General features: G+C 60.6%; 105 protein-coding genes and 1 tRNA gene (1 of these 106 only partly in view). 58 read left to right on the top strand and 48 right to left on the bottom strand.

Annotation, left to right across the window (positions count from 1 at the left end):
• The coding region (locus Q1V60_RS08700; protein ID WP_300629317.1) for a hypothetical protein at positions 1-245 on the top strand (245 nt) is incomplete at its 5' end.
• A 36-nt stretch (positions 246-281) separates the two neighbouring features.
• On the opposite strand, the gene tyrS is transcribed toward Q1V60_RS08700, so the two are convergent.
• Positions 282-1,481 carry a tyrosine--tRNA ligase gene (gene tyrS / locus Q1V60_RS08705; protein ID WP_300629318.1) on the bottom strand — a complete coding sequence of 400 codons (1,200 nt, stop codon included), beginning with the start codon at positions 1,479-1,481 and terminating at the stop codon, positions 282-284.
• Positions 1,482-1,689: 208 nt separating this feature from the next.
• Between tyrS and Q1V60_RS08710 the strand changes: the two genes are divergently transcribed.
• Complete coding sequence (locus tag Q1V60_RS08710; protein WP_300629319.1) at positions 1,690-3,102, top strand: peptidoglycan DD-metalloendopeptidase family protein; 1,413 nt, start codon at positions 1,690-1,692, stop codon at positions 3,100-3,102.
• A gap of 3 nt (positions 3,103-3,105) precedes the next feature.
• Positions 3,106-4,197, top strand: coding sequence for an anhydro-N-acetylmuramic acid kinase (locus Q1V60_RS08715; RefSeq protein ID WP_300629320.1), 1,092 nt, complete (start codon positions 3,106-3,108; stop codon positions 4,195-4,197).
• A 76-nt stretch (positions 4,198-4,273) separates the two neighbouring features.
• On the opposite strand, the gene erpA is transcribed toward Q1V60_RS08715, so the two are convergent.
• Both erpA and argC read right to left on the bottom strand, forming a co-directional pair.
• Entirely contained in the window at positions 4,274-4,624 is a 351-nt protein-coding gene (gene erpA / locus Q1V60_RS08720) for an iron-sulfur cluster insertion protein ErpA (RefSeq protein ID WP_003176443.1), read from the bottom strand.
• Positions 4,625-4,789: 165 nt separating this feature from the next.
• Positions 4,790-5,824, bottom strand: coding sequence for an N-acetyl-gamma-glutamyl-phosphate reductase (gene argC, locus Q1V60_RS08725; protein ID WP_300629324.1), 1,035 nt, complete (start codon positions 5,822-5,824; stop codon positions 4,790-4,792).
• A gap of 135 nt (positions 5,825-5,959) precedes the next feature.
• Here argC and hemJ point away from each other — a divergent pair, with 135 nt between their 5' ends.
• The 6 genes from hemJ to coq7 all read left to right on the top strand — a co-directional run bounded on the left by hemJ (position 5,960) and on the right by coq7 (position 10,373).
• The gene (gene hemJ / locus Q1V60_RS08730; RefSeq protein WP_300629326.1) at positions 5,960-6,388 is read left to right on the top strand and encodes a protoporphyrinogen oxidase HemJ; all 429 of its coding nucleotides are present in this window, start codon (positions 5,960-5,962) and stop codon (positions 6,386-6,388) included.
• A gap of 24 nt (positions 6,389-6,412) precedes the next feature.
• The gene (locus tag Q1V60_RS08735; RefSeq protein ID WP_300629329.1) at positions 6,413-7,375 is read left to right on the top strand and encodes a nitronate monooxygenase family protein; all 963 of its coding nucleotides are present in this window, start codon (positions 6,413-6,415) and stop codon (positions 7,373-7,375) included.
• Between the two features lie 68 nt (positions 7,376-7,443).
• Positions 7,444-8,406 (top strand): DUF805 domain-containing protein, encoded by a 963-nt coding sequence (locus Q1V60_RS08740; protein ID WP_300629331.1) that lies wholly within the window; start codon positions 7,444-7,446, stop codon positions 8,404-8,406.
• Positions 8,407-8,467: 61 nt separating this feature from the next.
• Complete coding sequence (locus Q1V60_RS08745; protein WP_300629332.1) at positions 8,468-9,256, top strand: SDR family oxidoreductase; 789 nt, start codon at positions 8,468-8,470, stop codon at positions 9,254-9,256.
• A 45-nt stretch (positions 9,257-9,301) separates the two neighbouring features.
• Positions 9,302-9,640 carry a histidine triad nucleotide-binding protein gene (locus Q1V60_RS08750; protein ID WP_003194682.1) on the top strand — a complete coding sequence of 113 codons (339 nt, stop codon included), beginning with the start codon at positions 9,302-9,304 and terminating at the stop codon, positions 9,638-9,640.
• Positions 9,641-9,725: 85 nt separating this feature from the next.
• Complete coding sequence (coq7, locus tag Q1V60_RS08755; protein WP_300629336.1) at positions 9,726-10,373, top strand: 2-polyprenyl-3-methyl-6-methoxy-1,4-benzoquinone monooxygenase; 648 nt, start codon at positions 9,726-9,728, stop codon at positions 10,371-10,373.
• 102 nt (positions 10,374-10,475) lie between these two features.
• Here coq7 and Q1V60_RS08760 read toward each other — a convergent pair whose 3' ends face one another.
• On the bottom strand, positions 10,476-10,898 hold the full coding sequence (locus Q1V60_RS08760) for an OsmC family protein (RefSeq protein ID WP_003210947.1): 423 nt from the start codon (positions 10,896-10,898) through the stop codon (positions 10,476-10,478).
• 246 nt (positions 10,899-11,144) lie between these two features.
• On the opposite strand from Q1V60_RS08760, the gene crp reads away from it, so the two are divergent.
• A complete protein-coding gene (gene crp, locus Q1V60_RS08765; RefSeq protein ID WP_124364629.1) occupies positions 11,145-11,789 on the top strand; it encodes a cAMP-activated global transcriptional regulator CRP in 645 nt (214 codons plus the stop codon).
• Here the strand turns inward: crp and Q1V60_RS08770 are convergent.
• The 4 genes from Q1V60_RS08770 to Q1V60_RS08785 form a co-directional block, all read right to left on the bottom strand.
• Positions 11,786-12,481 carry a lipoate--protein ligase family protein gene (locus Q1V60_RS08770; protein WP_300629340.1) on the bottom strand — a complete coding sequence of 232 codons (696 nt, stop codon included), beginning with the start codon at positions 12,479-12,481 and terminating at the stop codon, positions 11,786-11,788. The genes crp and Q1V60_RS08770 overlap by 4 nt on opposite strands.
• A gap of 79 nt (positions 12,482-12,560) precedes the next feature.
• Complete coding sequence (gene trpC / locus Q1V60_RS08775) at positions 12,561-13,397, bottom strand: indole-3-glycerol phosphate synthase TrpC (RefSeq protein ID WP_300629341.1); 837 nt, start codon at positions 13,395-13,397, stop codon at positions 12,561-12,563.
• A complete protein-coding gene (gene trpD, locus Q1V60_RS08780) occupies positions 13,394-14,443 on the bottom strand; it encodes an anthranilate phosphoribosyltransferase (protein WP_300629343.1) in 1,050 nt (349 codons plus the stop codon). Before trpD ends, trpC begins: the two co-directional genes overlap by 4 nt.
• Before the next feature lie 8 nt (positions 14,444-14,451).
• Positions 14,452-15,045 carry an aminodeoxychorismate/anthranilate synthase component II gene (locus Q1V60_RS08785; RefSeq protein WP_300629345.1) on the bottom strand — a complete coding sequence of 198 codons (594 nt, stop codon included), beginning with the start codon at positions 15,043-15,045 and terminating at the stop codon, positions 14,452-14,454.
• Between the two features lie 423 nt (positions 15,046-15,468).
• Here Q1V60_RS08785 and estP point away from each other — a divergent pair, with 423 nt between their 5' ends.
• Positions 15,469-17,391 (top strand): esterase EstP, encoded by a 1,923-nt coding sequence (gene estP, locus Q1V60_RS08790; protein WP_300629347.1) that lies wholly within the window; start codon positions 15,469-15,471, stop codon positions 17,389-17,391.
• A 74-nt stretch (positions 17,392-17,465) separates the two neighbouring features.
• Here the strand turns inward: estP and trpE are convergent, their stop codons facing one another.
• The 10 genes from trpE to Q1V60_RS08840 all read right to left on the bottom strand — a co-directional run bounded on the left by trpE (position 17,466) and on the right by Q1V60_RS08840 (position 29,208).
• Complete coding sequence (gene trpE / locus Q1V60_RS08795; protein ID WP_300629349.1) at positions 17,466-18,947, bottom strand: anthranilate synthase component I; 1,482 nt, start codon at positions 18,945-18,947, stop codon at positions 17,466-17,468.
• Positions 18,948-19,015: 68 nt separating this feature from the next.
• Positions 19,016-19,834 carry a phosphoglycolate phosphatase gene (locus Q1V60_RS08800; protein WP_300629351.1) on the bottom strand — a complete coding sequence of 273 codons (819 nt, stop codon included), beginning with the start codon at positions 19,832-19,834 and terminating at the stop codon, positions 19,016-19,018.
• Positions 19,831-20,505, bottom strand: a complete 675-nt coding sequence (gene rpe, locus Q1V60_RS08805; protein ID WP_065937054.1) for a ribulose-phosphate 3-epimerase — start codon at positions 20,503-20,505, stop codon at positions 19,831-19,833. The genes Q1V60_RS08800 and rpe overlap by 4 nt, the downstream gene beginning before the upstream one ends.
• A gap of 84 nt (positions 20,506-20,589) precedes the next feature.
• Positions 20,590-21,738, bottom strand: coding sequence for an iron-containing alcohol dehydrogenase (locus Q1V60_RS08810; RefSeq protein WP_300629355.1), 1,149 nt, complete (start codon positions 21,736-21,738; stop codon positions 20,590-20,592).
• 194 nt (positions 21,739-21,932) lie between these two features.
• Positions 21,933-22,757, bottom strand: a complete 825-nt coding sequence (locus Q1V60_RS08815) for an ABC transporter permease (RefSeq protein WP_300629357.1) — start codon at positions 22,755-22,757, stop codon at positions 21,933-21,935.
• A gap of 12 nt (positions 22,758-22,769) precedes the next feature.
• Positions 22,770-23,999 carry an ABC transporter permease gene (locus Q1V60_RS08820; RefSeq protein WP_300629358.1) on the bottom strand — a complete coding sequence of 410 codons (1,230 nt, stop codon included), beginning with the start codon at positions 23,997-23,999 and terminating at the stop codon, positions 22,770-22,772.
• Positions 24,000-24,164: 165 nt separating this feature from the next.
• The gene (locus tag Q1V60_RS08825) at positions 24,165-25,205 is read right to left on the bottom strand and encodes an ABC transporter substrate-binding protein (protein ID WP_300629359.1); all 1,041 of its coding nucleotides are present in this window, start codon (positions 25,203-25,205) and stop codon (positions 24,165-24,167) included.
• 43 nt (positions 25,206-25,248) lie between these two features.
• Complete coding sequence (locus Q1V60_RS08830) at positions 25,249-26,361, bottom strand: ABC transporter ATP-binding protein (RefSeq protein ID WP_300629361.1); 1,113 nt, start codon at positions 26,359-26,361, stop codon at positions 25,249-25,251.
• 204 nt (positions 26,362-26,565) lie between these two features.
• Positions 26,566-27,195: a response regulator transcription factor gene (locus Q1V60_RS08835; RefSeq protein WP_057723679.1), complete on the bottom strand. Its 630-nt coding sequence runs from the start codon at positions 27,193-27,195 to the stop codon at positions 26,566-26,568.
• Positions 27,196-27,213: 18 nt separating this feature from the next.
• On the bottom strand, positions 27,214-29,208 hold the full coding sequence (locus tag Q1V60_RS08840) for a sensor histidine kinase (RefSeq protein ID WP_300629363.1): 1,995 nt from the start codon (positions 29,206-29,208) through the stop codon (positions 27,214-27,216).
• A 77-nt stretch (positions 29,209-29,285) separates the two neighbouring features.
• Between Q1V60_RS08840 and Q1V60_RS08845 the strand changes: the two genes are divergently transcribed.
• Entirely contained in the window at positions 29,286-30,260 is a 975-nt protein-coding gene (locus tag Q1V60_RS08845; protein ID WP_300629364.1) for an alpha/beta hydrolase family protein, read from the top strand.
• 198 nt (positions 30,261-30,458) lie between these two features.
• Here Q1V60_RS08845 and Q1V60_RS08850 read toward each other — a convergent pair whose 3' ends face one another.
• Genes Q1V60_RS08850 through Q1V60_RS08860 form a run of 3 tightly spaced genes read right to left on the bottom strand, consistent with a single transcriptional unit; the run spans position 30,459 to position 32,924 of the window.
• Positions 30,459-31,226 (bottom strand): TerB family tellurite resistance protein, encoded by a 768-nt coding sequence (locus Q1V60_RS08850; RefSeq protein WP_300629366.1) that lies wholly within the window; start codon positions 31,224-31,226, stop codon positions 30,459-30,461.
• A gap of 1 nt (position 31,227) precedes the next feature.
• On the bottom strand, positions 31,228-31,902 hold the full coding sequence (murU, locus tag Q1V60_RS08855; protein WP_300629368.1) for an N-acetylmuramate alpha-1-phosphate uridylyltransferase MurU: 675 nt from the start codon (positions 31,900-31,902) through the stop codon (positions 31,228-31,230).
• Complete coding sequence (locus tag Q1V60_RS08860; protein ID WP_300629371.1) at positions 31,899-32,924, bottom strand: phosphotransferase; 1,026 nt, start codon at positions 32,922-32,924, stop codon at positions 31,899-31,901. The genes murU and Q1V60_RS08860 overlap by 4 nt, the downstream gene beginning before the upstream one ends.
• Positions 32,925-33,054: 130 nt before the next feature.
• Between Q1V60_RS08860 and Q1V60_RS08865 the strand changes: the two genes are divergently transcribed.
• From Q1V60_RS08865 to Q1V60_RS08915, 11 genes are all read left to right on the top strand, one after another.
• Entirely contained in the window at positions 33,055-35,829 is a 2,775-nt protein-coding gene (locus tag Q1V60_RS08865) for an LPS-assembly protein LptD (RefSeq protein ID WP_300629372.1), read from the top strand.
• Positions 35,810-37,144, top strand: coding sequence for a peptidylprolyl isomerase (locus tag Q1V60_RS08870; protein WP_300629374.1), 1,335 nt, complete (start codon positions 35,810-35,812; stop codon positions 37,142-37,144). The genes Q1V60_RS08865 and Q1V60_RS08870 overlap by 20 nt, the downstream gene beginning before the upstream one ends.
• Entirely contained in the window at positions 37,141-38,130 is a 990-nt protein-coding gene (gene pdxA, locus Q1V60_RS08875) for a 4-hydroxythreonine-4-phosphate dehydrogenase PdxA (protein WP_300629375.1), read from the top strand. Before Q1V60_RS08870 ends, pdxA begins: the two co-directional genes overlap by 4 nt.
• The gene (rsmA, locus tag Q1V60_RS08880) at positions 38,127-38,939 is read left to right on the top strand and encodes a 16S rRNA (adenine(1518)-N(6)/adenine(1519)-N(6))-dimethyltransferase RsmA (protein ID WP_300629377.1); all 813 of its coding nucleotides are present in this window, start codon (positions 38,127-38,129) and stop codon (positions 38,937-38,939) included. The genes pdxA and rsmA overlap by 4 nt, the downstream gene beginning before the upstream one ends.
• 218 nt (positions 38,940-39,157) lie before the next feature.
• Positions 39,158-39,538, top strand: coding sequence for a Co2+/Mg2+ efflux protein ApaG (apaG, locus tag Q1V60_RS08885; RefSeq protein ID WP_300629378.1), 381 nt, complete (start codon positions 39,158-39,160; stop codon positions 39,536-39,538).
• Positions 39,538-40,389: a symmetrical bis(5'-nucleosyl)-tetraphosphatase gene (locus tag Q1V60_RS08890; RefSeq protein WP_300629380.1), complete on the top strand. Its 852-nt coding sequence runs from the start codon at positions 39,538-39,540 to the stop codon at positions 40,387-40,389. The genes apaG and Q1V60_RS08890 overlap by 1 nt, the downstream gene beginning before the upstream one ends.
• Before the next feature lie 9 nt (positions 40,390-40,398).
• Complete coding sequence (gene glpE / locus Q1V60_RS08895) at positions 40,399-40,728, top strand: thiosulfate sulfurtransferase GlpE (protein ID WP_300629381.1); 330 nt, start codon at positions 40,399-40,401, stop codon at positions 40,726-40,728.
• Positions 40,729-41,013: 285 nt separating this feature from the next.
• Positions 41,014-42,936: a PrkA family serine protein kinase gene (locus Q1V60_RS08900; protein WP_057723666.1), complete on the top strand. Its 1,923-nt coding sequence runs from the start codon at positions 41,014-41,016 to the stop codon at positions 42,934-42,936.
• Positions 42,937-43,049: 113 nt separating this feature from the next.
• Positions 43,050-44,321, top strand: a complete 1,272-nt coding sequence (locus Q1V60_RS08905) for a YeaH/YhbH family protein (RefSeq protein WP_300629384.1) — start codon at positions 43,050-43,052, stop codon at positions 44,319-44,321.
• Entirely contained in the window at positions 44,318-45,883 is a 1,566-nt protein-coding gene (locus Q1V60_RS08910; RefSeq protein ID WP_300629387.1) for a SpoVR family protein, read from the top strand. The genes Q1V60_RS08905 and Q1V60_RS08910 overlap by 4 nt, the downstream gene beginning before the upstream one ends.
• 63 nt (positions 45,884-45,946) lie before the next feature.
• A complete protein-coding gene (locus Q1V60_RS08915) occupies positions 45,947-47,179 on the top strand; it encodes a multifunctional CCA addition/repair protein (protein WP_300629389.1) in 1,233 nt (410 codons plus the stop codon).
• Positions 47,180-47,187: 8 nt separating this feature from the next.
• On the opposite strand, the gene folK is transcribed toward Q1V60_RS08915, so the two are convergent.
• Positions 47,188-47,706, bottom strand: coding sequence for a 2-amino-4-hydroxy-6-hydroxymethyldihydropteridine diphosphokinase (gene folK, locus Q1V60_RS08920; RefSeq protein ID WP_300629391.1), 519 nt, complete (start codon positions 47,704-47,706; stop codon positions 47,188-47,190).
• Entirely contained in the window at positions 47,697-48,050 is a 354-nt protein-coding gene (folB, locus tag Q1V60_RS08925; RefSeq protein WP_300629393.1) for a dihydroneopterin aldolase, read from the bottom strand. The genes folK and folB overlap by 10 nt, the downstream gene beginning before the upstream one ends.
• 74 nt (positions 48,051-48,124) lie before the next feature.
• Here folB and plsY point away from each other — a divergent pair, with 74 nt between their 5' ends.
• Positions 48,125-48,694, top strand: coding sequence for a glycerol-3-phosphate 1-O-acyltransferase PlsY (gene plsY / locus Q1V60_RS08930; protein ID WP_300629395.1), 570 nt, complete (start codon positions 48,125-48,127; stop codon positions 48,692-48,694).
• A 19-nt stretch (positions 48,695-48,713) separates the two neighbouring features.
• Here plsY and tsaD read toward each other — a convergent pair whose 3' ends face one another.
• Positions 48,714-49,739: a tRNA (adenosine(37)-N6)-threonylcarbamoyltransferase complex transferase subunit TsaD gene (gene tsaD, locus Q1V60_RS08935; RefSeq protein ID WP_300629397.1), complete on the bottom strand. Its 1,026-nt coding sequence runs from the start codon at positions 49,737-49,739 to the stop codon at positions 48,714-48,716.
• Between the two features lie 202 nt (positions 49,740-49,941).
• On the opposite strand from tsaD, the gene rpsU reads away from it, so the two are divergent.
• The 14 genes from rpsU to pqqE all read left to right on the top strand — a co-directional run bounded on the left by rpsU (position 49,942) and on the right by pqqE (position 67,093).
• Complete coding sequence (gene rpsU / locus Q1V60_RS08940) at positions 49,942-50,157, top strand: 30S ribosomal protein S21 (protein ID WP_002551877.1); 216 nt, start codon at positions 49,942-49,944, stop codon at positions 50,155-50,157.
• A gap of 441 nt (positions 50,158-50,598) precedes the next feature.
• Positions 50,599-52,566 (top strand): DNA primase, encoded by a 1,968-nt coding sequence (dnaG, locus tag Q1V60_RS08945; protein ID WP_300629400.1) that lies wholly within the window; start codon positions 50,599-50,601, stop codon positions 52,564-52,566.
• Positions 52,567-52,633: 67 nt separating this feature from the next.
• Positions 52,634-54,484 (top strand): RNA polymerase sigma factor RpoD, encoded by a 1,851-nt coding sequence (gene rpoD, locus Q1V60_RS08950; protein WP_300629402.1) that lies wholly within the window; start codon positions 52,634-52,636, stop codon positions 54,482-54,484.
• A 135-nt stretch (positions 54,485-54,619) separates the two neighbouring features.
• Positions 54,620-57,991 carry a bifunctional diguanylate cyclase/phosphodiesterase gene (locus Q1V60_RS08955; protein ID WP_300629405.1) on the top strand — a complete coding sequence of 1,124 codons (3,372 nt, stop codon included), beginning with the start codon at positions 54,620-54,622 and terminating at the stop codon, positions 57,989-57,991.
• Positions 57,992-58,006: 15 nt separating this feature from the next.
• Positions 58,007-58,083: transfer RNA gene (locus Q1V60_RS08960), tRNA-Ile, on the top strand.
• Between the two features lie 110 nt (positions 58,084-58,193).
• Complete coding sequence (locus Q1V60_RS08965; protein WP_300629407.1) at positions 58,194-58,640, top strand: Lrp/AsnC family transcriptional regulator; 447 nt, start codon at positions 58,194-58,196, stop codon at positions 58,638-58,640.
• Positions 58,641-58,807: 167 nt separating this feature from the next.
• A complete protein-coding gene (locus Q1V60_RS08970; RefSeq protein WP_300629543.1) occupies positions 58,808-60,490 on the top strand; it encodes an NAD(P)/FAD-dependent oxidoreductase in 1,683 nt (560 codons plus the stop codon).
• A gap of 10 nt (positions 60,491-60,500) precedes the next feature.
• On the top strand, positions 60,501-61,295 hold the full coding sequence (locus Q1V60_RS08975) for a carbon-nitrogen hydrolase family protein (RefSeq protein WP_300629409.1): 795 nt from the start codon (positions 60,501-60,503) through the stop codon (positions 61,293-61,295).
• Between the two features lie 48 nt (positions 61,296-61,343).
• The gene (gene pqqF, locus Q1V60_RS08980) at positions 61,344-63,719 is read left to right on the top strand and encodes a pyrroloquinoline quinone biosynthesis protein PqqF (protein ID WP_300629411.1); all 2,376 of its coding nucleotides are present in this window, start codon (positions 61,344-61,346) and stop codon (positions 63,717-63,719) included.
• Between the two features lie 158 nt (positions 63,720-63,877).
• The gene (pqqA, locus tag Q1V60_RS08985; RefSeq protein ID WP_003194766.1) at positions 63,878-63,952 is read left to right on the top strand and encodes a pyrroloquinoline quinone precursor peptide PqqA; all 75 of its coding nucleotides are present in this window, start codon (positions 63,878-63,880) and stop codon (positions 63,950-63,952) included.
• Positions 63,953-64,023: 71 nt separating this feature from the next.
• Entirely contained in the window at positions 64,024-64,935 is a 912-nt protein-coding gene (gene pqqB, locus Q1V60_RS08990) for a pyrroloquinoline quinone biosynthesis protein PqqB (RefSeq protein WP_300629413.1), read from the top strand.
• A gap of 10 nt (positions 64,936-64,945) precedes the next feature.
• Positions 64,946-65,698, top strand: a complete 753-nt coding sequence (pqqC, locus tag Q1V60_RS08995; protein WP_300629415.1) for a pyrroloquinoline-quinone synthase PqqC — start codon at positions 64,946-64,948, stop codon at positions 65,696-65,698.
• A complete protein-coding gene (gene pqqD, locus Q1V60_RS09000; protein ID WP_300629417.1) occupies positions 65,695-65,970 on the top strand; it encodes a pyrroloquinoline quinone biosynthesis peptide chaperone PqqD in 276 nt (91 codons plus the stop codon). Before pqqC ends, pqqD begins: the two co-directional genes overlap by 4 nt.
• Entirely contained in the window at positions 65,963-67,093 is a 1,131-nt protein-coding gene (pqqE, locus tag Q1V60_RS09005; RefSeq protein WP_300629420.1) for a pyrroloquinoline quinone biosynthesis protein PqqE, read from the top strand. Before pqqD ends, pqqE begins: the two co-directional genes overlap by 8 nt.
• A 5-nt stretch (positions 67,094-67,098) precedes the next feature.
• On the opposite strand, the gene Q1V60_RS09010 is transcribed toward pqqE, so the two are convergent.
• Both Q1V60_RS09010 and Q1V60_RS09015 read right to left on the bottom strand, forming a co-directional pair.
• Entirely contained in the window at positions 67,099-67,257 is a 159-nt protein-coding gene (locus tag Q1V60_RS09010; protein WP_300629422.1) for a YqaE/Pmp3 family membrane protein, read from the bottom strand.
• Between the two features lie 180 nt (positions 67,258-67,437).
• Positions 67,438-68,700 carry an aminotransferase class III-fold pyridoxal phosphate-dependent enzyme gene (locus Q1V60_RS09015; protein ID WP_300629425.1) on the bottom strand — a complete coding sequence of 421 codons (1,263 nt, stop codon included), beginning with the start codon at positions 68,698-68,700 and terminating at the stop codon, positions 67,438-67,440.
• A gap of 209 nt (positions 68,701-68,909) precedes the next feature.
• Here Q1V60_RS09015 and Q1V60_RS09020 point away from each other — a divergent pair, with 209 nt between their 5' ends.
• Positions 68,910-69,809 (top strand): LysR family transcriptional regulator, encoded by a 900-nt coding sequence (locus Q1V60_RS09020; protein ID WP_300629428.1) that lies wholly within the window; start codon positions 68,910-68,912, stop codon positions 69,807-69,809.
• 226 nt (positions 69,810-70,035) lie between these two features.
• Here the strand turns inward: Q1V60_RS09020 and Q1V60_RS09025 are convergent, their stop codons facing one another.
• The 10 genes from Q1V60_RS09025 to bioB form a co-directional block, all read right to left on the bottom strand.
• Positions 70,036-71,814 carry an acyl-CoA dehydrogenase C-terminal domain-containing protein gene (locus Q1V60_RS09025; protein ID WP_300629430.1) on the bottom strand — a complete coding sequence of 593 codons (1,779 nt, stop codon included), beginning with the start codon at positions 71,812-71,814 and terminating at the stop codon, positions 70,036-70,038.
• Positions 71,815-71,951: 137 nt separating this feature from the next.
• Positions 71,952-73,721, bottom strand: a complete 1,770-nt coding sequence (locus tag Q1V60_RS09030) for an acyl-CoA dehydrogenase C-terminal domain-containing protein (RefSeq protein ID WP_300629433.1) — start codon at positions 73,719-73,721, stop codon at positions 71,952-71,954.
• 90 nt (positions 73,722-73,811) lie between these two features.
• Complete coding sequence (locus tag Q1V60_RS09035) at positions 73,812-75,101, bottom strand: GGDEF domain-containing protein (protein ID WP_300629435.1); 1,290 nt, start codon at positions 75,099-75,101, stop codon at positions 73,812-73,814.
• A 205-nt stretch (positions 75,102-75,306) separates the two neighbouring features.
• Complete coding sequence (locus Q1V60_RS09040) at positions 75,307-77,112, bottom strand: phenylacyl-CoA dehydrogenase (RefSeq protein ID WP_300629437.1); 1,806 nt, start codon at positions 77,110-77,112, stop codon at positions 75,307-75,309.
• Positions 77,113-77,439: 327 nt separating this feature from the next.
• On the bottom strand, positions 77,440-77,721 hold the full coding sequence (locus Q1V60_RS09045) for a pyrroloquinoline quinone biosynthesis protein PqqE (RefSeq protein ID WP_300629440.1): 282 nt from the start codon (positions 77,719-77,721) through the stop codon (positions 77,440-77,442).
• Positions 77,722-77,827: 106 nt separating this feature from the next.
• A complete protein-coding gene (gene bioD / locus Q1V60_RS09050) occupies positions 77,828-78,508 on the bottom strand; it encodes a dethiobiotin synthase (protein WP_300629442.1) in 681 nt (226 codons plus the stop codon).
• Positions 78,505-79,317 (bottom strand): malonyl-ACP O-methyltransferase BioC, encoded by an 813-nt coding sequence (gene bioC / locus Q1V60_RS09055; protein WP_300629445.1) that lies wholly within the window; start codon positions 79,315-79,317, stop codon positions 78,505-78,507. Before bioC ends, bioD begins: the two co-directional genes overlap by 4 nt.
• Positions 79,310-80,041, bottom strand: coding sequence for an alpha/beta fold hydrolase (locus Q1V60_RS09060; RefSeq protein WP_300629447.1), 732 nt, complete (start codon positions 80,039-80,041; stop codon positions 79,310-79,312). Before Q1V60_RS09060 ends, bioC begins: the two co-directional genes overlap by 8 nt.
• The gene (bioF, locus tag Q1V60_RS09065; RefSeq protein WP_300629449.1) at positions 80,034-81,215 is read right to left on the bottom strand and encodes an 8-amino-7-oxononanoate synthase; all 1,182 of its coding nucleotides are present in this window, start codon (positions 81,213-81,215) and stop codon (positions 80,034-80,036) included. The genes Q1V60_RS09060 and bioF overlap by 8 nt, the downstream gene beginning before the upstream one ends.
• Positions 81,216-81,358: 143 nt before the next feature.
• Positions 81,359-82,417 (bottom strand): biotin synthase BioB, encoded by a 1,059-nt coding sequence (gene bioB, locus Q1V60_RS09070; RefSeq protein ID WP_300629452.1) that lies wholly within the window; start codon positions 82,415-82,417, stop codon positions 81,359-81,361.
• Between the two features lie 92 nt (positions 82,418-82,509).
• On the opposite strand from bioB, the gene Q1V60_RS09075 reads away from it, so the two are divergent.
• From Q1V60_RS09075 to rarD, 5 genes are all read left to right on the top strand, one after another.
• A complete protein-coding gene (locus tag Q1V60_RS09075; RefSeq protein ID WP_300629454.1) occupies positions 82,510-83,247 on the top strand; it encodes a ComF family protein in 738 nt (245 codons plus the stop codon).
• Between the two features lie 57 nt (positions 83,248-83,304).
• Positions 83,305-84,069, top strand: a complete 765-nt coding sequence (locus tag Q1V60_RS09080) for a TOBE domain-containing protein (RefSeq protein WP_300629456.1) — start codon at positions 83,305-83,307, stop codon at positions 84,067-84,069.
• Between the two features lie 79 nt (positions 84,070-84,148).
• Positions 84,149-86,047: a PhoX family phosphatase gene (locus Q1V60_RS09085; protein ID WP_300629458.1), complete on the top strand. Its 1,899-nt coding sequence runs from the start codon at positions 84,149-84,151 to the stop codon at positions 86,045-86,047.
• Between the two features lie 344 nt (positions 86,048-86,391).
• Positions 86,392-87,366: a serine/threonine protein kinase gene (locus Q1V60_RS09090; protein ID WP_300629461.1), complete on the top strand. Its 975-nt coding sequence runs from the start codon at positions 86,392-86,394 to the stop codon at positions 87,364-87,366.
• Between the two features lie 90 nt (positions 87,367-87,456).
• The gene (rarD, locus tag Q1V60_RS09095) at positions 87,457-88,341 is read left to right on the top strand and encodes an EamA family transporter RarD (RefSeq protein ID WP_300629462.1); all 885 of its coding nucleotides are present in this window, start codon (positions 87,457-87,459) and stop codon (positions 88,339-88,341) included.
• Between the two features lie 222 nt (positions 88,342-88,563).
• Here rarD and Q1V60_RS09100 read toward each other — a convergent pair whose 3' ends face one another.
• Positions 88,564-89,076 (bottom strand): ACT domain-containing protein, encoded by a 513-nt coding sequence (locus Q1V60_RS09100; protein ID WP_300629463.1) that lies wholly within the window; start codon positions 89,074-89,076, stop codon positions 88,564-88,566.
• Between the two features lie 380 nt (positions 89,077-89,456).
• On the opposite strand from Q1V60_RS09100, the gene Q1V60_RS09105 reads away from it, so the two are divergent.
• Complete coding sequence (locus Q1V60_RS09105; protein WP_300629465.1) at positions 89,457-91,634, top strand: malate synthase G; 2,178 nt, start codon at positions 89,457-89,459, stop codon at positions 91,632-91,634.
• A gap of 108 nt (positions 91,635-91,742) precedes the next feature.
• Here the strand turns inward: Q1V60_RS09105 and Q1V60_RS09110 are convergent, their stop codons facing one another.
• Positions 91,743-92,189, bottom strand: a complete 447-nt coding sequence (locus Q1V60_RS09110; protein ID WP_300629467.1) for a response regulator — start codon at positions 92,187-92,189, stop codon at positions 91,743-91,745.
• Positions 92,190-92,434: 245 nt separating this feature from the next.
• Between Q1V60_RS09110 and Q1V60_RS09115 the strand changes: the two genes are divergently transcribed.
• The 7 genes from Q1V60_RS09115 (at position 92,435) to Q1V60_RS09145 (ending at position 100,625) form a co-directional block, all read left to right on the top strand.
• Positions 92,435-94,357 (top strand): putative nucleotidyltransferase substrate binding domain-containing protein, encoded by a 1,923-nt coding sequence (locus Q1V60_RS09115; protein ID WP_300629470.1) that lies wholly within the window; start codon positions 92,435-92,437, stop codon positions 94,355-94,357.
• Positions 94,354-95,061, top strand: coding sequence for a 3'-5' exonuclease (locus Q1V60_RS09120; protein ID WP_300629472.1), 708 nt, complete (start codon positions 94,354-94,356; stop codon positions 95,059-95,061). Before Q1V60_RS09115 ends, Q1V60_RS09120 begins: the two co-directional genes overlap by 4 nt.
• A 104-nt stretch (positions 95,062-95,165) precedes the next feature.
• Positions 95,166-95,684: an RNA polymerase sigma factor gene (locus Q1V60_RS09125; RefSeq protein WP_300629474.1), complete on the top strand. Its 519-nt coding sequence runs from the start codon at positions 95,166-95,168 to the stop codon at positions 95,682-95,684.
• Positions 95,681-96,649, top strand: coding sequence for a FecR family protein (locus Q1V60_RS09130; protein WP_300629476.1), 969 nt, complete (start codon positions 95,681-95,683; stop codon positions 96,647-96,649). Before Q1V60_RS09125 ends, Q1V60_RS09130 begins: the two co-directional genes overlap by 4 nt.
• Positions 96,650-96,855: 206 nt before the next feature.
• Positions 96,856-99,285: a TonB-dependent siderophore receptor gene (locus tag Q1V60_RS09135; protein ID WP_300629478.1), complete on the top strand. Its 2,430-nt coding sequence runs from the start codon at positions 96,856-96,858 to the stop codon at positions 99,283-99,285.
• A 63-nt stretch (positions 99,286-99,348) separates the two neighbouring features.
• On the top strand, positions 99,349-100,452 hold the full coding sequence (locus Q1V60_RS09140; RefSeq protein ID WP_300629480.1) for a PepSY-associated TM helix domain-containing protein: 1,104 nt from the start codon (positions 99,349-99,351) through the stop codon (positions 100,450-100,452).
• Positions 100,449-100,625, top strand: a complete 177-nt coding sequence (locus Q1V60_RS09145; RefSeq protein WP_300629481.1) for a hypothetical protein — start codon at positions 100,449-100,451, stop codon at positions 100,623-100,625. Before Q1V60_RS09140 ends, Q1V60_RS09145 begins: the two co-directional genes overlap by 4 nt.
• A 56-nt stretch (positions 100,626-100,681) precedes the next feature.
• Here Q1V60_RS09145 and Q1V60_RS09150 read toward each other — a convergent pair whose 3' ends face one another.
• Positions 100,682-101,890 carry a hypothetical protein gene (locus Q1V60_RS09150; RefSeq protein ID WP_300629482.1) on the bottom strand — a complete coding sequence of 403 codons (1,209 nt, stop codon included), beginning with the start codon at positions 101,888-101,890 and terminating at the stop codon, positions 100,682-100,684.
• A 131-nt stretch (positions 101,891-102,021) separates the two neighbouring features.
• On the opposite strand from Q1V60_RS09150, the gene Q1V60_RS09155 reads away from it, so the two are divergent.
• Positions 102,022-102,651 carry a glutathione S-transferase family protein gene (locus Q1V60_RS09155; RefSeq protein ID WP_300629483.1) on the top strand — a complete coding sequence of 210 codons (630 nt, stop codon included), beginning with the start codon at positions 102,022-102,024 and terminating at the stop codon, positions 102,649-102,651.
• A gap of 484 nt (positions 102,652-103,135) precedes the next feature.
• Here Q1V60_RS09155 and creD read toward each other — a convergent pair whose 3' ends face one another.
• Genes creD through Q1V60_RS09175 form a run of 4 tightly spaced genes read right to left on the bottom strand, consistent with a single transcriptional unit; the run spans position 103,136 to position 107,175 of the window.
• A complete protein-coding gene (gene creD, locus Q1V60_RS09160; RefSeq protein WP_300629485.1) occupies positions 103,136-104,491 on the bottom strand; it encodes a cell envelope integrity protein CreD in 1,356 nt (451 codons plus the stop codon).
• Between the two features lie 51 nt (positions 104,492-104,542).
• The gene (gene creC / locus Q1V60_RS09165) at positions 104,543-105,982 is read right to left on the bottom strand and encodes a two-component system sensor histidine kinase CreC (protein ID WP_300629486.1); all 1,440 of its coding nucleotides are present in this window, start codon (positions 105,980-105,982) and stop codon (positions 104,543-104,545) included.
• Entirely contained in the window at positions 105,982-106,650 is a 669-nt protein-coding gene (gene creB / locus Q1V60_RS09170) for a two-component system response regulator CreB (RefSeq protein WP_300629488.1), read from the bottom strand. Before creB ends, creC begins: the two co-directional genes overlap by 1 nt.
• Before the next feature lie 9 nt (positions 106,651-106,659).
• Entirely contained in the window at positions 106,660-107,175 is a 516-nt protein-coding gene (locus Q1V60_RS09175; protein ID WP_300629490.1) for an ATP-dependent zinc protease, read from the bottom strand.
• 171 nt (positions 107,176-107,346) lie between these two features.
• On the opposite strand from Q1V60_RS09175, the gene Q1V60_RS09180 reads away from it, so the two are divergent.
• Positions 107,347-108,234, top strand: a complete 888-nt coding sequence (locus Q1V60_RS09180; RefSeq protein WP_300629493.1) for an acyltransferase — start codon at positions 107,347-107,349, stop codon at positions 108,232-108,234.
• Here Q1V60_RS09180 and Q1V60_RS09185 read toward each other — a convergent pair.
• On the bottom strand, positions 108,231-108,803 hold the full coding sequence (locus tag Q1V60_RS09185) for a DUF2780 domain-containing protein (protein ID WP_300629495.1): 573 nt from the start codon (positions 108,801-108,803) through the stop codon (positions 108,231-108,233). The genes Q1V60_RS09180 and Q1V60_RS09185 overlap by 4 nt on opposite strands.
• A gap of 124 nt (positions 108,804-108,927) precedes the next feature.
• Between Q1V60_RS09185 and Q1V60_RS09190 the strand changes: the two genes are divergently transcribed.
• From Q1V60_RS09190 to Q1V60_RS09205, 4 genes are all read left to right on the top strand, one after another.
• Entirely contained in the window at positions 108,928-109,386 is a 459-nt protein-coding gene (locus tag Q1V60_RS09190; RefSeq protein WP_363321059.1) for an anti-sigma factor, read from the top strand.
• 425 nt (positions 109,387-109,811) lie between these two features.
• Entirely contained in the window at positions 109,812-109,967 is a 156-nt protein-coding gene (locus Q1V60_RS09195) for a hypothetical protein (RefSeq protein ID WP_300629497.1), read from the top strand.
• Positions 109,968-110,003: 36 nt separating this feature from the next.
• Positions 110,004-110,264, top strand: coding sequence for a hypothetical protein (locus Q1V60_RS09200; protein WP_300629500.1), 261 nt, complete (start codon positions 110,004-110,006; stop codon positions 110,262-110,264).
• A gap of 179 nt (positions 110,265-110,443) precedes the next feature.
• The gene (locus Q1V60_RS09205; RefSeq protein ID WP_300629502.1) at positions 110,444-110,839 is read left to right on the top strand and encodes a DUF3757 domain-containing protein; all 396 of its coding nucleotides are present in this window, start codon (positions 110,444-110,446) and stop codon (positions 110,837-110,839) included.
• Positions 110,840-110,916: 77 nt separating this feature from the next.
• Here the strand turns inward: Q1V60_RS09205 and fdhA are convergent, their stop codons facing one another.
• From fdhA to Q1V60_RS09225, 4 genes are all read right to left on the bottom strand, one after another.
• The gene (gene fdhA / locus Q1V60_RS09210; RefSeq protein ID WP_057723611.1) at positions 110,917-112,116 is read right to left on the bottom strand and encodes a formaldehyde dehydrogenase, glutathione-independent; all 1,200 of its coding nucleotides are present in this window, start codon (positions 112,114-112,116) and stop codon (positions 110,917-110,919) included.
• A 198-nt stretch (positions 112,117-112,314) separates the two neighbouring features.
• Positions 112,315-113,172 carry a formyltetrahydrofolate deformylase gene (purU, locus tag Q1V60_RS09215; protein ID WP_300629504.1) on the bottom strand — a complete coding sequence of 286 codons (858 nt, stop codon included), beginning with the start codon at positions 113,170-113,172 and terminating at the stop codon, positions 112,315-112,317.
• Between the two features lie 138 nt (positions 113,173-113,310).
• Entirely contained in the window at positions 113,311-113,940 is a 630-nt protein-coding gene (gene soxG, locus Q1V60_RS09220) for a sarcosine oxidase subunit gamma family protein (protein ID WP_300629507.1), read from the bottom strand.
• Positions 113,941-114,061: 121 nt separating this feature from the next.
• A protein-coding gene (locus Q1V60_RS09225) for a sarcosine oxidase subunit alpha (RefSeq protein WP_300629510.1) crosses the window boundary here: on the bottom strand, positions 114,062-114,417 show its final stretch. It continues 2,662 nt past the right edge of the window; 356 of the gene's 3,018 nt are visible here — the last part of the coding sequence; its start codon lies beyond the right edge, outside the window; the stop codon is at positions 114,062-114,064.

The following is a 114,417-nucleotide window of genomic DNA, read 5'->3' on the forward strand; positions in this document are numbered from 1 at the left end:
TTGCTGTCAAGCGGTTATTTCCAGAAGTTTTCGAAGAATTCTTCAACAACTTCAACCACTTGCGCTTGCGATCTCTCGTAAGCGGGAGGCGAATTCTACAGCGTTACACGCTGCTGTCAACACCTCTTTTTCAACTTCCTTTTGGCTTCGATGAACTGAAGCGACCTGCTGCCGAAACCTACTTAACTTATTGTTTACCAAAGAGTTTTCCGTTTCGACTGCGCCGGAAGTGGGGCGAATTATAGACTTCCAGAATCTGCCGTCAAGCCTTAATTGGAGACTTATTCGGATTTGAGCGAAATACGCGCAAATGCCTTCTTCCCCGCCTGACAAACGTGCGTAGCGCCCAGCTCGTACATAAAGGTGCGATCAACCACTTCACCATCTATACGCACACCGCCCGAGCCGAGAAGATCACGAGCCACCGCCGAGTTCTTCACCAGACCTGCCTTATTAAGGACGGCTGCGATCGGCATTGCCTCTGCCGCAGTCAGCTCGATCTCCGGCAGATCGTCCGGCAACTCGCCATCCTTCATACGGTTACCCGCCGCACGGTGAGCATTGGCCGCAGCCTCTTCACCATGAAAGCGCGCCACGATCTCTTCGGCCAGCTTGATCTTCACATCACGCGGATTCGCACCCGCCTCTACATCAACACGTAACGCGTCAATCTCATCCATCGAGCGAAAGCTCAGCAATTCGAAGTAGCGCCACATCAATGAATCCGGAATGGAGACCAGCTTGCCGTACATCACACCCGGCGCTTCCTGAATACCCACATAATTACCCAGGGACTTGGACATCTTCTTGACGCCGTCCAACCCCTCCAGCAGCGGCATGGTCAAAATGCACTGAGCTTCCTGCCCATATGCACGCTGCAGCTCACGCCCCATCAGCAGGTTGAACTTCTGATCTGTCCCGCCAAGCTCAACATCCGCGCGCAAAGCCACCGAGTCATACCCCTGGACCAACGGGTAAAGAAACTCATGGATCGCGATCGGCTGATTGGTGGAGTAGCGCTTGTCGAAGTCATCACGCTCAAGCATGCGCGCAACGGTGTATTGCGAGGTCAGGCGAATGAAATCCGCCGGCCCCATCTGGTCCATCCAGGAGGAGTTGAACGCCACCTCGGTTTTGGCCGGATCAAGGATTTTGAATACCTGGGTCTTGTAGGTCTCAGCATTGTCGAGAACCTGCTCGCGGGTCAGCGGCGGACGCGTTGCGCTCTTGCCGCTTGGGTCGCCGATCATCCCGGTGAAATCGCCGATAAGAAAGATGACTTGATGACCCAACTCCTGGAACTGACGCAATTTATTAATAAGTACGGTATGACCAAGGTGCAGATCCGGCGCGGTTGGGTCAAAGCCGGCCTTAATACGCAGGGGCTGACCACGCTTGAGCTTTTCGACCAGCTCCGCTTCGACCAACAGTTCTTCCGCACCACGTTTTATCAGCGCTAGCTGCTCTTCAACCGACTTCATAACAGACCCGCAAGGCTCAGATTCAAAAGGGAACCAACCATACAAGATCAGGGACTAATTACAAGTTTTGCCCTGCGCACGGACACCATTCAGCAAGCCCACCGTTCGCGAGCTTGCGCCACAGATGATTTGGTTATATTTTATACAGTTATTTCATCTTCATCATGTCATTCATCTTTTCCATTTCATCTTCAAAGTCAAAATACTTATGACCACTGAACCGTCTAAAGCGCCGCCGCTTTACCCGAAGACCCACCTGCTCGCCGCAAGTGGTATCGCCGCCCTACTCAGCCTGGCACTCCTGGTATTCCCTTCCAGTGACGTAGAAGCAAAACGAACATCTCTAAGCCTCGACCTGGAAAGCCCTCTTGAGCAACTGACACAAGAACAAGACGCTTCCGATGCGCAACAAGCCACAATTACCCCTGCCGAGTCTCCGTTCGCGCAGATTGAAAACGATTCCGAAGACACTCAGGCAGTCGTCGAGACGAAGCCCGCAGCAGTTGCGACCGGGGATCCTAAGCATCGAGAAGTGATCGTGAGTAATGGCGACACACTGTCAACTCTGTTCGAAAAGGTCGGGCTGCCTGCCGCTACCGTCAGTGATGTCCTGGCCACCGACAAGCAAGCCAAGCAATTCACCCAGCTCAAACATGGCCAGAAACTTGAGTTTGAACTGACGCCGGACGGCCAACTGAGCAACCTGCACACCAATATCAGCGACCTGGAAAGTATCAGCCTAAGCAAGGGCCCCAAGGGTTTTGCCTTCAATCGCATCACCACCAAGCCGGTCATGCGCTCTGCTTACGTCCATGGCGTGATCAATAGCTCGCTGTCGCAATCGGCCGCCCGTGCAGGCCTGTCCCACACCATGACCATGGACATGGCCAGCGTATTTGGCTACGACATCGACTTCGCCCAGGACATCCGCCAGGGTGACGAATTCGACGTGATCTACGAGCAGAAAGTCGCCAATGGCAAAGTAGTCGGCACTGGCAACATTCTCTCTGCGCGGTTCACTAACCGTGGCAAGACTTACACCGCCGTGCGCTACACCAACAAACAGGGCAACAGCAGTTACTACACCGCTGATGGCAATAGCATGCGCAAGGCGTTCATCCGTACACCGGTGGACTTCGCTCGTATTAGCTCGCGCTTCTCCATGGGCCGCAAGCATCCGATTCTGAATAAAATCCGCGCCCACAAAGGCGTCGACTATGCGGCCCCGCGTGGCACGCCAATCAAAGCAGCTGGCGACGGCAAGGTTCTGTTGGCCGGGCGTCGCGGTGGTTACGGCAATACAGTGATCATCCAGCACGGCAATACCTACCGCACGCTGTATGGCCATATGCAAGGATTTGCCAAGGGCGTGAAAACCGGCGGTAACGTGAAGCAGGGTCAAGTGATTGGCTATATCGGCACGACTGGCCTGTCCACCGGGCCGCACTTGCATTACGAATTCCAGGTCAATGGTGTACACGTTGATCCATTGGGCCAAAAACTGCCGATGGCCGACCCGATCGCCAAGGCAGAACGTGCGCGCTTCATGCAACAAAGCCAGCCACTGATGGCCCGTATGGATCAGGAACGCTCCACCCTGCTGGCTTCGGCGAAGCGTTAAGGTATGCCGCGCTATATAGGTGTGATGTCCGGGACCAGCCTTGATGGCCTGGATATCGCCCTCATCGAACAGAGTTCGGCGATCAGCCTGATCGCCACCCATTACATCCCTATGCCTGCCGATCTGCGCGCCGAGCTGCTTAGCCTGTGCGCCAGCGGCCCGGATGAAATCGCCCGCTCGGCAATCGCCCAGCAGTCCTGGGTAGCACTCGCCGCCCAAGGCATCCACACCTTGCTGGACCAGCAAAACCTCAAGCCCCAGGGCATTCGCGCAATTGGCAGCCATGGGCAGACCATCCGCCATGAACCTGCCCGAGGCTTTACGGTACAGGTCGGCAATCCGGCGCTGCTCGCCGAGCTGACGGGCATCACTGTGGTCAGCGACTTCCGCAGCCGCGACGTAGCCGCAGGCGGTCAAGGCGCGCCCTTAGTACCTGCCTTCCACGAGGCGCTGTTCGGTGAAAGTACCGGCAACCGTGCAGTGCTGAACGTCGGCGGCTTCAGCAACCTGAGCCTGATAGAAACCGGCAAGCCTGTATCGGGCTTCGACTGCGGCCCAGGTAATGTCTTGCTGGACGCATGGATTCATCATCAACGCGGCGAGCACTTTGATCGTGACGGTCAATGGTCAGCCAGTGGCAAGGTTCAGCCACAGTTACTCAGCACACTGCTCAGCGATCCTTTTTTCGCGACCAAAGGCCCGAAAAGCACCGGGCGAGAAGCTTTCAACCTGGGTTGGCTTGAGCAACACCTGGGCGGACTGCCAGCGTTCCTCCCTCAGGATGTGCAAGCCACATTGCTGGAGCTGACCGCCCTGACCATCGTCGAATCCTTGCAAAGCGCCCAACCTCAGACCGAAACCCTGTTGATCTGCGGCGGTGGCGCCCATAACGGGACGCTGATAAAACGACTGGCAGCGCTGCTACCATCCACACACGTCAGTAGCACCGCGCTCTATGGCGTCGACCCCGACTGGGTGGAAGCCATGGCCTTCGCCTGGCTGGCCCATTGCTGCCTGGAGGGCATCGCCGCGAACCGCCCTAGCGTCACGGGCGCTCGCGGGCTGCGCGTGCTCGGCGCGATCTACCCCGCCTGATCCCCGGGCAGCAAAACGCCGCTTGGCCTATCAAAGCCAAGCGGCGTTTTTCTATCCATGCAGATCAGGCTTTCGATCAGATCGAGAACGAAGACCCGCAACCACAGGTCGTCGTAGCGTTAGGGTTCTTGATCACGAAACGCGACCCCTCCAGCCCTTCCTGGTAATCCACTTCAGCGCCAGCCAAATACTGGAAGCTCATCGGATCCACGACCAGGCTCACGCCCTCGCGCTCAACGATGGTGTCGTCATCGGCCACATCTTCATCGAAGGTAAAACCGTACTGAAACCCTGAACAACCGCCGCCCGTAACGAATACGCGCAGCTTCAAGCGATCATTACCCTCTTCATCGACCAGGCTCTTCACCTTGTGCGCAGCACCGTGGGTGAATTGCAAAGCCGTGGGGGTGAAGGATTCAACGCTCATGCTGATAATCTCCCGGCGTAGCGCCGCCATATGCGTAGTGGCCGGTATTATCCGCTTCTCCTAGAAAAGCGGTCAACTATTGTTACGGTATATCAATCTGCGCGCGGGTCATTAAACACAAAAAAGGCCCGAATTACGGGCCTTTTGCGCATCAGAGTACAAACCTTAAGGCAACATGCCCGCGTGGGACAAACCCAACTTCTCTTCCAGGGCGAACAGGATGTTCATGTTCTGCACCGCCTGGCCTGACGCGCCTTTGACCAAGTTATCGATCACCGACAGCACCACCACCAGGTCGCCGTCCTGCGGGCGATGCACCGCAATCCGACACACGTTGGCCCCCCGCACGCTGCGGGTTTCCGGGTGGCTGCCCGCAGGCATCACATCGACGAACGGCTCGTTGGCATAACGCTTTTCGAACAACGCCTGCAGATCTACCGAGCGGTCGACAACGGTGGCGTACAACGTGGAGTGAATCCCACGGATCATCGGCGTCAGATGCGGGACGAAAGTCAGGCCCACGTCCTTACCCGCCGCGCGGCGCAGCCCCTGACGGATTTCAGGCAGGTGACGATGCCCTTTGACCGCATAGGCTTTCATGCTTTCCGACGTTTCGGAGTACAGCGAACCCACCGCGGCCCCACGACCGGCGCCGCTGACGCCCGACTTGCAGTCTGCGATCAAACGCGAGGCGTCCGCCAGGCCGGCTTCCAGCAGCGGCAGGAAACCCAGCTGGGTCGCAGTCGGATAGCAACCCGGCACCGCAATCAGGCGTGCCTGCCTGATCTGCTCGCGATTGACTTCCGGCAAGCCGTACACCGCCTCCTCCAGCAACTCTGGCGCGCCGTGAGGCTGGCCGTACCACTTGGCCCACTCATCGGCATCTTGCAGACGGAAGTCCGCGGACAGGTCGATGACCTTGGTGCCCGCCGCCAACAGCTCACCGGCCAGCGCATGCGCAACACCGTGAGGCGTGGCGAAGAACACCACATCACAGGCGCCCAACGTCTTGATGTCCGGCACACTGAACGCCAGGCCGTCGTAGTGGCCTCGCAGGTTCGGGTACATATCGGCCACGGCCAGGCCAGCCTCGGAGCGTGAAGTGATGACCACCACCTCAGCCTGCGGATGCTGAGCCAACAGACGCAGCAATTCGACACCGGTGTAACCCGTGCCGCCGACGATACCGACCTTGACCATAAACCTGCCCTCAACGAACCCACTGGAAAGCCGTCGATAATAGGGGCCGCATCGTCCTGCGACAACCGCCAACGTGACGTACAGGCGCATGAGCTACTACTATCTGCGCTACCGTGAACCTGGGAATAACTAAAAATGCTTTATCTATGGGTCAAAGCCTTCCATATCGTCAGCATCGTCTGCTGGTTTGCCGGGCTGTTCTACCTGCCACGCCTGTTCGTCTACCACGCCCAAAGCGAAGACACCGCCAGCAAGGAGCGCTTCAGCGTCATGGAGCGCAAGCTGTACCGCGGCATCATGGGCCCGGCGATGGTAGCCACGCTGGTCTTCGGCATCTGGTTGCTGGTTCTGAACCCCGGCATGTTTCAATCGGGCGGGTGGATCCACGCCAAGCTCACTCTGGTCGTTCTGCTGATCGGTTACCACCACATGTGCGGTGCGCAGGTAAAGCGCTTCGCCCGTGGCGAAAACACCCGCAGCCATGTCTTTTATCGCTGGTTCAATGAAGTGCCCGTTCTGATATTGCTGGCTATCGTAATTTTGGTCGTGGTCAAACCGTTTTAATTTCAATTACTCGGGGAACCTCAAATGTCGCTGCCCGCCCTGCTTGAACAACGTCTGCGCCTGCCGGTGGTGGCTGCGCCGATGTTCCTGATTTCAAATCCACAACTGGTGCTGGCCTGCTGCCGCAATGGAGTAGTCGGCAGTTTCCCGGCGCTCAACCAACGCGAAAGCAGCGGCTTCAAGGCCTGGCTGGAGGAAATCGAAGCGGGCCTGGCGCAGTTGGACAACCCCGCCCCCTATGCCGTCAACCTGATCGTGCACAACAGTAACCCACGCCTGGAAGCCGACCTGGCGATCTGCGTGGAGCACAAAGTGCCCATCATCATCACCAGTCTCGGTGCGGTTAAGGAATTGGTCGATGCCGTTCACAGCTACGGTGGCCTGGTGTTTCATGACGTAACCACCCGTCGCCACGCCGAAAAAGCCGCTGAAGCGGGCGTCGATGGTTTGATCGCCGTCGCCGCCGGCGCAGGTGGTCACGCCGGTACCTGGAGCCCCTTTGCGCTGATTGCCGAGATACGCCAGTTCTTCGATAAAACGCTGCTGCTGGCCGGCTGTCTCAACCACGGGCGGGAGATTCTCGCCGCCCAACTGCTCGGCGCGGATCTGGCGTATTTAGGCACGCGCTTTATCGGTACCACCGAAAGCCACGCACCCGATGCGTATAAAGAGATGCTGCTCACATCGCGCGCCGCCGATATCGTGCACACTCCTGCTGTTTCCGGCGTGCCTGCAAGCTTTATGCGCCAGAGCCTGGAAAACGCCGGCTTTGATCTCGCTGCCCTTCAAGGTAAAGGTGAAGCTAATGTCGGCTCCAAGCTAAAGCCATTGAGCGACGAGGCCAAGGCATGGAAGACTGTATGGTCTGCCGGCCAAGGCGTCGGTGAGATCAATGATTTGCCCGGCGTGGATGAACTCGTCGCACGCCTGGATGCGGAATACCGCAAGGCTCGCGAAAATGCGGCACAATTGCGCTGGCCACATTAACCCAAATGCCAGGCTTGCCTATTTGGCGGCCTGCATACCCTCCCTGAAGAAGTGACAAGGATGCCCGCATGAGCGACAGCCGTTTCAAGATTGTGTTTGATGGAGCCTTGCGCCCGGGTGTCGAAAGCACCACTGCCAAACTGAACCTCGCCGAGCTGTTCAAGAGCGATGTCGAAGCGATCGAAAAGCTTTTCACCGGCCGCTCGGTCGCGCTCAAGCGCGATCTGTCCCGCGCCGACGCCGAAACCTATCTCACTGCATTGCAAAACGCCGGAATCGATGTCCGTATCGAAGCCGAACAACCTGTGGCTTTCAGCCTTGCCGAAACCCATGACACAGGCTCATCCGCCCCGGACTTTTCGCGCTCAGCCGCATCGCCTTATGCACCGCCACGCGCCGCAGTCGGTGATGCCTTGCCTGAGTACTCCTCGCTCAAGGTTTTCACTATCCACGGGCGTATCGGCCGCCTGCGCTATCTGGCTTGGACGCTGGCACTGACCGTCGCGATCCTTGTGGCGGCGGGCATCATCAGTACCGTGGGTTTCGCGGTGGCTACTGCCTCGCCAACGATCGCGATCATTCTCGGCTCGCTGCTGGGCTTCGCGCTGTTTATTGCGGTCATCGTCGTAAGCGTGCAAATCGGCGTGCAGCGTCTGCACGACCTGGGCTGGTCTGGATGGCTGTACTTGTTGAACCTGGTTCCGCTGGTGAACAGCATTTTCCCGCTTCTGCTGCTGGTGTTGCCAGGTAACACCGGCGCCAACCAGTACGGTGCACCTCCACCGCGCAACTCCACAGCGGTGAAGATCCTGGCTTCGTTGTGGCTGGCGTTTATCCCATTGATGCTCATCATCGGGATAACCCTGGGCATGAACGGCTATCTGGATCAACTCGAAGCCGACATGGGCAGCAGCTATGAAAGCAGCTCCATGACCACCGACGAAGAGGCCGACCAAGGTGTCATCGTTGAGGACGAAGCAGCGCAAAGTGCTGACGACGCGGCCGAACCTGTAGACTCTCCGGAACAGTGAAGAAGCGCCCGCCGCCTGTGATGCCTCTGTCACAGGCGGCGGCGTTGCGATGGAGAAAGGCATGACCCGTTACGCTCTGATCACCGGTGCCTCCAGCGGTATCGGCCTGGCTTTGGCCGAAGCCCTGGCCCGACGTGGCCGCAGCCTGATTCTGGTAGCCCGCCAGCGTGATCAGTTGGAAAGCATTGCAATCGAACTGACTCAGCGTTTCGGCGTCGAGGTGCTGTTTCGTGCCTGCGATCTGGGCGAGCCGCTGCGGTTGTCGGGCTTTTTGCTGGAGCTCGAAGAAGGTGAGCGGCAGGTCGACCTGCTGGTCAACTGCGCCGGCATCGGCACCAGTGGGCCGTTCCTGGCCCAGGACTGGATGACCGAGCAAGACCTCATCGAAGTCAACATCCTCGCCCTGACCCGCATGTGCCACGCGCTGGGCAATGCCATGGCGCTGCATGGCGGCGGGCAAATTCTCAACGTCGCCTCGGTTGCCGCCTTCCAGCCGGGCCCGTGGATGAGCAGCTACTACGCGAGCAAAGCGTATGTACTGCATTTCTCCGAAGGCTTGCGCGAAGAACTGAAGACCTGTGGCATCAAGGTCTCGGTGCTGTGCCCCGGCCCCACGCGCACCGCGTTCTTCGGTACCGCGCAAATGGACACTGCAAAACTCGACCGCAGCCGCCAGTTGATGAGCCCCGAAGAAGTCGCGCTCTACGCCGTACGCGCGCTGGAGAAGAACAAGGCCATCATCATTCCCGGACGCCGCAACCGCTGGCTGACATTCAGCCCACGCCTCAGCCCACGTTGGCTGACCCGCAAAATTGCCGGCGCCATCAACAAGGCCTATTGCCCGCGTTAACCGCTTGAGTACACTCACCTTAACTTTCACGATGGAGAAACAGCTGTGGATACTCTGTTCACGAAGATCATCAACAGAGAAATACCCGCGAAAATCATCTATGAAGATGACCAGGTACTCGCCTTCCACGATATCGCCCCACAGGCGCCTGTGCATTTTCTGGTTATCCCGAAAAAGCCCATTCGCACCCTCAACGACCTGACCGAAGACGACAAAGCCCTGGCTGGCCATATTCTGTTTACCGCCCAGCGCCTGGCGGTGGAGCAAGGCTGCGAAAAAGGTTTCCGCGTGGTGATGAACTGCAACGAAGACGGCGGGCAGACCGTTTACCACATTCATATGCATGTGCTGGGTCAACGCCAGATGAACTGGCCGCCGGGCTGAGTGCACAGAAGCAAATTGACTCAGCGCAAACGCGCCGTCCTCTCTTGCGGTAAACTGGCCGCCGAGATTTTTTCCGGAGGTCAGCATGACTACCCAACGTCACTACTCGCCGATTGACCGTCTGTTACTGCAAGCCGACATGGCCATGCGTACACTCCTGCCGTTCAGCGGCCAACCGTACCGCCCGTCTCCTGCCATCGTGCGGCCGGACGTACAGATGAGTGAAACCGAGACCCGCCATGTCGCCGGCCTCATGCGCATCAACCATACCGGTGAAGTCTGTGCCCAGGCGTTGTACCAGGGCCAGGCCTTGACCGCGAAGTTACCGCAGGTACGTGCAGCGATGGAGCATGCCGCCGAGGAAGAGATCGACCACCTGGCCTGGTGCGAGCAACGCATTCGCCAACTGGGCAGTCATACCAGTGTGCTGAACCCGCTGTTCTATGGTTTCTCGTTCGGTATCGGCGCCGCTGCCGGCCTGATCAGTGACAAGGTCAGCCTTGGTTTTGTCGCAGCGACCGAGCATCAGGTATGCAAGCACCTGGACGAACACCTTGAACAACTGCCGGCCGAGGACGAAAAGTCCCGGGCGATTCTTGAGCAGATGCGCATTGACGAAGAACACCATGCTGACAGCGCACTGGATGCCGGCGGCTTCCGCTTTCCCGCGCCGGTGAGATTCGGGATGAGCATGCTGGCCAAGGTCATGACCAAAAGTACTTATCGGATATAAGCACGCCTGCGGATTTGAATTGACCTATCTTGAATTGACCCATGTGGCAAGGGAGCAACTCCCTCGCCATGGCGACATCGCCCTCATCGGGACGTTTTTCGATCAGCCGAGTTCGATGATTTCGTAATCATGGGTAATGGCCACACCGGCCGCGCCCAGCATGATCGACGCCGAGCAGTACTTCTCCGCTGACAGCTCGATGGCACGCTTGACCTGCGCCTCCTTCAGCGCCCTCCCCTTGACCACAAAATGCATATGGATCCTGGTAAACACCTTGGGATCTTCAGTCGCGCGCTCGGCTTCCAGAAAAGCTTCACAGCTCTCCACGGCCTGACGGGATTTTTTCAGGATACTGACCACGTCGAAATTGCTGCAACCGCCGACACCCAGCAGCAGCATTTCCATCGGGCGTACACCCAGGTTGCGGCCACCGGCTTCCGGCGGGCCGTCCATGACCACCACATGGCCACTGCCCGACTCCCCGAGGAACATGGCTTCGCCCGCCCATTGGATGCGTGCCTTCATCGCCCAGACTCCACTGCTAAAAAAGGGTCGCCAGCTTAGCACAGGCCCCTTGGGCAACAGCGCTCTGCATGAAAACGCTTAATAACCGCATTTGCCGGTGAAATACGCTAATCGAGTCAGAATGTGTCTGGTAAGCTGGCGCCAATTCAATGGCGTATTGCCATCCTTTGTGCAGCGTGTATCAATGCCGGTTATCGCTGATAAAAAACAAATCAACCCCATCGCGCAGTCTTTCGGGATACAACCATGGTTGCCCTTACTCCCACACCCAAGATCAAGAACCTCGACAAGCTGCTGATGCATTGCCAGCGCCGGCGTCATCCGGCCAAGCACAACATCATCTGCGCGGGCGAGCGCTCCGAAACACTGTTCTTCATCATCAAAGGCTCGGTCACCATCCTGATCGAGGACGAAGACGGTCGCGAAATGATCATTGCTTACCTCAACACCGGGGATTTCTTTGGCGAACTGGGGCTGTTCGAGCAGGCAGGCAAGGAGCAACAGCGCAGCGCCTGGGTGCGCACCAAGGTGGAGTGCGAAGTGGCCGAGATCAGCTATACGAAATTTCGCGAACTGGCCCAACATGACCCGGACATTCTGTATGCCCTGAGCGGGCAGATCGCCCAACGCCTGCGGGATACCACGCGCAAGGTCGGCGACCTGGCGTTCTTCGATGTGACCGGGCGTGTCGCCCGCTGCCTGCTGGAACTGTGCAAGCAGCCTGACGCCATGACCCACCCCGATGGGATGCAGATCAAAGTCACGCGCCAGGAAATCGGGCGCATCGTGGGCTGTTCGCGGGAAATGGTGGGTCGCGTGCTCAAGGACCTGGAAGAGCGCAACCTGGTGCACGTCAAAGGCAAGACGATGGTGGTGTTCGGTACCCGTTAACCCGGCAGTAAGCCAGCCAACATCTGACGGTACAAGGTGTCGAGCCGGCTGATCGCGTCCGGTACGGGAAAGACTTCGTGCAGCGCGATATGGCTCTCGGCACGCACCCGCTGATCCAGGCCACAGGCTTCATTGAAACGATTGACCGCCGCAACCAGCTCATCGCGATCGTTATCCAGCAATAACGCACCGTGCACCAACCCCACCGGGCGACCACCACTCTGCCGCCAACGCTGGGCTGTACCGACCATCTTTCGGCCGTTGAGGTTGACGTTGTAACGCCCGTCGCAGAACGCGCCGTCGATTTCGCCGACGGATGCATCGCCGCCCAATTCGATCAACACTTCGCAAATCGGCTGACACAATCGTTGGTAACCCGTTTCGATGCGCCCTTGATCACCCTCGCTGCGCGGCGGCGCGTAGACCAAGGCGATATTGACCGTGGCAGCGGACTGCGGCACCGGCTCACCGCCGGTTTCGCGCAACAATACCGGCCAACCGGCCTCTGCCGAGACTTGACTGGCCGCTTCAAAAGCCGGCAATCGGCTTAAACGTCGCGGCATTACCAAGGCTTGATCGTTGGGTTGCCAGAACAACAGCCCGAATTGCCGCTCACCCGCACAAACGGCGGCAAGCAAGTCCTGCTCGGCGGCCAGGCCTGCTTCGACGGTCATCATCACGGGCTGAGTCATCGACACCTACTTATCGGTACAACACAGAGCCGAATGTGGGCGCTGGCTTGCCGGCCCACACACTTCAAGTGCATTCAAATCAATCCAGGGTCGAACCGCTGACCCCCACGCCACGCTCCGGGAAGAACAGGCGCTGCAGTTCCGCTCCTGGGTTCTCGGCGCGCATAAAGGTCTCGCCGACCAGGAACGCATACACCTCGCTGATTTCCATCAGTTCCACATCGGCGCGGTTGACGATGCCGCTCTCGGTGATTACCAAGCGGTCACGCGGAATACGCGGCAGCAGGTCGAGGGTGGTTTCCAGGCTGACTTCAAAGGTATGCAGGTTACGGTTATTAACCCCCACCAGCGGGGTGTCGAGGGTTTTCAGTGCGCGCTCCAGCTCGTCGCCGTCGTGCACCTCGACCAGTACATCCAGGCCCACACTCTTGGCCACGGCTGCCAGCTCGGCCATTTTCACATCATCCAGGGCGGAAACGATCAGCAGCACACAGTCGGCACCCAGGGCGCGAGCTTCGACGATCTGGTAAGGATCAACCATGAAGTCCTTGCGTATCACCGGCAACTTGCACGCGGCGCGTGCCTGCTGCAGGAACACATCGGAACCCTGGAAGTAGTCGACATCGGTCAGTACCGACAGGCACGTCGCCCCGCCCTTTTCATAGCTGACGGCGATTTCCTGTGGCACAAAGTGTTCGCGGATCACGCCTTTGCTCGGGGACGCCTTCTTGATTTCGGCGATTACCGCCGGCTGCTTCTTCCTGGCCTGATCGAGCAAGGCCCTGGCAAATCCTCGCGGTGCGTCAGCAGCTTTTGCTTGGGTTTCCAGCTCGGCCAGGCTCACACGGGCGCGACGCTCGGCGACTTCTTCGGCCTTGCGCGCCAGAATTTTTTCCAGAACGGTGGGAACACTCATGCTTCATTCTCCATCTTGAATACGGCGGTAAATGCTCCGAGTTCTTCGAGTTTCTCGCGAGCCAGACCGGTGTGCAGCGCATCGTGGGCCAAGGCTACACCTTCCTTAAGACTATAGGCGTGATCGGCTGCGTAAAGTGCCGCGCCGGCATTCAGCACAATCATTTCCGCCGCTTTTTGACCGTTCTCGGTCTTGCGTCGCCCCAATGCATCGCGAATCAATTCCAGCGACGCCGCCGGGCTTTCCACCGCCAGGCCGTGCAGGCTCTGGCTCTTCATGCCCAGGTCCTCCGGCTCGACCCAATATTCAGTGACCTGGTCATTCTTCAACTCCGCCACAAAGGTCGGTGCCGCCAGGCTGAATTCGTCCAGGCCGTCTTTGGAATGCACCACCAGCACATGTTTGCTGCCCAGGCGCTGCAGCACTTCGGCCAACGGCCGACACAACGCCTGGCTGAATACACCGACGACCTGATGCCTCACGCCGGCCGGATTCGTAAGCGGGCCGAGCATATTGAACAGGGTACGCAGGCCAAGGTCCTTGCGCGGGCCGGCCGCGTGTTTCATCGCACCGTGGTGGGACTGGGCAAACATGAAGCCAATGCCGACGCTATCAATGCAGCGGGCCACTTGTACCGGCGTCAGGTTCAGGTAGATGCCGGCTGCTTCCAGCAGGTCGGCGCTGCCACTTTTGCCGGACACTGCGCGGTTACCGTGCTTGGCCACGGTGCAACCCGCTGCAGCGACCACGAAGGAGGACGCAGTGGATACGTTGAAGATGTTCGCACCGTCGCCGCCGGTACCGACCACGTCGACCACGCCGTCGAGGGTCTTGAGTTCGACCTTGTCCGCCAGTTCGCGCATCACCGACACGGCGCCGACGATTTCGTCGATGCTTTCGCTTTTCATGCGCATGGCCATCATAAAGGCGCCGATCTGCGCGTCGGAGCATTGACCGGTCATGATCTCGCGCATCACATCGCTCATTTCAGCGGTGCTCAGGTCCAGGTGGCCGACGATACGGCCCAGGGCAGTCTTGATATCCATGGAAGTCCTTAGCGCGTGCCGCCGCTCTGCTTGAGAAAATTGGCGAACAGCTCGTAGCCCTGCTCGGTCAGGATCGATTCAGGGTGAAACTGCACCCCTTCAATATTCAGTGTTTTGTGGCGCAGGCCCATGATCTCGTCGACCGAGCCGTCCTCCAGCTGGGTCCAGGCCGTCAGTTCCAGGCACGCGGGCAGGGTTTCACGCTTGACCACCAGCGAGTGGTAACGGGTGACGGTCACCGGATTGTTCAGCGCCTGGAATACACCCAGGTCCTTATGAAATACCGGGCTGGTCTTGCCGTGCATCACCTGGCGGGCGCGCACCACGTCACCGCCAAAGGCCTGGCCAATGGACTGATGCCCCAGGCACACACCCAGAATAGGCAGCTTGCCGGCGAAATACTCAATGGCTTCCAGCGAGATACCCGCTTCGGTCGGCGTGCATGGACCGGGCGAAACAACGATGCGTTCCGGGTTCAGCGCGGCGATCTCGGCGACGGTCATTTCGTCGTTGCGCACGACCTTGACCTCGGCACCCAGCTCGCCCAGGTACTGCACAACGTTGTAGGTAAAAGAATCGTAGTTATCAATCATCAGCAACATGTGGGTTCAAACCTCTTGAATTCACTGATTTCAAATGACTGCCTTCCAAGCGTTTGGCCCGCTGCCAGACGCACGTTCCGGTTGCCGGGGTCAGCCGGCAAGGGGCGTCAAACAGGGTGAAGAAGGCAAATCGGTACAGGTCCGGCCAGGCCGGCAGAGAAAAATGTCAGGCGCGCCAACGCCAACGGGCGTGTGCCTTGACTACTCGCATCAAGAGTTTGCTGATGATCAACACGGGGAGGGTCTCATTCATACGTCCAGGCACAGTAACGTAGCCTCGCAAGCGGTGCAATATGGCGCAGCAAATACGGGCTCGAGCTCGATGCGGTGCCCGCAGGAAAATTCGGTTCTGCGCTATAGAAAACGCTTAATACTTTGCTAGTGTTTCGATTCCGACACAAAAACAACTCAATGGAATTTTCCATGCTCAGAACTCCGTTCTTCGCGCCCCTGGCTGCCGGCTTGCTTTCGCTGGCATGCGCACAGGCCCATGCAGCACCGTCACCCTACTCAACCATGGTGGTATTCGGTGACAGCCTGGCCGATGCCGGCCAGTTCCCTGATGGCAGCGCCGGCTCGACCCTGCGCTTCACCAACCGTACCGGGCCGACGTTCCAGGGGGACTATGGTCTTGTTTCTTCGACTTTGCTCGGCGCAAAGCTGGGCGTAGCGCCAAACGAACTGAATGCCTCCACCTCACCTGTGCGTGCGCTCCAGGGCCTGCCGGACGGAAACAACTGGGCGGTCGGCGGCTACCGTACCGATAATATTCTCGACTCGATTACGTCGGTTTCCAACGCTGCGATCCCACCCGGCAATGCAGGGGGTGGCACAGTGCTGCGCAGTCGACAGGGCTACCTGCCGGCAAACGGCGGGCGGGCCGATCCGAATGCGCTGTACTTCCTGTCCGGTGGCGGTAATGACTTCCTCCAGGGTCGCGTACTCAGCCCTGCCCAGGCGGCGGCCGCCGGCGGGCGACTGGCTGACAGCGCCCAAACCCTGCAACAAGCCGGTGCGCGGTACATCATGGTATGGATGCTGCCCGACCTCGGCCTGACGCCGGCCATCAATGGCACCCCGCAGCAGGCAGCGGCGTCGGCCCTGAGCACCCTTTTCAACCAGTCCCTGGTACAGCGCCTGTCGCAGATCGATGCGCAGGTCATCCCGCTGAACATCCCGTTGTTGTTGAACGAAGCCTTCGCCGATCCGGCGCGCTTCGGCCTCGCCACCGGGCAAAACCTCACCGGAACCTGCTTCAGTGGAAACAGCTGCACCGCCAACCCGGTCTACGGCATCGGCGGCACCAACCCGGACCCGACCAAGCTGATCTATAACGACTCGGTCCACCCTACCGTCGCCGGGCAACAGCTGATCGCCGACTACGCCTATTCCCTGCTCGCCGCCCCGTGGGAAATCACGCTGCTGCCGGAAATGGCCCAAGGCACATTGCGCGCCCATCAGGATGAGTTGCGCAATCAATGGCAGGCAGACACTGGCAACTGGCAAGCCGTCGGCCAATGGCGGTCGATTGTGGCGGCAGGTGGTCAGCGTCTGAATTTCGATGACCAGAACAGCTCGGCAAGCGGCGATGGCAGTGGCTATAACCTCAACATCGGCGGCAGCTACCGACTCAACGAGGCCTGGCGCGTGGGCGTTGCCGCAGGCCTGTACCGCCAGACACTGGAAGCCGGCGCCAGCGACTCTGACTACAAACTCAACAGCTACATGGGGACCGCATTCGCCCAGTATCAGCAGAATCACTGGTGGGCCGATGCCGCCTTGACCGGCGGCAAACTGGACTTCGACAACCTCAAGCGCAGGTTCGCCCTGGGTGTCAGCGAGGGTTCGCAGAAGGGTGACACCGATGGCTGGCTCTGGGCCCTGAGCGGCCGCCTGGGTTATGACATCGCCGCGCCGGGCAGCGACTGGCACCTGTCGCCTTTCATCAGCGCCGATTACGCGCGGGTCGAAGTGAACGGTTACTCGGAAAAAGGTAACCGTTCCACCGCCCTGACCTTTGATGATCAGCAGCGCGACTCCAAGCGCCTTGGCGTCGGCTTGCAAGGCAGCTACCGCATCACCCCGCAAACCCAGGTGTTTGGTGAAGTGGCTCATGAGCACGAGTTCGAGAACGACACACAGAAGGTCAACATCGCGCTCAACAGCGTGCAAGGGATCGACTTCAAACTGGACGGGTATACGCCACGCAGCAATTCGGACCGACTGAGCCTCGGCGTAAGCCACAAACTGTCTCAGGAGCTGGCGTTACGGGCGGCGTATAACGTGAGGAAGGATGACAACCTGACCCAGCAAGGGATCAGTGTCGGGGTGAGCCTGGATTTCTGATGCGGTATTGAAATTCACACAAACCGAGTGGGGGCGCTGGCTTGCCAGCCCCCCCACCTGATGCCAATCGACTGTCAGTCCTGCGGCGTTTGCTCAGCCAACGCCACCGCGCGGAACATCGCCCGGCGCTTGTTCAGGGTTTCTTCCCATTCCAGGGCCGGCACCGAGTCAGCCACAATTCCGCCACCGGCCTGCACGTGCAGTTCGCCATCCTTGATCACTGCCGTACGGATCGCAATCGCGGTGTCCATGTTGCCGTTCCAGGCGAAATACCCCACGGCGCCGCCGTAGACACCCCGTTTGACAGGCTCCAGCTCGTCGATGATTTCCATCGCACGAATCTTCGGCGCGCCCGACAAGGTACCGGCCGGCAGAATGGCGCGCAGTGCGTCCATCGCGGTCAGCCCGGCTTTCAGTTCACCGGTGACGTTGGACACGATGTGCATCACATTGGAATACCGTTCGATGACCATCTTCTCGGTCAACTTCACCGAGCCGATTTCCGAAACACGCCCAGTGTCGTTACGCCCCAGATCAATCAGCATCAGGTGTTCGGCGATTTCCTTGTCGTCGCTCAACAGGTCCTCTTCCAGCGCCAGGTCCGCTTCTTCGGTGGCGCCACGCGGGCGCGTACCGGCGATCGGGCGCACGGTGATCAGGTTGTCCTCGACGCGCACCAGCACTTCCGGCGAACTGCCCACTACATGGAAGTCACCGAAGTTGAAGAAGTACATGTACGGCGTCGGGTTGAAGCAACGCAGCGCTCGGTACAGATCAATCGGCGCCGCCTTGAAGTCGATGGACATCCGTTGCGATGGCACCACCTGCATGCAGTCACCCGCAAGGATGTATTCCTTGATGGTATCCACTGCCCGCTCATAGTCGGCCTGGGTGAAGCTGGAGCGAAATACCGGGTCGGCGGCGGGCGGACGGCGGAGGTCCAGGCCGCGACGCGGAGTGATCGGCTGGCGCAGTTTTTCCAGCAGCGCTTCGAGGCTGGCCTGGCCTTGCTCGAAGGCGTCAGCCTGGGACGGGTCGGCCAGCACAATCGCATGCATCTTGCCGGCAAGGTTGTCGAACACCACCACTGCGTCGGAGACCATCAGCAAAATGTCCGGCACGCCCAGCGGATCCGGATTCGGGCATTTACCCAGGCGATGCTCCACATAGCGCACGCAGTCATAACCGAAATACCCCACCAGGCCGCCGTTGAAACGCGGCAGGCCGGGAATGGTCGGCACGTTGTAGCGCGCCTTGAAGGCTTCGACGAAGGCCAGCGGGTCTTCTACGTCGTGGCTTTCGATCTCAACGGCGTCATGGGTGATGCTCACATGGTGATCATGAACCCGCAGTACCGTGCGGCACGGCAGGCCGATGATCGAATAACGGCCCCACTTCTCGCCGCCCTGAACCGACTCCAGCAGATAAGAGTTCGGCTCGTCGGCCAGTTTCAGGTAGATCGACAGCGGCGTGTCGAAGTCGGCCAGGGTTTCGCAGGCCATGGGGATACGGTTATAGCCGGCAGCGGCCAAACGCAGGAATTCTTCGCGGATCATCAGGTGCCTCGTGGTGTGAGGGTCAATCGGTCAAGTAGGCAAACGAGCCGCAGCGCGGCGGGGATCAGTCAGGCGCGCCAACGCCAGCGGGCCAGGGCCTTGATGACTTTCATCCAGAGTTTGCGAGTGACCACCACGATGGCATTTCCAGAAGGGGACGGGTCGATGTCAGGCAACGTTATCTCAGCGCCCGCACCCAAGCAACCGGGGATTAACAGGCGCAGGTCATCAATGACCAATGCCGGCGATTCTTCGGCGATCGGCCGGCCATGGTTGTAGCCGTAACTCAAGGCCACGCACTGCACGCCTGCGGCTTTTGCCGCCAATACATCGCTGCGCGAATCGCCGACAAACAGCGACTGGGACGCCGGAATATTCGCCATTTTCATCACGAAGAACAGTGCCGCCGGGTCGGGCTTTTTCTGTGGCAGGGTATCGCCGCCGATGATCCAGCGAAAATACCGGCCGATCTTCATCTGATCCAAAAGCGGTGCAACGAAGCGCTCCGGCTTGTTGGTGATCAAGGCCATTTCCACACCCTGCTTGCTCAACCACTTGAGGGTGTCACGCACGCCGGGATACACCACCGTCAGTTCATGGCTGCTTTCATACGCGGCATTGAACAACTCCAGCGCATGTTCGGCTTCCATCTCATCCACACCGGTGGCGTCGATGCTGCCTGCCAGCGCCCGCCGCACCAACATCGGTGCGCCGTTGCCGACCCATTCACGAACCGCCTCGATCCCCGCGGGCTTGCGCCCCAGCTTGAGCAGCATCTGGTCCACCGCCGCCGCCAGGTCAGGCACCGAGTCGATCAAGGTACCGTCCAGATCGAACATCACCAGCCGTGGCAATTTGCCGGGGAACAGCTGCTCAAAGCCGCTCATGGACGCGCCAGCGCCAGTTCGGCATGCATCTTGGCGATCACTTCCTGGTAATCCGGCGCGTTGAAGATCGCCGAGCCGGCCACAAAGGTGTCGGCGCCAGCCGCCGCGATCTCACGGATATTGTTGACATTGACCCCACCGTCGATCTCCAGGCGGATGTCCCGGCCCGACGCATCGATCAGCGCCCGCGCTTCGCGCAGCTTGTTCAGGGTGCCGGGGATGAACTTCTGCCCGCCGAAGCCTGGGTTGACGCTCATCAGCAGGACCATATCGACCTTGTCCATTACGTACTCCAGCACACTCAGCGGTGTGGCCGGGTTGAACACCAGGCCCGCCTTGCAACCGCCTTCGCGGATCAATTGCAGGGTACGGTCGACATGCAGCGTGGCTTCCGGGTGGAAGGTGATGTACGTCGCGCCGGCGTCGATGAAGTCACCGACGATGCGGTCCACCGGGCTGACCATCAGGTGTGCGTCGATCGGCGCGGTAATCCCGTACTTGCGCAGCGCCGCGCACACCATCGGGCCGATGGTCAGGTTGGGCACGTAGTGGTTGTCCATGACGTCGAAGTGCACGAAGTCGGCGCCGGCGGCCAACACCTTGTCCACTTCTTCGCCCAGGCGGGCGAAGTCGGCGGAGAGAATCGATGGAGCAATGACGAAGGGCTGCATGACGCACCTTTTTTGAGCTAAATCACGATGGCGCGCATTGTATACCTCATGCTTTGCCCTGCGCACCGTGACCTAACTCAACGGCTAGTACGCGGCCCGGTAGATTTTCTCGATATCGGCCGCACTGAGCTGGCGCGGATTGTTGCGCATCAGGCGGTCGATGCCCGCGGCTTCGGTGGCCATCGCCGGGATCGCTTCCTCAGGCACGCCGAAACTGCGCAGGCCCGCGGGGATCTCGACGGCGGCACACAGTCGCGTCATCGCCTCGACAGCCTGGTCGGCGGCATCGTTCAGGCTCAGCCCGCCGACATTCACGCCCATCGCCTGGGCAATGTCGCGCATACGCTCGACACAGGCCAGCTTGTTCCAGTGCATCACATACGGCAGCAACAGTGCGTTGCTCACACCATGGGCGATGTTGAAACGGCCGCCCAACGGATACGCCAGCGCGTGCACAGCGCCCACGCCGGCGTTCCCAAAGGCCATGCCGGCCATCAGGCTGGCGGTGGCCATATCGTCACGGGCCTGCAGGTTGGCCGGGTTGGCGTAAGCCTTGGGCAATGCAACGGCGATCAGCTTGATCGCGCCGATCGCCAGGGCATCGGTGATCGGCGAGGCGTTCAGCGACAGGTAGGATTCAATGGCATGCACCAGCGCGTCGACGCCACTGGCGGCGGTGACGCTGCGGGGGCAAGTGAGGGTCATTTGCGGGCTGATCAGTGCGACATCCGGCAGCAGGTAGTCGCTGACGATGCCTTTTTTCAGCTGGGCGACCTTGTCGGAAAGAATCGCCACATTGGTCACCTCAGAGCCGGTGCCGGCTGTAGTGGGGATGGCAATCAGCGGTGGGCCCTTGCGCGGCACCTGATCGACGCCGAACAAGTCCGCCAGGGCGCCGTGGTAACCGGCGTAAGCGGCCACGCTCTTGGCGATGTCGATGGCACTGCCGCCGCCCACGCCGATCAGGCCGTCGTGCCCGCCATCGCGGTAGGCCTGCATGCAGTCTTCGACAATGGCGATTTCCGGGTCGGGCAGCACGCGGTCGAAAATTTCGTAAGTGCGCCCGCCCAGGTGCTCGAGTGCCAGCGCGACGGTGCCGGACTTGACCAGCACGGCATCGGTGACGATCAGCGGGTTATCCACATCCAGGCGGGTGAGTTCGGCGGCGAGCTGTTCGATGGCGCCAGCGCCGGTGAGCAGTTTATGGGCGATCTTGAATGAGGAAGTACTCATGTGCGCGGCCTCTTATTGGTCGATGGGCTGGCACAAGAATAGCTCGGGATTGCGGGTTGCCTACCATTCACCGTCTGAATGGGCACAATCAATGTGGGGCTGGCTTGCCTGCGATGCTGGGAGCCCGGTCAAACAGGCCGACTGAGCAGATGCTATCGCAGGCAAGCCACACACTGATTTGTCCGGTTTGGCCCTTAAACCTGGGCCGTACGCAGTTTTTCGCTACGCCCGCGCAGCCATTCCAGGGTCAGCAACAGCACCACCGAGAATCCAATCAGCAACGTCGCCGCTGCCGCAATGGTGGGGCTGAGGTTTTCACGGATACCGCTGAACATCTGCCGTGGCAGCGTGGCTTGCTCCGGCCCGGCGAGGAACAGCGTCACCACCACTTCATCGAACGAGGTGGCGAAGGCAAACAACGCCCCGGAAATCACTCCCGGAGCGATCAGCGGCAACGTCACCCGGCGAAACGCGGTCAACGGTGAGGCTCCCAGGCTGGCCGCCGCCCGCACCAGGTTGTGGTTGAACCCCTGCAAGGTCGCCGACACGGTGATGATCACAAACGGCACGCCCAGCACCGCATGCACCACGATCAGCGAGAAGAAGCTGTTGCCCAGGCCCAGCGGGGCGAAGAACAGGTAACTGGCCACGCCGATGATCACCACCGGCACCACCATCGGCGAAATCACCAGTGCCATCACCAACGCCTTGCCGGGGAAGTTGCCACGGGTCAGGCCAATCGCCGCCAGCGTGCCGAACACCATCGCCAGCACCGTGGCCGCCGGGGCGACGATGATGCTGTTCCTCAGGGCGCGCATCCATTCGGCTGAAGCGAAAAAGTCCTGATACCACTGCAGCGAGAAGCCCTGCAGCGGGTACACCAGGAAACTGCCGCTGTTGAACGACAGTGGGATGATCACCAGCACGGGCAATATCAGGAACAGCAGGATCAGGCCACACAGAATCCGCAAGCTGTAGAACCACAGCCGCTCCACCAGTGACATATAAGGGCTCAGCATCGCAAGGTCTCCTCAGCTCAGGCGCAGGCGACTGGCGCCCACCAGCCGGTTGTAGATCAGGTACAGCAGCACCGTCGCCAGCAGCAGCAAGCCGCCCAACGCCGTGGCCATGCCCCAGTTGATGCTGGTGTTGGTATAGAAGGCCACGAAGTAGCTGACCATCTGGTCGTTCGGGCTGCCCAGCAACGCCGGGGTGATGTAGTAACCAATCGCCAGGATGAACACCAACAGGCAACCGGCACCGACACCGGCGTAGGTTTGCGGGAAGTACACGCGCCAGAAGCTGGCGAAGGGGTGGCAGCCCAGGGAAATCGCTGCACGCATGTAAGTCGGCGAAATGCCTTTCATCACGCTGTAGATCGGCAGAATCATGAACGGCAGCAGGATATGCACCATGGATATGTACACACCGGTACGGTTGAACACCAACTCCAGCGGCGTATCGATCAGGCCCATGCCGATCAAGGCGCTGTTGATCAGCCCGCCCGATTGCAGCAACACGATCCACGCCGCAACCCGCACCAGAATCGAGGTCCAGAACGGCAGCAATACCAGGATCATCAGCAGGTTGCTTTTGCGCGCCGGCAGGTTGGCCAACAGGTACGCCAGGGGATAGGCCAGCAGCAGGCAGATGACGGTAATCACCAGGCCCATCCAGAACGTTCGGGCGAAGATATCCAGATAAATGGCCTGATCGGGGGTGGCCGGAGCGATCTCGCCCAGGTCGTCGATACGATGATCGACGGCCGCCAGCAGGTAGTAAGGCGTCAGGCTGCTGGTGTTGCGCCGAATCGCCTGCCAGTACGCCGGGTCGCCCCAACGTTCGTCGAGGGTTTCCAGCGCGGCTTTATAAGAGGCCGGCGTTTCGGCAAACGGCAGCGCCCGCGCGGTTTTGGTCAGCAGGCTGCGATAGCCGGCCAGTTCCATGTTCAAGCGTTTGGACAGATCGCCCAGGGTCTGGTTTTTGCGCGCTTCGCCCAGGTCTTCACTGAGCGCCTGGTACACCGACTCGCCGGGCAAGCCACGGCCGTCCCAGGCAGTCACTGCCACCACCGTGCGCGGCAAGCCCCCCACCACCTCCGGGTTGCCGACGCTCTTGTAGAGCAGCGCGACAATGGGCACCAGGAACACCAGCAGCAAAAACAGCACCAGGGGCGCAATCAAGGCCTGGGCCTTCCAACGGTTGAGACGCTCGGCACGGGCCAGGCGCTGCTTGAGGGTCGAGGGAACGGCGAGGGCCATGGCAAGCTCCGGAAATCTACGGTTAAGTCTCTGCGGGACAGGGCTCTTTGCGGGAGCTGGCTTGCCGACGATGGGGATCAACTCGGTTTCAGCAACACCGAGGCGATGCCATCGCCGGCAAGCCAGCGCCTACATGGGCCAGTTCCCACAGTGGGTTATGCGGGGTTACTTGGCGGCCCAGGAATTGAAGCGCTGCTCAAGTTGCTCACCGTTATCGGCCCAGAAGCTCACATCGATCTGCACCTGGTTGGCGATGTTTTCCGGGGTGGTCGGCATGTCCTTCAGCACGTCTTTGGCCAGCAACGGTACGGCTTGGGTGTTGGCCGGGCCGTAGGCGATGTTTTCGGAGTAAGTCTTCTGCTGCTGCGGTTGCACCGAGAAGGCGATGAATTTTTTCGCCGCTTCGGCGCGGTCCTTGGCCAGGCCCTTTGGAATGGCCCAGGCATCGAAGTCGTAGATACCGCCGTTCCACACCACTTTCAGGTTGCTTTCTTTTTGTACGGCGGCGATGCGGCCGTTATAGGCCGAGCTCATCACCACGTCGCCCGAAGCGAGGTACTGCGGTGGTTGTGCACCGGCCTCCCACCATTGGATCGAGGCTTTGAGTTCGTCGAGCTTCTTGAACGCACGGTCCTGGCCATCTTTGCCGGCCAGCACTTTATAGACGTCCTTGGGCGCCACGCCGTCGGCCATCAAGGCGAATTCCAGGGTGTACTTGGCGCCTTTGCGCAGGCCACGCTTGCCGGGGAATTTCTTGGTGTCCCAGAAATCCGCCCAACTGGTGGGTGCGGAGGCCAGTTTGTCGGCGTTATAGGCCAGCACCGTCGACCATACGAAGAAGCCCACCCCGCACGGCTGGATCGCGCCTTTGACGTAGTCAGCGGTGTTACCGAACAGTGCCGGGTCCAAGGGTTCGAACATGTCTTCGTCGCAGCCACGGGACAGTTCGGGCGACTCCACTTCCACCAGGTCCCAGGACACGCTTTTGGTGTCGACCATCGCTTTGATCTTGGCCATCTCACCGTTGTATTCACCGGCGATGATCTTGCCGTTGCCCGCGCTTTCCCACGGTGCATAGAAGGCCTTGACCTGGGCCGCCTTGTTCGCGCCGCCGAAGGAAACGACGGTCAGGTCCGGGCTCGCCATGGCCTGTGTCGCGGCCATCAAGCCGATAGCCAGGGCCGAAAACTTAAGGGATCTCAACATTGTTGTGTTCTCCACGTGCAGGGTTGGTGAAGCCAGGGGGCGATCAATTCGCCTCTAGAAGTGGGTCGAGTGCGCGAACGTGCTCGACTTGCCAGCCAATCGGTACGACGTCGCCGACCGCCAGGGCCGGGTCCAGCTCGGCGATCGGTTGTTTCACGAAAAAATCGCTCTTGCCGCAGACTTCCAGGCGCACGCGCACGTGGTCGCCCAGGTAGACGAACTCCGCCACCCGTCCGGAAAAACGGTTGATGCAGCTGTCACTTGCACCATTGAGGCACACGCGCTCCGGACGCACCGACAGGGTCACCGGGCCGCCGATCTGGCCGACGTTCACCGCCAGCGCTTCCACCTTCTCACCGCGCGCCAGTTCCACCACACAGCGTTCGCCGGTGTGGCTGTGCAGGCGGCCATTGAGGCGGTTGTTTTCGCCGATGAAGTTGGCCACAAAGGTGTTTTTCGGTTCTTCATACAGCGTGCGCGGCGCGGCGATCTGCTGGATTTCGCCCTGGTGGAACACCGCCACACGGTCGGACATGGTCAAGGCTTCGCCCTGGTCGTGGGTCACATACACCACGGTGACGCCGAGGCGTTGGTGCAGGTGCTTGATTTCCATCTGCATGTGTTCGCGCAGTTGTTTGTCGAGGGCGCCGAGGGGTTCGTCCATCAGCACCAGTTGCGGCTCGAACACCAATGCGCGGGCCAGCGCCACCCGTTGCTGCTGGCCCCCGGAAAGTTGCGCCGGGTAGCGCTGGGCAAAGGCGTCGAGCTGGACCATGCTCAGCACGCGCTTGACTCGCTCGCTGATGTCGGTCTTGCTCAAGCCACGCACAGACAAGGGAAACGCCAGGTTCTCGGCCACGGTCATGTGCGGAAACAGTGCGTAGTTCTGGAACACCATGCCGATGTCGCGCTTGTGCGGCGGCACGTTATTGATCGAACGCCCCGCCAGCTGGATTTCGCCGGCGGTTGGCGTTTCAAAGCCGGCCAGCATCATCAGGCTGGTGGTCTTGCCCGAACCGGACGGCCCGAGCAAGGTGAGGAACTCGCCCTTGCGAATCTCCAGATTGAGGTCTTTGACGATCAGGTTTTCGCCGTCGTAGCTTTTCTGCACGCCACGAAAGCTGACCAGCACATCATTTGAATCCACCTCGCTCATACCCGCACCTTTGTGTTTAGGACTGCTGTGCCACAAGCGTAGTCCAGGCGCGAGCCCCCGGAAATCGGGGGCCAGGAGAGAATCGCATCAGCCGGATGGAAGGTTCGGGGTAGGGATAGCCCTACAGGGATGGCGGGCATTGAACAGTGCAGCGGCAAGCCTGGGCTTGGCGGCGCTTGTGAGGTGTCGCTAATGGATATGCCGCTACAGCAGCTTGTGTTCCATGGCGTATTTCACCAGCTCGGCCAGGGAGGTGATATTGAGCTTTTGCATCAAACGCGCCTTGTGGGTGCTGATGGTTTTGCTGCTCAGCGCCAACTGCAGGGCGATGTCGTTGACGTTGGCGCCTTGTGCCAAACGCTCGAACACCGAGAACTCGCGTTCCGACAGCAGCGAATGCAACGGTCGCGAGTCCGTCAGGCCGACTTCGAAGACCATGCGGTCTGCCAGGTCCGGATCGATATAGCGCCCGCCCGCCGCAACCTTGCGGATTGCCATCAACAGCAGTGCCGGGTCGCTGTCCTTCGTGGCATAACCGGCCGCGCCAACCTTCAGGGCACGGGCGGCCATTTGCGCTTCGTCGTGCATGGACAGCACCAGGATCGCCGGCGGATTGCTCAGCGCTCGAATACGCGCGATGGCCTCCAGGCCATTCACGCCGGGCATGGAGATATCCAGCAGCACCACCTCGCACGGCACATGGCGCAGGGTCTCCAGCAATTGCTCGCCATTGCTCGCTTCACCTACCACCAGCAAGTCTTTGGCCAGGCCGATCAATTGCTTGATGCCTTCTCGAACAATGGTGTGGTCTTCGGCTACCAGTACGCGGATCACAGGGGTTTCCTCTTATTGTTAAGCATCCAACGGCACCGTGACGCTCAGGGTGGTGCCCTCCCCCAATTCGCTGACCAGGCTCAGTTGCCCGCCCATGATCAGCACCCGCTCACGCATGCCCACCAGTCCGAACGATACCGGCCGCCCTTGCGCCTGCACGAAGCCGATACCGTCATCGCTGATGGTCAGCCGCAGGTTCGGGCCGTCCACGTGCAGCGTCAGCTCCACAGTATGCGCCTGGGCATGGCGCATCACATTGGTCAGCGCCTCTTGCAGGATGCGGAACAGCCCGATGGCCTTTGCATCGCTCAATACCGGCGGGTTTTCCGGGACTTGTACCAGGCAGGGAATCTGCGTGCGCGCTTCAAAGCGCCGCGCCTGCCATTCGATGGCCGAGGCAATCCCGGCGTCGAGAATCGGCGGGCGTAGCGCGGTTGCGACATCACGAACCAATTGGAAGAGCTGGGCGATCAGGCGTTTCATGCTGTTCAAGCGTTCATTAAGGCCCGGGTCGAGTTGCGCATAGGCCAATTCACACATTGAAGTTTCCAGCTTGAGCACGGTGAGCATCTGCCCGAGCTCGTCGTGCACTTCGCGGGCGATACGCGCCTTTTCTTCTTCACGTACCGTTTCCAGGTGGGCTGACAATTCGCGCAACTGTGCCTCGCTTTGCAGCAAGGCGGCCACATAACGGCGGCGCTCAGTGACATCGGTAAGGTAAACCACCAGGTATTCGCCGTCGGCAAAGCGCAGAAAGCTCAATGACACATCAGCGGGCAGGATGCTGCCGTCAGCGCGCAGGCAATCGGTGGCGAAAGTCTGCGCGCCCTCGTCGCTGGCACGCGCGCGCTTCCACAGGTTGAGCCAGCGGTCCATGGTCAAGGCTGGGTCGAAATCAATCAGCGGTCGCTCGATCAACGCGCCAGACCCATAGCCGAGCATGGTTTCAGCCGCGCGGTTGGCGTAACGCACATGGCTGTCCCAATTGACCCACAGGATGCCGACCGTGCTTTGATCGATGGAAAACTGCGTCAACTGCAAGGCTTCGGCGCCAGCGGCACGCGCTGCGCTTTCTTCACGCGCCGCCAGCAGGTCGTGCTCCAGGCTGCGCTGCTGGCGACGCTGCCAGAGCAACCCCGCGACGCTGGCGAACAGCATCAGCCCCAATAGCCAGCTGAGGTTTTTCCACACGCCCTTTGATTCCGATAACTGCGGGTACTTGGGTTGCAGCCATCGGTTGTGCAACTGGTCGAGGTCGCGGGCGGGTATCGCGCGTAAGGCGCTTTGCATGATGCTCGCCAGTTCCGGCCACTCACGCCGCGTCGCCACTCGCAGCAACTGCGGCAGGCCGATATCGCCGACCACCGCCAGCCCGGCAAACTCCGCCTCGCCGGACAACCGGCTCAGTTGCGCCTCATCCACCACTGCATAGCGTGCCTGACGGCTCATCAGCAACTGCAGGGCCTGGCGTTCCACGGGCACGCCTTGCAGGTTGAGGTTGGGGTAGGTACTGCGCAGGTAATCGGCCACCGTGCCGGGCATGCGCACAGCGATGCGCGATTGTGGGTCGATTTTTTCCAGCTCCACCGCGCCGTCGCCTTCGCGAATGCCGACGATATGCTGGGGCACACGCATATAAGGGTCGCTGAACAACCACAGGCGCAAGCCGGCCGGGGTTTGCTGCAGGCCGGGGGCAATATCCACCTCGCCCTCACGCACGGCGGCTTCCAACTGCTCCTGATCGGGAAAATTACGCCAGGTCAGCTCGATACCCAGCGCCTTGGCCAGCCATTGCATCAACTCGACGTTGGCCCCGGACAACCGCTGCAGCCTTCGGTCGTATTGAGCGTAAGGCGCCTGCAATACCAAGCCCACCCGCAGTTGCGGGTGCAGCGCCAACCACTCACGCTGCTGCGCATTCAACTGCGCCGGAGGCGCGACGGGCGCAGGCGCGGCATTCGCCATCAAGGCGACACACAGACAGCCGATAACCATCAGTAAGCGAAAAACCATGGTCCACGTCTCACATCACTGACAAATACCGATCAACCCATTAGGCTGCTGGAATCACTTCTGGCCGAGATTTAACGATGCCACCTCGAAACCGTTCGGCACTGCCAGCATTGTGCCTGTCGCTGCTATTTACCAGCGCCTTTTATGTTCAAGCCGCCGACGCGCCGGCGCCAGTCGCCGAGAAACCCGCCGAGCGCCAGCCGTTGCCCGAGCGCAGCCAGGCAGAAGCCAACGCGCTCGAACGGCAAGTTGCACAACAGGAACAACAACAATTGCAGGCCGGCAGCGATTCGTTCCTGGCCCTGTGGAAGCCCGCCAACAGCGCTGAATCTCAAGGCGTGGTGATTATCGTGCCGGGGGCCGGCGAAAATGCTGACTGGCCGCAAGCAATCAGCCCGCTGCGCAGTAAATTGCCCGACGCTGCCTGGGGCACCCTCAGCCTGTCACTGCCCGACGTCAATCTCGATACGCTGCCGCCACGTGTCATCGAGCCGCCCAAAGCGGCGGTCGATACCAGCAGCAAAGACGGCAGCACGGTCGCCAAACCCGTCGAGCAGGCCGCCAGCGCGGAAGCCGAAGGCACTGACCCGGCAGTGGTGCCGGGCGCGGATGAACAGGACAAGACCGACGCCAAGCGTATCTTCGACCGGATCGACGCTGCCGTCGCCTTCGCCCAGACCCAGGGCGCCCGCAGTGTGGTACTGCTCGGTCATGGCACCGGCGCATGGTGGGCCGCGCGCTATCTGAGTGAGAAACAACCCGCCCAGGTGCAGAAGTTGGTAATGGTGGCGGGGAAGACACCCGCCGCTCGTCAACCGGACCTGCAGCAGTTGGCGCCGGCATTGAAAGTACCGACTGCGGATGTGTTCTATCAGGACGGCGCCCAGGACGGCAAAAACGCCCTGGCCCGTATCCAGGCTGCCAAACGCGGCAAGAATGACCGCTACAAGCAGGTGCAACTCCACGCCCTGCCCGGCAACGAGGCCGCCGAGCAGGAGCAGCTATATCGACGAGTGCGCGGATGGCTGAGCCCGCAGGCCAGTGCCGATTGAAGCCACTTGTCGAAAATGCTGCATAACCAATGTGGGGGCGGGGCTCGCTCCCGTGGTGGCGGGGCGCCCGTCAGCGACGCGTCGACTGCCAGGCCGTTACGGGAGCAAGCTCCCTGGCCACAGGCTCAGCGTCGCACCAACGTTGTGTCGATACCCATCAGCTGCGACATGTGCTGACTGACGTTCAGGCTGGCAATGTCAGCGAAAATCCCTGCGCTCGCGAATCAACGCATAGGCGCTATGCAACTCACGGGTTCGCTCGGTAGCCTCGCGCACCTGCGCGGGGGTGGCGCCACTGCCGGCGATCTTGTCCGGGTGGTGGCGGCTGAGCAGGCGGCGATAGGCACCCTTGATCGCCGACGGCTCAGTGGTTGCCGTCACGCCCAGGGTCCGCAACGCTTCCTGATAGGCCCCGACGCGATTGACCAACGGCTTGCGCGCCGGCGCGTAATCTGAAGCCAGGGCCTTGATCTGTTGCGGCGTCCAGCCCAGCCATTTGCCCCACAACTCGATCAGGTCACGCTCGGCATCATCCGCCCGGCCATCCGCCCAGGCCATGCGCCAGCAGGCACGTAAAATGCCCTCGGCGGCATGGGGTTGCGTCTTGAGCACGCGCAGATAACTGCGCACCCGGTCGGTGCCGGACTTGCCCCGATTAAAGGCCATGATGGCTCGGCGCTGGGCCGGCTCGGTCATATCCAGCGCGCGCATTTCCTGGCGCGCCTGTTGGATATGGCCATCCACGATCCGGCCATTACTTTTGGCCAGACGTCCCAGCAGCACGAACAACAATTCATCGTTGCGTAACGCGGGGCGCCCGCCAAGGCGCTCGCGCAACTGCGCCCAGCTGCGCAATTGCAGGCGGCGGTCCAGCGCCTGCCCCAGTAATGCGCCCAACAAAGCCCCCGGAATACTGGCAATCGCAAAGCCAGCCCCGGCGCCGATCAGCGTCCCTGGCCACAACATGCTACGGCCCCGCTGTCAGCAAGGTTTCCACCTGCGCCAGACGCTCAAGCGTTCCGACATCAACCCAGCGTCCCTTCATGTGCTCACCCGTTACCAGACCTTTGCCCATTGCCGTGCGCAACAGCGGCGCCAGCTTGAAGGCACCCGCACTGCAACCCGCGAACAACTGGGGGTCAAGTACGGAAATGCCACTGAAGGTCAGGTTATCGGCACCCGGCGCCGCATCATGAAGCAACCCGTCGTTCAAGTAGAAGTCGCCACCGGACGGGTGATGTGCCGGGTTGTCGACCATCACCAGATGGGCCAGGCCCTGGAGCGGCCGCTTCAATTGGCTGAAGTCGTAGTCGGTCCAGATATCGCCATTGACCAGCAAAAACGGTTCGTCACCCAGCAACGGCAACGCCTTGAAAATCCCGCCGCCGGTTTCCAGCGGCTCGCCTTCGGCTGAATAGCGGATACGCAAGCCGAACTGGGCACCGTCGCCCAGGTAGCTTTCGATCTGTTCGCCGAGCCAGGCATGGTTGATCACAATCTCGGTGAAGCCGGCCTTGGCCAGCGCTTCAAGGTGGTACTCGATCAGCCGTTTGCCGCCTGCCTGCACCAGCGGCTTGGGCGTATGCAGCGTCAGCGGGCGCATGCGCTCGCCCTTGCCGGCCGCCAGGATCATCGCTTTCATACGCAGGCCTCGGCCGGCTGGCGCAGGCTGCTGAGCAGCTCGCCCAGGTCGCTCAACTCAGGTCGGTCGGCGAGCACCGCTTCTATATAGGCAAAGAAGCGCGGCACGTCCGCCAGGTAGCGTGGTTTGCCATCACGATGACAAATCCGCGCAAAAATACCGATGACCTTGAGGTGACGCTGCACGCCCATCAGGTCGCTGGCGCGCAGGAAGTCTTCAAAATCATCCTGCACGGGGATCCCCAATTGTCCGGCGCGCTCCCAATAGCCGCGCTGCCACTCCCGCACACGGGCGTGGGGCCAACTGAGGAAGGCGTCCTTGAACAGACAGGTAATGTCATAGGTCACCGGGCCGTAGACCGCATCCTGGAAATCCAGCACACCGGGGCTGGGTTCACTGACCATCAGGTTGCGCGGCATATAGTCGCGGTGCACCAGCACTTTCGGCTGCGCGAGCGCGCTGTCGATCAGCCGTTCGCTGGCGCGCTGCCAGAGGGCCTGCTGCTGAGTATCAAACTCGATGCCCAAGTGACGGCGTACGTACCACTCGGGGAACAACTCGAGCTCGCGACGCAACAAGGCGACGTCATAGCTGGGCAACGGCGTGTCCATCGGCAACTGCTGGAACGCCAGCAACGCATCGATGGCGTCGGCAAACAATTGATCGGCGTTTTGTTCGTCAATCACGTCCAAATAGGTTTTTCGGCCCAGGTCATTAAGCAAAAGAAAGCCACGCGGCAAATCTTCTGCATAAATTTTCGGCACGTTAATTCCCGATTTCGCGAGCAAATGTGCGATATCGACGAAAGGTTTGCAGTTTTCCTGGGGGGGTGGCGCATCCATCACGACGAATGTATGCGCCCCGCCCTCCCACCGGAAGTAACGTCTGAAACTCGCGTCGCTACTGGCCGCGGTCAATGTGGCCGGGGGGACGGCGCCCCAGTCCTGAGCGTTGAAGAGGATTGGCAACTGCTCATCCAGCCAGACTTCCAGCTGTTGTAAACGTAGATCGTGCTCGGGCATTACAAGGGTCTCCGACGGCGCTAGCCGTCAAGCGGGGCATGCTTTATTATCACGCATCTTTTTCAGACCATCGAGAGGCGTGCGGCCCAAACCGCGGGCAGATGGCACGCAGGAAGCCCGGACTAATAAGATGGCATTGAAATCCCCCGCGTTTCGTAGAAAATTTCCGTTGCTGGTAACCGGCAGTCTGCTGGCCTTGCAACCTTTCGCCACCTCATTCGTGGTCGCCGCGGAACAGTATGACTGCTCAGTCTCTGCTTCGGGTGCCTGGGATTGCGCGCCGAAGACCGCCGCCGCCCCATTGCCACCGCGTCCGGTGCATGACGGTTCTGCCGTCAGCTCGGCCAACAGCACGCCGCAAGGCGAGGCTGGCGGCAGCGTCGACGCCGAGCCCAAGACCATGCTGGTCACCGAAGCCAAGGGCCGTGGGCTGCGTTCGCGCAGCAAAGACTACAGCCACCTGGACTGGGTGCCTCGCGAGAAGCTGACCGCAGCGCAACTGGCCGAAACCGGCCCGTACTGCGGCGGTGCCTACATCGAGCCGACTCGTCCAGGCATGAACGACAAGACGAACAAGAGCGATGCGCCGACCTTCATCGGTGCCAAGGCCTCTCGTTACGAGCAGGAACAGCAGGTTGCCACATTGGCCGGTGACGTCGTCATGCGCCAGGGCAGCATGCAGTTGGAGTCCGACGAAGCCAACCTGTACCAGGCCGAGAACCGTGGCGAGCTGGCCGGCAACGTGCGTTTGCGCGACAACGGTGCGCTGATCGTGGGCGACCGTGCCCAGGTCCAGCTCGATACCGGCGCCGCCCAGATCGACAACGCCGAATACGTGATGCACAAATCACGCATCCGCGGTAACGCGCTGTACGCCAAGCGCGCCGAGAACGCGATCATCCGTCTCAAGGACGGTACTTACACCACCTGCGAGCCGGACAGCAACGCCTGGCAGCTCAAGGGCAACAACATCACGTTGAACCCGGCCACCGGTTTCGGTACGGCCACCAACGCGACGTTGCGGGTCAAGAACATCCCGATTCTGTACACCCCTTACATCTACTTCCCGATTGACGACCGTCGTCAGTCAGGCTTCCTGCCGCCGAGCTTCAGCACCGGCAGTGAGACTGGGTTTACGCTGGTGACACCGTACTACTTCAACCTGGCACCGAACTACGACGCCACGTTGTACCCGCAATACATGACCAAACGCGGCTTGTTGATGGAAGGCGAATTCCGCTACCTGACCAAGTCGAGTGAAGGGCAGTTTGGTGGGGCGTACCTGAACGACGATAACGACGAGCGCAAGAATCAGACCGACTACGAAAAAACCCGCTATATGCTCAATTGGCAGCACAGAGGTGGGTTGGATTCGCGCCTGACGTCCCAGGTGGATTACACCCGGATCAGCGATCCTTATTACTTCCAGGATTTGAAGTCGTTTGAGGAAGGAGTTGAGAGCCAGGATGCTCTCAACCAGCAGGGCTCCTTGACGTATCGGGGCGACTCTTATCAGGCCCGCTTGAACGTCCAGTCCTATCAACTGGCAACAATCACTCAAATCACACCGTATGATCGGTTGCCGCAGCTCACCCTGAACGGCCAACTGCCATTTCATCCGGGCGGCCTGGACTTCAGCTATGAAACTGAGGCCGTCCGCTTTGATCGGGATCTGGAGAACGGTAACTTTACCGATGAAAACGGACTCGTGACGCGTCGTCTCGATACCAACGTTACCGGCCTTACCCGAGCAAACGGTACACGCCTGAACCTGGCTCCAGCCGTGTCGTATCCGATGAACTGGTCCTACGGCTTCTTGACGCCGAAGTTGAAGTACGTCTATACCAAGTATGATCTTGACCTTGACGGTACAGGCAAGTCGCAATTGCCAGCAAACCAGAAATTTGAAAGCGCGCAAGATCGCGCCGTCCCTATCGCGAGCATCGACAGCGGCTTGTACTTCGACCGTAAAACCAATTGGTTCGGTAAGGACTACAACCAAACCCTCGAACCTCGTGCGTTCTACCTCTACGTACCGAATAAAGACCAAACCGAGATCCCTGTTTTCGATACCAGCGAAAACTCGTTCAGCTACTCATCGCTGTTCCGTGATAACCGCTTCAGCGGCTCTGACCGGATCGGTGACGAGAACAAGCTGTCCTTTGGCCTTACTAGCCGTTGGATCGAGGAAAATGGCTTTGAACGCCAGCGCGCCTCCATCGGCCAAGCGATGTACTTCAAGGACCGCGAAGTCCAATTGCCAGGCGTCGACGCCAAGACGCGTGATGATGCGCATTCCAACGTTTCGCCAATTGCATTGGAATACGAGTTCCGCTTCAACCGCGACTGGCGCGCCACTGCCGACTACAACTGGGATACCGACAGTCATAGCGCCCGCTCTGGCAGTGCGATGTTCCATTACCAGCCGGAAGACAACCCGAACAAGGTCGTCAACCTCGGCTATCGCTATCGCAACGACCAGGTTGTTTACAACCAACTGACCGGCAAATGGCAGTTTGGTGGCGACTTCGGCCAGGAGGGTGATACGAACTTCGTGAAGGATTACTACAAAATCCAACAACACGACTTCTCGATGATGTGGCCGATCGTTCCGCAGTGGAACCTGATCACCCGCTGGCAGTATGACTATGCCCGCAACCGCACGCTGGAAGCCTTCGGTGGTTTCGAGTACGACAACTGCTGCTGGAAGCTTCGTGTCATCAACCGTTACTGGGTTTCCAACGACGAATATACGCAGCTCGCCCCTCAGAACGAAAAGGGTGACCACGGGCTCTTCTTCCAGATCGTCCTCAAAGGACTCGGCGGCCTGACCGGCGCCAAGGTAGAGAGCTTCCTCGACAAAGGCATTGAAGGTTATCGTGAACGTGAAGACAAAGCTTTCTGAGTGTTTGCGCCCGCTAGTGCTGGGCGCGCTGTTCCTGGGTGCCGCATCGGCGCATGCCGCGGTGCAACAGCTGGATAAAGTAGCGGCGATCGTCGATAACGACGTGATCATGCAGAGCCAGCTGGACCAACGGGTCAAGGAAGTTCAGCAAACCATCGCCAAGCGTGGCGGTGGTGTACCGCCGACCAGCGTCCTGGAACCTCAGGTGCTGGAACGTCTGATCGTCGAAAACCTGCAACTGCAGATCGGCGAACGGTCCGGCATCCGTATTTCGGACGAAGAGCTGAACCAGGCCGTCGGTACCATCGCTCAACGCAACAACATGAGTATCGATCAGTTCCGCGCAGCCCTGGCGCACGATGGCCTGTCCTATGAGGACGCTCGTGACCAGATCAAGCGTGAAATGATCATCAGCCGTGTACGCCAGCGTCGCGTAGCGGAGCGGGTTCAGGTGTCGGAGCAGGAAGTGAAGAACTTCCTGGCCTCGGACCTGGGCAAGATGCAACTCTCCGAAGAGCTGCACCTGGCCAACATCCTGATCCCAACGCCAGACAGCGCCAACGCCGAGCAGCTTAATGCCGCCGCGGCCAAGACCAAGGCGATCTACGACCGCCTCAAGGCTGGTGCTGACTTCGCTCAAATGGCGATTGCCCAGTCCGGTAGCGACAACGCACTCGACGGCGGTGACATGGGCTGGCGTAAAGCCGCTCAACTGCCCCCCCCGTTCGACCGCGAGCTCAGTGCCATGAATGTGGGTGACATTACCCAGCCGGCACGCACCCCAGGCGGTTTTATCATTCTCAAGCTGCTGGGCAAGCGCGGCGGCGAGACCTCGCTCAAAGACGAAGTACACGTTCGTCACATCCTGGTCAAACCAAGCGAAATCCGCACCGAAGCACAAACCAAAGAGCTGGCCCAGAAGATCTATGACCGCATCGAAAACGGTGAAGACTTCGCCACCCTGGCCAAGAGCTTTTCGGAAGACCCGGGTTCTGCCCTCAACGGCGGCGACCTGAACTGGATCGATCCGAAAGCCCTGGTGCCCGAGTTCCAGCAGGTGATGGCCGATACGCCGCAAGGCGTGCTGTCCAAACCCTTCAAGACCCAATACGGCTGGCATGTGCTGGAAGTCCTTGGCCGTCGCGCCACCGACAACACCAACCAGGCCCGCGAGCAACAAGCCTTGACCGTTCTGCGTAACCGCAAGTACGACGAAGAGCTGCAAACCTGGTTGCGTCAGATCCGTGACGAAGCCTACGTAGAAAACAAGCTGCCAGGCGCCGAGCAAACAGGCACCGACCAGGCAGTGCAGTGAAACCCCAGCGTTTCGCGGTAACACCCGGTGAGCCGGCCGGCATTGGTCCAGACCTGTGCCTGCTGCTCGCCTCGCAACCCCAGCCACATCCCCTGATTGCCATTACCAGCCGCGACCTGCTCCTTGAGCGGGCCGCGCAACTGGGTGTGGCCGTCAATCTGCTGAGCGTCGCACCGGGCAACTGGCCAGACCTGCCAGCTCCGCCGGGCAGCCTGTATGTGTGGGACACCCCCCTGCAAGCCAAGGTAGTCGCCGGGCGACTGGACACGGCCAATGCGGCCTTTGTGCTGGAAACCCTGACCCGCGCCGGCCAAGGCTGCATCGACGGCGATTTCGCCGGCATGATCACCGCCCCCGTACATAAAGGCGTGATTAACGAATCCGGTATTGCCTTTTCCGGCCATACCGAATTCCTCGCCGAACTCACCCATACCGAACAAGTGGTAATGATGCTGGCCACCCGTGGCCTTCGCGTCGCTCTGGTCACCACCCATCTGCCGCTGCGCGATATCGCTGACGCCATCACCGCCGAGCGTATAGAACGCGTCACGCGTATCCTGCACGCCGATCTGCAACACAAATTCGGCATTGCCCAACCGCGCATCCTGGTCTGTGGGCTCAACCCTCACGCCGGTGAAGGCGGCCATTTGGGCCATGAAGAAATCGACATCATTGAACCGACATTAGAGCGTCTGCGCCAAGAAGGCATGGACCTGCGCGGCCCACTGCCTGCAGACACTCTGTTTACCCCCAAATATCTGGAGCACTGCGACGCAGTGCTGGCGATGTACCATGACCAGGGGCTGCCCGTGCTGAAATACAAAGGCTTCGGCGCCGCAGTCAACGTGACACTGGGCCTGCCGATCATCCGCACCTCCGTCGACCATGGCACTGCCCTGGACCTGGTGGGCAGCGGCAAGATCGATACCGGCAGCCTGCGTGTGGCCCTGGAAACCGCCTATCAGATGGCCGAGACCCGTATATGACCGAGCATTACCAACACCGGGCGCGCAAGCGCTTCGGGCAAAACTTCCTGCACGACGCTGGCGTGATCGACCGCATTCTGCGCTCTATCCATGCAAAACCCTGCGACCGCCTGCTGGAAATCGGCCCAGGCCAAGGCGCATTGACCCAAGGCCTGCTGGCCAGCGGCGGTCAACTGGACGTGGTTGAGCTGGATAAGGACCTGATCCCGATCCTCAACCAGCAGTTTGCCGACAAGCCCAACTTCAATCTGCACCAGGGCGACGCTTTGAAGTTCGACTTCAACAGCCTGAATGCCGCGCCTAACAGCCTGCGAGTAGTGGGCAACCTGCCGTACAACATCTCCACACCGCTGATTTTCCACCTGTTGAATAACGCCGGCATCATCCGTGACATGCACTTCATGCTGCAAAAGGAAGTGGTGGAACGCTTGGCTGCCGGCCCAGGTGGCGGTGACTGGGGCCGTCTGTCGATCATGGTTCAGTACCACTGCCGCGTCGAACACCTGTTCAACGTCGGCCCTGGCGCGTTCAACCCACCACCGAAGGTCGACTCGGCCATCGTGCGCCTGGTGCCCCATGCCGTACTGCCGCACCCGGCCAAGGACCACAAACTGCTTGAGCGCGTCGTGCGCGAGGCGTTCAACCAACGCCGCAAGACCCTGCGCAATACGCTCAAGGCACTGCTGAGCAATGCTGAAATCGAAGCGGCTGGTATTGACGGCAGCCTGCGCCCCGAGCAACTGGACCTGGCCGCATTCGTGCGCCTGGCCGACCAGCTTGCGATCCAGCCCGTCACAGCAACGGAATAAACAAATGTGGAGCGGGATTGCCCGCGATAGCGGTGTATCAGTCAACATTTGCAAACTGACACGCCACCATCGCGGGCAAGCCGCTCCCACATTTTGAATGCGTTGCACCGGTCATCTCGCAGGCCGTCACCCAGACACATGTCTGGCCTAGTGCCCTCCTCTTGGCCTAGACTGATCCGCATCTGCTGTCCTCCGCTTTTGCTTTTAAGGCCTCTTGCATGTCCGATCCTCGTTACCAGATCGACGTAAGCGTCGTCACCCGCTTCCTGGCGGACCAATCGCAACCTGAACACAACCGCTTTGCCTTTGCTTACACCATCACGGTGAAAAACAACGGGCTGGTGCCGGCCAAGCTGCTGTCACGCCACTGGGTGATCACCGACGGTGACGGTCAAGTCGAAGAAGTACGCGGCGCGGGTGTCGTCGGCCAGCAACCGTTGATCGACATCGGCGCCAGCCATACCTACAGCAGCGGTACGGTGATGGCCTCCAAGGTCGGCACTATGCAAGGCTCGTATCAAATGAAAGCTACCGACGGCAAATTGTTCGACGCGATCATCAAGCCCTTCCGCCTGGCCGTGCCCGGAGCCCTGCACTGATGGCGACGTATGCGGTCGGTGACCTGCAAGGCTGCCTGGAGCCCCTCAAGTGCCTGCTCGAACGCGTCAGCTTCGACCCGGCCAACGATCGTCTGTGGCTGGTCGGCGATTTGGTCAATCGTGGCCCACAGTCTCTGGAAACCTTGCGTTACCTCTATAACCTGCGCGATTCGCTGGTATGCGTACTGGGTAACCATGACCTGCACCTGCTCGCGGCCGGCCATAACATCGAACGCCTGAAAAAGGGCGATACCCTGCGGGAAATCCTCGAAGCACCGGATCGCGCCGAGCTGCTCGACTGGCTGCGTCGGCAAAAAATCATGCATTACGACGAAAGCCGCAATATGGCCCTGGTCCATGCAGGTATTCCGCCCCAGTGGACATTGAAAAAAGCCCTCAAATGCGCAGCCGAAGTCGAAAGCGCCCTGGCCGATGACAACCTGTACACCGCCTACCTCGACGGCATGTACGGCAACGAGCCGCTGAAGTGGGACAACGACCTCACCGGCGTCACGCGTCTGCGGGTGATCACCAATTATTTCACGCGCATGCGCTTCTGCACCGCCGAGGGCAAACTCGACCTCAAAAGCAAGGAAGGCGCCGACAGTGCGCTGCCTGGCTATGAGCCCTGGTTTGCTCACAAGGAACGCAAAATCCGCGACACGAAAATCATCTTTGGTCACTGGGCGGCCCTGGAAGGCAAGTGCGACGAGCCCGGTGTTTTCGCCCTCGACACCGGCTGCGTGTGGGGCGGCGCCATGACCCTGATGAACATCGACACCGGCGAGCGCATCAGCTGCCAGTGCGAATCCCCCCTGCCCACTACACAGCCGGCCGCCGCCAAGCCATAGGAGCCCGCCATGACAGAATTCAAACGTATCCCTCCCGAACAAGCCCAGATACTGCGCGAGCAAGGCGCTGTGGTCGTCGATATCCGTGACCAGCCAACGTATGCCGCGGCCCATATCAGCGGAGCCCAGCATCTGGACAACGTCAACATTGCCGACTTCATCCGCGCCGCCGACCTAGACGCGCCGGTGATCGTGGCGTGTTACCACGGTAATTCCAGTCAAAGCGCTGCGGCCTACCTGGCCAGCCAAGGCTTCTCTGACGTCTATAGCCTGGACGGCGGCTTTGAGCTGTGGCGTACGACTTATCCTGCGGAAATTTCTTCAGGCGATTCGCAATAATTTTTTTCACACCCCGCTACCCCGCGTACCACTTGGGCTTGCGCCGTTTCTGACGAACGGCGCCGCCAAACTAATTACGCATCACGCCTTGACCTCCCCGATTCCGAACTATCCTTAAGCGCAGGCCATCCAAATCAGGGGAGAGCCGGTACACCGGCGGGCGGGTCATCGGTAGCGTTTAAGGGTGTTCTGGGGGGAAAACAGCCATTGGCGAACGTCAATGACTGCCAGCATCGACTGATTGATCCGTCGTCGGCTCCACGTATCGAGCGAGGTGACGACGTCATGAGTATCTTTAGCCACTTCCAACAACGTTTCGAGTCCACACAACAGGAAGAACTCACGCTTCAAGAGTATCTCGAGCTGTGCAAACGGGACCGCAGCACCTACGCGTCTGCCGCAGAACGCCTGCTGCTGGCGATTGGCGAGCCGGAGCTGGTAGACACCTCGAACAATTCGCGCCTGTCGCGGATATTCTCCAACAAGGTGATCCGGCGTTACCCGGCCTTTGAAGACTTCCACGGAATGGAAGAATGCATCGACCAGATCGTCTCCTACTTCCGCCATGCTGCCCAAGGCCTGGAGGAGAAGAAACAGATCCTCTACCTGCTCGGCCCCGTTGGCGGCGGCAAGTCGTCCCTGGCCGAAAAACTCAAACAACTGATCGAAAAAGTGCCCTTCTACGCAATCAAGGGCTCTCCAGTGTTCGAATCGCCCCTGGGCCTGTTCAACGCCACCGAAGATGGCGCGATCCTCGAAGAAGACTTCGGTATCCCGCGGCGCTACCTCAATACCATCATGTCGCCCTGGGCCACCAAGCGCCTGGCCGAGTTTGGTGGCGATATCAGCCAGTTCCGTGTGGTCAAACTCTACCCGTCGATTCTCAACCAGATCGGCGTCGCCAAGACTGAGCCGGGCGACGAAAACAACCAGGACATTTCGGCGCTGGTGGGCAAGGTCGATATTCGCAAACTGGAAGAATTCCCGCAGAACGACGCCGACGCTTACAGTTACTCGGGCGCGCTGTGCCGGGCCAACCAGGGGCTGATGGAGTTCGTGGAGATGTTCAAGGCGCCGATCAAGGTGCTGCACCCGCTGCTTACGGCCACCCAGGAAGGTAACTACAACAGTACCGAAGGCCTGGGCGCGATTCCGTTCACCGGTATCCTGCTGGCCCACTCCAACGAATCGGAGTGGCACACCTTCCGCAACAACAAGAACAACGAAGCCTTCATCGACCGTATCTACATCGTCAAGGTGCCGTACTGCCTGCGGGTCAGCGATGAAATCAAGATCTACGACAAACTGCTGTTCAACAGCTCCCTGGCCAAGGCCCATTGCGCACCCGACACCCTGAAGATGCTCGCGCAGTTCACCGTGCTGTCGCGCCTCAAGGAGCCGGAGAACTCGAATATCTACTCGAAAATGCGCGTGTACGATGGTGAGAACCTCAAGGACACCGATCCCAAGGCCAAATCGATCCAGGAATACCGCGACACGGCGGGCGTCGATGAAGGCATGAACGGGCTGTCGACGCGCTTCGCGTTCAAGATCCTTTCCAAGGTTTTCAACTTCGACCCCCACGAGATCGCCGCCAACCCGGTGCACCTGTTGTACGTGCTGGAGCAGCAGATCGAACAGGAACAATTCCAGGCCGAAACCCGCGAGCGCTATCTGCGCTTCCTCAAGGAATACCTGGCGCCGCGCTACATCGAGTTCATCGGCAAGGAAATCCAGACCGCCTACCTGGAGTCGTACAGCGAGTACGGCCAGAACATCTTCGACCGCTACGTGCTGTACGCCGATTTCTGGATTCAGGACCAGGAATACCGCGACCCGGAAACCGGCGAAATCCTCAACCGCGTGGCGCTCAACGAGGAGTTGGAGAAGATCGAGAAACCCGCCGGCATCAGCAATCCGAAGGATTTCCGCAACGAAATCGTCAACTTCGTGCTGCGCGCCCGCGCCAATAACAACGGCAAGAATCCAACCTGGCTCAGCTACGAGAAGCTGCGGGTGGTGATCGAGAAGAAGATGTTCTCCAACACCGAGGACCTGCTGCCGGTTATCAGCTTCAATGCCAAGGCCAGCAAAGAGGATCAGCAAAAACACAACGACTTCGTCACACGAATGGTCGAGCGCGGCTACACCGACAAACAGGTACGACTGCTCTCCGAGTGGTACCTGCGGGTGCGCAAATCGCAGTAAGGCAGCGACAGGCGCTCACTGCCAGGCATTCCGCCTGGCAGTCGACCGCTTGTCCTTAAGCTTCCAGCTCGCGGCTTGAAGCTTGTAACGTGAAGCTGCCCGGAGGGCTCCCCATGAGCTATGTGATCGACCGACGCCTCAATGGCAAGAACAAGAGCACGGTAAACCGCCAGCGTTTCCTGCGGCGTTACCGTGACCACATCAAAAAGGCCGTTGAAGAGGCCGTCAGCCGCCGTTCCATCACCGACATGGAACATGGCGAACAAATCAGTATTCCCGGACGCGACATCGACGAACCCGTGCTGCATCACGGCCGGGGCGGTAAACAGACGGTGGTGCACCCCGGCAACAAGGAATTCACCACGGGTGAACACATTCCACGTCCTCAAGGTGGCGGTGGAGGCAAGGGCGCGGGCAAGGCCGGCAACTCCGGCGAAGGAATGGACGAATTCGTCTTCCAGATCACCCAGGAGGAGTTTCTCGAATTCATGTTCGAGGATCTTGAATTGCCCAACCTGGTCAAACGCAACCTGACCGGCACCGACACGTTCAAAACCGTGCGTGCGGGTATCAGCAACGAGGGCAACCCGTCCCGTATCAACATCATCCGTACCCTGCGTTCAGCCCACGCCCGACGTATCGCCCTCTCAGGCAGCAGCCGTGCAAAATTGAAGCAGGCGAAGGAAGAGTTGGCCCGCTTGAAGCGCGAAGAGCCGGATAACTTCGGCGATATCCAGGAAATAGAGGCAGAAATCGAGAAACTCAGCGCGCGCATTCACCGCGTGCCTTTCCTCGATACTTTTGACTTGAAGTACAACCTCTTGGTCAAGCAACCCAACCCCAGCTCCAAGGCCGTGATGTTCTGCCTGATGGACGTGTCCGGCTCCATGACCCAGGCCACCAAGGACATCGCCAAACGTTTCTTTATCCTGCTGTACCTGTTCCTGAAGCGAAACTACGACAAGATCGAGGTGGTGTTCATCCGCCATCACACCAGCGCCCGGGAAGTGGACGAAGAAGAGTTCTTCTACTCGCGCGAAACCGGCGGCACCATTGTCTCCAGCGCCCTGAAGCTGATGCAGGAAATCATGGCCGAGCGCTACCCGGCCAATGAATGGAACATCTATGCGGCCCAAGCTTCCGACGGTGACAACTGGAACGATGACTCGCCGATCTGCCGCGACATCCTGATCAACCAGATCATGCCTTTCGTGCAGTACTACACCTATGTCGAAATTACCCCCCGTGAGCACCAGGCGCTGTGGTTCGAATACGAGCGCATCGGCGACGCCTTTGCCGATACGTTCGCCCAACAGCAACTGGTCTCGGCCGGCGATATCTACCCGGTCTTCCGTGAACTCTTCCAGCGCAGGTTAGTGACATGACCGCCAAAAAAGAGCATAAGCGCCAACCTATTTCCACCGGGTCCGAGTGGACCTTTGAACTGATCCAGGCCTATGACCGGGAAATCAGCCGCATCGCGGCGGGTTATGCGCTGGACACTTACCCCAATCAGATCGAAGTGATCACTGCCGAACAGATGATGGATGCCTACGCCTCCGTCGGCATGCCGCTGGGTTATCACCATTGGTCCTATGGCAAACACTTTCTCAGCACCGAAAAGTCCTACACGCGCGGCCAGATGGGGTTGGCCTACGAGATCGTGATCAACTCCGACCCATGCATTGCGTACCTGATGGAAGAAAACACTATTTGCATGCAAGCGCTGGTGGTGGCCCACGCGTGCTATGGGCACAACAGTTTTTTCAAGGGCAACTACCTGTTCCGCACCTGGACCGATGCCAGTTCGATCATCGATTACCTGGTGTTCGCCAAGCAGTACATCATGCAATGCGAGGAGCGCCACGGCATCGACGCGGTGGAGGACTTGCTCGATTCCTGCCACGCCTTGATGAACTACGGCGTTGACCGTTACAAACGCCCCTATCCGATTTCAGCCGAGGAAGAACGCCTGCGCCAAAAGGAGCGTGAAGAACACCTGCAGAAACAGATCAACGATTTGTGGCGCACCATTCCAAAGCGTGCCGATAAAAATAATGACAAGGACAATGCGCGCTTCCCTGCCGAACCACAGGAAAACATCCTGTATTTCCTGGAAAAACATGCGCCGCTGCTGGAGCCATGGCAACGGGAAATTGTGCGAATCGTGCGCAAGATCGCCCAGTACTTTTATCCACAGCGTCAGACTCAGGTGATGAATGAAGGCTGGGCGACGTTCTGGCACTACACGCTGATGAACGACCTGTACGACGAAGGCCTGGTCACCGACGGTTTCATGATGGAGTTCCTCACCTCCCACACCAGCGTAGTGTTCCAGCCCGGGTTCGATAGCCCGTACTACAACGGCATCAATCCCTATGCGTTGGGCTTTGCGATGTACCGGGATATCCGCCGCATGTGCGAGCACCCCACCGACGAAGACCGTCACTGGTTCCCGGAAATCGCCGGCAGCGACTGGCTCTCCACCATCAAGTTCGCCATGAGCAGTTTCAAGGATGAGAGCTTCATCTTGCAGTACCTGTCCCCCCAGGTCATTCGCGACCTCAAGCTGTTCAGCATCATGGATGACGACCTCAAGGATGACCTGGTCGTGCCAGCCATCCATGACGAGCCAGGCTATCGAACTATCCGCGAGACGTTGGCGGCGCAATACAATCTGGGCAACCGCGAACCCAACGTTCAGATCTACAGCATCGACGTGCGGGGGGACCGCTCGCTGACCTTGCGTCACCAGCAGCACGACCGCAAACCCTTGGGCGAATCCACCGAGGAAGTGCTCAAGCATCTGCACCGGCTGTGGGGCTTCGATATCCACCTGGAAACCCTGCAAGGCGACCAGATAATCAAAACCCACCATGTTCCACCGCGAAGCGATCATAACGACAACGACTACGGCCGCTTGGACCTGGCTGTCGTGCATCTCTGAAACGGCAAAGCCTCCATTGGCCAGGCACAGGCGGTATCCTGTGCTGCTAATGGAGGCTTTTTCATGAAAATCTATAAAGTCGGCGGCGCGGTGCGTGATCGTCTGCTGGGCATCAAGGTGACCGATATCGACCGCGTCGTCGTTGGCGCCACCACCGAAGAGATGCATGCCAAAGGCTTCAAGCCGGTCGGTGCTGACTTCCCCGTGTTCCTGGACCCGAAGAACGGCGATGAATACGCCCTCGCCCGCACCGAGCGTAAAAGTGGCAGGGGCTACGGTGGCTTCGTGTTTCACGCCAGCCCCGACGTCACGCTGGAAGAAGACCTGATCCGTCGCGACCTGACCATCAATGCCATGGCCGAAGACGATGACGGCAATCTGACCGACCCCTACCATGGCCAGCGCGACCTGGATGCGCGCATTTTACGCCACGTTTCGCCCGCTTTCGCCGAAGATCCGCTGCGAGTACTGCGCGTTGCGCGGTTCGCCGCGCGCTATGCGCACCTCGGGTTCACCGTGGCTCCTGAAACGCTGGAGCTGATGCGCCAGCTCAGCGAATCCGGCGAACTGGAAGCGTTGACACCGGAGCGCAGCTGGAAGGAAATTTCCCGAGCCCTGATGGAAGATCAGCCCCAGGTGTTTATCCAGGTGCTGCGCGACTGCGATGCGCTGAAAACCCTGATGCCGGAAGTGGACGCGCTGTTCGGCGTACCGCAACCCGAAGCTCATCACCCCGAGATCGACACCGGCCTACATACGTTAAGCGTGCTAGAGCAGGCTGCCTTACACAAACAGCCGCTGACCGTACGGTGGGCGTGCCTGCTGCATGACTTGGGCAAGGGTCTGACGCCTGTGGATAAGTTACCGCAGCATATTGCTCACGAACATCGAGGCTTGAAGCTGATCAAGGCTGTCAATGAACGCTTCAAGGTGCCAAAGGAATGCCAGGAACTGGCGCTGCTGGTGGGCCAATACCACACCCACGGGCATCGAGCCTTGGAGCTGAAGGCTTCGACATTATTGGAGTTGCTGCAAAGTTTCGACGTTTACCGTCGGCCGCAACGCTTTGAGGAGTTTGTGGTCGCCTGCGAGATGGATGCACGGGGCCGCAAGGGTTTTGAACGGCGCAGTTATCCACAGGCCGATTACTTGCGTGGTGCGGCGAAGGCTGCACGCGAGGTAGCAGTGGCGCCCCTGCTGGAGAAAGGCTTCAAAGGCCCAGAGCTGGGCGAGGCGCTCAAGCGCGAACGGCTCAAGGCCCTCAAAACCTACAAGGAGCATTCCTCCCCACAATAAGCTCAGCCCTACAGAAGAGCGTTCGGCGTGAGTTGCTGGCCCTGCCATTCAAACCTGACAGGCGCCAGCACCTGGTCGATTCGCGCATCGCGCCATAGTTCCAACATTGTCTTGCCCGCCTCGGGGTGAATACGATCCGGCGCCATCATCGACAGCGGCCATAACACGAAAGCGTTTTTCAGGATCTCCGCCCGCGGCAGGATCAAACCGTCGAAATTACCCACTAGATCGCCATACAGCAACACGTCGATATCCAGCGGCAGCCCTTTACGATCGGGCGCATAGCGGCCATTTTCGGCCTCGATGAGTTTCAATCGACGGTCCAGCTCCATCAACGGAAGGTCGGTACCGGCCGACACCACCAGATTAAAGAACGGCCCGCTCTTGATACCCACCGGTTGACTTTCGAACACCGCCGAACACCGCATGTCCGTCAAAAAGCTCGCCAGCGCATCGAGTCCCGCACGTAAATTAAGCTCGCGCTCGATATTACTGCCAAGGCCAAGGTAAACCTGAGTCAGCGACATCCGCGCTCGATCTCCACGCCCACACCTTTGGCCGCCGCGACGGCACCCGGCTTGGTCAATTTGAGGTGCAGCCAGGGAATCTGGAATTCACTCATCAGCACGTGCGCCAGGCGTTCGGCGAAGGTTTCCACCAATTGGTATTGGGATTGCTCGGCAAAGGCCTGGATACGCGTGGACACGCTGGCATAATCCAGCGCCAGGGTCAGGTCGTCACCGGCGGCGGCCGGGCGGTTATCCCAGGCGAAGCTCAGGTCCAGGCGCAGGCATTGACGGATTCCGCGCTCCCAGTCGTAGGCTCCGATCACGGTGTCGACTTCCAGGCCTTCGATAAACACTCTGTCCAAGCACTCTTCTCCGCAGCACGACAAGGGCGCGATGCCCCGTTAGAATCAGGGCGTCCTCGCCCGGAATAGTTAGCATGTTTTGGTCACTGGCGATTCTCGCCTACCTGCTCGGCTCGCTGTCCTTTGCCATTTTGCTCAGCCGCCTGACGGGAAATCCCGATCCGCGAATGAGTGGCTCAGGCAATGCCGGTGCCACCAATATGTTGCGCCTGGCGGGCAAGAAGCTCGCCGTGCTGACGCTGCTCGGCGACATCTGCAAGGGCCTGCTGCCCGTGCTGATCGCCAGCTTCGTCGGCCTTACCCTGCAACAGCAGGCCTGGGTGGGCATATGCGCCGTCCTGGGCCACCTGCTCCCCCTCTACTTCCGCTTTCGCGGCGGCAAAGGCGTGGCCACGGCGGCCGGCATGCTGCTGGGGATTTACCCTCCGGCGGCATTGCTGGCGGTGCTCGCCTGGCTGCTGACGTTCTACCTGACCCGTACCAGCTCGTTGGCTGCGCTGATCGCCACACCGCTCACCCTGCCGTTGCTGGCCTGGCAAGAACCGGCGGCGCTGCTGCCGATGAGCGTGCTGACACTGCTGATCGTCTGGCGCCACCGCGGCAATCTACGCGACCTGTTTGCCGGGCGCGAACGGCATTTTTAGTTAGCGTCCACGCTAACCCTTACAACGGCGACAACTGCTCCATCGGCCAACGTGCCTGCACGCTGATCGCCAGGCTTTCATGTTGCCCGGCCTGCAGGCGTTGGCAGCCGGCGTAGGCGATCATTGCGCCGTTGTCGGTGCAGAACTCAGGGCGCGCGTAGAACACGTCCCCCTTCATCTCGCCGAGCATTTTCTCCAACGCGCTGCGCAAGGCCTTGTTGGCACTGACCCCGCCGGCAATCACCAATCGCTTCATGCCTGCCTGCTTCAGGGCGCGCTTGCACTTGATGGTCAAAGTCTCTACCACGGCCTGCTGGAACGCCAGCGCGATGTCGCAACGGGCTTGCTCGCCGTCGTCCCCGGCGCTGACGCTCTGCTGCCAGGTATTCAATGCGGAGGTTTTCAAGCCGCTGAAGCTGAACATCAAACCAGGGCGATCGCACATCGGCCGTGGGAACGTATAACGACCGGCCACGCCTTTTTCGGCGAGGCGGGCGATTTCCGGACCGCCGGGGTAATTGAGCCCCATCATCTTCGCGGTCTTGTCGAACGCTTCGCCAGCGGCGTCGTCCAGCGACTCGCCCAACAACGTGTATTGGCCGATGCCGTCGACCTGAACCAGCTGCGTATGCCCCCCCGAAACCAACAAAGCGACGAACGGGAACGCTGGCGGTGTTTTTTCCAGCATCGGTGCCAGTAAATGGCCCTCCATGTGGTGCACGCCAAGGGCCGGAATACCCCAGGCAAACGCCAGCGCCTGGGCACAGGAAGCCCCAACCAGCAGGGCTCCGACCAATCCCGGGCCTGCGGTATAGGCAATCGCGTCGATCTCGGTCGGCACGCAGCCAGCCTCATTCAACACCTGGCGGATCAACGGCAGCATACGTTTGACGTGATCACGGCTGGCAAGCTCCGGCACCACCCCGCCATAGGCGCGATGCAGGTCGATCTGACTGAACAGCGCATCGGCCAGGAGCCCGCGTTCACTGTCGTAAAGTGCGACACCGGTTTCGTCGCAGGAGGTTTCAAGTCCCAGTACTAGCATGGGTTTGCGCCTTGTAGAGGCTGAATTCGAAGGCGCGCATAATAGTCCCCACTCCCCCTCCCGCCTAGCGGTTTTCGATCAGAGGCTTTGCATTCCTGCCAATGAGGGGTTAACATCCGCAACCCTTAAAAACCGACGACCTCAGCCGCGAATTTTTTGCGACGAGAACGTTGATCCCGGTAATGAAAGAAGGTAGCTCTGGATGCCAGCCGTCAAAGTAAAAGAGAACGAACCCTTCGACGTAGCTCTGCGTCGTTTCAAGCGCTCCTGCGAAAAAGCCGGTGTTCTGGCTGAAGTTCGTAGCCGCGAATTTTATGAGAAGCCAACTTCTGAGCGTAAGCGTAAAGCAGCAGCCGCTGTTAAGCGTCACGCCAAGAAAGTTCAGCGCGAGCAGCGCCGCGCCGTTCGTCTGTACTAATACACAGACGTTCGTAGCAAGCTTCTGCCAAGCCCGGCCCTCAGCCGGGCTGTTGGCATTTGCGGATATCGCTTGATGCTTCATCGTCGACGCCGCACACGCGACCGAGACACCGCTTCACACGTCAGGACTGGCTCTTTTGCCAGCGGTGCACGTCTCTTCTGACGAGCCTAACAAGGCTACTGACGAGCACACCCTATTCTTCAAGCAGACGATCAACTGTGTCGACTGTGCCCATTGATGAGCTTCCGAGACCAACCGCTGGTCAAGACCGGACTCACGGGCAACTTTTATTCGTCGGACACTGATAGAGATTAACGTCAGCGAATGTTCGACAGATACACTCTCTGACATCCCATGCAGACGATAATGATCAGGCACCCTACGTGCGCTTGAACATTTCACGGGCCCTCATTTACACGCAGTGATGACGAGAACGCCATGGCCGGGCTGATTCCCCAGAGCTTTATTGACGACCTTCTTAACCGCACCGACATCGTCGATGTAGTCAGCTCCCGCGTGCAACTGAAAAAAGCCGGCAAGAACTACACCGCCTGCTGCCCGTTCCATAAAGAAAAAACCCCGTCGTTCAGTGTCAGCCCGGACAAGCAGTTCTATTACTGCTTCGGGTGCGGCGCCGGCGGCAACGCCCTCGGCTTCCTGATGGACCACGACAACCTGGATTTCCCCCAGGCCGTCGAGGACCTGGCGAAAGCCGCCGGTATGGAAATCCCCCGCGAAGAAAGTGGCCGTGCGCACAAGCCGCGACAACCCACCGACTCGCCGCTGTACCCGCTATTGACCGCCGCTGCCGACTTCTATCGGCAGGCGCTTAAAACCCATCCGCAGCGCAAAGCCGCTGTCGATTACCTCAAGGGCCGCGGCCTCACCGGCGAAATCGCCCGGGACTTCGGCCTCGGTTTTGCCCCCCCCGGCTGGGACAACCTGTACAAGCACCTGAGCAGCGATACGCTTCAGCAAAAAGCCATGATTGACGCCGGCCTGCTGGTGGAAAACGCCGAGACCGGCAAACGTTATGACCGCTTCCGTGACCGCGTGATGTTTCCGATCCGCGACAGCCGCGGCCGCATCATCGCTTTCGGCGGCCGAGTATTGGGCGACGACAAACCCAAGTACCTGAACTCCCCGGAAACCGCGGTTTTCCATAAAGGCCAGGAACTCTACGGCCTGTTCGAAGCGCGCAAGAACAACCGCAACCTCGACGAGATCATCGTGGTTGAAGGCTATATGGACGTCATCGCCCTGGCCCAGCAGGGGCTGCGCAATGCGGTTGCCACTCTCGGCACCGCCACCAGCGAAGAGCACTTGAAGCGCCTGTTCCGCGTCGTGCCCAGCGTGCTGTTCTGTTTCGACGGCGACCAGGCCGGCCGCAACGCCGCCTGGCGCGCGCTTGAGGCCACGCTGTCGAGCCTGCAGGATGGGCGCCGCGCACGTTTTCTGTTCTTGCCCGAGGGCGAAGACCCGGACACCCTGGTGCGCTCGGAAGGCACCGACGCGTTCCGTGCGCGCATCAATCAACATGCACAGCCGCTGGCGGACTATTTCTTCCAGCAATTGACCGAAGAAGCCGACCCGCGCTCGCTTGAAGGCAAGGCCCATATGGCCACCCTCGCGGCGCCGTTGATCGACAAGGTCCCGGGCGCCAATTTGCGCACCTTGATGCGCCAACGCCTGCTGGAAATTACCGGGCTGAGCGGCGAAGCCGTGAGCCAGCTGGTGCATAGCGCCCCCCAGGATGCGCCACCCGCCTACGATCCAGGCATGGATTACGATGCCATGCCGGATTATTCCGACTTCCAACCGCAGGAGGCGTATACGCCCCAGCAGGATTGGACTCCGAAGAAACCCGGTGCCGGCGGCAAGAAATGGGACAAGAAGCCCTGGAGCAAGAATGGTAAACGCGGTGAGCGCGATGAGGCCTACGCCCCGCGCACTCCGGTTGGCGTAGAAGCGCCGACGCTGATTGCACTGCGCACGCTCATCCATCACCCGCAACTGGCGGGCAAGGTTGAAAGCGCCGATCATTTCGCCAACGAGAGCAACACTTATGCCCAGGTGCTTATCGCCTTGATCGAAGCCGTGCAGAAAAATCCTAAGCTAAACTCAATTCAGCTGATGGCCCGCTGGCATGGCACCGAACAGGGCCGCCTGTTGAGGGCGCTCGCGGAAAAGGAGTGGCTAATTGACGGCGATAACCTTGAACAACAGTTTTTAGACACCATTAATAGGTTATCCGCGGGTCAGCACACACAGACCCTCGATGAGCTCATTAAGAGAGCAAGGCAGCCGGGATTGTCGGCTGAAGAGCAAATTCAGATAGCAAAACAGATGCGCGACCTTTTAAAACAGAACGTTTGCACATCAAACCCGACCTCAGCTGGCGTGTGAGGTCATAGCTCGGGTATAATCCTCGGCTTGTTTTTTGCCCGCCAAGACCTTCAGTGGATAGGGTGTTATGTCCGGAAAAGCGCAACAGCAGTCTCGTATCAAAGAGTTGATCACCCTTGGTCGTGAGCAGAAGTATCTGACTTACGCAGAGGTCAACGACCACCTGCCTGAGGATATTTCAGATCCAGAGCAGGTGGAAGACATCATCCGCATGATTAATGACATGGGGATCCCCGTACACGAGAGTGCTCCGGATGCGGACGCCCTTATGTTGGCCGACGCCGATACCGACGAGGCAGCCGCTGAAGAAGCCGCTGCCGCGTTGGCCGCGGTGGAGACCGACATCGGTCGCACGACTGACCCTGTGCGCATGTATATGCGTGAAATGGGTACCGTCGAGTTGCTGACACGTGAAGGCGAAATCGAAATCGCCAAGCGTATCGAAGAGGGCATCCGTGAAGTGATGGGCGCAATTGCGCACTTCCCTGGCACGGTTGACCACATTCTCTCCGAGTACACTCGTGTCACCACCGAAGGTGGCCGCCTGTCTGACGTCCTGAGCGGTTATATCGACCCGGACGACGGCATTGCGCCTCCTGCCGCTGAAATACCGCCGCCTGTCGATCCGAAGGCAGCGAAAGCGGACGACGACTCCGACGACGACGAGGCTGAAGCCAGCACCGACGACGAAGAAGAAGTCGAAAGCGGTCCAGACCCGGTCATCGCTGCACAGCGTTTCGGTGCGGTTTCCGATCAAATGGAAATCACCCGCAAGGCTCTGAAAAAGCATGGTCGTGGCAACAAGCAGGCAATTGCCGAGCTGCTTGCCCTGGCTGAGCTGTTCATGCCGATCAAGCTGGTACCGAAGCAATTCGAAGGCCTGGTTGAACGCGTTCGTAGCGCCCTTGAGCGCCTGCGTGCACAAGAGCGTGCGATCATGCAGCTCTGTGTCCGTGATGCGCGCATGCCGCGTACCGACTTCCTGCGCCAGTTCCCGGGCAACGAAGTTGACCAAACCTGGAGCGACGCCCTGGCCAAAGGCAAGGCGAAGTACGCCGAAGCCATTGGTCGCCTGCAGCCGGACATCATCCGTTGCCAGCAGAAACTGAGCGCGCTGGAGACTGAAACAGGCCTGACGATTGCCGAGATCAAGGATATCAACCGTCGCATGTCGATCGGTGAGGCTAAAGCCCGCCGCGCGAAGAAAGAGATGGTTGAAGCAAACCTGCGTCTGGTGATCTCCATCGCCAAGAAGTACACCAACCGTGGCCTGCAATTCCTCGACCTGATCCAGGAAGGCAACATCGGCTTGATGAAGGCTGTGGACAAGTTCGAATACCGTCGCGGCTACAAATTCTCGACTTATGCCACCTGGTGGATCCGTCAGGCGATCACTCGCTCGATCGCCGACCAGGCCCGCACCATCCGTATTCCGGTGCACATGATCGAGACCATCAACAAGCTCAACCGTATTTCCCGGCAGATGTTGCAGGAAATGGGTCGCGAGCCGACCCCGGAAGAGCTGGGCGAACGCATGGAAATGCCTGAGGATAAAATCCGCAAGGTATTGAAGATCGCTAAAGAGCCGATCTCCATGGAAACGCCAATTGGCGATGACGAAGACTCCCATCTGGGTGACTTCATCGAAGACTCGACGATGCAGTCGCCAATTGATGTCGCTACCGTTGAGAGCCTTAAAGAAGCGACTCGCGACGTACTCTCCGGCCTCACTGCCCGTGAAGCCAAGGTATTGCGCATGCGCTTCGGCATCGACATGAATACCGACCACACCCTTGAGGAAGTCGGTAAGCAGTTTGACGTGACCCGTGAGCGGATCCGTCAGATCGAAGCCAAGGCGTTGCGCAAGTTGCGCCACCCGACGCGAAGCGAGCATCTGCGCTCCTTCCTCGACGAGTGATACCAGAACCCCCGGCCCAGGCCGGGGGTTTTGCTTTCCACCCATTATTTTGCACAGATTAACTTCCCCGCAACGCCCCGCCCTCGCAATGCCCGTCTACACTCGAGACATTCCCCGTGCCATAACGAGACCGTTATGCCCAGATTGCCGACCGTGATAATGCTGTCGCTGCTGACCTGGACCGCAACGGCTGGCGCGTTGACTCTCACTGATGATGAGCGTAGCTGGCTGACGGACCATCAAGAGCTGCGTATTGGGGTGGATGCGTCCTGGCCACCCTTTGAATACCGCGACGAAAATGGCCGCTACCAAGGCCTGGCCGCCGACTATGTGCGCCTTATCCAGGATCGCCTGGACATCAGGGTCAAGCTGATCGAACCGGTAAATTGGACCGCCTTGCTCGAACAAGTACGCAACAATCAGCTCGACCTGCTCCCCGGCATTATGTCCACCCCTGAACGCCAGAGTTTCCTGGCCTTCACGCGCCCCTATCTCGACTTCCCCATCGTGATACTGGCCCATGAAGGCGGCGCGAAGCCGCGCAGCCTCAAAGACTTGTACGGGCTGAAAATCGCCGTGGTGGAAAACTATGCGCCCCATGAATTACTGCGCAACCACCATCCGGACCTCAATCTCGTCGCGATGCCTAACGTCAGCTCCATGCTGCAGGCACTGGCTACCGATGAAGTGGATGCGGTCGTCAGCGACCTGGCCTCCAGCGTCTGGAGCCTGCGCCAACTGAAACTTGATGGTTTGTACGTCAGCGGCGAAACACCCTACCGCTATCAGCTGGCGATGGCCGTGCCACAGGATGAGAAAATACTGGTGGGCATTCTGGACAAGGTCCTCGCCGATCTCAGCCCAGCCGAAACCAATGCAATCCAGCAGCATTGGGTGGGCAGCTCCAGCGATCACCGCACATTCTGGGCGGATGTGTTGATGTACGGTCTACCAGCGGTGTTGGTGCTAAGCACCGTGCTGGCCATTGTGATTCGAATTAATCGCCGGCTCAGCTCGGAAATTTCCCGCCGGGTGACCCTTGAGCAAGAACTGCGTAGCAGCGAGTACCATTATCGCAGCTTGGTGGAGAGCCTGTCCGCCATCGCCTGGGAATCCAACGTCCGCGATTTCACCTACAGCTACGTCTCGCCCCACGCCGAAGAGTTGCTTGGCTACCCCCGCGCCCATTGGATGATCCCTGGCTTCTGGCGCAACATCATTCACCCTGCCGACCTGACGCGCGCCGAAACGTATTGCTACCGCGAAACCCGCGCCAACCGTGATCACAGCATCGACTATCGTGTTATCACCGCCGACGGCCGCTGTCTGTGGGTGCGCGACATTGTCAGCCTGATCAAATACGGCCCGGAACCGGTGCTGCGCGGCTTGATGATCGACATCAGCGAAGCCAAACGTACGGAAGAGGCACTGCTGCTGTCCGAGCAGAAGTTTGCCAAGGCGTTCCATGCCTCCCCCGATGGCTTGTTACTGAGCCGTCAAAGCGATGGCCTGCTGATAGAAGTGAATGAAGGCTTCAGCCACCTGACCGGCTACACCAGCACCCCGTCGCTTGATCAGTCAGCCTTGGACCTCGCCATATGGGTCAACCTCAATGAACGCAAGCACATGCTGGAATTGATGCAGCGCGACGGATTTGTCCGCGACTTTATCTGCCATATCCGCCACGTCGATGGCCGGATTCGGCTCTGCGAACTGTCCAGCCGCCCGCTGCCCATCGGCGGAGAAAACTGCATGCTGACCATCGCCCGCGACATAACCGAACGCCAGCAAATGCAGGAGAAGCTGCAACAAGCTGCCACGGTATTCGAAAGCACGGCTGAAGGCGTCTTGATCACCGACACGCGACAGAACATCAGCGCAGTTAATCGCGCCTTCAGCGAGATCACCGGCTACAGCGAGGCTGAAGCACTTGGCCATACACCGCGCCTGCTCGCCTCCGGCCTGCACGACAGCGCATTCTATGCCGCGATGTGGCACCAGTTGACGACACACGACCACTGGCAGGGCGAGATCTCCAACCGACGCAAGAACGGTGAGCTGTATCCAAGCTGGCTGACCATCAGTGCCGTGCGCAATCATGACCTGTTGGTTACGCACTTCGTGGCCGTATTTGCCGACATCTCCAGCCTCAAGCTCGCCCAGGCGCGCCTCGACTATCAGGCCCATCACGACCCATTAACCGGTCTACCCAACCGTACGCTGTTTGAAAGCCGACTGCAGGCCGCTCTCATCGGTCAGCAGGAAAGCGGGAATCAAGGCGCGGTGTTGTTTCTCGATCTGGACCGTTTCAAACACATCAACGACAGCCTGGGCCACCCGGTCGGTGACCTGTTGCTCAAAGACATTGCCGTACGCCTCAAAGAGCAACTGCGTGATATCGACACCGTTGCACGACTGGGCGGCGATGAATTCATCATCCTGCTGCCCGGCCTGCAACAGGCCAGCGACGCCCAGAACCTGGCGAATAAGCTGCTCGATTGCTTCACACCCCCCTTCCAGGCAGGCGAGCACGAGTTCTTTATCAGCGCGAGTATCGGCACCAGCTTGTACCCACAGGACGGCACCGATGTCGCCACGCTGGTCAAAAATGCCGACGCCGCGATGTACCGCTCCAAAGCCAAGGGCCGCAACCGTGTTGAACGCTACACCCGCGACCTGACGGCCCAGGCCAATGAACGCGTGGCGCTGGAGCATGAGCTGCGCCGGGCCATCGAACGTGAAGAGTTGAGCCTGTATTACCAGCCCAAACGCAACTTGATCACCCACGAACTGACCGGCGCCGAAGCCTTGATTCGCTGGCGCCATCCGACCTTTGGCGAGGTGCCGCCCGAACACTTCATCGCCCTGGCCGAAGAAAACGGCACGATTCTGCAAATTGGTGATTGGGTACTGGAACAGGCCTGCCGACAGCTGCACGCCTGGCAAGGTGATTTCGGTGATTTCGGGCCACTGTCCGTCAACCTCGCCGGCGCGCAACTGCGTCACCCCAAGCTGCTGTCGCGCATCGAACAACTGCTGCGCGATTACCGCCTGGAGCCCGGCTGCCTGCAGCTGGAGATCACCGAAAACTTCATCATGAGCCAGGCCGAAGAAGCGCTGGAGGTGCTGCACCAGCTCAAAAAACTGGGCGTGCAACTGGCGATCGATGATTTCGGTACCGGTTATTCTTCCCTCAGTTACCTCAAGCGCCTGCCGCTGGACTTCCTCAAGATTGACCAATCCTTCGTCCGCGGCCTGCCCGACGACCCTCACGACGCCGCCATCGTGCGCGCCATTATCGCCCTCGGCCACAGCATGCAATTCACCCTCATCGCCGAAGGCGTGGAAACCCCCGCACAGCAAGCCTTCCTCGCCGCTGAAGGGTGTGAACAGATGCAAGGCTACATCGTCAGCCTGCCCCTGCCGCCGGAACTGTTTGCCGCAACCTTCCTTCGCACACGGATGGGGGATTTTTCGGATGGCACACTGAGGAAACCGTCGTTATAATCCGCGTCCTACTGAGGGCCTATAGCTCAGTTGGTTAGAGCAGGGGACTCATAATCCCTTGGTCGTAGGTTCGAGTCCTACTGGGCCCACCAACTTCAAAGCCGCGCATTGCGCGGCTTTTCTGTGTCTGGCGTAGCGGTTCTGTAAGCCGAACCAAGCCTGTAACATGCATGCCCTCTGCCACCGCACTGGAGCTCTGCCCTTGCCCGCCCTGGACGAAATCGACCGCCGACTGATCGCCGCCTTGCAGCTCAACGCCCGCGAGAGCGTTGCCATGCTTGCTCGGCAGCTGGGTATTGCGCGTACCACGGTCACTTCGCGCCTGGCACGCCTTGAAAAAACCCAGGTGATTACCGGTTATGGCGTGCGCCTGGGCCAGCGCTTGGCGGATGGTGGTTTGCAGGCGTATGTGGGCATCACCGTGCAACCGCGTTCGGGCAAGGAGGTGCTGCGCAGGTTGAGTGCGATGGCTCAGGTGCAGCAGTTGTGCGCGGTAAGCGGCGAATTTGATTACGTGGCGTGGCTGCGCACTGAGTCGCCGGAGCAGCTTGATCAGTTGCTGGATCAGATCGGCAGTGTCGATGGCGTGGAAAAAACCACTACGTCGATCATTCTCAGTAACAAATTGGACCGCGGGCAACCTATCTGACCACCCATTTCGTCAGATTGACTAAAACGAGTGCAATACGACGACACATTGCGTCTTATTAACGAGCGCAACGCTCCCTAAACTGGCTGCCATCTTTTCGTATACTCAACGGGCCCTGTCCCGCCGAGTCGTCAGTAAGGTCAGCCATGAGCATTCCGTCCAGCAGCATCGCCAAGCCCCATCGCCACCCCACCGACGGTAAAAAGCCCATTACTATCTTCGGCCCGGATTTCCCGTTTGCCTTTGATGACTGGATCGAACACCCCGCCGGCCTGGGCAGTATTCCTGCCGCCAGCCACGGCGCCGAAGTGGCGATCGTGGGCGCCGGTATTGCGGGGCTGGTGGCGGCCTACGAACTGATGAAGTTGGGCTTGAAGCCGGTGGTGTATGAAGCCTCGAAGATGGGCGGTCGCCTGCGTTCCCAAGCCTTTGAAGGCGCCGAAGGCATAATCGCCGAGCTGGGCGGGATGCGCTTCCCGGTGTCGTCCACCGCCTTCTACCACTATGTGGACAAGCTGGGCCTGGAAACCAAACCCTTTCCCAACCCGCTGACGCCTGCGTCCGGCAGTACCGTTATCGATCTGGAAGGCCAGACGCATTACGCGCAGAAAATTTCCGACTTGCCCGTACTGTTCCAGGAAGTGGCCGACGCCTGGGCCGATGCCCTGGAAGCCGGTTCGCAGTTCGCCGACATCCAGCAGGCGATCCGCGACCGCGACGTGCCGCGCCTCAAAGAACTGTGGAACGCACTGGTACCGCTGTGGGACGACCGCACCTTCTACGACTTTGTCGCCACCTCAAAAGCCTTTGCCAAGCTGTCGTTCCATCATCGTGAAGTCTTTGGCCAGGTCGGTTTCGGCACCGGCGGTTGGGACTCGGATTTCCCCAACTCCATGCTGGAAATCTTCCGCGTGGTGATGACCAACTGCGACGACCATCAGCACCTGGTCGTTGGCGGCGTCGCGCAAGTGCCCATGGGCATTTGGCGCCATGCACCGGAGCGCTGTGCCCACTGGCCAGCCGGCACCAGCCTCAGCTCATTGCACAGAGGCGCGCCAAGGGCGGGCGTGAAGCGCATTGCCCACGCCGCCGAAGGCCGTTTCGCCGTCACCGACACCTACGGTGACACCCGCGAATACGCTGCCGTTTTGACCACCTGCCAGAGCTGGCTGCTGACCACCCAGATCGAATGCGACGAAACCCTGTTCTCGCAGAAAATGTGGATGGCCCTGGACCGCACGCGCTACATGCAGTCATCAAAAACCTTCGTAATGGTTGACCGCCCGTTCTGGAAAGACAAAGACCCGGAAACCGGCCGCGACCTGATGAGCATGACCCTGACCGACCGCCTGACCCGTGGCACCTATCTGTTCGACAATGGCGACGACAAGCCGGGGGTGATCTGCCTGTCCTACTCGTGGATGAGCGACGCACTGAAAATGCTGCCTCAGCCCATCGATAAGCGGGTAAAACTGGCACTCGACGCGCTGAAGAAGATCTACCCGAAAGTCGACATCAAAGCGCGCATCATCGGCGACCCGATCACTGTGTCCTGGGAAGCCGACCCGCATTTCCTCGGGGCCTTCAAAGGTGCATTGCCCGGCCACTACCGGTATAACCAGCGGATGTATGCGCACTTCGTGCAGAAGGATATGCCCGCCGAACAACGTGGGATTTTTATCGCCGGCGACGACGTTTCCTGGACCCCTGCCTGGGTGGAAGGCGCGGTACAAACCTCGCTGAACGCGGTGTGGGGCATCATGACCCACTTCGGCGGCAGCACCCATCCGGAAAACCCAGGGCCCGGTGATGTGTTTGACGAGATAGGGCCGATCGCCCTGCCCGAATAAGGAGCCTGACATGCGTGTCGCCCTGTACCAATGCCCGCCATTGCCGCTGGATGTCGCTGGCAACCTCAAGCGCCTGCAACAACTGGCGCACGAAGCGTCGGATGCCGATCTGCTGGTGCTGCCGGAAATGTTCCTCACGGGCTACAACATTGGCGCCGAAGCCGTAGGCGCCCTGGCCGAGGCCCGGGATGGGGAGTCTGCGCAAACCATTGCTGATATCGCGCACAGTGCCGGCCTGGCGATTCTGTACGGTTATCCGGAGCGGGCCGAGGACGGCCGGATCTACAACGCCGTGCAGCTGATCGACGCCCATGGCACACGCTTGTGCAACTACCGCAAGACCCACCTATTTGGCGATCTGGACCACACCATGTTCAGCGCCGGTGAGGATGACTTCCCGCTGGTGGAATTGAACGGCTGGAAGCTGGGTTTCCTGATTTGCTACGACCTGGAGTTCCCGGAAAACACGCGGCGCCTGGCCCTGGCCGGTGCCGAACTGATTCTGGTGCCCACCGCCAATATGGTGCCGTTTGACTTTGTTGCCGACGTCACCGTGCGGGCACGGGCATTCGAAAACCAATGTTTCGTGGCCTATGCCAACTATTGCGGGCACGAAGGCGATATTCACTACTGCGGCCAAAGCAGCATTGCCGCGCCCGATGGCCAGCGCATCGCCCAGGCGGGCCTGGATGAAGCGTTGATCGTCGGTACGCTGGTTCGGCAATCTATCTTCGACGCCCGCGCCGCCAATCATTACCTGCAAGACCGTCGCCCCGAGCTTTACGGCGCACTGCACAAGCCCTGATCCACCGGGTTTGCTAGCATAGGCGCTTCCCCCGCTTCGGAAGTGCCCATGCCTGCGCCGGCTCACCCTCTCCCCCTGCACCTGACTCTGGCCAATGGCCTGAAAATTTGCCTGCGCCCTACGCCGCGTTTAAGGCGCTGCGCCGCTGTTTTACGCGTGGCTGCGGGCAGTCATGACGCGCCATTGGCGTGGCCGGGGCTGGCGCATTTCCTTGAACACTTGTTGTTTCTGGGGACCGAACGTTTTACGGCAGGCGAAGGGCTGATGGCCTATGTACAACGCCATGGCGGGCAAGTGAATGCCAGCACCCGGGAGCGCGCCACTGAGTTCTTCTTTGAACTGCCTGTGTCGACCTTCGCCGATGGGCTCGTACGATTGGCCGACATGCTTACGCACCCTCGCCTGACCACTGACGACCAACTGCGCGAGCGCGAAGTGTTGCACGCCGAATTCGTTGCCTGGTCTCAGGATGCCAGGGCGCAGCAACACGTGGCCTTGATGAAGGGCTTGGCCGTCGATCATCCCCTGCGCGGCTTTCATGCGGGCAACCGCGACAGCCTGCCAGTGGAACGTGAGGCGTTTCAGCAGGCGTTGCGTGAATTTCATCAGCACTTTTATCAGAGCGGGCAGATGACGTTGAGCCTTGCCGGCCCGCAATCGCAGCAGGACCTGGAAGCGCTGGCGCAGCGATTCAGTACGCAGTTGATCCCTGGCCCGCTGTATCCCCAGGCCGCGCCGCCGAAGCTGATGGCCGGGCAAGCGAAGGGCTATCAACACGTTGCCGATCATCATCTGCATCAGGTCATCACCTGTGACGCACCGCGTGAAGCGCTGACGTTTCTGTGTACCTGGCTCAACAGTTCAGCGCCGGGCGGCTTGCTTGCTGAACTCAAAGGCCGACGCCTGGCGACGGCATTGCACGCCTCGGTGCTGTATCACTTTGCCGGGCAAGCTGTGCTGGATATCGACTTTACCCTCGACACCCAGGGTGACTCGACGATCCAGATTGAGGCGCTGTTGCACGACTGGCTGAGTTTTTTCGCACACAGCGACTGGACAGCATTACGCGAAGAGTTCGCCTTGCTTAATGCTCGCCAACAGCAGGTCCAAAGCGCACTGGCACTGGCGCGTAACGATGTAGAAAACTTATCGGAACAAGGCGTCGCAGCCCTCAAGGCCATGCTCGACGCACTCGCCCTGCCGCCCGCCACCCACGGGTGGCAGCTTCCCCCGAATAACCCCTTCCTTCGTCCAGCCGCCAAAGAGGAGCGTGCCGGTTTGATTCGCGGCCAGACCAGCGCCCACCGAGGCTTGCGCACCTTCGCCCAGGACCGCTCACGGGGTCGACGGGACCTGTCGGCGCTCACGTTCAGCCAGGCATTGGCGGATGACACTGACGAAGGCGCGCTATACCTGCGCTGGCGATTCGACTCTGCAGTGCCTGCTGGCCTGGAAAACGCCTTGCAGCCGCTGCGCGAGCGTGCCGCTCAAGCGGGCGTCGAGTTGTGTTTCGACACCATCGCCACTGACTGGCAGGTGAAAATGCTCGGCATCCACGAGCCCATGCCGGCCGTGCTTGAAGCGTTGGCGGGCTGCTTGAGCACTGTCGACGAACACCTGCCGCCAGCGCCCGCGGTACCGATGATCGCCATCCGCGAACTGCTCAAGGCATTGCCCTTTTGCTGCAGCGGTGTGCCGCCAGCGCCCCAAGCGACGCCAGCCTCCTGGGCCACTGCTCGCTGGCACGGGCTGGGCTCAGGTTTACCAGCGGCCTGTGAAGCGGTGATCAAGACCGCCGCCGCACGGTTGCCCGGGCAACCTGCACAGCTCCAATACCCGCCTCAAACGCTCGAAGGTCAGCGCCTCTGGCACGAGATAAAAACCGAATCCAGCGAAGCGGCGGTGCTGTTGTTTTGCCCAACACCGACCCAGGCCTTGACCGATGAAGCCGCCTGGCGCTTGCTCGGTCATCTGCTGCAAGGGCCGTTCTACCAGCGCCTGCGAGTCGAACAACAAATCGGCTACGCCGTTTTCAGCGGCATCCGACAGATCAATGGGCAAACGGGCCTGCTGTTCGGCGTGCAGTCGCCCAGCGCTTCGCTCAGTGAGATCGTCGAACAGGTGCAGACTTTTCTGAAGCAACTGCCGTCATTGATCGAACGCAGCGCAGACATGGGTAACAACGCCTTGGCGCAGCAATTCACTGCCCGGTCGCTGCCTATGCCCCAAGCCGCTGATCTCTTGTGGCATGCGCAGTTGGCGGGACGCCCAGCGGGTTACCTGGAGCAATTACAAGATTTGATACAAACCTGCTCACGCGAAGATATGCGCCTCGCCGCCCAACGCCTGAATGACGCCACGGGAGGCTGGCGCTGCATCGCCAACGGGCCGTGCATCCGGGGCGACTGGTTGTCGGCGAATTGATCGTTGCCGACTCTGCAACAGGCTTTTTCTTTCAAGACAGCGCTAACTCGAAAAGAATTGCGTAATATTCACACGCAATATCTGAACATCTCCAATGGGAGGTGGACTATATGTACTACTCGGTAGTGAACATCCCGTCCCTTGATAGGAGTATGAATATGACCTGGTCCAAACCTGCTTACACCGATCTGCGCATCGGTTTCGAAGTCACCATGTACTTCGCCAGCCGCTAATCCGCTGGGTAATACAACGCCTCGGTTCGCCCGGGGCGTTTTTGTTTTGAGCTTTGCTTGATGGAGCGACCATGTTTGTCCAGATTCTAGGTTCCGCCGCCGGCGGTGGCTTTCCGCAGTGGAATTGCAACTGCGTGAACTGCGCAGGTTTTCGTGATGGCAGCCTGCGGGCCCAGGCGCGTACCCAGTCGTCCATCGCGATTTCCGACGATGGCGTGAACTGGGTACTGTGCAACGCATCGCCGGATATTCGCGCGCAACTGCAGGGGTTTGCGCCGCTGCAACCCGGCCGCGCCCTGCGTGACACCGGCATCAGCGCGATCATCCTGATGGACAGCCAGATCGACCACACCACCGGCCTGCTGAGCCTGCGCGAGGGCTGCCCGCACCAGGTATGGTGCACCGACATGGTTCATGAAGACCTGAGCACCGGTTTCCCACTGTTCACCATGCTCACTCACTGGAACGGTGGCCTGGCCTGGAACCGCATCGAACTGGACGCCAGTTTCACTATCGCGGCCTGCCCCAACCTGCGCTTCACCCCACTGCCGCTGCGCAGCGCCGCACCGCCTTATTCGCCGCACCGCTTCGACCCCCACCCGGGCGACAACATTGGCCTGATCGTCGAAGACCTGCGCACCGGTGGCAAACTGTTCTACGCCCCAGGCCTGGGCAAGGTTGACACGCCGCTGCTGGACATCATGGCCGGCAGCGACTGCCTGTTGGTGGACGGCACAATGTGGGACGACGACGAAATGCAGCGCCGCGGCGTCGGCACCCGCACCGGCCGCGAAATGGGCCACCTGGCGCAAAACGGGCCTGGCGGCATGCTTGAAGTGCTGGAGCAATTGCCGGAGCAGCGCAAAGTCCTCATCCACATCAACAACACCAACCCGATCCTCGATGAAGACTCCCCCGAGCGAGCCGAGTTGGTGCGGCGTAATGTCGAAGTAGCCTACGACGGCATGAGCATCGAGTTGTAGGAGATCTGATATGACTGATACACCGATGAACACTGAAGAATTCGAACACGCCCTGCGCGCCAAAGGCGCCTTCTACCACATCCACCACCCGTACCACGTGGCGATGTACGAAGGCCGCGCCACTCGCGAGCAGATCCAGGGCTGGGTCGCCAACCGCTTCTACTATCAGGTGAACATTCCCCTCAAGGACGCCGCGATCCTGGCCAACTGCCCGGACCGGGAAATCCGTCGCGAGTGGATCCAGCGCCTGCTCGATCACGATGGCGCGCCCGGTGAAGACGGTGGCATCGAAGCCTGGCTGCGCCTGGGCCAGGCCGTGGGCCTCGACCCGGACCAACTGCGCTCCCAGGAACTGGTGCTGCCCGGCGTACGCTTTGCGGTAGACGCCTACGTCAACTTCGCCCGCCGCGCCAATTGGCAAGAAGCCGCCAGCAGTTCGCTGACCGAACTGTTCGCGCCGCAGATCCACCAGTCGCGCCTCGACAGCTGGCCGCAGCATTACCCGTGGATCGACCCGGCCGGCTACGACTACTTCCGCACCCGACTGGGCCAGGCCCGTCGCGATGTGGAACACGGGTTGGCGATCACCCTGCAGCACTACACCACCCGTGAAGGCCAGGAGCGCATGCTGGAAATTCTCCAGTTCAAACTGGACATCCTGTGGAGCATGCTCGACGCCATGAGTATGGCTTACGAACTGAACCGCCCGCCGTACCACAGCGTGACCGCAGAGCGGGTCTGGCATAAAGGGATCAACCTATGAGTTTCGATCGAAGCAGAAAACCGACCTGGCGCCCGGGCTATCGCTACCAATACGAGCCCGCGCAGAAAGGCCATGTGCTGCTCTACCCGGAAGGCATGATCAAGCTCAACGACAGCGCCGCGCTGATTGGTGGCTTGATTGACGGCGAGCGCGACGTCGCAGCCATCATCGCCGAGCTGGACAAGCAATTCCCCGGCGTGCCGGAACTCGGTGAAGACATCGAGCAATTCATGGAGGTCGCCCGTGTCGAGCACTGGATTACCCTTGCCTGAAAAACCCGCTATCGGCCTGCCGCTTTGGCTGCTCGCCGAGTTGACCTACCGCTGCCCGCTGCAGTGTCCGTATTGCTCCAACCCGCTGGATTTTGCCGAGCAGGGCAAGGAGCTCAGTACCGAGCAATGGGTCAAGGTATTTCGCGAGGCCCGCGAAATGGGCGCCGCTCAGCTGGGGTTTTCCGGCGGTGAACCGCTGGTGCGCCAGGACCTGGCCGAGCTGATCTTTGAGGCCCGCAAACTGGGGTTTTACACCAACCTGATCACGTCAGGCATCGGCCTGACTGAACAGAAGATCAGCGACTTCAAAAAGGCCGGCCTGGACCATATCCAGATCAGCTTCCAGGCCAGCGACGAACAGGTGAACAACCTGCTGGCCGGCTCGAAAAAAGCCTTCGCGCAAAAGCTGGAAATGGCCCGCGCGGTGAAAGCCCACGGTTATCCGATGGTGCTGAACTTCGTGACCCATCGGCACAACATCGACAAGATCGACCGCATTATCGAGCTGTGCATCGCGCTCGAGGCGGACTTTGTCGAGCTTGCCACCTGCCAGTTCTACGGCTGGGCGCAGCTCAATCGTGTGGGGTTATTGCCGACCAAGGAACAACTGGTACGCGCCGAACGCATTACCAACGAATACCGCGCCAGGCTCGAAGCGGAGGGCCATCCATGCAAGTTGATTTTCGTGACGCCGGATTACTACGAAGAACGTCCGAAAGCCTGCATGAATGGCTGGGGCAGCATTTTTCTGACAGTGACGCCGGACGGTACCGCCCTGCCCTGTCATGGCGCCCGACAGATGCCGGTGCAGTTTCCCAATGTGCGCGACCACAGCATGCAGCACATCTGGTACGACTCTTTCGGCTTCAACCGGTTTCGCGGCTACGATTGGATGCCCGAGCCGTGCCGTTCATGCGATGAGAAGGAAAAGGACTTCGGCGGCTGCCGTTGCCAGGCCTTCATGCTCACGGGGGATGCGAGCAATGCCGACCCGGTGTGCAGCAAGTCCGAGCAGCACGGCATCATCCTGCAAGCGCGGGAAGAAGCCGAACATGCCACCCAGACCATTGAGCAACTGGCGTTTCGCAATGAGCGCAATTCACGCCTCATTGCCAAAGGCTGACGGCCTCAGCGCTTGGCGATGATGTACACGGCGTGAATGACGCCGGGGAAGTAACCGCACAGGGTCAGCAGGATGTTCAGCCAGAATGCGCCGCCGAATCCTACTTGCAGGAACACACCCAGTGGCGGCAGCAGAATGGCGATGATGATACGAATGATGTCCATGGGGTAGCTCCAGAAAATCGGCTCGTGTGAGCCGTGTAGCTAATCGACATTGGCGCTTCGTGAGGGTTCAGTGGCTCCCGGCATTGAAACATTCACTAACGAGCAGACAAAAAAACGCCCCCAGCCAAAAGAATCAGGCTGGAGGCGCCGCGTATTCCGCGAGACGGTTCAGGAAAGGGGTCAGACAGCGATGCCCTTGCGGCATTGCAGTTGGGCGGTACGTACTCGAGAGAAGGCACGAGCAAGGCGCAGGAGCATTTCGTCAATGTGGTTTTTGCTGACGTTCAGGGCGGGTGTGAAGCGCAAACAATCGGGCTGCGCGGCGGTGAGGATCAGACCTTCGTGCAGCGCGGCCTTTGCCACGGCAGCCGCAGAATCGTCCGACAGTGTCAGGCCCCATATCAGCCCGTTGCCGCGCAATTGCCCGTGCTCGTAACGGTAGGCCAGGCGGGCAAGGCCTTCTGCCAGGTACAGGCCGGCTTCGCGAACGCGGTCGAGAAAGCCGCCTGCCAATACGGCATCGAGTACCGCAATACCCGCTGCCGCCATCAGCGCATTACCGTGATGCGTACCGTCCAGTTCGCCCGCCTCGAAGCAACAGGCTGTGCCGCGTGCCAGCAGCGCCGCCAACGGCACGCCACCGCCCAGGCCTTTGCCGAGGGTAACGATGTCGGCGCGTACGCCGTATTGCTGTTCGGCGAGCAAGCTGCCGCACCGGCCAATCCCGGTTTGCACTTCGTCAAGAATCAACAGGATCCCCAGTTCGCGACACAGCCGTTCGACGCCTTTGAGGTAGCGTTCAGTCGCGGGGATGACTCCGGCGGCGCTTTGGATCGGCTCCAGCATGATGGCGACAGTGCGCGCATCAACGGCTGCGTGCAGGGCCGGCAGATCATTGAATGGCACATGGCTGAAGCCCGGCAATTGCGGTTCGAAACGGTTTTCGCAGGCCACTGCCGAAGCCGCCAACGCGGTGAGACTACGGCCATGGCACCCGTTGCTCACCGTAATGATGTGGTAAGCGCCGCCGCGATGCCGCTGGCCCCATTTGCGCGCCAGCCTGATGGCCGCTTCACAGGCCTCCGCGCCGCTGTTGAGCAGGTACGCTTGATCGCTGCCGGTGTGATGGCACAGGCGGTCAACCAGGTCGAGCTGAACCCGGTTGTGCAAACCAATGCCCGGGTTGATCACGGTTTGCAGCTGTTCGGCAATGGCGTCGCGCACCACTTGCGGGCTGTGACCAAGGCTATTGGCGCCGCCACCTTGGCTGAAATCCAGGTAGGCACGTTCGTCACTGTCCGAAAGCCAGGCACCTTGCCCCTGGACGAAAACCTCAGGGGGACGCGCGGCGGTGGGCATCAGGCACTGGCTGGAAAAATCCTGACGCGGAGCCTGCAGCACCAAGTCGTCAAGGCTCGGCGCCGCGCGGCGAAACAGGTTCACACTTCACCCCCGGCAGCAACCGGACCTTGGTAGGTACCGAGTACAAACACTGTGCTGAGGTTTTTTGCCTTGCCTATGTAAACGCCATTACCAAAAACGTTTTTCATTGCCCGATCCGGCCCTGTAAGCCCTGCGAATAGGCGCTAGACTAGGCGGCTACGGGGCCAGCGGCCATTTCGATTTTCCAGCTTTTTCGATAAGCAAACCTTATGGATTTCAAGCAACTGCGTTATTTCGTCGCGGTGTACGAGGAAGGCCATGTAGGCCGCGCCGCGGAGCGTCTGTCGATCTCCCAACCGGCCTTGTCGCAGCAGGTTCGCCAACTGGAGCAGAACCTCGACGTGAGCCTGTTCGAACGCAGCAGCAAACGCCTGCTCCCCACGCTGGCCGCGCACACGCTGTACAACCACGCCTTGCCCCTGATCGATGGCATGCAGCAAGCCGTGGAGGCGTTGCGCAACTTCAAGGGCCAGGCGATGCGAACCCTGGCCATCGGTGTGCTGCAAACCGTGCATACCAGCCTGGTGCCGCAGATGCTGGAGCGGGTGCGCAAGGCCCAACCCCACTTGGTCGTGCAGATTTACGAATTGACCGGGCTTGAAATCGAGCGGCGGCTGCTTAATGGCTCGCTGGACATCGGCATCAGCTACCTGCCACCGCGCCAGCCGGGCCTGCATGGCGTGTTGTTGTATGAAGATGAATTGAAGGTGGTCATCCCTGATCAACATCCGTTGCGGGAATTCAAGAAGGTCTCGCTGAAACAGGCAGCCGAGTTGCCGATGTTGCTGCTGGGGGAAGAGTTTCAGGTGCGACAGATCTGGCAGGGCCAGTTGGCCAACCTGGGGCGGCGCCCGCAGGTGCAGGCCGAGCTCAATACGATGGTGGGGATTCTCGATAGCCTGCCCCACACGCAGTTGGCCACCGTGCTGCCGGGACGTTCCCAGGACGAACACAACAGCCAGTCGCTGCTGTGGAAACCCTTGAGCGAACCCAGGGTGCCGTTGAAAGTCGGTTTGGTATGCCGTGACGTGCAGCGCCAGCAAGCGACGATGGCATTGCTGCGCACTTTGCTCAAAGACGTGATGAATGCCCCGCAGGCAGGCGCCTGACTTTTTCGCGGGCAAAAGAAAACCCCGCCGAGGCGGGGCTTTGCAGACTGTTTCCCTGACATCCATTTCACTCCGCCTTCCTGGCAGAATCCTACGTGTCCGTGTTGTTGCTTTGCGCTTCCTGCGCGACGTCCATGTGAAGTAGATTATCCGTGGATCCAATTTGGCGATAGAGGACGATTAGCAGCACGTCATGTAAGAGATTGCTTACACGCATCCCTCGCCCTTAGAACAGTGCCTCATCCATCAAAAACAGCGATTCGCTGCCGGCTTTTACCGACGCGCTCAACGAGTGAATACGCGGCAACAAACGTGCAAAGTAGAAGCGCGCAGTGCCCAGCTTACTGGCATAGAAATCGTCTTCGGCCTCTTTACCCAACGCAGCCTCGGCCATGCGCGCCCACATATAGGCATAAGCCATGTAGCCAAACGCGTGCAAGTACTCCACCGATGCCGCGCCGATTTCATTCGGGTTGGTCTTGGCACGGTCCAGCACCCAGGCGGTCAATTCATCCAGGTTATCCACTGCGGCGCCAAGCGGGCGCGTGAATTCGCCCAATGGCTTGCTCGCGCCGGCGATGAACTGGCGGACCTCATCGGCGAACAGAGTGTAGAACGCGCCACCGCTGCCGACGATCTTGCGGCCCACCAAATCCAGCGCCTGGATACCATTGGTGCCTTCGTAGATCTGGGTGATGCGCACATCACGCACCAACTGCTCCTGGCCCCACTCGCGGATGTAGCCGTGGCCACCAAACACTTGCTGGCCGAGCACGGTGGTTTCCAGGCCCAGGTCCGAGAGGAAAGCCTTGGCGACCGGCGTCAGCAGCGCCACCAGGTTGTCGGCGCGCTCGCGGGCAACGGCGTCTTCGCTGAACTTGGCAATGTCCAATTGCGTCGCTACATAGGTGGAGAACGCACGGCCGCCTTCGTTCGCCGCCTTCATGGTCAGCAGCATGCGGCGCACGTCCGGGTGCACGATGATCGGGTCGGCCGGTTTTTCCTTGGCTTGCGCGCCCAGAGGCGAACGGCTCTGCAGCCGGTCGCGGGCATATTCAATCGCGTTCTGATAGGAGCGCTCGCCGGAAGCCAGGCCCTGGATGCCCACCCCCAGGCGCTCGTAATTCATCATGGTGAACATCGCCGCCAAACCACGGTTGGGCTCACCCACCAGGTAGCCCACGGCTTCGTCGAAGTTCATCACGCACGTCGCGGAGGCCTGGATGCCCATCTTGTGTTCAATCGAGCCGCAGTTGACCGGGTTGCGTGCGCCCAGGCTGCCGTCGGCGTTCACCATGAACTTCGGGACCAGGAACAGCGAGATGCCTTTGGGGCCGGCCGGTGCATCCGGCAGTTTGGCCAACACCAGGTGGATGATGTTTTCGGTCAGGTCGTGTTCGCCGCCGGTAATGAAAATCTTGGTCCCGCTGACTTTGTAGGAACCGTCCGCCTGCGGCTCGGCCTTGGTGCGAATCATGCCCAGGTCGGTACCGGCATGGGCTTCGGTGAGGCACATGGAGCCGGCCCATTCACCGGAATACATCTTCGGCAGGTAAGCGGCCTTGAGCTCATCGCTGGCGTGGGTGTTGATCGACACGCAAGCGCCCGAGGTCAACATCGGGTACAGGCCGAAAGCCAGGCTGGACGAGTTGATCATCTCCTCGACCTGCGCCGACACCGCTTTGGGCATGCCCATGCCGCCATACGCTGGGTCGCCGCCAACGCCCACCCAGCCGCCTTCGGCGTAGGTGGCGTAGGCCTGGGGGTAGCCGTCCGGCGTGCTGACCACACCGTCCAACCAGCGGCAGCCTTGCTCATCGCCGCCACGGCTTAACGGCGCGATGGATTTGGCGGTGACCTTGCCGGCCTCTTCGAGGATCGCTTCAACGGTTTCGGCGTCAACCGTGTCTGCCAAGGCAGGCAATTGGGCCCAAGTCGTGGCGACGTCAAAAACTTCGTTGAGGACGAAGCGCATATCACGCAACGGCGCTTTGTAATCAGCCATGGCAAACCTCGTGAGAACGTGAAAAGTGATTCGATAGGATCGGTTTTACAGGCTCCGAGTGTACCCGAACAACTTTTCAGACACATAGGGTCCATTCGTGACTATTAGGTATTTACAAGTCACGGACCGCGACGCATCTACAGTGAAAACGCCTGCGCCGGCAAGCTCATCAGGCAGTCGCTGCCCGCTTCCACCGCCGCCCGGTGCATCGACGTGCGCGGCAACAGGCGTTTGAAGTAGAAGTCGCAGGTCGCAAGCTTGGCCTGGGCAAACCCTGGGTCGTCATGCGCCTGCGCCGCGACCGCCATGCGCAGCCACAGGTAGGCGAGGATGACGTAACCGCTGTACATCAGGTAATCCATGGCGGCCGCCCCCACTTCGTCGGGATTTTTCATCGCTGCCGTGCCGACCTTCAGCGTCAGCTCACCCCACTGCTGGTTCAACTGATTGAGCTGTTCTACATCGCCTTTGAGCTGCGCATGCTCGCCATTGGCCGCGCAGAACTTATGCACGATTTTGGTAAAGCCGCGCAGCAACTTGCCTTGGCTGCCCAGCACCTTGCGCCCCAACAGGTCGAGGGCCTGGATACCGTTGGTGCCTTCATAGATCGGCGCAATCCGGGCATCACGGGCCAATTGCTCCATGCCCCACTCGCGAATATAGCCATGGCCACCAAACACCTGCATACCGTGGTTGGTCACCTCCAGCCCGGTTTCGGTCATAAAGGCTTTGCAGATCGGGGTGAGGAAGGCCAGCAAGTCCTCAGCCTCCTGCCGCTGGCCGGCGTCGCTGCTCAGGTGCGCGGTGTCGAGCAACTGCGCGGTGAAGTAGGCCAGCGCGCGATTGCCTTCGTTGAACGCTTTCATGGTCAGCAGCATGCGGCGTACATCGGCATGCACGATGATCGGGTCGGCGGCTTTGTCCGGAGCCTTGGCACCGGTCAGCGAGCGCATTTGCAGGCGCTCGTTGGCGTATTTGATCGCGCCCTGAAAGCTTGCCTCGCCATTGCACAACCCCTGCATCCCGGTGCCCAGGCGCGCGTGGTTCATCATGGTGAACATGCAATTGAGGCCTTTGTTCGCCTCACCAATCAAGAATCCCTTGGCGCCGTCGAAGTTCAGCACGCAGGTGGCCGAAGCCTTGATGCCCATCTTGTGTTCGATGGAGCCGCAATGCACCGCATTGCGCTCCCCGGAGTCGGCGTGAAACTTGGGCACGATAAACAAGGAAATGCCTTTGGTGCCCGCCGGTGCATCCGGCAGTTTGGCCAGCACCAGGTGGATGATGTTGGCGCTCATGTCGTGCTCGCCGGCCGAGATGAAGATCTTGCTGCCGGTGAGGGCATAACTGCCATCGGCCTGAGGGACGGCGCGGGTCTTGATCAAACCCAGGTCGGTGCCGCAGTGGGCTTCGGTCAGGCACATGGTGCCGGTCCATTCGCCGGCGGTGAGTTTGTTCAGGTAAGTGGCTTTCTGTTCGTCGGTACCGTGGGTGTGGATCGCCGACATGGCACCGTGCGTCAGGCCCGGGTACATGCCCCAGGACGTATTGCTGGAACCGATCATCTCACTCAGCACCAGCCCCAGGGACGGCGGCAAGCCCTGGCCGCCGTAGGCCGGGTCCGCCGCCACGCCGTGCCAGCCGCCTTCCACGTACTGGGCGAAGGCTTCCTTGAAGCCCTTGGGCGTGGTCACCACGCCATTGTCGAAATGGCAGCCTTCTTCATCGCCACTGCGGTTGAGCGGCGCGAGCACGTTTTCGCAGAACTTCGCGCCCTCTTCGAGAATCGCATCGACCATGTCGGGGCTCGCGTCCGTCGCGCCCAGGGCCGCGTAGTGCCCGTGGAGGTCGAACACATTGTCGATCAGAAAGCGCATGTCGCGCAGGGGAGCTTTGTAGTCAGGCATGGCGATGTCTCCGGCAGCAGATGGTTTCAACCTACTGCCGGCCAACGCTGCGGACAATCACTGTAGGGCTGCTGAATACAGCACCATTACTCAACCGGCAGCACTCTCCATGCGCACGGCACCGCGACGGGTCTGCCCGGCCGCGATCACGCAGTTGCGCCCGGCGCCCTTGGCCGCGTAAAGCGCCTGGTCGGCGGACTTAAGCACCTCTTCGGGGCTACGCTGCTCGGCCTGGCGCTCGGCCACGCCGATGCTGACGGTTACCGACACACTGGTAGCACCGCTGGCGGCCCGACGCTGGCGACCTTGCTGGTCGTCATGGGGGCGGTCGGGGTTGCGCAATTTGATCGCGTAGTTGGCGATGAGCTCGCGGATCTCCTCCAGGTGCGGCATGCATTCATCCAGGGTCTTGCCGGCGAATACCACGGCAAACTCTTCGCCGCCGTAACGATAGGCGCGCCCGCCGCCGTTGACCTTGGACAATTTGCTCGCCACCAGGCGCAGCACCTGGTCCCCCACGTCATGGCCATGGGTGTCGTTGAAACGTTTGAAGTGATCCACGTCCCCCATCGCCAACACGTAGTTGCGCCCCAGCCGCTGCATGCGCTCGTTAAGGGCGCGGCGCCCCGGCAAGCCGGTCAGCTCATCGCGAAACGCCATCTGATAAGCCTCGTGCGCCACACCGGCAGCGATCATCAGCATGACCTGGCTGCACATGATGTTGAGGGTGAACGGCAGAATGAAGGTTTGCGGCAGCATCCAGAACATCCCCAGCAACCCCACCAGTTGCGCGGCATGCAGCGGGCGCGGCTGATACCAGTACTGGGCGGCCAGGGTGAGGAAGCCGATCAGAAACATCGGGTATGAGAGTTGGATCAGGCTCATCCAGGCGCCATGCAGCACCGGCCAGCGAATCTCGGCCAGCCAGTTCAAAACGCCCTGGGGATAACTCTGCTCCAGCGCCAGCGCCACGCTGCCGATGGCCAGTAACACCGCGCCGCGTGCGACGAAGTCACGGAACAGGTGGGTCTTTTCCTGCCACAGCGCATAGATGCTGAACAGCAAGGGCAGCAGCAGGCAGCACAGGTGGAACACCACGGCGGCGTCTTCGCGCACGCGGCCATTGTCGCGGTAGAAGTCAGTCTGGGTGTCCAGCAGGAAATACGCGACGTACACCGTGATCATCAGGAACAATTCACGCTGGCGCCGATACACCGCGCAGTACGCCCCGCCGAGCAACAGCACCAAGGTCGGCAGCACGTTGAACAGCGAGGTGAAGAAGACGTTAAGGTCCTTGAGATATGCAGCCGAGAGCCCGGCCAGCAACAGCAGCAACGAGGGCACAAAATGACTGAAGCGGACAGCGGACACGCGTAACAAGGGTAAAACTCCGACCCGCAAAAAAAGTAGTGGCACAGTGCCGTTGCGCCACCAGTTAAACACAACCAGCCTGGCGCGTATCAAATTGCCATCACTGTAACGGCAGCCATCAGCAATCCCTGAGCGCAGGGCCATGGTTTTTTAAACGCAAAAAAACCGCCGCGTCCCGAGGGAGGCGGCGGTTTGAATAAAGACCCGGTACGGCTTAGTAAGCCAGGCCGAAGTCCTCTTCTTTCATGTCCATCAGGTTGGCGGCGCCCGACAGCATGGTTGCCACGTGGGTGCGGGTACGCGGCAGGATACGCTGGAAGTAGAAGCGCGCGGTCTGCAGCTTGGCGGTGTAGAACGCCTCCTCGGTGGTGCCGGCAGCCAGTTTTTCGGCGGCCAGGCGTGCCATGTCGGCCCAGAAGTAAGCCAGGCACGCGTAACCGGAGTACATCAGGTAATCCACCGAGGCGGCACCGACTTCTTCACGGTCTTTCATCGCGGCCATGCCGACCTTCATGGTCAACTCGCCCCACTCTTTGTTCAGCGCCGCCAGCGGTGCAACGAACTCTTTGACCGCGTCGTTGCCTTCGTTGGCCTGGCAGAACTTGTGGACGATCTTGGTGAAGCCCTTGAGCGCTTCGCCCTGGGTCATCAGCACTTTACGGCCGAGCAGGTCCAGCGCCTGGATACCGGTGGTGCCTTCGTACAGCATCGAAATACGGCTGTCCCGAACGTTCTGCTCCATGCCCCACTCAGCGATGAAACCGTGGCCGCCGTAGATCTGCACGCCGTGGTTGGCGGACTCGAAACCGACTTCGGTCATGAACGCTTTGGCGATCGGGGTCATGAAGGCCAGCAGGCCATCAGCCTGTTTCTTGGCTTCGTCGTCGGTGCCGTATTTGACGATGTCCACTTGCTTGGCGGTGAAGTACACCATCGCACGGTTGCCTTCGGCGAAGGCCTTCATGGTCAGCAGCATGCGGCGCACGTCGGGGTGCACGATGATCGGGTCGGCGGCTTTTTCCGGCGCTTTCGGGCCGGTCAGCGAGCGCATCTGCAGGCGGTCGCGAGCGTATTTCAAGCCACCCTGGAAACCGATCTCGGCGTGGGCCAGGCCTTGCAGCGCGGTACCCAGGCGAGCGGTGTTCATAAAGGTGAACATGCAGTTCAGGCCTTTGTTCGCCGGGCCGATCAGGTAACCGGTGGCCGCGTCGAAGTTCATCACGCACGTGGCGTTGCCGTGGATGCCCATCTTGTGTTCCAGGGAGCCACAGGTCACCGCATTGCGCTCGCCCACCGAGCCATCGGCGTTCGGCAGGAACTTGGGCACGATAAACAGCGAAATGCCTTTGGTGCCGGCCGGTGCGTCCGGCAGGCGCGCCAGTACGATGTGGACGATGTTATCGGCCATGTCGTGCTCACCGGCCGAGATGAAGATTTTGGTGCCGGAGACTTTGTAAGTACCGTCAGCCTGAGGTTCGGCCTTGGTGCGCAGCATGCCCAGATCGGTGCCGCAGTGCGGCTCGGTCAGGCACATGGTGCCGGTCCACTCGCCCGAGACCAGTTTGGTCAGGTAGGCCTCTTGCTGCTCCGGCGTGCCATGCTCGGAAATGGTGTTCATCGCACCGTGGGACAGCCCTGGGTACATGCCCCAAGACCAGTTGGCTTCGCCGACCATTTCACTTACGGCAAGGCCCAGGGATTCCGGCAGGCCTTGGCCACCGTGCTCCACGTCATGGGCCAGGCTTGGCCAGCCGCCTTCGACGAACTGTTTGTAGGCTTCTTTGAAACCGGCAGGGGTTTTAACGCCTGACTCGCTCCAGGTACACCCTTCGATGTCACCCACGCGGTTCAGCGGTGCCAGCACTTGCTCACAGAACTTGGCGCCTTCTTCGAGAATGGCGTCAACCATGTCCGGCGTAGCGTCCTGGCAAGCCGGCAGGCTCTGATAGTGCGCTTCATAACCGAGCAGTTCGTCACGAACGAAGCGAATATCACGCAAGGGGGCCTTGTAGTCAGGCATAGCGATAAACCTCTGCTGATGTATCTGGGATGAACAACCGCGTGGATGGGTCGGGGCGGTCAAACAGGTGTTTGAAACATACGTTTACGACCTGGGGTTGTCAAGCGTCAGCCAGATGCCGTCTGTCTTGATGTGGGTCAATGGCAGGCACGGCAAGGCCTGCGGCGCGATGCCACGGGATTCAAAGCGATAAGAGGTTCAACGCAGGGCACAGAACAGAGGCGGGAGCCGGGCTTGCCCGCGATGCAGGCACCTCAATGGCTCAGAGGTAAAGCTGTCGCAGGCAAGTCGGCTCCCACAGAGAAGCCGGTATGCCTGGAGAGAAGGTCAGGCGTAGGTATCGATCAACGTACCGAGCATTTCGTTCGAAGCCTTGGCGACTTTCACCCCCAGCTCCACTTGAAACTTGCCTTGGGCCATTTCGACCATATTGCTCGCCGAGTTGGACGCCTGGGCGCGATCGCTGGCCTGCAAGCGGTCGCTTTGCGCGGCCGATGGCTGGGTCGTCGCAGCACTGGCAATCTTGCCGGCGGCCTGGTCGACACGGCTCTGCCCGGCTTGAACAGTGCTCAGGCCCGAATAAAACGCACTGCTTCCAGAGATTTCCATGGCGCAAACCTGCCTTTAGAGAATCATGAACGTGGATTGAAACAGACATCCTGTCGAAAGGCCCGTTAAAAACACTAATGGCACATTGCCTTGTCGATAGTCAAAATCAGTCAAGCAAGTCAATTTCCAGGTACTCGGCCACCGCTGTTGCCCCGGCATGCTTGAGTTTCGGTACACGGCCAAGGCAAGGCGCCGGCAAACGCTCGGCCAGTGTGGCGAGGTTTTCTTCCAGACGAGAGGTCTTCGGATCAATGATATTGGCCACCCAGCCGGCCAACGGTAAACCGTCTCGTGCGATCGCTTCGGCGGTGAGCAACGCATGGCTGATACACCCCAGACGCACCCCCACCACCAGAATCACCGGTAGCTTGAGCGCAATGGCCAGGTCCGACAGGTTGGCTTGGTCGGCCAAGGGCACGCGCCAGCCGCCCGCGCCTTCGATCAAAGTGAAGTCCGCGTTATGCGCCAGAATCCGCTGCATCGGGTTGAGCAGCGATTGCACCGTCAGCGCGACATCCGCCTCACGGGCGGCCAGATGCGGCGCAATCGCCGGTTCGAACGCCACCGGGTTGACCTCGGCATAGGTCAACGGCAATGAACATTCGGCGAGCAGCGCCAAGGCATCGGCATTGCGCAACCCCTGGGGCGTCATCTGGCAGCCGGAGGCGACGGGCTTCCCCGCCGCCGTGCTTTTGCCGGCTTGGCGCGCGGCATGCAGCAGGCCGGCAGCGATGGTGGTCTTGCCCACATCGGTGTCGGTGCCGGTGATGAAATAAGCAGCGCTCATAGTGGTTTCTCCAGCACGGCGTACACCACCTGGTAAGTGGCGGGCAGGCCGTGGGCCTGACGAAACTGCTCGTAAGCCTGCACCAGCGCCACAATCCGCGCGCGGCCCGTCAAGCCGCCGGGGCGGCCCGGGTTGAGGTTATGCGCGCCCAAGGCTTTCAATTCGTGGGTCAGGCTGCGCACGTCCGGGTAATGCAGCACATGGGCGCGCCGTTCCAGGCCCGCCACCCGAAAACCGCTGGCTGCGCACAGCTGTTGATAAGCCTCGAAGGTGCGGAAACGGTTGACGTGAACCCAGCCATCCGCCGCGCGCCAGCTTTCGCGCAACTCATCCAACGTGCCCACGCACAGGCTGGCAAAGGCGAGCACGCCGCCCGGTTGCAGCACGCGAAAGGCCTCACTGAGAACGGCTTCGAAGTTTGCACACCACTGCACCGCCAGGCTGGAAAAAACCAGCTCGAAGCTGTCAGCTTTGAGCGGCAGGCGTTCTGCGTCGCCTGCAATGAAGTGCCGCGCGCCACCTAAAGGCCGCGCATGGTTGAGCATGCCTTCGGCGATATCCAGCGCCGTGCCGTGGCTGGCAGGTAGCCGTTCATCCAATGCACGGCTGAAATAGCCCGTGCCACAGCCCAGGTCGAGCCAGCGCTGTGGCGAAAGGCCCGTTGGTAGCCGAGCAAGCAGTGCATGCCCTACCGTCCGCTGCAACTCGGCCACGCTGTCGTAACTGGCCGCGGCCCGGGAGAACGAAGCCGCCACCTGGCGCTTGTCCGGCAAGGCGCCCGGCAGATGAGGGTGGGATAGATCAGTCATCGACGCACTCATGCAAAAAAGCCTGGATAGCCCCCGCTACGCCGTGGGGGTCCTCCAGAAGAAAAGCGTGACCGGCCTGTTCAATCAGGCCGATTTCCACATCGGGCAGCAGCGCCAGCAGGTCGCTGGCGGCTTCGGCGGGCACCAGCCCATCCTGACCGGCAAACAGGTGCAGTTGCGGCCCGCGAAAAGCCTGCAAGGCGGCGCGGGTGTCCAATTGGGCGAGCAATTCCAGGCCGGGCATCAACACGCTGGGTGAAGTGTTCGGCGCCCCGCTGACCAACAGGCGCGACAGCCCGCGCGGGTCGGCCGCGCCCTTGGCGCACAACAGGCCAAAGCGCTTGAGGGTGACCTGGGAGTCGGCGTGGCAACCGGCGAGGAACGCGTCGAACGTTTCGGCGGGCATGGCATGCGGCCAACCGTCATGGGCGACAAAGCTCGGGTTGCTCGCCAGGGTGAGCAAGCCGCAGCAACGCTCAGCGCGTCGTGCCGCCAGCTCTGAAGCGAGCATGCCGCCCAGGGACCAGCCACCGAGCCAGACATTGTCCGGCAGCGTGGCATCCAGTTCGTCGAGCCATTCGGTCAAGTCGCTGGAATCCAGTGCCGGCAAGGGTTCGATCTGCACCCGCAGGTGTTCATTCAAGCCGTGCAACGCCGCAGCCAGCGGCTCCAGCGGCGATACACCCAGGCCCCAGCCGGGCAGCAACACCAGTCGATCACGCATGCTCGGGCTCCGTGGCGTTTAACAACCGGAAACACGCCTCCAACGCAGTTAACAATAGCTGTACCTGGGCCGCGCTGTGGGCCGCCGTTAACGTCACGCGCAAACGGGCGCTGCCGGCGGGCACGGTCGGCGGGCGGATCGCGGTCACCATCAACCCGCGCTCGCGCAGCATCTGCGACAGGCGCAGGGCTCGCGCGCTGTCGCCAATCAGGATCGGCTGAATCGGCGTGAAACTGTCCATCAGCGCCAGGCCGATCTGCTCGGCGCCCTGGCGAAACTGGCGGATCAAACCGTTGAGGTGCTCGCGGCGCCAATGCTCGGTGCGCAGCAGCTCCAGGCTTTTCAGGGTGGCGCAGGCCAGCGCGGGTGGCTGGCTGGTGGTGTAGATGTACGGCCGGGCGAACTGGATCAGGCTTTCGATCAGTTCTTCACTGCCCGCCACAAAGGCCCCGGCGGTGCCGAACGCTTTACCCAGGGTGCCGACCAGTACCGGCACATCCTCCCGGCTCAAGCCGAAATGTTCGACGATCCCCGCGCCGTTGGCCCCCAGCGGGCCAAAGCCGTGCGCGTCATCCACCATCAACCAGGCACCTTTGGCCCTGGTTTCACGGGCCAGCGCCGGCAAATCGGCGAGGTCGCCGTCCATGCTGAATACGCCATCGGTCACCACCAGCGTGTTCCCGGTGGCTTTCTCCAGGCGCTTGGCCAGGCTGTCGGCGTCGTTATGCAGGTAACGGTTGAAACGTGCCCCGGACAACAACCCGGCATCGAGCAACGAAGCATGGTTGAGACGATCTTCCAGTACCGTATCGCCCTGCCCCACCAACGCGGTGACCGCGCCGAGGTTGGCCATGTAGCCGGTGGTAAACAGCAACGCACGCGGGCGCCCGGTCAGGTCGGCCAGGGCTTCTTCCAGTTCATGGTGCGGTGTGGCGTGGCCCACCACCAAATGCGAAGCGCCGCCGCCCACGCCCCAGCGGGACGCACCGGCGCGCCAGGCCTCGATCACCTGCGGGTGGTTGGCCAGGCCCAGGTAGTCGTTATTGCAGAAGGCGAGCAGCGGCTTGCCGTCCACCACCACTTCGGGGCCCTGGGGGCTCTGCAGCAAGGGGCGTTGACGGTAAAGGTGTTCGGCACGGCGGGCAGCGAGGCGCGCGGTGAGATCGAAAGACATGCAAGCCTCGATTTAACAGGTTCAACTCGGTCAAAACTGTGGGAGCTGGCGTGCCTGCAATGACGGCGCCCCATTCAACATTGATGTGCCAGACAAACCGCTATCGCAGGCAAGCCAGCTCCCACATTTGGATTGCATTTCAATCAAACGGCGGCGGCGTTGTAGAACTGCTCGGTGCTCTTCTGTTCCACCAACGCCTGCTCGATCGCCGCCTGGTGCACTTCATCGGCGTGCTCTTCACGCGCCTCCGGCAGAATCCCCAGGCGCGAGAACAGTTGCATGTCCTTGTCCGCTTGCGGGTTGGCGGTGGTCAGCAGCTTGTCGCCGTAGAAGATGGAGTTGGCGCCGGCAAAAAACGCCAGGGCCTGCATCTGCTCGTTCATCGCCTCACGGCCGGCCGACAGGCGCACGTGGGATTGCGGCATCAGGATGCGCGCCACCGCCAGCATGCGGATGAAGTCGAACGGGTCGATGTCCTCGGCGTTCTCCAACGGCGTACCGGCCACCTTGACCAACATGTTGATCGGCACCGACTCCGGATGCTCCGGCAGGTTGGCCAGTTGGATCAGCAGGTTGGCGCGGTCATCGAGGGACTCGCCCATGCCGAGAATGCCGCCGGAGCAGATCTTCATCCCCGAGTCACGCACGTATGCCAGGGTTTGCAGGCGTTCGGCGTAGGTGCGCGTGGTGATGATCGAACCGTAGAATTCCGGCGAGGTATCGAGGTTGTGGTTGTAGTAGTCGAGGCCGGCCTGGGCCAGGGCTTCGGTCTGGTCCTGATCGAGACGGCCGAGGGTCATGCAGGTTTCCAGGCCCATGGCCTTCACGCCTTTGACCATCTGTAACACGTAGGGCATGTCTTTGGCCGAGGGGTGTTTCCAGGCGGCGCCCATGCAGAAACGCGTCGAGCCGATGGCCTTGGCGCGGGCGGCCTCGTCGAGGACCTTCTGCACTTCCATCAGTTTTTCTTTTTCCAGGCCGGTGTTGTAGTGGCCCGACTGCGGACAATATTTGCAATCTTCCGGGCAGGCGCCGGTTTTGATCGACAGCAGGGTGGATACCTGCACGCGGTTGGCGTCGAAATGCGCGCGGTGCACGGTCTGCGCCTGGAACAACAGGTCATTGAACGGTTGCACGAACAGGGCTTTGACTTCGGCCAAAGACCAATCGTGACGCAGGGTGGCAGAGGTGCTGGCGCTCATGGGCGATTCCTTGATTATGCTTTGGCTAACGCTGCGGGAAGGGCAATACCCACAGGCACGACACGGATGCTCGGCATATTTAAGGAAGATTCATGCACTGTCAACCAACCTACAAACACCAGGTTTACATCTGGTTAAAAAGCGTACAAACCTGCTTGATCTGCGATGAACGCGCTGAAAGCGCCGATTGTGTATGCAACGCCTGCGAAACCGAGCTGCCCTGGCTGAGGGAGCAATGTGAAGTCTGCGCGCTGCCGTTACCGTTGGACGGGCTGGTCTGCGGCCAATGCCAGAAACAACCGCCCGCCTATAAACACGTGATCGCGCCCTGGACCTACAGTTTTCCGGTCGACAGCCTGATCAGCCGGTTCAAGCATCAGGCGCGTTGGCCGTTGGGGCACCTGCTGGGACGCTTGCTCGGGCGATTTCTGCAACATCGGTTTGAGAACGCCGAACTTACCCGCCCCGATTGCCTGTTGCCGGTGCCGATGCCACCCAAACGTCTGCGCCAGCGTGGCTATAACCAGGCCGTGATGCTGGCGCGCTGGCTCAGCACCGACCTGAACATCCCCTACGATGAACATCTGTTGTTACGTCCCCATGAAACCATTGCCCAACAAGACCTCGACGCCAAGACGCGCAAACGCAACCTGCGAGATGCGTTCGCCCTGGCACCCGGCGCCTGCGTGCACGGTCGTCACCTGGCGCTGGTGGACGACGTGCTGACCACTGGCGCCACCGCCCACAGCCTGGCGCGGCTACTGATGAAAGCCGGTGCGCGCCAGGTCGATGTGTATTGCCTGGCCCGCACGCCAAAACCTGGCGCGTGACTTGACTCCCGTGCCGCTGGGCGGCAACGTCGGCTCACTACAGCCAAGCGTATCCACATGCCTCTGCCCTCGCCGCTCAGCCAGCACATCATCCGCCGCCCCCAGCGCATTGCCCTGCTGGGGCATATCGCCGAGCAGGGTTCCATCACCCGTGCCGCCAAAAGTGCCGGCTTGAGCTACAAGGCCGCCTGGGACGCCATCGATGAACTGAACAACCTGGCGCAAAAGCCGCTGGTTGCGCGCAGCGTCGGCGGCAAAGGCGGTGGCGGCGCCACGCTGACGGCCGAAGGTGAACGGGTGTTGCGCCTGTATCAACGTCTGCAAGCGCTGCAAGCCGAAGTACTCGCCACAGACGAAGCGGCCCGCGACTTCAACCTGCTGGGCCGCCTGATGTTGCGCACCAGTGCGCGCAATCAACTGCACGGCCAGGTCAGCGCCATCGAGCGCCATGGGCGTAATGACCGGGTCCGCCTGGAACTGGCTGGCGGCCTGCACCTTGATGCACAGATCACACACGACAGCACGCAACGGCTCGAGCTTGAGCCCGGCGTGGAAGTGGTTGCCCTGATCAAGGCCGGCTGGCTGGAATTGTTGGCAATCGGGCAAGCCGCAACACTTGGACACAATTGCATGAGCGGTGTGATCGAGACCATTCTCGACGCTGAGGACGGCCCCAGCGAAGTGCGCATCGGCCTGGCAAACGGCCAGGTGCTGTGTGCCCTGGCGCAGCCCGCCGCGCTCACCGCACTCAATGCCGCGCAAGGCCAGCCGATCCAGGCTCAATTCGCCCCTGGCAATGTACTGCTGGGCACCCCGGTGTAGCCGGCACGCGCCATCAAACTGCAACAATCTCGTCATGCGCGCTCCTTAAGGTGTCTGCAAAAACCGTAGGGAGCCTGACATGAGCCTATTAGAAGAAAACCAAGCCACTGACCTTGAACACATGGTCGGCCTCACCCGTCGCCGCTTCATCGGTGCCGGCGCCCTGTGCGGCGCCGCGATGTTCCTGGGCGGCAACCTGCTCAGCCGCAGCGCCCTGGCCGTGAACGCCGCTTCCGCCAGCCCGTTGCTGGGCTTTGCCGGCATCGCCGCCGCCACCAGCGACACCATCACCCTGCCGCCCGGTTACAGCGCCTCGGTGCTGATCAGCTGGGGCCAGCCCTTGAGCAGGCACGCACCGGCCTTCGACCCCTCCGGCAACGGCACCGCCGAGGCTCAGGAACAGCAGTTCGGCGACAACAATGACGGCATGAGCCTGTTTCCCTTCCCAGGCGACGACAACCGTGCCTTGATGGCGATCAACAACGAATACACCAACTACCGCTACCTCTACGCCCACGGCGGCGCGCCGCAATCGGCCGAAGAGGTGCGCAAGGCCCTGGCCAGCGAAGGCGTGTCGGTGATCGAAATACAGCGCAAGGGCGATACCTGGCAGTTCGTTGAGGACTCGCGCTACAACCGACGCATTCACGGCAACACGCCGATCCGCCTGAGCGGCCCCGCCGCCGGCCACGACTGGCTGAAAACCAGCGCCGACAACACCGGCGAGAAAGCCTTGGGCACTTTCCAGAACTGCGCCAACGGCAAAACCCCGTGGGGCACTTACCTCACCTGCGAGGAGAACTTCACCGACTGCTTCGGCAGCAGCAACCCCCAGCAAACCTTCGACGCCGGGCAAAAGCGCTATGGCGTCATCGCCGCCAGCAAAGACATCCACTGGCACACCCACGACCCGCGCTTCGACATGGCCAAGAACCCCAACGAACTCAACCGTCACGGCTGGGTGGTGGAAATCGACCCGTTCGACCCGCAATCCACCCCGGTCAAACGCACCGCCCTGGGCCGCTTCAAGCACGAAAACGCCGCCCTGGCCGAAACCCGCGACGGGCGCGCCGTGGTGTACATGGGCGATGACGAGCGCGGCGAGTTCATCTACAAGTTCGTCAGCCGCGATCAGATCAACCACAACAACCCGAAAGCCAACAAGGATCTGCTCGATCACGGCACGTTGTACGTGGCGATCTTCGACGCGGGCGATGGCGATGCCGACCATCCCAAGGGCAAAGGCCAATGGGTCGAGCTCACCCATGGCAAAAACGGCATCGATGCCAAAAGCGGCTTTGCCAACCAGGCCGAAGTGCTGATTCATGCACGCCTGGCCGCCAGTGTGGTGAAAGCCACGCGCATGGACCGCCCGGAATGGATCGTGGTCAGCCCCACCGACGGCCAGGTCTACTGCACCCTCACCAACAACGCCAAGCGCGGCGAAGACGGCCAGCCGGTGGGCGGGCCCAACCCGCGTGAGAAGAACGTCTATGGCCAGATCCTGCGCTGGAAGGCCGACGCCGATAACCACGGCGCCACGGACTTCACCTGGGACCTGTTCGTGGTCGCCGGCAACCCCGGCGTACACGCGGGCTCGGCGAAGGGCGGTTCGTCCAACATCAACCCGCAAAATATGTTCAACAGCCCGGACGGCCTGGGGTTCGACAAGGCCGGCCGCCTGTGGATTCTCACCGACGGCGACTACAGCAACGCGGGCGACTTCGCCGGCATGGGCAATAACCAGATGCTCTGCGCTGACCCCGCCACCGGAGAAATTCGCCGGTTCATGGTAGGACCGGTGGCCTGCGAAGTGACCGGGATCAGCTTTTCGCCGGATCAGAAAACCCTGTTTGTGGGTATTCAACATCCGGGGGAAACCGGGGGTTCGACCTGGCCGGAGCATCTGCCCAATGGCAAGCCGCGCTCGTCGGTGATGGCGATTCGGCGCGATGACGGTGGAGTTGTCGGCGCCTGATAGACCTCTTCGCGGGCAAGCCCGCTCCCATACCTGACTGTATTCAGCGTTCAGCCTGTGGGGGCGGGCTTGCCCTAATGCCAGTCAGTTAAGACAGAACCGGTCCCTGTGGCGAGGGAGCCTGCTCCCGCTGGACAGCGTAGCAGTCCCCTTTTTGGGGCCGCTTCGCGCCCCAACGGGAGCAAGCTCCCTCGCCACAGGTCGCAGGTTTTTCTGCTTTAGCGCTTAACTGACCGGCATTAGGGCTTGCCCGCGAAGGCGCCCGTACACCCGCCCCCTATCTCTCGCCGTGTGCGTTACCATAGCCGGCCGGACGCGGCGACCTGCTGCGCGCAGGAGCACGCATGGCCCATCCTTTTGAAACACTCACCCCTGACCTGGTGCTCGACGCCGTCGAAAGCATCGGTTTCCTCAGTGATGCCCGCATCCTGGCGCTCAACAGCTACGAAAACCGCGTGTATCAGGTGGGCATCGACGATTCCGAACCCCTGATCGCCAAGTTCTACCGGCCCCAGCGCTGGACCAACGAAGCGATCCTGGAAGAACACCGCTTCACCTTCGAACTGGCTGAATGCGAAGTGCCGGTGGTCGCCCCGCTGATCCACAACGGCGAAAGCCTGTTCGAGCACCAGGGTTTCCGCTTCACTTTGTTCCCACGCCGTGGCGGCCGAGCGCCGGAGCCGGGTAACCTCGACCAGCTCTATCGCCTCGGGCAATTACTCGGCCGTTTGCACGCCGTGGGTTCCACCCGCCCGTTCGAACACCGCGAAGCCCTGGGCGTGAAGAACTTCGGTCACGATTCCCTCACCACGTTGCTGGAGGGCAATTTCATTCCCAAAAGCCTGCTGCCGGCCTACGAGTCCGTTGCCCGCGACCTGCTCAAGCGCGTGGAAGAGGTCTACAAGGCCACCCCGCACAAAAACATCCGCATGCACGGCGATTGCCACCCCGGCAACATGATGTGCCGCGACGAGATGTTCCACATCGTCGACCTCGATGACTGCCGCATGGGCCCGGCCGTACAGGACCTGTGGATGATGCTCGCCGGGGATCGCCAGGAATGCCTGGGCCAACTGTCGGAATTGATGGACGGCTATCAGGAGTTCCACGATTTCGACCCACGTGAACTGGCCCTGATCGAACCCTTGCGCGCCCTGCGCCTGATGCACTACAGCGCCTGGCTGGCGCGGCGTTGGGACGACCCGGCCTTTCCCCACAGCTTCCCGTGGTTTGGCAGCGAGCGCTATTGGGGCGACCAGGTGCTGGCGTTGCGTGAGCAGCTCTCGGCCCTGAACGAAGAACCGCTCAAACTCTTCTGACCGCCTCCCACATAAAACAAAGCAGATCCCATTGCCTGACAAATATCCTTACAATCGCGCTTTGTTAGCTGCCTAAGCAAGGATTCTGCAATGCAAGCCGCCACCCCCCGCAAGGGGTACATCCTGGGTCTGAGCGCCTATGTCACCTGGGGTCTGTTCCCGCTCTACTTCAAAGCCATTGCCAGTGTGCCCGCCGCCGAGATCATCGTGCATCGTGTGCTCTGGTCGGCGCTGTTCGGCGGTTTGCTGCTGATGGTGTGGAAACACCCGGGATGGTTCCGCGAGCTGCGTGACAACCCCAAGCGCCTGGCGATCCTGGCGCTCAGTGGTTCGCTGATCGCCGCCAACTGGCTGACCTATGTGTGGTCGGTCAACACGGGGCGCATGCTTGAAGCGAGCCTGGGTTATTACATCAACCCGCTGGTGAACGTACTGCTGGGCATGCTGCTTCTGGGCGAACGCCTGCGTCGCCTGCAATGGGTGGCCGTGGGTTTGGCGGCGGTCGGTGTGGCGCAACAGGTGTGGCAAGTCGGTAGCTTGCCGTGGGTGTCGCTGGTGTTGGCGCTGACGTTTGGCTTCTATGGGCTGATCCGCAAGCAGGCGCCCGTCAAAGCGCTGCCGGGGCTGGTGGTGGAAACCTGGATGCTGGTACCGATTGCCATCGCGTGGTTGCTGTTCAACCCGACGGCGCACAGTGCGCAAATGGAGTTCTGGAGCACCTCGCAGGCCTGGTGGCTGGTAGCCGCAGGGCCTGTCACGCTGATCCCGCTGGTGTGCTTCAACGCCGCCGCGCGGCATTTGCCCTACACCGCATTGAGCTTTCTACAGTACGTCGCGCCAACATTGGTGCTGTTGGAGGCCGTGCTGCTGTTCGGCGAACACCTGGCGCCAAGCACGCTGATCACCTTCGCCTTCATCTGGACCGGCCTGGTTATCTACAGCCTGGACGCCTGGCTGACCATGCGCAAACGCTGATCAAAAAACGCACAACTGCCTGCAAGCCACAGGATTAGTGGCTTGCAGCGATTCACCCCAAGGTTATCCACAACCTGATCCCCGCCATTTGTGCACAAGCCCTTGAAACTGCTCGTTTTTTGCGCAATTGGCGAAGAGCCACGGCCAGCGTGGCCTGGCGTCGGGTCTCTACAGGTTATCCACAGGCCCATGCAAGATTTCCATGCATAACCTCACCCGAGGTTATTCATCGTTGCGCAGTTCCACCATCAGGTCGTCCGCCAGGGTTTCCAGAGATGCCTGCAAAGTCTCCAGGGATAAGGTTGAGGGCACTTGCAACAAGGCCTCGGCGTTGAACAGCGGATCGCCGCTCATCGGGGCCGGGCGCACATCGGTGCTCAAGCGCTCCAGGTTGACGCCCTGCTTGCTCAACAACGCGGTGATCTCCCGCACGATGCCGGAGCGATCGTTGCCCACCAGGGTCATCACAATCGGTTTGGAGGCCGGAGCCTGCCCCGAACTGCCCTCACCCACCAGCACGCGAATGCCGTGTGTGGATAAATCCTCCAGCGCCCCCACCAGCGCCTGGCGACGCTCGGCAGGAACACTCACGCGCAAGATCCCGGCGAACTGCCCGGCCATATGAGCCATGCGGCTTTCCAGCCAATTGCCATCGTGGGCAGCGATGTTCTGCGCGATGCGTTCAACCAGGCCGGGTTTGTCGGCGGCAATAATTGTGAGTACAAGATGGTCCATGGCACAGTCCCCTCGATTGGTTGATATCGATTATAGGCACACACCTTGCGGGAGCGGGCTTGCTCGCGAAAGCGCAGGGTCAGCCCGCGAATCTGCTGGCTGACACAGCGTATTGGCGAGCAAGCCCGCTCCCACATAAGCCAGCGCCAGCCGATCAGTCGGACAACAAATCGTGTACCATTTTTATATTTATCTGGAACAATCCAATAGTTTTTTGAGAACATCCGGTTCTCCGCTGTGACCGTACGACCAAAGTGGGTCGCTAAACGACGTATTTAGTCTAATTTTCACAACCGCAAGTCATCATGTAGTATGCCCAACCGTGCACTACATAATGAAAATCTGAAAAAGCGCATAAGCTCCGCAGAGTGAGGCAAGCAATGACTGAACACGTTCAAGTCGGTGGCCTGCAGGTCGCCAAAGTCCTGTTCGACTTCGTGAACAACGAAGCCATTCCCGGTACCGGCATCACTGCCGACCAGTTCTGGGCCGGTGCCGACAAGGTCATCCACGACCTGGCCCCGAAGAACAAAGCCCTGCTCGCCAAACGCGACGATTTCCAGGCGCGCATCGATACCTGGCACCAGACCCATGCCGGCCAGGCCCACGACCCGGTGGCCTACAAAGCCTTCCTGCAAGACATCGGCTACCTGCTGCCAGAAGCGGCAGACTTCCAGGCCTCGACCCAAAACGTCGACGACGAAATCGCGCGCATGGCCGGCCCTCAGTTGGTGGTGCCGGTGATGAACGCCCGCTTCGCCCTCAACGCCTCCAATGCGCGCTGGGGCTCGCTGTATGACGCGCTGTACGGCACCGACGCCATCAGCGAAGCCAACGGCGCTGAAAAGGGCAAGGGCTACAACAAGGTGCGCGGCGACAAAGTCATTGCCTTCGCCCGTGCGTTCCTCGACGAAGCCGCGCCGCTCAGCGCCGGCAGCCACGTTGACGCCACCGGCTACAAGATCGTCGACGGCACGCTGATCGTCAGCCTCAAGGGCGGCAGCAACAGTGGCCTGCGTGACGATGCGCAGTTGATCGGTTTCCAGGGCCCCGCGGCCGAGCCGATTGCGATCCTGCTCAAGCACAACGGCCTGCACTTCGAGCTCCAGATCGACGCCAGCACCCCGGTCGGCCAGACCGACGCCGCCGGCGTCAAAGACGTGCTGATGGAAGCCGCACTCACCACCATCATGGACTGCGAAGACTCCGTCGCCGCCGTGGATGCCGACGACAAAGTGGTGATCTACCGCAACTGGCTCGGCCTGATGAAGGGCGACCTGGCCGAAGAAGTGGCCAAGGGCGGCAAGACCTTTACCCGCACCATGAACCCTGACCGCGTCTACACCGGCGCGGACGGCAACGACGTGACCCTGCACGGCCGTTCGCTGCTGTTTGTGCGCAACGTTGGCCATTTGATGACCATTGACGCGATCCTCGATAAAGACGGCAATGAAGTGCCGGAAGGCATCCTCGACGGCCTGCTCACCAGCCTGGCCGCAATCCACAGCCTCAACGGCAACAGCACGCGCAAGAACAGCCGCACCGGCTCCGTGTACATCGTCAAACCGAAGATGCATGGCCCGGAAGAAGCGGCGTTTACCAACGAGCTGTTCGGCCGCATCGAAGATGTGCTGAACCTGCCGCGTAACACGCTGAAAGTCGGGATCATGGACGAGGAACGCCGCACCACGGTCAACCTCAAGGCGTGCATCAAGGCCGCCAGCGAGCGTGTGGTGTTTATCAACACCGGCTTCCTCGACCGTACCGGCGACGAAATCCACACCTCCATGGAAGCCGGCGCGATGGTGCGCAAGGCCGCGATGAAATCCGAGAAGTGGATCGGCGCCTATGAAAACTGGAACGTCGACATCGGCCTGAGCACCGGCCTGCAAGGTCGCGCGCAGATCGGCAAAGGCATGTGGGCCATGCCCGACCTGATGGCGGCGATGCTCGAGCAGAAAATCGCCCACCCCTTGGCCGGCGCCAACACCGCTTGGGTGCCCTCGCCAACGGCAGCTGCCTTGCACGCGTTGCACTATCACAAGGTTGATGTATTCGCCCGCCAGGCCGAACTGGCCAAGCGCGAACGCGCCTCGGTGGACGACATCCTCACCATTCCTCTGGCCGGCACCACCGATTGGTCCGAAGAAGAGATCCGCAACGAACTGGACAACAACGCCCAGGGCATCCTCGGCTATGTGGTGCGTTGGATCGACCAGGGCGTCGGCTGCTCCAAAGTGCCGGACATCAACGACGTGGGCCTGATGGAAGACCGCGCCACCCTGCGCATCTCCAGCCAGCACATCGCCAACTGGTTGCGCCACGGCATCGTCAACGAAGCCCAGGTGATGGAAAGCCTCAAGCGCATGGCGCCGGTGGTGGACCGTCAGAACGCCGGGGATGCGTTGTACCGCCCGCTGGCACCGGACTTCGACAGCAACATCGCGTTCCAGGCGGCGGTGGAGTTGGTGATTGAGGGGACTAAACAGCCTAACGGTTATACCGAGCCGGTGTTGCACCGCAGGCGTCGGGAGTTCAAGGCTAAAAACGGCCTGTAAATGAAAAAGCCCTGATCGAGAGATCAGGGCTTTTTCAGTTTAGCGGCGTGAATACGGTCAGGTGCGCGCGCTGGCTTGCCTGCGAAGAGGCGACTCTCACCACCGGAATCAGGACGTCATCCCCAACTCCCGCTTGACCAGCGTCAACAACTTCGCGCTATCAATGGGCTTGAGCAAAAAATCCACCACGCTCAAATGCATTGCGTCGATCACATCCGGCGCCTCCGCGTCCCCCGACATGATGATGATCGGCAGCGCCGCACGGGTTGACTCACGCACTTGGCGGATCAACTCCAGGCCGTTACTGGGCCGCATGCGCAGGTCGGTGATCAACAAACCGATGGAGCTGCTCGACGTCAATAAATGCCATGCCGCTTCACCACTGTTGGCGGTCATGCAGCGAATGCCGTCCAGCCCGAGGATTTCCGCCAGCAGTTCACGCGCATCTTTGTCGTCGTCCACGATCAATACGCGTTGGGGCGGTAAATCAGGCTCCAGCATCACGGCGCTCAGCGCCTCGCGCTCGGCATCACTCAAAATATCGTGGTCGGACATACATTTCTCAGCAATTTTCTTCAATCCTCCAGCACAGATGTCAGACATCGCTGGAAGGGCGTTCAATGTGCACTTCGTCGGAAAGTTTGGCTAGTGGGCGTTCCATGGGTTTTGGACGATAGCCTCGTAAGGTTTTTCCCTAGTTTGCGCAGGTTTCAACGACCTAGACTTACGTCCAATGGGCACCCGCCGCGCAGGGGTCGACCATGCAGCACGATAACGACAAAAAAACTGCGGTCACTGTTATGAGTAAAGCTGATGCTTTCACGCAGGCGGGTAAAACCGCCGTGTTGCAGAACATCCACGGCACCCTGCAATTGCTGCAACGCTTCCCGCCGTTCAATCAGATGGAAAACGCGCACCTGGCGTTTCTGGTGGAGCAGTGCCAACTGCGCTTCTATGGCCCCGGCGAAAGTATCCTCAAACCGTCGGGCGGGCCGGTCGAGCATTTTTATATCGTCAAGCAAGGCCGCGTGGTCGGCGAGCGCCCGGACTCGACGGACACCACCTTCGAAATCACCACGGGCGAGTGCTTCCCCCTCGCCGCCTTGCTCGGTGAGCGCGCCACTCGCACCGAGCACAAAGCCGCCGAAGACACCTTTTGCCTGCAACTGAACAAGATGGCGTTCATCAAGCTGTTCGCCCTGTCCAGCCCGTTTCGTGACTTCGCCCTGCGCGGAGTCAGCAGCCTGCTCGACCAGGTCAACCAGCAGGTGCGGCAAAAAGCCGTGGAAACCCTCGGCACCCAATACTCGTTGAACACCCACCTCGGCGAACTGGCCATGCGCCACCCGGTCACGTGCAGCCCGGACACCGCGCTGCGCGAAGCGGTGACGCTGATGCACGAGCAGCAAGTCGGCAGCATTGTGATTGTGGATGAACACAAGGCGCCGCTGGGCATCTTCACCTTGCGCGACCTGCGCCAGGTGGTGGCCGACGGTACCAGTGATTTCAGCCAAGGCATCGCCGGCCATATGACCCAGGCGCCTTTCTTTTTGAGCCCGGACCACACCGCGTTCGACGCGGCGATCGCCATGACCGAGCGGCACATCGCCCATGTGTGCCTGGTGAAAGACCAGCGCCTGTGTGGCGTGGTATCGGAGCGCGATCTGTTTTCCCTGCAGCGCGTCGACCTGGTGCACCTGGCGCGTACCATCCGCAACGCGTCCCGGGTCGAGCAACTGGTGGCGATCCGCGGCGAAATCGGCCAACTGGTCGAGCGCATGCTGGCCCACGGCGCGTCGTCCACCCAGATCACCCACATTATTACGTTGCTTAACGATCACACCGTGTGCCGGGTAATCGAGCTGACCCTGGCGGAAAAAGGCGACCCCGGCGTGCCCTTCAGTTGGCTGTGTTTTGGCAGCGAAGGCCGTCGCGAACAGACGCTGTACACCGATCAAGACAACGGCATTCTGTTCGAAGCCAAAGACGCCGTTGAAGCCGCCGACATTCGCGAACGCCTGTTGCCCCTGGCGCAGCAGATCAACCAGAGCCTGGCGCTGTGCGGCTTCAGCCTGTGCAAGGGCAATATCATGGCCGGCAACCCTGAGCTGTGCCTGTCACGGGGCGAGTGGGCCCGGCGTTTTGCCGCGTTCATTCGCGAAGCAACGCCGGAGAACCTGCTGGGTTCAAGTATCTATTTCGACTTGCGGGTGGTGTGGGGCGACGAGCAGGGTTGCGAGCAACTGCGTCAGGGCATTCTGGATCAGGTGGCGGATAACCGGCTGTTCCAGCGCATGCTCGCCGACAATGCCTTACGCCAGCGCCCACCCGTAGGGCGCTTTCGCGAATTTGTGCTGACGCGCAAACATGGTGAAAAAGCCACCCTTGATCTCAAGGTGCAGGGCCTCACGCCGTTTGTCGACGGTGCGCGCCTGCTGGCCCTGGCCCATGGCGTCCACGCCAACAACACCCTGGAGCGGCTGCGCCAGTTGGTCGCTAAAGACGTGATCGAGCCGCTCGATGGCGCCGCGTATGAAGAGGCCTATCACTTCATTCAACAAACCCGCATGCAGCAGCACCAGGTACAGACGCGGGAAAACCAGCCGTATTCCAACCGCGTCGATCCCGACAGCCTCAACCACCTCGACCGGCGCATCCTGCGCGAATCCCTGCGTCAGGCCCAGCGCCTGCAAAGCAGCCTGGCCTTGCGGTATCAACTGTGAGCCTGTTCAGTTGGCTGCGCACGAAAAAACCCATGCTCGACGCGGCGCAGCAGCAACGCCTGGCCCAACTGCGCCTGCCCGCAGCGCTGGGCACCGGCTCGTTGCGCAGCCAGCGCTGGGTGGTGGTCGACCTGGAAACCAGCGGCCTGCACCTCAACCGCGACCAGGTGCTGTCCATCGGCGCCGTGGTGATCGAGGACGGTGCGGTGGACTTCTCGCAGATGTTCGAACGCACCCTGCAACGCACCGCCACCAAACCCAGCCCCAGCGTGCTGATCCACGGCCTCGGCCCCAGCGCCATCGCGGCCGGCAGCGACCCGGTGGACGCGCTGCTGGATTTCATGGCGTTCGTTGGCGACAGCCCGCTGCTGGCCTTCCATGCGCCGTTCGATCAACACATGCTGGGCCGGGCGCTCAAGGAGAGCCTGGGTTATCGCCTGGCCCATGTGTTTCTCGATGTGGCCGATATCGCCCCGCTGCTGTGCCCTGAGGCGAACATTCGTGAAGCCGGGCTGGATGAATGGATCAACCATTTCAGGTTGCAGGTGGGCGAGCGCCATCACGCCAGCGCCGATGCACTGGCGACGGCAGAGCTGATGTTGATCTTGTTCAGCCGCGCGCGCCAGCAACACATCGACACGCCCCAGGCGCTGCAAGAGCGCTTGAACCAATGGCGGCGGCGTAAACAGGCGCCCTCTTTCTAGCGCACACGGGAACAATCGCCCGACGGAAGCCAATTGCGCGCACCCGGCGCCTCTGCGACAATCGCGAATAATTCTCGTTAGTTTAAACTTTATTCGGTGATGCCTTGTCGTCGGCCCAGACCCCACACAGTGAGCTTGTTGGCGCGTTGTATCGCGACCATCGTGGCTGGCTGTTGGCCTGGCTGCGGCGCAACGTCGCCTGCCCGAGCCGCGCCGAAGACCTGAGCCAGGACACCTTCATGCGCCTGCTGGGCCGTGACGAACTGCGCGCCCCTCGCGAGCCACGCGCCTTTCTGGTTGCGATCGCCAAGGGCTTGCTGTTCGACTACTTCCGCCGCGCCGCACTGGAACAGGCCTACCTCACCGAATTGATGCTGGTCCCGGAAAGCGAACACCCTTCGCCCGAAGAACAGCAGCTGATCCTTGAAGACCTCAAGGCCATCGACCGCCTGCTCGGCACGCTGTCGAGCAAAGCCCGCGCCGCCTTCCTCTATAACCGCCTCGACGGCCTGGGCCATGCAGAAATCGCCCAGCGCCTGGGCGTGTCGGTGCCGCGCGTGCGCCAGTACCTGGCCCAGGGCATTCGCCAGTGCTACATCGCGTTGTATGGCGAACCGTCGTGACCGTGATCAGCGCCAAACCGGTTTCGGCCCGCGTGCTGGACGCCGCGATTGCCTGGCAACTGTCCCTCGATTCCGGCGACGGCAGCGCGGTGGAGCAGGAAGAATTCGCCAAGTGGCTGGCCAGCGATGAAGAACACGCCCGCGCCTGGCGCCAGCTGGGCATGCTCGACCAACGTTTCAGCGCAGCGTCCGGCCCCGCGCGGGCTGCGTTGTTGCAGTCCCGCCAAAGCGTTCGCCAGCGCCTGCGCAAACTGGGCCGTGGCCTGGCGAGTATCGTGCTGGTGTGCGGGCTGGCGTTGTTTGCCGGTGAGCGGTATGTGCCCATCCACTATTGGCTGGCCGATCAACGCACCGCCACCGGCGAGCAGCGCACGATCAAGCTGGCTGACGGCACCCGGATCAATCTCAACACCCATAGCGCCATCGACGTGCGTTTCGACGATAAACGCCGTTTGATCGTGTTGCAGGAAGGCGAAATCCTCGTCGAAACCGGCCACAACGATGCGCGCCCGTTCTATGTACAAACCCGCGACGGCAGCCTGCGGGCGCTGGGCACGCGGTTTATCGTCAGGCGCGAAGACGAGGCGACGCGTCTGAGCGTGCTGCAATCGGCCGTGGCCGCCCAGCCCCAGGCGCTGCATCAGGAGCAGGTGTTCAAACAAGGCCAGCAAGTGCTGATGCGCAGCGACGGCCTCGGCCCCCTGCTTGCCGTGCCCCCGGCCACCGACGCCTGGACCCGCGGCATGCTGGTGGTCGACAACGCCCGCCTGGGCGATGTGGTGGCTGAACTCGGGCGTTACCGCACCGGCCATTTGGGTGTGGATGACAACGTAGCCGACTTGCGCATCACCGGCAGCTTCCCACTGCACGACATCACCCTGGCGCTCAATGCGTTGTTGCCGACCCTGCCGGTGCGGATCGAGCAGCACACGCCGTGGTGGGTGACGGTCAAGGGTAAACCTTAGGTTTTGAAGTGCCTGAGCTATTGCTTTCGCAGGCCAGCCGGCTCCCCCATTTTGATCTGTGAGCACATTGAATTGTGGGAAAGGGCTTGCCTGCGATGAGGCCCCGCGGGACGCCCGAGAAAAAATATTTTCACCCCGCCCTATCACTTTTCGATTCTCGTCCGGCACCTAGGCAATTGAGAAATATTTCCATTCAGGAGCCGCCCATGTCCCGCACGCTAGACACTTTGTTGCGCCCCAGCCTGTTAGCCGTGGCGATCGCCCTGGGCGCTCCGCTGGTCAGCACCGCGCTGATCGCCGCCGAACAGGCCACCAACGTGCGCGCCTACAACCTGCCGGCAGCACCGCTGGCCTCCACCTTGAACCAGATCGCCAGCCAGGCCGGCCTCGCGCTCACGCTCAACCCGTCACTCGCCTCGGGCAAAACCTCGGCACCGGTCAAGGGCCAGTTCGATGCGCAGGGCGCATTGCGTGAAGCGTTGCGGGGGACGGGGTTGCAGCTGGAGCAGAGCAGCGCCGGGACGTTCACCCTGGTGGCAACGCCGGACGGTGTGGTGGCGTTGCCGGAAACCAGCATTATCGGGCAGGGCAATTATGAGAGTGCCTGGGGGCCGGTGGAGGGCTACCTGGCCAAGCGCACCGCCGCCGGCAGCAAGACCGACACCGCGCTGGTCGAGGCGCCACGTTCGATCTCGGTGGCCACCCGCGAGCAAATGCAGGATCGCAACGTGCAGAACCTCGACGACGCGGTCAAATACATGCCCGGCATCGTGTCCGCCAGCTACGGCAGCGACACCCGCTATGACTGGATGCGTGTACGCGGTTTCGAGCCCACCCAGTTCCTCGATGGGTTGCCGCTGCCCCGTGGCGTATACGCCAACCCGAAAGCCGAAACCTGGAACCTTGACCGCCTCGCCCTGCTGCGCGGCCCGGCCTCCTCGGTCTACGGCCAGACCCCGCCGGGCGGCCTGCTGGACATGGTCAGCCGCCGTCCCAGCGCGGAATCGAGCCACGCTATCCAGGTGCAATACGGCAGTGACAACCACCGCCAGATCAATTTCGAAAGCACTGGCAAGATCGATGATGAGGGCCAGTTTCTTTACAGCGTTGGCGGCGTAGTACGCGATGCCGGTACCCAGGTCGATCACATCGACAACAAGCGCTACAACATCGCGCCGAGCCTGACTTGGAATATCGATACCGACACCAAGCTGACGTTGCTATCGCAGTTCACCCGTGACGATACCGGTGCCACCAGCCAGTTCCTGCCGATCCAGGGCACCAAAATCAAATCGCCATTGGGTGACATTTCCCACCATAAAAACCTGGGCGATCCTGACTACGAATTCTATGACCGAACTTACTACGCTCTAGGCTATGCCTTCGAACACCGTTTCAACGACACCTGGCAGTTCAAGCAGAACCTGCGCTACACCAAGTCGGAACTGGCTTTCCAGCAATTGACAGTGGGCTCATTCGCCTTCTCGCCAGCGGACGCGGCCGGCAATATCAGCCGCTCGTCGACCAACGTGAACGAGGACATCGGCCAGTTCGCGGTGGATAACAATTTCCAGGCGGATTTCGCCACGGGCGATATCCGCCACACGTTGCTGCTTGGCCTGGATCACCAGCGCACCGATACCTCATACCTGTCGATTTTTGGTCCCGCCGGAACGATCAACATCTTCAATCCGATCAATACCCAGCCGGTCGTGCGGCCAGCGCGCTCCACGGCGTTCTATGACTACGACCAGAAAACCATCCAGACCGGCCTCTACGTGCAGGACCAGATGGCGCTGGACAACTGGCGCCTGACCCTGGGCGGCCGCGAAGACTGGGTGCACCAGGGCACCACGTACTTCAACAAGAACGATGCGACCAACACCGATCGCAGCAAGAACTTCAGTGGCAACGCGGCGCTGAGTTACGTGTTCGACTCGGGCTTCGTACCGTATATCTCCTACGCCGAATCGTTCCAACCGGCGAGCAACGCCAGCGTCTCCCCCACCGAGTCGTATAAACCCACCGAGGGCAAGCAGTGGGAGCTGGGGATCAAGTACCAACCACCGGGCTCGAACACGCTGCTGAGTGCGGCGGTGTATGACCTCACCCAGAAAAACGTGCTAGTCACCAGCTTCCAGTCCGGCGGCGTGTCACTCACCGACCAGACCGGCGAAGTAAAGGTCAAGGGCCTGGAGCTGGAAGCCATCTCTGACGTCACCGAAAACCTCAAGGTGATCGCGGCGTATACCCTGGCCAAATCCGAAGTGCAAAAAGGCGATTTCAAAGGCAACCGCCTGCAGCTGATGCCCAACCAGCAAGCCTCGCTGTGGACCGACTACACCTGGCACACCGGCGCGCTCGACGGTTTCGGCATCGGCTTTGGCGCCCGCTACACCGGCAACACCTATGGCGACCAGGCCAACACCTGGTCCGGCAAAGCCAACGCCTATACCGTGTTCGACGGCGCCGTGCACTATGACCTCGGCCGCCTGGACAACAGCCTTAAAGGCGCGTCGGTGAAAGTGAACGCGACCAACCTGTTCAACAAGGACTACATTTCCACCTGTGACGGTTCCTATTGCTACTTCGGCGACCAACGCAGCGTCGTCGCCAGCGCCACGTACCAGTGGTAATCGGCTGAGTTAACAACCAGGCCGTCCCACAGGGGCGGCTTTGGTGTGTCTGAAGGCTAGAACATGAAAAGCAAAACCATCCGCCGCTGGTCCTTCATCCACACCTGGACCAGCCTGATCTGCACCGTATTCCTGCTCCTGCTCGCCCTTACCGGCCTGCCGCTGGTGTTTCACCACGAGATCGACCACCTGCTGGGCAACGAACCCGAGCTCAAGCAAATGCCGGCCGACACGCCGCAGCTCAATCTCGAGCAACTGGTGGCCAAGGCCCAGGCCCATCGCCCCGGCGAGGCCATGCAGTACCTGGCCTGGGACGAGGACGACAAGAACGGTGTGGTCGCGATCATGGCCGCCACGGCCGGCACCGAGCCGAATGCGTCCCACACCTTCATGCTCGATGCCCGTACCGGCGAAGCGGTGCAGATGCCGTCAGCCAATGGCGGGCTCACCCTGTTCCTGCTGCGCCTGCATGTGGACATGTTCGCCGGGCTGCCGGGCAAGCTGTTGCTCGCGTTCATGGGCCTGCTGTTTGTGCTGGCAATTATCTCGGGCACGGTGCTGTACCTGCCGTTCATGCGCCGCTTGAAGTTCGCCACCGTGCGCCAGGACAAATCCACTCGCCTGCGCTGGCTCGACCTGCACAACCTGATCGGCGTGGTCACCCTGACCTGGGCACTGGTGGTGGGCGTGACCGGCGTGATCAGCGCCTGCGCCGACCTGATCATCGCCGCCTGGCGCCAGGACAGCCTCGGCGCCATGATCGAACCTTATAAAAACGCACCGCCGCTGACCCAGCGCGCACCCGCCAGCGAATTGCTGAGCATCGCCGCCCGCGCCGCGCCCGGCATGCAACCGGACTTTATCGCCTTCCCCGGCACGCGCTTCTCCAGCGAGCATCACTACGCCGTGTTCATGAAGGGCACTACCCACCTCACCTCCCACCTGCTCACCCCCGTATTGATCGACGCCAGCACCCTGGCCGTGACCGCCGTCGCCGAACGGCCCTGGTACATGGACGCCATGGGCATGTCCCAGCCGCTGCACTTCGGCGACTACGGCGGCATGCCGATGAAAATCCTCTGGGCGCTGCTGGATGTGCTGACCATCATTGTGTTGATCAGCGGGATTTATCTATGGATTGTGCGGCGCAAGGCGGGCAAGCCATGAAGCCCAGGCAGTCGAGTTTCTGGAAGGTGTTCGGCATTCCACTGGGGATTGCCCTGCTCAGCGCCGCCGGGTTATTTGCCGCGCTGCTGGGGGATGGGTGGTGGGATTCGTTGAGTTGGATGGGGTTGGGAATACCGGCACTTATCGCAGGTTTCGCATTATTGCGACGCTAGTGGTTGCAGGGCAGGCTACCGAATCACGGTAGGCCTGCGATCAGCAAATGAACCTATCAGGGGCGCTTCCAAGGATTGGGGACATACTTAACGCCCAAGCCCTCGAACTGGTCCTTGCCCCAGGCCGCGCTGAAGGAAATATGCTTACCCGATCTCGTTTTCGCAGAGCTGTCCAGCAAATGTCGATGTACCGCATCGGCAGGGATGGATTCATCTCCCAGCACATTCAACAATTTATCGAAGGGAATGGAGTTGGCGTCGGCCTCTCCAGCAGGTAGCCCCTGATTGACACGAACGTGAACATGCAACCCAGCTGTCGCGTCACCATAAATAGGAAAGTGCAGATACATTTGCACCTTGTCCTTTCCAGGCTCAAACCCGTAAACATCCTGCAAATTCTTGAGGCTCATCTCTCGAAACTCTTTGAACATGGGCAGGTGTTCCTTGCGCACATCCAGCGGCGTCACGATAAAAGGCGAGCCCGTGCGTTTGTTGTACTCAGCAACCGTGTCGCGCTGATCAACGCCTTTTGCAGGCAGCTCCTGCGGGCCAAACAGTTTTCGGAACGACTCCCGCCCTTCAAACGTCTGAGGGGGCACCCAATAGCCCACCAGGGCAAAGCCGGAAGTGTCACGTGTCTCCTGTGTCACCTTGCCTGGTTCAGCAAATGCCTCTGCATGGCCTTTGATGTACTTCACATTGGGCATCAGCATCATCGAACCGACTGAGCTGAAACGGGTGGCAGGGAACTGCTCGGGATGTTTTAGAAACGCCTGATATTTCGAGTCATTTTCATTGGTGAAAAAGCCATGAATGAATTCCGGCAGGATTTTTTTATCTTGATAGCGCGCGATTCGCTCATGCATGCTCGCCGGTTCTACCAGGCCCACCTGCGCCGTGTCGTACTTGGAGGCGGAGTGGGTTGACACTTTCGCGGCGCTCGAATTAAGCGAACGATCAACAGGTGGGCGATCAGTGAAGTCTGATGTCTTCTTAAGCGCAGTCGGACTCAACCCGGCACTCGAAATCCGCTGCTTCTTGAGGAGTGCTTGCCACCGCCCGCCATCATTGAGCGAAGCCAAGTCGTACTGGTCGTGAGATTTGGGGTAGCTACGCGGATCGGTCTGAAGCGCAACCTGCGCGTTTTCAGTGGGCGTCTTGACATGCTCCGCCTCCCAACTGCCTTTAGCACGCGTCGTAAGAACGAGCACCGGAGGTATCAAAGTGGGAGGCAGCGCTGGAAGAGTGCTCTGAATCGTCAACATAGTAAAAACTCCTGATGAATACTATGAGTTGCCGCCTCACTCTAACGAAGTCATCCCTACGGGGGCCTTGGGCCAAATCCTGAGAAGGCCAAGAAAAAGCCTTTAACCACCAAACTACTTCGAGAATGTGCATGTCCCTAGCCAGCCTGACGTTATTCCACAATCCCGCTTCGCCGTTCGTGCGCAAAGTGCGCGTGCTGCTGATCGAAACCGACCAGCAAGACCGCGTCGCCCTGCACGCCTGTATGCCCACCCCCGTCAACCCGGACGCACATGTGTTGCAAGGCAACCCGGTGGGCAAGATCCCCGCCCTGCGCCTGGCCGACGGCACAGTGCTGCATGACAGCCGCGTGATCCTCGACTACTTCGACCACCAGCACGTCGGCAACCCGCTGATCCCCCGCGACGGCTCGGCCCGCTGGCGCCGCCTGACCCTGGCCTCGATGGCCGACGGGATCATGGATGCCGCCGTGCTGGTGCGCTACGAAACCGCGATGCGCCCGGTGGAGAAGCACTGGGACCAGTGGCTGGACGAGCAGCGCAACAAGATGCGTCGCGCCCTCGCGGAGCTGGAACAAGACGCCATCGCCGAACTGGCCAGCCACTTCGACATCGCCGCCATCAGCGTAGCCTGTGCCCTGGGTTATCTGGACTTCCGTCACCCGGACCTGCAATGGCGCGCCGATAACCCCAAGCTTGCCGCCTGGTACGCCGAGGTCAGCCAGCGGCCGTCGATGCAGCAGACCCAGCCCCCCATCTAAAACCCACCGCCAGCTCCCGTGCAACCGGACCTACCGTGGCGAGGGAGCTTGCTCCCGCTGCCTGCGCAGCAGACCCCGGCCCCCGTCCAAACCCACCGCCAGCTCCCGTGAAACCGGACCTACTGTGGCGAGGGAGCTTGCTCCCGCTGCCTGCGCAGCAACCCCAGCCCCCCCGTCTAAAACCCACCGCCAGCTCCCGTGAAACCGGACCTACCGTGGCGAGGGAGCTTGCTCCCGCTGCCTACGCAGCAACCCCAGCCCCCCGTCTAAAACCCACCGCCAGCTCCCGTGAAACCGGACCTACTGTGGCGAGGGAGCTTGCTCCCGCTGTCTGCGCAGCAGACCCCGGCTTTTTGGGAGCGCTTCGCCCCCCCAGCGCAAGCAAGCTTGCTTGCCACTGCACGCTCGCGCCTGCAAGCGGCGACGGTATGATTGAGCATATCGACCATCCTGGCCCGCATTTGCCGATCTTCGCGCAGCCCGATCATTGCCCCTCCTCCACGACCGCCTTGCGCTTGCCCACCCCATACCAATCCAGTTTGCGCGTCAGCACCATCACCGTGCCCAGCAGGCCGAACAGCAGCAACGAGCCCATCAGCAACGCGTAATCCTCGGCACTCAACAGCCCGTACAGCAAGCCATACAACGCCGCCAACCCCACCGAAAAACCCAGGCCGTGGGCCACGCTGCGCAGCACATGGCACACGTAAAACCCGATCAACAACACGCAGGCACTGGCCGATATCAGGTACGCCAGGGCAAAGCCCAGGTGTTCGGACAACGACAACAACAGCAGGTAGAAGAACGCCAGCGCAACGCCCACCAACGCGTACTGAATCGGGTGCACCGCCAGGCTCTTGAGCACCTCGAACAGGAAGAAACCGGCGAAGGTCAGGGCGATGAACAGCAGCGCGTATTTGATCGCGCGGTCGCTCTTGAGGTACTGGTCCACCGGGTCAATGAAGTTCACACCGAAGCTGCGGTCGGTGAAGTCTTCACAGCCTTGGCGGTCCAGACAGGTTTGCAGGGCTTGTTCGAGGTTGGTGGAGAAAAACGAGGTCTGCCACTGGGCGGTAAAGCCTTTGTCGGTCACCTGCCGTTGCGCCGGCAGGAAGTTGCCGATAAAACTCGGGTGCGGCCAGTTCGAAGCGAGCGAGACCTGGCTGGTCTTGCCCACCGGCACCACTTGCAGTTGTTCGGTGCCCTGCAGGCGCAGGTCGAAGGCGAAATCCACGGCGACGGGTTTCCGGCTGTCCTGCTCCGGCAGCAGCACATGCACGCCCTCGCCCAGCCAATCCACCTGAGAGCCCGGCGAGAACGCCAGGCGCTGATCGCCCAGCTCCAGCTTCAGCGCATTTTCGATGCCCCGGATATCACTGATGCCCACCGCCAGAAACGCCGGTTCGAACCGGTAATCGGCGAAGTTTTCCGTGATGCCCAATTGCGCAGGCAACTCGAAACGCCCACTGATGCGGTTGTCGGCATGGAACAACCGCGCCTGGTAAATGCCCCGTGCACGCAGCTCGGTCTGCACCTGGCCGTCGAGTTCGAAACGCTCCGGCAGGAAATACAAACGCCCGCGTTCCTCACGGGTTTCTTCGTAGCGCTTGTTGAGTTTTTCGTTGAGCTTCCACTCGCGCACCGTCTTGCGATACGGCACCACCATCACCGGCCCGGTGAGGCGTTGCGCGAAGCTTGAGCTGCGGGCGATGTCCATCAATACGCCGTCGCGCATGTTCTGGCGGTCGCTGATGATGCCGTTGATCATCAGCAATGGAATCAGCAACAGCAGGATCAGTAGCGCAATCGCGCCAAGTTTGAAAAGCAGGCTGCGGTTCATGGGGCTCTCCCTGTTTTGATAAGGGGAGTCTGGGCAGCCTGTGTGGGCGATTTATGTGGGCTTTGTGGAGATTGTGTGCAGATGCAGCACCGCCTGCACGCCGCCAGGCACATTGCCGATGTGCAGCGCACCGCCGTGCAGCTTCACCACTTCTTCGACAAAGTTAAGGCCCAGGCCGGTACTTTTGCGGCCGCTGGCCGGGCGTGGCAGGGAATAGAAGCGCTCGCTCAGGCGTGGCAAAGCGTAGTCCGGAATCGGCGCGGCCTGGTTGAACAGGCTTACTCGAACGTCATTGCTCAGCACCTGCGCACTGAACCGCAGCTCGCCGCCGGGCGGGGTGAAATCCAGGGCGTTGTCCAGCAGGTTGCCCAGGGCCTGGCGCAGCAGGAAGGGTTCGCCAAACACCTTCACATCGGTGGCAATCGCCTGCTCGACGTGCAAACCGGCGCCTTCGATCCGCGCACACTGGGCGTTGAGCACATCCTCCACTAAGGCCGCCAACGGGATGCTCGACTGCTCTTCCAGCCCCTGGCGTTGCTCCACCTGCGCCAGGTTCAGCAACCGCTCGATCAACTGCTGCAGGCGCGCGCTTTCGCTGTCGATATTGCCGACAAAACGCTGCTGCTGTTCGCGGCTCATGTCGCCCTGCAACAACTCCGCCGCGCCGCGAATGGCCGCCAGCGGGCTTTTCAGTTCGTGGGTCAGGGTGTGCACGTAGTGTTCGACATAGGCTTTGCCCTCCAACTGGGTGCGCATGTGCTCGACAGCGGTGGACAGTTGCTTGAGCTCGCCGCCCCGGTAATGCGGCAACTCCGCTCGACGGCCTTCGCTGACGGCCTCGGCATAGGCGGTCAAGCGTCTCAGGGCGACGCTCAGCCACCATGACAACAGGGCGCCCAGCAGCAGGCCCAGAATGACCAGCCCGGCGCCGTACCACAGCAGGCGTCGCTCGGTGCGGTCGACGTAGGGTTGCAACGAGCTATTGGGCTTGGCCACGGTGACCACGCCGATAATCCGGCCGTTGTCGCGAATCGGCGCGCCCACGTGCATCACCGAAGAGGTCGGGTCGTCCGGTTCGCCGCGGGTGGAACGCGCGCCATATTCGCCGCGCAGGGTCAGGTACACGTCGTTCCATTTGGAATAGTCCTGGCCCACCGCTTCACCAGCGGAATCGAGCAATACCGTGCCCTGGGTGTCGGTGACATAGATGCGGTGGTTGACCTGGTTCTTGGGCAGGCCCCAAATCACCGCCCCCGGCTGACGGTTGCCATAAGCCTTGAGCAACTGCGGCCAGTCGCTCTGGCCGAGGGTGCCGTTCTTCACGTCATTGCGCAGGATTTCGGCGAGCAGGTTGGCGGTGTCCACCAGGGTTTCTTCGGTGGACTGGCGTACGCCGGGGCGGATTTCCTTCATCACCGTGTTGAGCACAAAGTAGCCGGTCAGGCCGATGAACAACGCGTACACCAGGAAAATCCGCAGCCCCAGGCGCATCAGCTTTGGCTCGGGCTGTAGCTGTAACCCAGGCCGCGATGGGTCTGGATCGGTTCGGCGTCAACGGCCACGCTGCGCAGTTTGCTGCGCAGGCTTTTGATATGGCTGTCGATATTGCGCTCGTAGCCGGCGTCGGCGGGTACGCCCACGGCGTCCAGCAGTTGCTCGCGGCTGAAGATACGTTCGGGTTGTTCCAGCAGGCTTTGCAGCAGGCGGAATTCATGACGCGTGAGGCTCAGCGGCTGACCGCGATAGTGGATCTGCATGCGCTCCAGGTCCACGTGAAAGACAGCAGGCGCCACACCCGGCCCGACACGCTTGAGAATCGCCCGCACCCTGGCCGCCACTTCACGCGGGCTGAAGGGTTTGACCACATAATCGTCGGCGCCGATCTCCAGCCCCACCACCCGGTCGATCTCGCCATCGCGGGCGCTGAGGAACATCACCGGCACTTCGCTGAACCGGCGCAGCTGCTTGCAGGTTTCAAACCCGCTGATGTCGGGCAGGCCGATGTCGAGGATGATCAGGTCGGCCGGGGTTTGGCGCTGATGCTCCAGCGCCGCCTGGCCCAGGCTCAGCCAGGTGGTGGTGAAGCCCTCGCCTTGCAAGGCAAAAATCAGCGTGTCGGCAATCGCCGCTTCGTCTTCGACAATCAGGATGTGCGGCATGGGAGCCCGTCAGCAGTTCGGTTTGTCGGCAGTGTAGCGACGCGCCGGGTTTACCGCTGCACCGAATTCACGCAAGGCCTTGGCGCCGATCAGCAGCGGGTAATTGAAGCTGCTGCGGTCGGTAAGGTTGACCTCGACGGTACGCTTGACGTCACCCAGGCACATCTCCAGGTCGATCACCGGGCGCTTGGCCACACTGGCTTCGTCCTTGTCTTCATCTTCGTCGGCGCGGCTCTTGATCTTGCTGATGCGCGAGACCTTGTGTTCGTAGACTTTGCTGTCGGCGTCCTTGCCGCCCAGACGGAAGCGCACCCAATCGTCGCCATCACGGGTGAAGGTTTCGATATCGCGGGCCGACAGCGAGGCGGTCAGCGCGCCGGTGTCCATCTTGGCCTTGAAGGTCTGGCCGATTTCCGGCAGTTGAATGTATTCGTAGCGACCGTAGAGGGTCGGTTCGGCCGCCATCACGGGCAAAGCGGCCAGCACGGGGAAGACTAGAGCGGAGGCGGCAAGGAGCAATTTCACGGCAGGGTTTCCTCGAAAGAAGTGAACGGATTCTAGACCGCACGTACAGCACTTAGTTGGATGACCGAGCATAACCGGCCCATTGTGAAACATTCGTCCGGCAATTTGCGATTTGGCCTCTGGACTCTCCTTGCTTATCATGGCCCGCCCACAAAATTCCAAGAGTTGCTTATGCGCCGCCTGCTCACCGGCTGTTTGGTCACACTGCTGCTGTTACTCAACACGCTGATCCTGATCGGCCCCTTGATGGTGTTCGCCCTGCTCAAGCTGGTGGCGCCGGGCCGCTCACGCGACTACGCGTCATCGGCGGTGATGTGGATCGCCGAGACCTGGGCCGAGGTCGATAAGCTGATCTTCGCGGTGTGCATTCCCACCCAGTGGGGTATTCGCGGCGGTGAGTACCTGCGGCGTGATACCTCTTACCTGGTCATCGGCAACCACCAGTCCTGGGTGGATATCCCGGCCCTGATCCAGGCGCTGAACCGGCGTACGCCGTTCTTCAAATTCTTCCTGAAAAAAGAGCTGATCTGGGTGCCCTTCCTCGGCCTGGCCTGGTGGGCGCTGGATTACCCGTTCATGAAGCGCTACACCAAGGCCTTCCTGGCCAGGCACCCGGAGCTGGCCGGGCAGGATCTGAAGATCACCCAACAGGCCTGCGAGCTGTTCAAGCGCCAGCCGGTGACGGTGGTCAATTACCTGGAAGGCACGCGCTTCAGCGAGGCCAAACGCAAACAGCAGGGTTCACCGTTCAACCGGCTGCTTAAACCCAAGGCGGGGGGCGTGGCCTTTGTGCTGGCGGCGATGGGCGAGCAGCTGGACGCCATCCTCGACGTGACCGTGGTCTACCCGCAGGAAAAGATTCCAGGGTTCTGGGATTTGATCAGCGGCGCGGTGCCGAAGGTGTTCGTGGATATCCGCACCCGTGAACTGGACCCGGCGTTGTGGCAAGGCGATTACGAGAACGATCCGGCGTTTCGCCAGACCGTCCAGAACTGGGTCAACCAGCTCTGGAAGGAGAAAGACGCGCGCATCGAACAACTGCGCGCGCAGCAGCCTTAGCTGCCGGTGCCCCAGGCCTGGGCCAGTTTGCTCAGTACAGAGCCGTCGGCGCCCTGCCCGCCCAGGTATTGCAGGATCACCGGGGCAAACTGGCCGATCATGCCGCTGTCCATGCCCAGGGCGCTGAACGCGGTATTCAAGTCATGGGTGTTTTTCACGTTACCCAGCAGGCCGTCGAGGCCGCTGGTCTTGCTGCCGCCGGCCTGGCCGAGCATCCCGCTCAAGGCGCCCAGGCTGCCCAATGCGTTATTACCCGACAATTGATCCAGGCCCGGCACGCTATTGCCCAGCTGCGAAAAGTCGTTGCCGCTCAATTTGTTCTTCGCCAGCCCCAGCATCGCGCCAGTGCCGCCCACGGCTTGCTCCGGGGTGATATTGAGTTGAGTGGTCAGGGCCGTCAGCAGGTCGGCCGTCTCCGAGGTTGGAGCGGCGGCAGCGGCTTTGTTGTTGCCACCCTGCATGCCGGAAATGGCATTGGCCGCATCGCCAAGGCTGAACCCTGCGGCGAAGACCGGGCCGGCGGCCATGGTCAACAGGCAGGAAAGGGCAAAACCGCGTGAAATCTTCATCAGACAACCTCAGGAGATAGATGCAAAAGCAGGCGTTGGACTGGGTATCCCGTCGGTTGTTCCGGAACCCATCGGGGATAAGCGGGTCCATGAACTGACTACAAAATTTGTCAGGAAGAGACTAATGACTGCGATCCAACCCCAAGCGATTGAGCACAAGCCTGCGTTCTGGAGCCGCCCTCGCCTGTTCATTGGCGCCTGTGCCGTAGTGGTTGCCGGCATCGGCGGCGCGCTCTATACCCAGGACAGCGTCAAGTCCGCGGCAACGTTGGTGACCACCACCCAGCAGCCGGCCGCGCAAATCATGGCCCACAAGGATTACCTGGAAGTGCAACCGATTGCCGCCACGGCACCTGCGCCAGACCAAAGCCTGGAGCTGTGGGCAATCCCTAAAGATGGCACGCCGGTGTCCCTGGGCCTGTTGCCGGAAGACGGCAAGGGCATCATCGGCCTGAACCCGCGCCAGCAGGAAAGCATCAGCAAACCGGTGGAGTTGATGGTGAGTTCGGAGACCAAGGGTGGCTCCATCAGCAAACAACCCACAGGCCCGACCGTCTACCAGGGTGCCCTGGCCGCTCGCTGATTTCCTCGGATTTACCGTGGCAACCCCAAATAAGCGCCCTACCTGTGGCGAGGGAGCTTGCTGTTCGGGCCTGCTCTTAAACTGTCGGCCCGCTCCTACGTCTACCAGGGTGCGCTGGCTGTGCGCTGATTTCCTCGGGTTTACCGTGGCAACCCCAAATAAGCACCCTACCTGTGGCGAGGGAGCTTGCTCCCGCTGGACTGCGCAGCAGTCCCATTTTCTGAGGGCCGCTTCGCGACCCAGCGGGAGCAAGCTCCCTCGCCACAGGCTGCTCGCTGTCCGGGCCTGCTCTTAACTGTCGGCAGGCCCGCTCCCACATTTGATCTTCAGTGCCTGGGTGACTTGCTCATGGCGAGGGATGACGCTTATAGTTCGGCGGTCGTCCACATGGCGACACGGGTTTGGCGACCTGATCGAAATAATGCATGCAAAATCACCTGCCCCTTGCAGGTTTTTTTGCACGCGTAAAGCTGCTCTATGGCGGCTGTGCGCGGGAGACCCTCGGGTCTGCCGGCTTTGCTTTATTTCACCGGTTCGCCAACCTGCGTACAGCTGCCACCCATTCGTTTGGCGACGAATGAGTGGTAGCCCCATTTTCTGAAATAAAGGTCACAAACATGAACCGATACATACCGCTCACCGGTCACGACAGCACCACCCCTTCCCTGCTCATCGACACCCAAACCCCGCTGGACGTCCTCCACGACGCCGCCGTCTACCGCATCCGCGCGGTGACTCAAGTCATGGAAAACCTGGCCTTTCGCGAAGGCCTGCACACCGACAACCTCGTCCTCCAGAACTTCGCCCTGCTCTGCGCCATTCCTTTGCGCGACGGCTGTGATTTGCTGGATGTGATCAGCCGACGGTTGCAACCGTAATCCCTGATTTAAAAAGGGCGTCTCCCTGTCGCCCTTTCCCACGGCCGCGTTCGTCGAAATAGCCGCTGTCTTTTTTATGAAGACTATTTCTAAAGAACTGTCAGTCCTGACAGTAGCCCCACTCGCCGCCAGGACGAACATCCAGATTCCACTTAACGGTTATCAAAAGGACTGGAATCATGAAAATCGCACTGGCTGCTGGAGCATTAGCGATGTTTGCCCTGATGGGAAATGCCTACGCGGACACCGCAACGTGCGCTCCGATTTCAACCATCAAGCAAACTGAAATGTCGGGCGGAGGCTATTCCTATTCGGCACCGGGGCCAAACGGGCTCACCTGGACAGGTGAAAATCCACAAGCACAGTCCCACTACCTGGACGAGTCAAAATTTACGGATGCCAACTACAAAAGCGCAACCCAAGCGGTCATTTGCAGTTATGAAGGGCCAGGCGATGCAGGGGTGAGAGTTACGCTCAAACCCGTCAATAACTGGGCGGCAGCGCCAGGCACGGTATGGAAGGGGACGTTCTGCGCGGACCACGATATTTCAAAATGTTCGTTCACTTTCAACTGACGAACACATAAGCGGGCAGCGTATTGGCCCAGATACAAAAAAGGGCGACCCTACGGTCGCCCTTTTTACGTTGCGCCTTACGCCGCACTGAACATCTTGTGCGGATCAATCACAAACTTCTTCGGCACACCTGCATCGAACTCGCCGTAGCCACGTGGCGCGTCGTCCAGGCTGATCACCTGCACGCCAACGATCTCGGCAATGTTGATACGGTCCCACATGATCGCCTGCATCAGTTGGCGGTTGTACTTCATCACTGGCGTTTGCCCGGTGTGGAAGCTGTGGGACTTGGCCCAGCCCAAACCAAAGCGAATGCTCAGGCTGCCCATTTTGGCGGCGGCGTCGACAGCGCCTGGGTCTTCGGTAACGTACAGGCCAGGGATACCGATCTTGCCTGCCACGCGCACTACGCCCATCAGCGAGTTGAGCACGGTGGCCGGCGCTTCGGCCTTGACGCCGTCGTGGCCGTGGCCGCGTGCTTCAAAGCCGACGGCATCAACGGCGCAGTCCACTTCCGGTTCGCCGAGCAGCGCGGCGATTTGTTCGTGCAACGGCGTGTCGGTGGACAGGTCGGCGATCTCAAAACCCTGGGCCTTGGCGTGAGCCAGGCGGATCGGGTTGACGTCGCCGATGATCACTACCGCAGCGCCCAACAGGCGTGCTGAAGCGGCAGCGGCAAGGCCGACCGGGCCGGCACCGGCGATGTACACCGTGCTGCCTGGGCCAACACCGGCGGTGACGGCGCCGTGGTAGCCGGTGGGCAGAATGTCGGAGAGGCACGTCAGGTCGCGGATTTTCTCCATCGCCTTGTCGCGGTCCGGCAGTTTGAGCAGGTTGAAGTCGGCGTAAGGCACCAGCGCGTATTCAGCCTGGCCGCCGGTCCAGTCGCCCATGTCGACATAGCCGTAAGCACCACCCGGGCGCGCCGGGTTAACACTCAAGCACACGCCGGTGTGCATTTCCTTGCAGGAGCGGCAACGGCCGCAGGCCACGTTGAAGGGAACGGACACCAGGTCGCCGATCTTCAGGTTCTCGACGTCGCTGCCCTTCTCGATCACTTCGCCGGTGATTTCATGCCCCAGGACCAGGCCGGTCTGGGCGGTGGTGCGGCCGCGCACCATGTGTTGGTCGGAGCCGCAGATGTTGGTGGAGACCACGCGCAGGATGACGCCATGCTCGATCTTCCTGCCACGGGGGTCCTGCATTTTGGGATAGTCGATTTTCTGTACTTCGACCTTGCCGTTGCCGAGATACACGACACCACGATTACCAGACATGCTTTCACCTCGATGTTGTTTTTATGGAACTGCGTTGCCCGTTTGGGTGGGCAGCGCGTTAGATGCTCGGATTACAGATGCTGTTTTTGCGTCGTTGCCAAGGGCCTCTTCGCAAGCTGGCCCGCCGCCACAGTTGATCGGGTTCCAACCTTGAAATGCGCTCGAATGTAGGAGCGGGCTTGCTCGCGAAAGCGCCGCTCAGAGCACCACCGTGCGATTGGCATTCAAGAACACCCGCCGCTCAATGTGATAACCCACCGCCCGCGCCAGGGTCAGGCCTTCGATATCCCGCCCCTTGGCGATCAGGTCCTCGGGATAGTGACTGTGATCCACCACCTCCACGCCTTGGGCGATGATCGGGCCTTCATCCAGATCGTTGTTGATGTAATGCGCCGTGGCGCCGACCAGCTTCACGCCCTTGTTGTAGGCCTGGTGATAGGGCTTGGCGCCCTTGAACCCCGGCAGCAGCGAGTGGTGGATGTTGATCGCCTTGCCGTCCAGCTTGCGGCACAGCTCCGGCGACAGCACTTGCATGTAGCGCGCAAGAATCACCAACTCGGCGCCGGTGTCTTCCACCACTTGCCACACCTGGCGCTCCTGGGACGGTTTGTCGTTGGGGTCCAGCGGAAAATGGTAGTAGGGAATCTGGTGCCAGTCGGCCAGGGGCTTCAAATCGGGGTGGTTGGACACCACCGCGACCACGTCCATCGACAACTGGCCGATGCGCTGGCGATACAGCAGGTCATTGAGGCAGTGATCGGCCTTGGAAACCATGATCACCACTTTGGGCCGGTAGTTCGGCGCCGTCAGCTCGAAGATCATGCCAAAGGCTTCGCCGCGCGTGGCCAGGCCGTCGCGAAAGGCTTGTTCGTCAAAACCGTCCGGCTGGCGGAATTCCACGCGAATGAAGAACCGGCCCGAGAGGCGGTCGTCGAACGAGTGGTGCTCGGTGACGTAACAGCTTTGTTCGAACAGGTAGCGGGTGACCGCGTCCACCGTGCCGAGCACGCTGGGGCAGTCGGCGGTCAAAATCCATGTATCGGGTGCGCGGCTCATTACGGCTGACTCCTCATACAGTAACGCTGGTGACTGTAGGAGCGAGCTTGCTCGCGAAAAACTCAAGGAAGCCGCGCTGCTTCAGGAGGCGCGCGTTTTCGTTGACGACTTTCGCGAGCAAGCTCGCTCCTACAGAAGTCATTGAACGCTCAGGCCGAACTCGGCCGAGGCGTCCTGCAACCACAACCACCAGTAATCCGAGAAGCTGCGACGAATCAGCAGTTCCCAGGTGTCTTCCGCGGTATGGCGGATCACCAGTTGCGACTTGGCGAACACCGTCCCCACCGCCTTGCCCACCGGGAAGTTGTCGGGGTGCACGTCGTAGCTGGTGGATTTCATCAGCACATCGCGCACGTTCGGTCCGCTGAGCTCAAGGATCTGCTGGCCGCCGCTAACGTTGACGATCTGGATATGCAGCTCGCCCAATGCAGCGCGCAGGTTCTGTTCGGCGGCGAATTCTTCGCCGCTTGGCACGATCAACAGCCATTCGTCCGGGCCGAGCCACTGCAGGCTGGTTTCACCTTGGCTGACCACGCTCAGGGCGCCGGGCAATTCGATACCGGTGGCCTTGTGAACGCCGGCGGCGAAGGCCGCGTCATGGCCGTCGCCACGAATGGTCAGGTGGCCCAGGAGTTTCTTTTCGCGCACGGTCACGCCGGCGTTCTTGCGGCCCTTGCCGACCAGGCTGGCGAGGTCGGCATGGTGCAGCGACGACTCGGCCTTGGCGCCGGTGGTGGGGCGTTGTTGGTAAACATTGGCTGCTGTCATAAAGCACCTGTCTTGGATTCTGTTGTGCGGCTACTGGCGTCTTCGCGAGCAAGCCCGCCCCCATTTGGAATGCGTTCCCCTGTGGGAGCGGGCTTGCTCGCGAAGGCCGCGACTCGGTCTATCAGATGTTCTGCCGCTCACCTTTCGGATCAAAGAACACCGAAGACACAATCTCAGCCTCGATCACGCTGCCATCCGCCTGCGGTGAAAACACCCGCTCGCCGATGCGCTTCAAGCCGCCCTTCACCACGCCCATGGCAAACGAATAACCCAGGGAGTTGTGCGCATAGCTTGAGGTGACATGGCCGACCATCTTCATCGGAATCGTCTGCTTAGGATCGAACACCAACTGCGCGCCTTCCGGCAGCCACACGTTCGGATCAATCGGTTTGAGCCCCACCAGTTGCTTGCGCTCTTCACGCACGCAGTCTTCACGGTTCATCCCGCGCCAGCCGATCCACGAGAACGGTTTGGTAC

The sequence above is a fragment of the Pseudomonas sp. genome (assembly GCF_030147005.1).
Lineage (GTDB): Bacteria > Pseudomonadota > Gammaproteobacteria > Pseudomonadales > Pseudomonadaceae > Aquipseudomonas.

What these genes read in the sequence shown, in the direction of transcription:
- tyrS (WP_300629318.1), bottom strand. Translation starts at nt 1,481, where the DNA reads ATGAAGTCGGTTGAAGAGCAGCTAGCGCTGATAAAACGTGGTGCGGAA.
- Q1V60_RS08710 (WP_300629319.1), top strand. Translation starts at nt 1,690, where the DNA reads ATGACCACTGAACCGTCTAAAGCGCCGCCGCTTTACCCGAAGACCCAC.
- Q1V60_RS08715 (WP_300629320.1), top strand. Translation starts at nt 3,106, where the DNA reads ATGCCGCGCTATATAGGTGTGATGTCCGGGACCAGCCTTGATGGCCTG.
- erpA (WP_003176443.1), bottom strand. Translation starts at nt 4,624, where the DNA reads ATGAGCGTTGAATCCTTCACCCCCACGGCTTTGCAATTCACCCACGGT.
- argC (WP_300629324.1), bottom strand. Translation starts at nt 5,824, where the DNA reads ATGGTCAAGGTCGGTATCGTCGGCGGCACGGGTTACACCGGTGTCGAA.
- hemJ (WP_300629326.1), top strand. Translation starts at nt 5,960, where the DNA reads ATGCTTTATCTATGGGTCAAAGCCTTCCATATCGTCAGCATCGTCTGC.
- Q1V60_RS08735 (WP_300629329.1), top strand. Translation starts at nt 6,413, where the DNA reads ATGTCGCTGCCCGCCCTGCTTGAACAACGTCTGCGCCTGCCGGTGGTG.
- Q1V60_RS08740 (WP_300629331.1), top strand. Translation starts at nt 7,444, where the DNA reads ATGAGCGACAGCCGTTTCAAGATTGTGTTTGATGGAGCCTTGCGCCCG.
- Q1V60_RS08745 (WP_300629332.1), top strand. Translation starts at nt 8,468, where the DNA reads ATGACCCGTTACGCTCTGATCACCGGTGCCTCCAGCGGTATCGGCCTG.
- coq7 (WP_300629336.1), top strand. Translation starts at nt 9,726, where the DNA reads ATGACTACCCAACGTCACTACTCGCCGATTGACCGTCTGTTACTGCAA.
- Q1V60_RS08760 (WP_003210947.1), bottom strand. Translation starts at nt 10,898, where the DNA reads ATGAAGGCACGCATCCAATGGGCGGGCGAAGCCATGTTCCTCGGGGAG.
- crp (WP_124364629.1), top strand. Translation starts at nt 11,145, where the DNA reads ATGGTTGCCCTTACTCCCACACCCAAGATCAAGAACCTCGACAAGCTG.
- Q1V60_RS08770 (WP_300629340.1), bottom strand. Translation starts at nt 12,481, where the DNA reads ATGACTCAGCCCGTGATGATGACCGTCGAAGCAGGCCTGGCCGCCGAG.
- trpC (WP_300629341.1), bottom strand. Translation starts at nt 13,397, where the DNA reads ATGAGTGTTCCCACCGTTCTGGAAAAAATTCTGGCGCGCAAGGCCGAA.
- trpD (WP_300629343.1), bottom strand. Translation starts at nt 14,443, where the DNA reads ATGGATATCAAGACTGCCCTGGGCCGTATCGTCGGCCACCTGGACCTG.
- Q1V60_RS08785 (WP_300629345.1), bottom strand. Translation starts at nt 15,045, where the DNA reads ATGTTGCTGATGATTGATAACTACGATTCTTTTACCTACAACGTTGTG.
- estP (WP_300629347.1), top strand. Translation starts at nt 15,469, where the DNA reads ATGCTCAGAACTCCGTTCTTCGCGCCCCTGGCTGCCGGCTTGCTTTCG.
- trpE (WP_300629349.1), bottom strand. Translation starts at nt 18,947, where the DNA reads ATGATCCGCGAAGAATTCCTGCGTTTGGCCGCTGCCGGCTATAACCGT.
- Q1V60_RS08800 (WP_300629351.1), bottom strand. Translation starts at nt 19,834, where the DNA reads ATGAGCGGCTTTGAGCAGCTGTTCCCCGGCAAATTGCCACGGCTGGTG.
- rpe (WP_065937054.1), bottom strand. Translation starts at nt 20,505, where the DNA reads ATGCAGCCCTTCGTCATTGCTCCATCGATTCTCTCCGCCGACTTCGCC.
- Q1V60_RS08810 (WP_300629355.1), bottom strand. Translation starts at nt 21,738, where the DNA reads ATGAGTACTTCCTCATTCAAGATCGCCCATAAACTGCTCACCGGCGCT.
- Q1V60_RS08815 (WP_300629357.1), bottom strand. Translation starts at nt 22,757, where the DNA reads ATGCTGAGCCCTTATATGTCACTGGTGGAGCGGCTGTGGTTCTACAGC.
- Q1V60_RS08820 (WP_300629358.1), bottom strand. Translation starts at nt 23,999, where the DNA reads ATGGCCCTCGCCGTTCCCTCGACCCTCAAGCAGCGCCTGGCCCGTGCC.
- Q1V60_RS08825 (WP_300629359.1), bottom strand. Translation starts at nt 25,205, where the DNA reads ATGTTGAGATCCCTTAAGTTTTCGGCCCTGGCTATCGGCTTGATGGCC.
- Q1V60_RS08830 (WP_300629361.1), bottom strand. Translation starts at nt 26,361, where the DNA reads ATGAGCGAGGTGGATTCAAATGATGTGCTGGTCAGCTTTCGTGGCGTG.
- Q1V60_RS08840 (WP_300629363.1), bottom strand. Translation starts at nt 29,208, where the DNA reads ATGGTTTTTCGCTTACTGATGGTTATCGGCTGTCTGTGTGTCGCCTTG.
- Q1V60_RS08845 (WP_300629364.1), top strand. Translation starts at nt 29,286, where the DNA reads ATGCCACCTCGAAACCGTTCGGCACTGCCAGCATTGTGCCTGTCGCTG.
- Q1V60_RS08850 (WP_300629366.1), bottom strand. Translation starts at nt 31,226, where the DNA reads ATGTTGTGGCCAGGGACGCTGATCGGCGCCGGGGCTGGCTTTGCGATT.
- murU (WP_300629368.1), bottom strand. Translation starts at nt 31,902, where the DNA reads ATGAAAGCGATGATCCTGGCGGCCGGCAAGGGCGAGCGCATGCGCCCG.
- Q1V60_RS08860 (WP_300629371.1), bottom strand. Translation starts at nt 32,924, where the DNA reads ATGCCCGAGCACGATCTACGTTTACAACAGCTGGAAGTCTGGCTGGAT.
- Q1V60_RS08865 (WP_300629372.1), top strand. Translation starts at nt 33,055, where the DNA reads ATGGCATTGAAATCCCCCGCGTTTCGTAGAAAATTTCCGTTGCTGGTA.
- rsmA (WP_300629377.1), top strand. Translation starts at nt 38,127, where the DNA reads ATGACCGAGCATTACCAACACCGGGCGCGCAAGCGCTTCGGGCAAAAC.
- apaG (WP_300629378.1), top strand. Translation starts at nt 39,158, where the DNA reads ATGTCCGATCCTCGTTACCAGATCGACGTAAGCGTCGTCACCCGCTTC.
- Q1V60_RS08890 (WP_300629380.1), top strand. Translation starts at nt 39,538, where the DNA reads ATGGCGACGTATGCGGTCGGTGACCTGCAAGGCTGCCTGGAGCCCCTC.
- glpE (WP_300629381.1), top strand. Translation starts at nt 40,399, where the DNA reads ATGACAGAATTCAAACGTATCCCTCCCGAACAAGCCCAGATACTGCGC.
- Q1V60_RS08900 (WP_057723666.1), top strand. Translation starts at nt 41,014, where the DNA reads ATGAGTATCTTTAGCCACTTCCAACAACGTTTCGAGTCCACACAACAG.
- Q1V60_RS08905 (WP_300629384.1), top strand. Translation starts at nt 43,050, where the DNA reads ATGAGCTATGTGATCGACCGACGCCTCAATGGCAAGAACAAGAGCACG.
- Q1V60_RS08910 (WP_300629387.1), top strand. Translation starts at nt 44,318, where the DNA reads ATGACCGCCAAAAAAGAGCATAAGCGCCAACCTATTTCCACCGGGTCC.
- Q1V60_RS08915 (WP_300629389.1), top strand. Translation starts at nt 45,947, where the DNA reads ATGAAAATCTATAAAGTCGGCGGCGCGGTGCGTGATCGTCTGCTGGGC.
- folK (WP_300629391.1), bottom strand. Translation starts at nt 47,706, where the DNA reads ATGTCGCTGACTCAGGTTTACCTTGGCCTTGGCAGTAATATCGAGCGC.
- plsY (WP_300629395.1), top strand. Translation starts at nt 48,125, where the DNA reads ATGTTTTGGTCACTGGCGATTCTCGCCTACCTGCTCGGCTCGCTGTCC.
- tsaD (WP_300629397.1), bottom strand. Translation starts at nt 49,739, where the DNA reads ATGCTAGTACTGGGACTTGAAACCTCCTGCGACGAAACCGGTGTCGCA.
- rpsU (WP_002551877.1), top strand. Translation starts at nt 49,942, where the DNA reads ATGCCAGCCGTCAAAGTAAAAGAGAACGAACCCTTCGACGTAGCTCTG.
- dnaG (WP_300629400.1), top strand. Translation starts at nt 50,599, where the DNA reads ATGGCCGGGCTGATTCCCCAGAGCTTTATTGACGACCTTCTTAACCGC.
- rpoD (WP_300629402.1), top strand. Translation starts at nt 52,634, where the DNA reads ATGTCCGGAAAAGCGCAACAGCAGTCTCGTATCAAAGAGTTGATCACC.
- Q1V60_RS08955 (WP_300629405.1), top strand. Translation starts at nt 54,620, where the DNA reads ATGCCCAGATTGCCGACCGTGATAATGCTGTCGCTGCTGACCTGGACC.
- Q1V60_RS08975 (WP_300629409.1), top strand. Translation starts at nt 60,501, where the DNA reads ATGCGTGTCGCCCTGTACCAATGCCCGCCATTGCCGCTGGATGTCGCT.
- pqqF (WP_300629411.1), top strand. Translation starts at nt 61,344, where the DNA reads ATGCCTGCGCCGGCTCACCCTCTCCCCCTGCACCTGACTCTGGCCAAT.
- pqqB (WP_300629413.1), top strand. Translation starts at nt 64,024, where the DNA reads ATGTTTGTCCAGATTCTAGGTTCCGCCGCCGGCGGTGGCTTTCCGCAG.
- pqqC (WP_300629415.1), top strand. Translation starts at nt 64,946, where the DNA reads ATGACTGATACACCGATGAACACTGAAGAATTCGAACACGCCCTGCGC.
- pqqD (WP_300629417.1), top strand. Translation starts at nt 65,695, where the DNA reads ATGAGTTTCGATCGAAGCAGAAAACCGACCTGGCGCCCGGGCTATCGC.
- Q1V60_RS09010 (WP_300629422.1), bottom strand. Translation starts at nt 67,257, where the DNA reads ATGGACATCATTCGTATCATCATCGCCATTCTGCTGCCGCCACTGGGT.
- Q1V60_RS09020 (WP_300629428.1), top strand. Translation starts at nt 68,910, where the DNA reads ATGGATTTCAAGCAACTGCGTTATTTCGTCGCGGTGTACGAGGAAGGC.
- Q1V60_RS09025 (WP_300629430.1), bottom strand. Translation starts at nt 71,814, where the DNA reads ATGGCTGATTACAAAGCGCCGTTGCGTGATATGCGCTTCGTCCTCAAC.
- Q1V60_RS09030 (WP_300629433.1), bottom strand. Translation starts at nt 73,721, where the DNA reads ATGCCTGACTACAAAGCTCCCCTGCGCGACATGCGCTTTCTGATCGAC.
- Q1V60_RS09040 (WP_300629437.1), bottom strand. Translation starts at nt 77,112, where the DNA reads ATGCCTGACTACAAGGCCCCCTTGCGTGATATTCGCTTCGTTCGTGAC.
- Q1V60_RS09045 (WP_300629440.1), bottom strand. Translation starts at nt 77,721, where the DNA reads ATGGAAATCTCTGGAAGCAGTGCGTTTTATTCGGGCCTGAGCACTGTT.
- bioD (WP_300629442.1), bottom strand. Translation starts at nt 78,508, where the DNA reads ATGAGCGCTGCTTATTTCATCACCGGCACCGACACCGATGTGGGCAAG.
- bioC (WP_300629445.1), bottom strand. Translation starts at nt 79,317, where the DNA reads ATGACTGATCTATCCCACCCTCATCTGCCGGGCGCCTTGCCGGACAAG.
- Q1V60_RS09060 (WP_300629447.1), bottom strand. Translation starts at nt 80,041, where the DNA reads ATGCGTGATCGACTGGTGTTGCTGCCCGGCTGGGGCCTGGGTGTATCG.
- bioF (WP_300629449.1), bottom strand. Translation starts at nt 81,215, where the DNA reads ATGTCTTTCGATCTCACCGCGCGCCTCGCTGCCCGCCGTGCCGAACAC.
- bioB (WP_300629452.1), bottom strand. Translation starts at nt 82,417, where the DNA reads ATGAGCGCCAGCACCTCTGCCACCCTGCGTCACGATTGGTCTTTGGCC.
- Q1V60_RS09075 (WP_300629454.1), top strand. Translation starts at nt 82,510, where the DNA reads ATGCACTGTCAACCAACCTACAAACACCAGGTTTACATCTGGTTAAAA.
- Q1V60_RS09080 (WP_300629456.1), top strand. Translation starts at nt 83,305, where the DNA reads ATGCCTCTGCCCTCGCCGCTCAGCCAGCACATCATCCGCCGCCCCCAG.
- Q1V60_RS09085 (WP_300629458.1), top strand. Translation starts at nt 84,149, where the DNA reads ATGAGCCTATTAGAAGAAAACCAAGCCACTGACCTTGAACACATGGTC.
- Q1V60_RS09090 (WP_300629461.1), top strand. Translation starts at nt 86,392, where the DNA reads ATGGCCCATCCTTTTGAAACACTCACCCCTGACCTGGTGCTCGACGCC.
- rarD (WP_300629462.1), top strand. Translation starts at nt 87,457, where the DNA reads ATGCAAGCCGCCACCCCCCGCAAGGGGTACATCCTGGGTCTGAGCGCC.
- Q1V60_RS09100 (WP_300629463.1), bottom strand. Translation starts at nt 89,076, where the DNA reads ATGGACCATCTTGTACTCACAATTATTGCCGCCGACAAACCCGGCCTG.
- Q1V60_RS09105 (WP_300629465.1), top strand. Translation starts at nt 89,457, where the DNA reads ATGACTGAACACGTTCAAGTCGGTGGCCTGCAGGTCGCCAAAGTCCTG.
- Q1V60_RS09110 (WP_300629467.1), bottom strand. Translation starts at nt 92,189, where the DNA reads ATGTCCGACCACGATATTTTGAGTGATGCCGAGCGCGAGGCGCTGAGC.
- Q1V60_RS09115 (WP_300629470.1), top strand. Translation starts at nt 92,435, where the DNA reads ATGAGTAAAGCTGATGCTTTCACGCAGGCGGGTAAAACCGCCGTGTTG.
- Q1V60_RS09135 (WP_300629478.1), top strand. Translation starts at nt 96,856, where the DNA reads ATGTCCCGCACGCTAGACACTTTGTTGCGCCCCAGCCTGTTAGCCGTG.
- Q1V60_RS09140 (WP_300629480.1), top strand. Translation starts at nt 99,349, where the DNA reads ATGAAAAGCAAAACCATCCGCCGCTGGTCCTTCATCCACACCTGGACC.
- Q1V60_RS09145 (WP_300629481.1), top strand. Translation starts at nt 100,449, where the DNA reads ATGAAGCCCAGGCAGTCGAGTTTCTGGAAGGTGTTCGGCATTCCACTG.
- Q1V60_RS09150 (WP_300629482.1), bottom strand. Translation starts at nt 101,890, where the DNA reads ATGTTGACGATTCAGAGCACTCTTCCAGCGCTGCCTCCCACTTTGATA.
- Q1V60_RS09155 (WP_300629483.1), top strand. Translation starts at nt 102,022, where the DNA reads ATGTCCCTAGCCAGCCTGACGTTATTCCACAATCCCGCTTCGCCGTTC.
- creD (WP_300629485.1), bottom strand. Translation starts at nt 104,491, where the DNA reads ATGAACCGCAGCCTGCTTTTCAAACTTGGCGCGATTGCGCTACTGATC.
- creC (WP_300629486.1), bottom strand. Translation starts at nt 105,982, where the DNA reads ATGCGCCTGGGGCTGCGGATTTTCCTGGTGTACGCGTTGTTCATCGGC.
- creB (WP_300629488.1), bottom strand. Translation starts at nt 106,650, where the DNA reads ATGCCGCACATCCTGATTGTCGAAGACGAAGCGGCGATTGCCGACACG.
- Q1V60_RS09180 (WP_300629493.1), top strand. Translation starts at nt 107,347, where the DNA reads ATGCGCCGCCTGCTCACCGGCTGTTTGGTCACACTGCTGCTGTTACTC.
- Q1V60_RS09185 (WP_300629495.1), bottom strand. Translation starts at nt 108,803, where the DNA reads ATGAAGATTTCACGCGGTTTTGCCCTTTCCTGCCTGTTGACCATGGCC.
- Q1V60_RS09190 (WP_363321059.1), top strand. Translation starts at nt 108,928, where the DNA reads ATGACTGCGATCCAACCCCAAGCGATTGAGCACAAGCCTGCGTTCTGG.
- Q1V60_RS09195 (WP_300629497.1), top strand. Translation starts at nt 109,812, where the DNA reads ATGCAAAATCACCTGCCCCTTGCAGGTTTTTTTGCACGCGTAAAGCTG.
- Q1V60_RS09200 (WP_300629500.1), top strand. Translation starts at nt 110,004, where the DNA reads ATGAACCGATACATACCGCTCACCGGTCACGACAGCACCACCCCTTCC.
- Q1V60_RS09205 (WP_300629502.1), top strand. Translation starts at nt 110,444, where the DNA reads ATGAAAATCGCACTGGCTGCTGGAGCATTAGCGATGTTTGCCCTGATG.
- fdhA (WP_057723611.1), bottom strand. Translation starts at nt 112,116, where the DNA reads ATGTCTGGTAATCGTGGTGTCGTGTATCTCGGCAACGGCAAGGTCGAA.
- purU (WP_300629504.1), bottom strand. Translation starts at nt 113,172, where the DNA reads ATGAGCCGCGCACCCGATACATGGATTTTGACCGCCGACTGCCCCAGC.
- soxG (WP_300629507.1), bottom strand. Translation starts at nt 113,940, where the DNA reads ATGACAGCAGCCAATGTTTACCAACAACGCCCCACCACCGGCGCCAAG.